This window comes from Haloferax sulfurifontis (genome assembly GCF_014635105.1).
Classification (GTDB): domain Archaea; phylum Halobacteriota; class Halobacteria; order Halobacteriales; family Haloferacaceae; genus Haloferax; species Haloferax denitrificans.
Map to the genome: position 1 here is coordinate 276,750 of NZ_BMCI01000002.1, position 108,143 is coordinate 384,892.

A 108,143-nucleotide genomic window follows, 5' to 3' on the forward strand; every position below is an offset into this window, starting at 1 on the left:
ACTGCCGCTTCGAGGGGACGCCGTGGGTCGAAGTCGAGCGCGCCTACGTCGACATCGTCTCCGTCCTCGCTGGCGGCCCGTGCGACGAGGAGACGCTCCGCCGCGAGGCGCCGGGCGAGTGGGGTCCGCTCCAGCAGGCCGCGCTCCGACGGCTCAAGCGCGACGAGCGGATATCGGACGCGAACTCGGGCGTCCTCCGACTGCGCACCGCCGAGGAGTTCAGAGAGGAGGTCTCGGAGCCGACCCGGGAGCCGATGCGGACGCTCCACCAGTACGGGAGCGTCCCCGGCTGTCACGACAACGCCGTCTTCGCCATGATTGCGTGGTACGAGATGGTCGGGCTGTCGTGGCCCGAGACGCGCGAGAACGTCGTCAACTGGCTCCGCGACACCGGTACGTGGGACCGCGGCGGCTTCGAGGAGGCGACGCCCGCCGAACTCGTCGAGAAGAAGCGCCACGTCTACGACGCGGGCTACGGCTGGAAGGAAAAGGCCGTCTCGGCGAAGCGCGTCATCGACCGCTACCGCTCTTGAGCGTCGACCCGGCTATCTATCCCGACTTTTCCCCTATCGGCGTAACTGTTAGGCGCTTCTCGCGCGTCTGTGGTGTCGTGAGTGCCCCCGAGTCCGCCGTGTCTTCCGACGCCGAGTTCCCCGAGGAGTCGCGGGGGACGCGACGCGCCCTCGCGGTCGTCATCGCCGTCGTCTTCATCGACCTCCTCGGGTTCGGGGTCGTCATCCCCATCCTGCCGTTCTACGTCCGGAGCTTCGGCGTCAGCGACGTGTACATCGGATTTCTGGCGGCGTCGTACTCGCTCATGCAGTTCCTCTTCGCGCCCGTCCTCGGTCGCATCTCCGACCGGCGGGGCCGCCGGCCGGTCATCATGCTCTCGCTCGTCGGGAGCGTCCTCGCGTGGACCGTCTTCGGCGTCGCCGGCGAAATCGACCTGCTTTTCGGGACGGCGCTCGCGGTGGCGACGCTTTTCGCCTCGCGGATGCTCGCGGGCGCGATGGGCGGCAACATCGCCACGGCGCAGGCGTACATCGCCGACATCACGCCGCCGGCGCGGCGGGCCGGCGCGCTCGGCCTCGTCGGCGCGTCGTTCAGCCTCGGGTTCATCTTCGGCCCGGCCATCGGCGGCCTGATGGCCTCCGACCCGGTGGTCGCGCTCGCCCGCGACCTGTTTCCGCCGTTCGTGCCCGCGACGCGCTTTTCGCTACCGAGCTTCACCGCGGCGGCGCTGAGCCTCGTGAGCCTCGGTTTCGCGTTCGTCTTCCTGCGCGAACCCGAGCGGACCCGCGCGCCCGCCGGCACGCCCGCGACGACGCTCGTCTCGCAGTTCCGCGCCGCCCTCGCCGACGACGACCTCCGGGGACTCGTCGTCTCGTTTTTCGTCGTCTCGGTCGCCTTCTCGGGGATTCAGGTCATGTTCATCCCCTTCGCGGCCGACGTGTACGGCTACGGCGAGACCGAGACGGCGCTGTTTCTGACCTACATCGGCCTGCTCGGCACGCTGAATCAGGGGGTCGTCGTCGGCCGCCTCGCCCGGCGGTACTCGGAGGAGAAACTGGCGGTCGTCGGCGCGGTCGGCCTCCTGGCCTCGCTCGCGTTGCTCCCGTTTTCGCCCGACATCGGGGCGTTTCTCCCCGCGGTCGGCGGCCCGCCGTGGCTCACCCGCGAACTCGTGGCGCTCCTCCTCGTCGGGGCGCTCCTGTCGTTCGGCAACGGGATGTTGAACGTCTCGCTTTCGACGCTCGTCTCCACGTCGGCGTCGGCGGACCAGCAGGGCAACGCCTTCGGCGTCACGCAGGGCGCGGGGAGCCTCGGCCGGACGCTCGGTCCGCCGTCGATGGCGGCGCTGTACGTCTTCGCGTACTGGTCGCCGTTCGTCGTCGGGGCCGTGCTCATCGTGCCCGTGGTCTACGTCCTCGTGTCCGTGGCGCGAGGTCCGCGGACTGAACCCTCCTGAGATTCGGTTCGCGCCGCCCGCCGCCCACGCCCGCGCCGACGCGGTCGCTGGCGGGTGCGAATCGAGAGAAACGAGTGGGACGGCTCGGATGGTCCGAAAACGACGCGGCCGCCGCGGCCGCCGAAACGTCCGCTCAGTCGCTCTGGATGCGCGGGGCGAGCATGTACGTGATGGTTCCCATCCCCTCTGCGATCTGGTAGTGAAGCTTGACCGGGAACTCCTCGCCGAGTTCGACGGTGACCTCGGCGTCGGTCGGAATCGCCTTGTTCATGTCCTTCAAGTAGTCGAGCGAGAACAGCGAGTCGGCCGCGCCCGCTTCGATGCTGATGAGGTCCGCCGGGGGGAGCGACAGGTCCACGTCGTCGGTGTCGCCCTCGGCCTCGATGTGGAACGTCTCTTCGGCGCCGTCGACGCGGAGGCGGATGTGGTCCGAGACCATGTCGGCCGCCTTGATACCGCGGTCGAGGTGCGTCCCTTCGAGGACGATGTTCGCGGCGAGGTCGAGGTCCGGGATGTCGGGTTCCTGGCGAATCGAGTCGGGGTCGATGAGCGCGAGCGTGTACGACAGCCCGTCGATGCGGATGTTGAGCTTGCGCGTCTCCTCGTCGAGCGTGAGGTGGATGAGGTCGCCCGAGCCCGCCATACCGGCGACCTCTTCGAGGCGCGAGAGGTTGACGCCGATGACGCCGCCGTCGGCTTCGTAGGATTCGAACGCCGCCGCGTCGAGCGTGAGGTCCACCATGCCGACGTTCGCGGGGTCGACGGCGCGGATGGAGAGACTCTCCTCGTTGAGTCGAATCTTACACTCGTCGACGAGGACGCTCACGGAGTCGAGCGCGTCCCGGAGCGTCGCGGCGCTCACGATGGCCTTGAACATATGTGCCGTCGTACGACAGCGGTCTTAAAAATACTCCTGATTTGGACTCACCGCAATATGATGTTCGCACGCTCTCCCGCGTGCGCGCTCCCGCGAGCACACCACCGTTCCCCTCGGCTCCCCATGCGTGTTGTTGTCACAGTTTGGCTATCGAGCTAATCTCCTGATTTCAGCGGACACAGGCTCCAAAGCACTCAAATAGCTGATTGTGCAACTCCCGGTTATGGCGCACGACGAGACGAAGCCAGCCGCCCGCCGACGAGGTGCCGAGCGATGACCGACGCCGCCGATGTCGATGTAGACGCCGACGCCGACGCGACCGCGACCCGCGTCGCCTTCGTCTGCGTCCAGAACGCCGGCCGGAGCCAGATGGCGACGGCCTTCGCCCGCCGGGAGCGCGACGAGCGCGGCGTCGGCGACCGCATCGAGGTCGTCACCGGCGGCACCGACCCCGCCGACCACGTCCACGACGAGGTCGTCGCGGTCATGGGCGAGGAGGGGTTCGACCTCGCCGACGAGACGCCCCGCGCAATCGACCAAGACGAGATTATGGACGTCGACATCGTCGTCACGATGGGCTGTTCGGCCGAGGGAATCTGTCCCATGACGTGGCGCGGCGACGCCCGCGACTGGGACCTCGACGACCCGGACGGACAGGACCTCGATGCGGTTCGGGCGATTCGCGACGACATCGAGGGGCGCGTCTCGGCGCTGTTCGACGAACTCGTCGGCGACGACTGAGTCGGGGGCCGGCCGGTCTCGACGCCTGACGCCCGACCCAGCCGTCAGCCGAACAGCCGCTCTCGGAGCGACCGCCGCCGCGGGCGCTCGGCCAGCAACACGGTCGTCTCGAGGTCGTTGAGCACGGACAGCGCCAGCGACCCGCCGACGAGTCGGGACAGCAGGCCGGACTCCGTCGCGCCGACGAGGACGAGCGACTTGTCCGCCGCCTCGCCGATGACGGTCTCCACGTCGCCCGTCTCGACCAGTTGCTCCACTCCTTCTAGGTCGTGTTCCGCGACCCACTGTTCGAGGAACTCCCGACCCGCGGCGACCTCGTCGGCGACGTGTAGCACCGAGATGCGCGCGTCGGTCGTCGCTTGCAACGCCCGTGCGACCTCCGCGGAGAGGTCCGACGAGTGCCCGCCCGCCGTCGGGAGGAGCACCTCGCTCGGGTCGAACTCCCCTCCGTCGAGGACGAGCACGTCACACGGGAGGTCGTGGGTGAGTTCGTCGAGCGCGCCCTCGACCCGCCCGCCGGCGAGTTTCGCGCCGCTGTGGCCCATGACCAGCCTGTCGACCCCGTGTTGACGCGCCACGTCGAACACCTCTGCGAGTCCCTCGTGGGAGAGAATCGTCCGCGTGTCGACCGGCACGTCCAACTGTTCGACGTCGGCTCGCGCGTCGGCCATGAGCTGTTCGGACGTCTTCGAGATGCGGTCGCGCTGGTCGGCGGCGGCCGCCAGCGAGGTCTGGTCCGGGACCTGAATGACGTGGGTGGCGAGGACCCGCCCGCCGTCGAACTTGGCGAGCGCGGCCGCGAGCGTCACGAGCGCCCGCTCGGTTCGGGGGTTCGAAACCGCGACCATCGTCGTCGTCGCGGGCGCGTCGTCGATGCGACCCGACCCGTTCGGCGCGACCGTCGCCGCGGCGTCGACGACCGAGTTCGGTAGCTCGTCGCCCCGAGAGAGGATGTGCCGACCGAGCAGGCCCTGCCTGTCGGCGTTGTTCCGTGCGTACACGAAGTACCAGACCACGGCACCGACGACGAACAGCCCCGAAAGCAGGAGCTCCTCCCCGCCGACGAACGCCAGCAGTCCGAGCGAGAGCGCCATGCCGACTATCGGCGTAAACGGGTACAGCGGCACGGTGAACGCCGGGTCGTACTCGGGGTCCGTCTCCCGGAAGACGATGAGCGCCGCGTTCATGAGCGCGTAGACGACGAGGTGGAGCACGCTCGCGGCTTTCGCCAGCACCTCGATGTCGCGGCCGAGCGCCGCGATGAAGAGGACGATGACGGCACCCGTGACGAGAATCGAACGGTAGGGCGTCGCGTAGTTCGGGTGAATCTCGTTGAGCCAGTTGGTGACGATTCGGTCCCGTCCCATCGCGAAGTTGATTCGAGCCGACGCCAGAATCGACGCGTTCGCGCTGGAGGCGGTCGCGAGAAGCGCGCCCAGCGTCACGATAGTGACGGCGAGGCCGGCCAGTCCGCCGGGGAACGCGGCCTGCGTCGCCTGCGTCAGCGGCGCGCTCTGGCTCAGGTCCGGCCACGGCACCACGCCGAGCATGATGCTCACGAGAATCGCGTAGAGGACGGTGACGATGGCGACGCTCCCGATGACCGCAAGCGGGAGGTTCCGACCGGGGTTCTTCAGCTCCTCGGCGACGGTCGCAATCTTCGCGTATCCGAGGAACGAGACGAACACGAGCGCCGTGCCCGGCAGGATGGCACCGTAGCCGAACGGCGCGAGACCGCCGTCGCCGACGAGCGTCGCGAAGTCGAACGACAGCCAGCCCTGAACCGCGAACAGGGCCAGAATCGCCAACAGGACCGTGACGATGACCGTCTGCACGCCGCCGGTCTCCTTGGCACCGATGTAGTTGACGCCCACGAAGACGGCACCGGCGACGAGCGCGCCGACCTGCACCTCGTTGAGAAAGAGGAACGCCGGCATCGGCAGGAGCGTCGCGAGGTACTGGCCGAAGCCGATGCTGTAGAACGCGGAGGCGAACGCCAGCCCCATCCAGTCGCCGAGGCCGGCGATAGAGCCGAAAAGCGGCCCGAGCGCGCGGTTGACGTAGTAGTAGCCCCCGCCGGCTTTCGGCATCGCGGTGCCGAGTTCGGAGACCGAAAGCGCGTTCACCAGCGCGATGAGACCTCCGACGACGAACGAGGCGACGACGACCGGGCCGGCGGTGCTGGCCGCGACGCCGGGCAGGACGAAGATGCCCGCGCCGATCATCGTCCCGATGCCGATGGTCAGCGCCGACAGGAGGCCGAGGTCTTTCGCGAGCTCCTCGTCGCTCATCCGTTGGCCTCCGTGCTGGCACCCTCGGTCCGTCGCTTCGGGACCCGCTGTTCGGGTCGGAGCGCCGCGTTGTCGGCCGTCTCGGTGACGTTCGTCTCGTTCATAGACGCTACCCGGTTGTGTAACGATATAAGCCCTGCCCTTCTACTACGGATTCGAAAATAGAAACGAGTATAATTTCTAAGAACGAAATTGTGGGCGGGTGGGGGAGAGGTCGCACGCGTCCGGACTGGCTCGTCTTCGCGGTCCCTCACGGACTGGTACGGGGCTGACCTCCCCTCGCGGCCCCTCGTTCGAGCGGTTCCGTCTCGCAAGACGAGCGTCGTCCAGACAAGCCTTATAAGAAAACGCGGGGTAGCTAACTTCGCAAACCGAAACTCGACACAGCCACCGATGCCATATCGAAACACCGACCACCGCCTCGACGAGATCGACCGACGCATCCTCTACGCCCTGATGAACGATGCGCGTAACACGTCCGCCAGCACGCTCGCCGCGGAGGCCGGTGTCTCCGGAGCCACCATCCGGAACCGCATCCACAAGCTCGAAGACTCCGGAATCATCCGCGGCACCACCGCGCAGGTCGATTTCGAGCGCGCCGGCGGGAAGCTCACGAACCTCTATCTCTGCGACGTTCCCGTGACCGAAAGAGAGGCGCTCGCGCACGAGGCGCGGGCGATTCCGGGCGTCATCAACGTCCGGACGCTGATGACCGGCCGCCGCAACCTCCACGTCCTCGCGGTCGGCGAGAGCACCGGCGACCTCCGACGCGTCGCGCGACTGCTCACCGACATCGGCATCCACATCGAAGACGAAGACCTCCTCGAAGAGGAACTGTTCGCCCCCTACGGACCGTTCGACCCCGAGGACGGCGGCCACGCGCCCGAAGCCAACGACTTCATCAGCCTCACCGGCGACGCGAGCGTCGTCGAGGTCTCCGTGCAGTCCGACGCGCCGATTGCCGACCTCACGCTCGAAGACGCCTCCGAGCGGGGGATTCTCGACGAGGAGACGCTCGTCATCGCCATCGAGCGGGGCGACCGGGAACTCACGCCGCACGGGGACACGGTCATCAAGCCGGACGACATCGTGACGATTCTCTCCCGCGCCGGCGGCGACGCGGACGCGCTGTCGGCGTTCCGCGGCCCGCAGACGGAGTCGTCTGCGGGCTGACTTCGACGGTGTCGCGCCTCAGTCGGCGCCGACGCGCCTCCGGGTGGTATCCGATGTGCCTTTCCGGGCTGACCACGTCACACCCGATATGAACGCGAATTCGCCGGCCGTTCCCGCGCGGAACATCTCGGGCAGTTCAGCGAGGTAACCATGGCACGAAAAGACCACTACTACAACAAGGCCAAACAGGAGGGCTACCGCGCCCGCTCGGCCTACAAACTGAAGCAACTCGACGGGGACGCGGGCCTGTTCGGTCCCGGTAACACCGTCGTCGACCTCGGTGCCGCCCCCGGCGGGTGGTTACAGGTCGCCTCCGAGAAGGTCGGCGACCACGGCAAGGTCGTCGGCGTCGACCTCCAGCGAATCCGCGGTATCGACCGCGACAACGTCCAGACGATTCGCGGCGACATGACCGAAGACGAGACGAAAGAGGAACTGACGGCCGTCATCGGCGAGCGCGGGGCCGACGCCGTCGTCTCCGACATGGCGCCGAACATGACCGGCGAGTACTCGCTGGACCACGCCCGCTCCGTCTACCTCGCCCGGCAGGCGTTCGAGGTCGCACAGGAGCTGTTGGCGACCGGCGGCGACTTCGCCGTGAAGGTGTTCGACGGCCCGGACGTGGCGGACCTCCGCGCCGACATGGAACGGGAGTTCCAGTACGTCCGGTCGATGCGCCCCGACGCCTCCCGCGACAGCTCCTCCGAGCAGTACCTCGTCGGCAAGCACTTCCTCACCGCCCCGGTCCGGAAGGGCGACGAACTCGACGTGGAAATCGTCGACGTCGGAAGCGAGGGCGACGGCATCGCCAAAGTCGAGGACTTCACGCTGTTCGTCTCCGGCACGGAGGCGGGCGACACGCCGACGGTCCGTGTCACCGACGTGAAACCGCGGTTCGCCTTCGCCGAACCAATAGACGACGAAGACTGAGCGCGTCGGTTCCGCACGCCGGTCCCCCGCGTCGAGTCCGGCGCGTCTCGCGCCCGCGGGCCGCCGCGTCGCCGACCTCGCCTCCTCCGCAATTTGTGTCTAACTTCGGGCAAGCATTATCCCCGCTTGACACGACTCTGCTCGTGAGTCACCCATGTCAGCAGATACGACGACCACCGACCCGCGACCGCTGTTCACCGGCCTCCCGTCAGGCATCGTTCCGTACGTCGCCATCCTCGGGGCGTTGGCGTCCGTGTACGCCCACCTCTCGCTCGCGCCGGTGTTGATGCAGTTCAACCAGACGCAGGCGATTCTGTTCGTCCTCGCCGGCGTCGGGTTCCTCGCGGGCATCGCCGTCTACCTGAGCAAGTTCTGGCGGCGCGAGTTCTACCTCGTCGCCATCGCGTTCGCGCTCGCCCAAATCGCGGCGTGGGTCGTCATGAGCGGGCGAATCAGCGAGATGGCGATTCTCTCGAAGGGCGGCGAGGCCGTCTTCGCCGTCGCGGCGGCGTACCTCTATCTGAACGAGTGAACGAGTCGCCGGACGCCGACGGGACCGCCTGAGCGCGCGCTGTTCTTCCGCTTGTGCTTCTGCGTCTGCTTCCGCTTCCACTCCGCGACTCGGCGTCTCGTCGGTCTCGCCCGTCGTTTTCAGTCGTACACCACGAGGTCGAGCCGAAGTCCCGTTCGACACCCCTTCCACCCGCCGCGGCAGGCCCCGGTGGCGAGGATGTCCCCGAACGACGTGTAGGTCCCGCAGTTCGGACAGCGAACCCCCATCTCCATCCCGTCTCGCTCGGTGAGCCTGTGGCGGTGCTCGTCGGCCATACGTCGTGTGGTATGCTACCAAAAGAGATAAGGCGTCCGTCGCCCCGGGGGCGTCTCAGTCCGCGACCCAGCCGTCGGTCGAGGACTCGTCGTCGCCGCGGAGGAGCGCGACGGTCCCGTAGACGAACGGCGTGTCCACGATTGCGATGAGCAGTTTCAGGAGGTACTGGCCGACGGCGAGGCCGATGAGGACGTTCCACGGGAGCACGTCTCCGATGCCGAGGACCGTCGGCGCGACGTAGAACCCGACGCCGACGAAGATGACCGTGTCGATGGCCTGACTCGTCGCCGTCGAGACGATGTTGCGGAGCCAGAGGAACGAGCCGTCGGTCAGGTCGCGGATGCCGTGGAAGACGATGACGTCCCAGTTCTGACTCACGAGGTACGCGAGCAGGCTCCCGGCGACGATGTTCGTCCCCGACGAGAGCACCGTGGCGAACTGCGCGGCGAACTCGGGGTTCGCGGCGGGCGCGGCGATGGTGCTCCAGACGAGGCCGAGGAGGACGAAGTTCATGGCGAAGCCGACGTTCACCATGACCTGCGCCGCCCGGCGGCCGTACAGTTCGGAGTAGCAGTCGGACGCGAAGAAGGTGAGCGCGTACGCCAGCGCCGCCCCCGGCATGAGGATGGCCGCGCCGACGAACGGGAGTTCGCCCACCGCCGACGGCAGGGGAATCGAGAGCAGTTTCGACGCCGTCAACTGCGCCGTCGTCAGCGCGGTGACGAACAGCCCGACGAGGGCGACCTGTCCGACGGCCGAGCGCCCCTCACTCATCTTCGACGAGGCGGTTGTGTCGGTCGTCGATTTCGTCGAGGATGTCGAGCGTCTTCCGGATGGACGCCCGAACCGCATCGCTCCGGTTCACGAACTTCCCGTCGTCGCCGACGTGCTCGTCTAGGTCAGCGAGCAGTTCGTCGGGTATCTCGACGCTTATCTTGGCCATACTCCGCGATTCTCGTGAGAATACTTAACGCCTTTTCAACGGCCGTAACGGCGGTGTTCGGCGCGTCTTCGGGTTGGCGAATTGACGAGTCGGTCGCGGTCGGCCCGCGCTCACTCCGCCGCGCCGCGGGCGGGCGAGAGGTCGCGCCGGCCGCCGACGGTCAGCACGAACAGGACGCCGAGGCCGACGCCGTAGGCGGCCATCAGCGGGAGCGTCACCATGAACATCGTCGTGATGCTCGCGGGGGTGAACACCGCCGAGATGGCGAGTATGAACACCGTGACCTCGCGCCAGCGCTTCCGCATCATCCGGTAGCTGACGCCGGCGGTGTTGAGAAGCACCATCAGGATGGGCACGTCGGCGAGGAGGCCGATGCCCGCGGTGGTGAAGAAGATGAGCCAGAAGAAGTTGGTGATGCGGTAGGAGATTATCATGTTCGCCGCGAGCGCGTCCTCGACGAGGAACGTGATGACCGTCGGCGCGACGTAGCTGTAGCCGAGCGCGAAGCCGCCGAGGAGACCGCCGGCGAGCGCGCCGGTCCACAGGAAGACGGTCCGGCGGCGCCGGCGGATGATGTTGCGCTCGCGGAGCGCGGGCCACGCGAAGTACGCGAGGAGCGGAAGCGTCGCCAGCACGGCCAGAATCGTCGAGAACTTCACCTCGAAGATGAGCGCCTCCATCGGGTGGAGTGCGACGACGTTGAGCACTTCTTCCGGCGTCACGACGGCGGGGAGCCGCCCGAGGAAGTCCTCGTAGACGTCCCGGATTCCGCCCGTGTAGAGCCAGCCGAACGTCACCGCGAGGACGAGCATGAACCAGCCGACGACCCAGAACGCCCGCGAGGTGAGCGAGTCGACGATGAACGCGATGTCGGTGTAGTAGCCGCCGATGTCGTCCTCGTCGGTCTCGCCTTCGGTCAGTTCGGCGAAGAACGCGCCGCCCGCGCGAGTCGTCCGGTCTTCGAGTTCGCCCGGCTCGTCTTCGGCGTCGGCCGCCTCGGCCTCGCGGTCCGCTTCGGCCTCGTCGAACCGGTCGATGAGCGCCTGCGCTTTGGCCTTGTCGCCGTCGTCGATGGCGGCGGACGCGAGGCTCATAATCTCGTCTTCGTCGCGGTCGGCGAAGACCTCCGGCGGCGCGGCGCGGACGCCGGCGACGTCGAGCGCCGAGAGGTCGAGCTTCGAGGGATCGCCGACGCCGACTTCGGTGCGTTCGATCCGCTCGATGTCGCGGTAGACGAGATAGGCGAGCCCGAACGCGAGGCCGACGACGACGCCGCCGGCGACGAACGCGCCCAACGCGAGTTGCGAGCCGGGGTCGAGGAACACGTAGTCGCTTCCGACCGCGGCGAGGCCGTCGTTGACGAGTTCCACGCCGCCGTACTCGTAGAAGGCGTAGACGAGGAGGCCGCCGACGACGCCGACGCCCGCGAGGAGGTTCCAGTGGTGGGCCGCCGTCGCCTTGACGTCCATCTTCTCGCTCCCCCGCTTGGCCGTGACGACCACGCGGGCGAGATAGAGGCTGAACGCGTACAGCGAGATGACGGGCACCGCCCACATGATCTGGGTGAACGGGTCCGGCGGGGTGAACAGCGCGCCGAAGGCGAAGATGCCGACGACGGCGTGCCGCCACTTGTCGCGGAACAGTTCGTAGGGGACGATTTCGGCGTACGAGAGGCCGGTCATCGCGAGCGGGAGCTGGCTCGCGAGGCCGAACGAGAGCGTGAGCAGGAAGATGAACTGCGCCCACTTCACGATGGAGTAACTCGGCGTGAAGCCGGCCGACAGCGCGTTCTGCGCGAGGAACGCGAAGGTGAACGGGAAGAAGACGAAGTAGCCGTAGGCGACGCCCGCGGCGAACAGCACGACCATCGTCAGCCCGATGAGCGCGAGTTTCCACGGCGCGACGGGCGATTTGGGCCACGCGCCCCGGGCTTTCAGCGCGTCCCGCGAGACGTAGATGAACGGCGGGACCGCGAAGAGAACCCCCACGACGAGGCCGATTTTCGCCTGCAAGAGAATCACGTCGAACGGCGTCTGGGCGATGATGCTGACGTTCCCGGAGACGCTGGCGTCCATCTGCGCCTTGGTCACGCCCCGGAAGAACCCCCAGACGTAGAGTCGGAGCGCGTAGAACGTGCCGAGGAACCCGACGAGGAAGACGATAAAGACCTTCTGGAGGTCCTTTTGCGCCGCTCGGAGCATCGCACCGGCGGTCTCGCGGCCTGCCGCGATGGTCTGTTGGGTGTCCTCGTCGAGGGCGCTGGACATACGTACGTGGCGAAAGCAGTCTGGCGGTTATCAATCTTTTTCACCGCGGGCGTGATTTCGACCCCCTCGACGCGCCTCCTCGGCGCGATGCGAAAAGACCTATAACTGGCCGGAAGCGTAGGACACCTGAATGGCGGACGAGGAGCGCGACACAGGGCTCTCTGCGGCCGACGACGAGACGGACGCCTCGGGCGACGCCGACCAGCGCTCGTCCGACGAGTCTGGCGACGATGGGCCTTCGTCGTCCGACGGTCCGGTTTACGGTCGAGTCACCCCGCGAGACGAGGCCGTCACCGACGGGTTTGACGACGGCGAGACGGACGACGCTCCCGACGAGACGGACGACGACGGCGCTTCCGGCGATACTGACGACCCGGACGACGGCGACGATAGCGCTTCCGGCGACGCCGACGAGCCTCGTCTCCTCGCCGACGACGAACACACCTCGCACGTCCCCGAGGGGACGTACGACGATTCGCGCGAGGAGCCGGCCGACGCCGGAGCAGGACCGAACGCGGCGGCCGACGGCGCGACCCCCGCTCTTTCGGGCGAGGACGAGGTGAACGGCGTGGCCCCGTCGACCGCGCCCGTCGAGGACGACTTCGACGACGAAGACGTGGGCGGCCTCGTCGGCGAGGCCCCCGAAAGCGACCAGGAGATGCCGCTGACCGCGCACATCGAGGAGATGATTCGCCGGTTGGCGGTCGTCCTCGGCGTCGCGGGCGCGATTACGCTCGTGCTCTTCCCCGGCGCGGACATCCTCAACGCGCTCGTGGACACGCAGGCCGCCTTCGGCGTCCACATCCCGAGCGCGACCGACGTCATCAACTTCCTCTGGAACTCCCACATCCCCGGCGCGGAGACCATCGTCGACCGCCGGCCGCGACTCTACGGCCCGCTCGAACTCATCCTCACCAAACTGAAGGTCGCCGGCCTCGCCGGGACCGTCATCGGCCTCCCCGTGTTCGTCTACGAGACGTACCTGTTCATGCGCCCCGGGCTCTATCCGAAAGAGCGCAGATACTACCTCGCGGCCGTCCCGACGAGCCTCATCCTCGCGCTCGTCGGCGTCCTCTTCGCGCACTTCGTGGTGCTCCCGGCCATCTTCGCGTACTTCACCTCCTACACCGAGGGGACCGCGGTCGTCGCGTTCGGTCTCAAAGAGACGTTCAACCTCATCCTCATTCTGATGGGCTACATGGCGGTCGTCTTCCAGATTCCGCTGTTCGTGGAACTGGCCATCATGATGAACCTCGTCACCCGGCGGTGGCTCGAAGACCGCCGCCTGCTGTTCTGGGGCGCGTTCCTCGGCCTCGCGTTCCTCGTCAGCCCCGATCCGACCGGGATGGCCCCCATCATCATCGGCGCGACGATGATCGTCCTGTTCGAGGGGACGCTCGCGGCCTTGCGCTGGACCGGGAACTGACCGGCTTCTCGTTTCTCTCGTCTCTCTCCCGGCCGGTTCGTTCCTCCTCGTTTCCGCCGACCGCCGACCGTTCAGAAGACCTATCTTAGAATGGTTAGAATACCTATATGATGGCCGACCTCGTCGCCCTGTCGGTGGTCGCCTCCCGCTCTGGTTCGTCGTGAGCGTCTGGGCCGGCATCGACGCGACCAGGCACAGTTCGCACAACGCCTTCCTCTGGGGTTTCTCGGTGTTCGTCGGCGGGGTTCTCGGCTTGGCGCTGTACCTCAACCTCGGGCGCGACGAACCCGGGGTTGGTCGCCGCGCGGCCGGTCAGTCGGCGTCGCCGAACGGCGTCCCTTCCGCCCGCACCGAGACCGTCACCTGTCCGAACTGCCACTCGTTGGAGGAGTCAGGGAGAGACATCTGCCGTTTCTGCGGCGAGTCGCTGTAACGCGCCGAATCTCCCCGAGACCGCGGGGAATCACGCCGCGTCCGTCGACTCCGTCGCCTCCCGTTTCTCGGCCGCGACCACTCCCTCGACGCGCGTCTTCAGCCCCTCGTTCATGGCGACGAACCCCGCCCGCGTCTCGTCGCCGACGAACCGCAACAGGAGTCCGGCGAAGACGCCCGAGAACGTCTCGGACTGCTCGAATCGGGTGCGCTCGCCGCCGTCGAGCGGTTCGAGGCGGAACCGGTGTTCGCCGTCGAACAGCCCCGGGAAGACGAGGTGGCCGAGCCAGCGCAGTTCGCGGTGCTTCTCGCAGTGGGTCACGTCGGGTTCGAACTCCGACTCGCGGCCGCCCGGCGGCCGCAGGTGGACGGTGAGCGTCGCGCCCTCGTTCGGCCGCCCGGCGATTCGCATGAACGGGTTCCACTCGGGGTAGCGGTCGAAGTCGACGAGCGTCTCCCACACCCGTTCGGGCGGGGCGTCTATCTCGATGCTCGTTTCGAATTCGTGTGCCATACCCAACAGTTGGCGCGCCGAGACCGTGAATCTCGCGCGGAACGTTCATTGCCGGTGGGGAGAGAGACGGACGTATGGCAACCCTCCTTCTCGCCAGACACGGCGAGACGACGTGGAACCGCGCCGGGCGCATACAGGGGTGGGCCCCCGTGTCGCTCACCGAGCGCGGCCGCGCGCAGGCCGACGCCCTCGCGCACCACGTCGCGGACACCTACGAGGTCGACCGCCTCGTCTCCTCTGACATCGAACGCGCCCAAGAGACCGCCCGCCCCGTCGCCCGCGAACTCGGCGTCGAACCCGTCCTCGACTCCGCGTGGCGCGAGCGCGACGTGGGGTCGCTTCAGGGGCTCGAATTCGACGAGCTCACGGACCGGTACCCGCAGTACTCCCTCGCGGCGGTCGGCGCGCCCGCCGCCCGCGAGCGCCCCCCGAGCGGCGAGAGCCTCGTCGAGGTCCGCCGCCGCGTCCTCAACGCCCGCGAGGGGCTCGCCGACTCGCTCGCCACCGACGAGACGGTGCTCGTCGTCAGCCACGGCGCGCCGATTCGGCTGTCGCTCGGCGAGGTGAAGGGACTCGACGTCGTCGAGGCGATGCTGTCGCAACCGCTCGACAACGGCGGCATCTGCGAGCTCGAAGTCGAACTGAGAAACGACGGCGACGAGCCGTCCGTCCACGTCGTCGCCGAGAACGAGACGCGATTCCTGACGACGTAGGCCGTTCTGCGGGCGATTGGGCGATTCTCGGTGCGGTCGCGGCGCTCGCGTTTCCTCGCGTTTCCTTACTCCCGCATCGGGTAGTCCTGCGCGAACACGTCGTCCACGAGGAGGTCGTCGTCGCCCGCGTCGGCGTCCGTATCCGCCTCGGCCGCGGGGCTGACGCTCCCGGTCCGGTAGCCGTGGAGGTCGAGCGTGACGTGGTCGAAGCCGGCGTCCTTCAGGTGGTCGCGGGCGGCGCGGACGAAGTCGGCGTCGAGGGCGCGGTCGAGTTCCTCCGGCGCGACCTCGATGCGGGCGAGGCCGTCGTGGTCGCGGACGCGGAACTGCTCGAAGCCCCACGTCCGGAGAATCGTCTCGGCGCGTTCGACCCGCGAGAGCCGTTCCTCGGTGACTTCGAGCCCGGTCGGAATCCGCGAGGAGAGACAGGCCATCGAGGGCTTGTCGGCGACCGACAGGCCGTAGTCGTCGGCGATGGCGCGGACCTCCTCTTTCGTGATGTCGTGGGCTAAAAGCGGCGACAGCACCTCTAACTCCTCGACGGCGCGGAGGCCGGGGCGGTGGCCCTCGCCGGGGTCCGAGGCGTTCGTCCCGTCGCAGACGGCCTCGATGCCGCGGTCGCGGGCGGCCTCGTACATCCGTCCGAGGCGCATCGTCCGGCAGTGGTAACACCGGTCGTCGTCGTTGGCGACGAAGTCGGGGTTGTCCAACTCGGAGAACTCGACGGTCAGGTGTTCGATGCCGATTTCCTCGGCGACGCGCCTCGCGTCGTCCAACTCGGCGTCCGGCAGGGTCTCGCTTTTCGCGGTGCAGGCGACCGCGTCGTCGCCGAGCGCCTCGTGGGCGAGTGCGGCGACCACGCTGGAGTCCACGCCGCCCGAAAAGGCGATGAGGACGCTCTCGCGCTCCGCGAGCGCCTCGCGTACTTCGTCGGCCTTCGCCGCGACGTCTCGCTCGCTCATGGCCTTCCTTCCCGGCCGACGGGCAAAAGCCCCTCGCCCCCGGCGCGAACGACCGCGAAGGCCGGACGCGCCGGCGAACCGGCCGCGACAGGCGCTCTCTCGGCGGGCGCGACCCGCGCGTCGTCCCGCGGTCACCACCCCGCGACTTTTTGTCCTATGCCGCGATAGGTCCGCCCGAATGGACTTCGAGACCATCCCGGGCGTCGGCGAGAAGACCGCCGCCGCGCTCGCGGAACTCGACGACGCCGAGCGAGCGCTCACCGACGGCGACGTGGCGGCGCTCGCGCGGGCGCCGGGGCTCTCTGAGGGCAGGGCGGCGGCCATCGCCCGCGAGGCGATTCGCCGCGACCACGACGACCCCGGCGGCTTCCTCGCCACCGACCGCGCCTCGGAGATATACCGCGACGCGCTCGGCCTCCTGCAGGCGCGGACGGTCACGACGTACGCCGAGAAGCGACTGGAGACGCTGTTTCCGACCGGGTCGGCCTCGCGCATCGAGGAGGTCCGGGCGTTCGCCGCCGCCGCGACCGACCTCGACCCCGACCCCGACGTGCTCGCGGCGCTGGCTGGCGTCGAACCTCTCGCGGACCCGAAGCCGCGTCGCGTCCGCGAGCGCTGTCTCGCCACCGCCGACGCGGAGCGCTACGCCGCCGCCAAGGAGGCGTTCCCCGAACTCTCCATCGAGGTCGTCGAGAACGGCCGCGACATCGCCGAACTCGCGCGGTCGTACTCGACGGTGGTCGTGCTGGACGAGTCGTTCGCCGGCATCGACGTCGAGGGCGACGTGCGCGTCCTCCCCGACGCCGCCGAGCGGACCGACGAGGTCGTCCCCGAGCGACTGCTCGCCTTCTTCGCCGCGAACCGCGAGGCCTTGGAAGCGGCCGCCGCGGTCCACGAAGCGGCCGAACTCGACCCGCCGTGTGACCTCGCCGCCCTCCGCGACGCCCTCTCTCGGCTGGCCGACGACGGGACCGTCCTCGGCGACGACGAACTCGAACGCCTCTCGAACGCGGTGGACGACCTCGACACCGCCGTCTCGACCGCCGAGTCGGTCGCCAACGACCGCCTCCGCGACGTGATTCGAGAGCGCGACGTGACCATCGAGGGGACCGACTTCCTGTCGCTCGTCGAGCAGGGCGCGCGCGTCGACTCCCTGCTGTCGCGCGAACTCGAAGACGAGTTCGACGAGGCGCTTTCGGCCGCCCGCGACCACCTCGTCGAGTCGCTGTCGCTCCGCCCCGGCGAGGCCGACCTCACGGAGCGCGTCTTCCCCGAGGACCCGTCGTTTCCGCTCGGCCACGACGAGGACGCCGTCGGCCGCCTCCGAACCGAACTGAAGGCCGCCCGCGACCGCCGCGCCGCGAAGTTGAAAGCCGGTCTCGCCGCCGACCTCGGCGACCTGCGCGACCCCGTCGAGACGCTGGTCCGCGACGCGCTCGAACTCGACGTGCGCCTCGCCGTCTCGCGGTTCGCCCGCGACTTCGACTGCGTCTTCCCCGAGTTCACCGGCGCGGCCGGAAACGACGGAGCCGGGTCGTTCGCCATCGAGGCCGGCCGCTCGCCCCTCCTCGACGTGGAGTTCGCGGAGGTCGACCCCGTGGACTACGAGGTGTCGGGCGTCACGCTCCTGTCGGGCGTCAACAGCGGGGGCAAGACCTCGACGCTCGACCTCGTGGGCCTCGTCGTCGTCCTCGCGCACATGGGGCTTCCCGTCCCCGCCGAGTCGGTCCGGCTCTCGCGGTTTTCCGAACTCCACTACTACGCCAAGTCGCAGGGCACCCTCGACGCCGGCGCGTTCGAGAGCACGCTCCGCGACTTCGCCGCGCTCACCGACGGCGCGGCCGACCGACTCGTCCTCGTGGACGAACTGGAGAGCATCACCGAACCCGGCGCGTCCGCCAAAATCATCGCCGGCATCCTCGAAGAACTCGCCGAACAGGGCGCGGCCGCGGTGTTCGTCTCGCACCTCGCCGGCGGCATCCGCGAGGCCGCGGACGTGTCGGTCGCGGTCGACGGCATCGAGGCGGTCGGGCTGGAGGACGGCGAACTCGTCGTCAACCGCTCGCCCGTGAAGGACCACCTCGCGCGGTCGACACCGGAGCTCATCGTGGAGAAACTGGCCGGCGAGAACGAGACGAGCTTCTACGGGCGACTGCTGGAGAAGTTCGACTGACGCGATCGCCCGCGGCGACGCACGATTTATCTTGGCTCGCCGACAACCCCGCCCGTGCCCTCCGATTCGCTCTCCCCCGAGGAACGACAGCAGTACGACCTCGTCTACCACGCCACGAAAAGCGCCATCTGGGACGTGCTTGGGACCGCCGTCTACCTGGTGTTTCTGGTGTTCGGCGGGTTCCTCGTGCTGTTCGTCTTCGTGCTTCCGGCGCTGGGGGCGCTCTCGCGGACCGGCGGGACGCCGGTCGCCCTCGGTATCGGCGCGGTCGGACTGCTTCTACTCGTCGCCATCGGCTACCGACTCGTTCGGCTCCTTCAGTAGGCGACGCCCCGACTTGTGAGTACCCACGGACCGCGGCGACGACGCCGACGCCTCTCGCGGGCGGGTGCGAGCGAGCCGACCCCCGTCTGTCCCCCGTCGGACGCCGGCGCGGTAAACGATTAAGTCCCCCGCGCGTGGTACTTCACTCGATGAGGGAGGACCCCGAAGAGGGGATGCTGTCGTGGGACGAGACGGTGTTCCGCGACGAACACGTCTTCGAAATCGACCACGTTCCGGAGACGTTCAACCACCGCGAGAGCCAACTGCGGAGCCTGAAGTACGCGCTCCGGCCCGCGGTCCGCGGCTCTCGCCCCCTGAACACGATGGTGCGTGGTCCGCCGGGGACGGGCAAGACCACCGCGGTCCAGAAGCTGTTCGGCGAGTTGGGCACGCAGTCGGGCGTCCGGACCGTCCGGGTGAACTGCCAGGTCGACTCGACGCGCTACGCGGTGTTCTCGCGGGTCTTCGAGCACATCTTCGAGTACGAACCCCCGTCGTCGGGTATCTCGTTCAAGAAGCTGTTCGGCCAGATAACCGACCGCCTCGTCGAGGACGACGAGGTGCTCGTCGTCGCGCTCGACGACGTGAACTACCTGTTCTACGAGAACGAGGCCTCCGACACGCTCTACTCGCTGTTGCGCGCCCACGAGGCGCACTCCGGCGCGCGCATCGGCGTCATCATCATCTCGTCAGACCTCTCGCTCGATGTCATCGACGAACTCGACGGGCGCGTCCAGAGCGTCTTCCGGCCCGAGGAGGTGTTCTTCCCCCGCTACGACGTGGACGAAATCGTCGACATCCTCCGCGGCCGGTCGAAGCGCGGCTTCCACGAGGACGTTATCGGCGCGCCCGAACTCGACCAAGTCGCGGAGTTCACCGCCGACAGCGGCGACCTCCGGGTCGGCATCGACCTGCTCCGCCGCGCCGGTCTGCACGCCGAGATGCGCGCCTCCCGCACCGTCGACATGGAGGACGTTGAGGCGGCCTACGACAAGTCGAAGTACGTCCACCTCTCGCGGTGTCTGCAGGGGCTTTCGGACCCCGAACGCGAGCTCGTCCGGGTCGTCGCCGAGTACGACGGCGAGCGCGCCGGCGAGGTTTACGAGGCGTTCAACGAGGAGACCGGTCTCGGTTACACGCGCTACTCCGAACTCGTGAACAAACTGGACCAACTGGGCGTCATCGAGGCCCGGTACACCGAAATCGAGGGACGGGGTCGGACCCGCGCCATCTCGCTCGCCTACGACGCGGACGCGGTCTTGGACCGCCTCTGAGGGCGGCTCGCTCGCCCCGTTTCAGGACCATTTTTACTCGCCGGCCGAGTCGGCAGAGCCATGAAGACTACCGGCGGAACCGACGCGCAGAAGCGCCGAGCCGCGGCGGCGGCGGTCGAAGCGGTCGAAGACGGGACCGTCGTCGGCCTCGGTACCGGCAGTACCACCGCCTTCGCCATCCGCGCCATCGGCGACCGCGTCGCCGACGGTCTCGACGTTCGGGGCGTCCCGACCTCCTTCGCGGCCCGCGAACTCGCCCGCGAGTGCGACATCCCCGTCGCCGACCTCGACGAAGTCGACGCCATCGACCTCGCTATCGACGGGGCCGACCAGGTGGCGACGACCGACGGCGCGCTCGTCAAGGGCGGCGGTGCGGCCCACGCCCGCGAGAAAGTGGTCGACGCCTTCGCCGACCGGTTCCTCGTCGTCGCGGACCCCTCGAAGACCGCCGAAACGCTCTCGCACGCCGTCCCCATCGAGGTGCTCCCGTCGGCGCGGACGACCGTCTCGGCGGGCGTCTCGGACCTCGGCGGCGAGGCGACGCTCCGCCGCGCCGAGCGGAAGGACGGCCCCGTCGTCACCGACAACGGGAACCTCGTTCTCGACTGCGAGTTCGGCGCGATTTCCGACCCCGAGTCGCTTGCGACCGACCTCGCGTCGCTCCCCGGCGCGGTCGAACACGGCCTGTTCGTCGGCCTCGCGGACGCGGTCTACGTCGGCACCGACGACGGCGTCGACGTCACCGAATACTGACTCGATTGGTCCGGCGCTCGAACGGACCTGCGGCAGACCGGGTGGTCCGGCGCTCGAACGGGCACCGACGACCGACTCGATTTGCGGGACACGGCCGGCGCTCACCGGCCGACGATAAAAGAACGAGAGGTCTAAAGACCGAGTTTACAGGTCGCGGGGCTGGACCGTCTTACGGTCGTTCTGCTCAGCGCGGCGAGCAGCGTCTTCGAGAAGCTCCTTGACTTCCTCGTCGAGAGCGTCGTAGAAGTCCGAGGCCACGTTCTTGTCCTTGAGCGCTTCCTTGACGGCTGCCTTGACAATGAGGTCTGCCATACAGAATGTCCTACCGATTCTCCTTTAATAAACTTTCCTATATTGGACGTTAATACCGCCGGATTTGGGGGTTATGGCGCTTCTATGAGGACGGATTTATCGGGAACAATCTCCACTTATATATGCTTTATCCTCGCGAGGGCGGAACGACGGGTATGAGTACGCCTCGGGCCAACGTGCGGCCATGCGCGACATCTTGGAGGCGGTCGCGGACGGTTCGCTCTCGCCCGCCGAGGCCGAGGTACGACTCTCCGGGTACGCGACGACCGACGCCGGGCGGTTCGACGCCGCCAGAGAGACGCGGCGCGGCGTCCCCGAAGCGATTCTGGCAGAGGGAAAAACGCCCGACGAGACGGCGACGCTGGCCGTCGCGGCGGTCGAGACCAGCGGTCGGGCGCTCGTCACCCGGGCAGACACCGCCCACGCCGAGGCCGTCGCCGACGCCCTCCCGGACGCCGACATCGACCGCGACGCCCGGGCGAAGACGGTCGCCGCGGCCGCGCCGGACTTCGAGCGCCCCGACCTCGACGCGACCGTCGCCATCGCCACCGGCGGCACCTCCGACGCCGAGGCCGCGGGCGAGGCGGCCGCGGTCCTCCGCGAGATGGGCGTGGACGTCGAACGCATCGAGGACGTGGGGGTCGCCCACCTCGGTCGCGTGCTCGACAACCTCGACACGCTCCGCGAGGCCGACGTGGTCGTCGTCGCCGCCGGCCGCGAGGGCGCGCTTCCGACCGTCGTCGCCGGCCTCGTCGACACGCCGGTCATCGGCCTGCCCGTCTCGACGGGCTACGGCCACGGCGGCGACGGCGAGGCCGCCGTCCTCGGGATGCTCCAGTCGTGTACCGTGCTCTCCGCGGTGAACGTCGACGCCGGCTACATCGCCGGCGCGCAGGCCGGACTCATCGCCCGCGCGGTCGCCGACGCCCGCGACGACGACGCCTGAGCGGGCGTTGTAGACACGCCTGAGCGGCGGCAGTTGTCCCTCCGTGGTCGTGCGCGATTTCGCGTGCGTACGCACACGCGCGAAGCCCTCTTATGGGTGGGGTACCGTGTAGCATACACCGGCTCGGTGGCTGCCGGACCGCAACAATGCCAGTCTGTGACCACTGCGGGTCACACGTCTCCGAGCGCTTCGCACGCGTGTTCGCCGACAAGGACGGTCAGGTTCTCGCCTGTCCCAACTGCTCGGCGAACGCGGGTATCGCGGAGGTCGCTCGACAGCGTGCCCGCACTGCATGACCACTGAAGCGACAAAAGACCACCACGCGAAGCCAACTCCTCGTGCGCGAGGTCGGGCGCAGGGTTCATATCCGCGCCCCTGAACCATTCTCTCGTGCACTTCGTCTACGTCATCGAGTGTAGCGACGGCTCGCTGTACACCGGATACACCACCGACGTGGAGCGACGCGTCGCCGAACACGACGCCGGCGAGGGCGCGAAGTACACCCGCGGTCGGACCCCGGTCGAACTCGTCCACGTCGAGGCGTTCGAGTCGAAGTCGGCGGCGATGTCCCGGGAGTACGAGATCAAACAGCTCCGCCGCCGGGAGAAACTGCGGCTCGTGGAGTCGTGAGCGCGTCACCTCCCCGTCGGCTCGTAACGTAGTTTTTTGCCCCGCCGCGGAGTGGTGCGCGTATGGACGAAATCTCATTCGGGACCGACGGGTGGCGCGCCACGCTGGACACCTTCACCGACGACCGCGTCCGCGTCGTCGGACAGGCCGTCGCCGACTACCTCGCCGACGAGGGCTTCACCGCGCCGGTGCTCGTCGGCTACGACGCCCGCGAGACCTCCCCCGGCTTCGCGGAGTCGCTCGCGGAGGTCGTCGCCGGAAACGGCTTCGACGTGCTCCTGCCGGAGCGGGACTGTCCGACCCCGCTCGTCGCCTACGCCATCGCCGAGCGCGGCCTCTCGGGGGCGCTCATGGTCACGGCCTCGCACAACCCGCCGGAGTACAACGGCGTCAAGTTCATCCCCTCCGACGGCGCGCCGGCGCTCCCCGACGTGACCGACGCGGTCGCCGAGCGACTCGCCGAACCGGACCTCCTGCCCGAGTCCGAGCGCGGCACCATCGAGCGCGTCGACGTGGTCTCGCCGCACGCCGACCACGCGATGGACCTCGTCGGCGACGACCTCTCGGACCTCACGGTCGTCTACGACGCCATGCACGGAAGCGGCCGCGGCGTCACCGACGCGCTCCTCGAAGCCGCCGGCGCGGAGGTCGTCCGCCTCCGGTGCGAGCGCGACGCCGACTTCGGCGGCATCTCGCCGGAGCCCTCCGCGGAGAACCTCGGCGGCCTCGCCGAGGCGATGGCCGAACACGACGCCGACCTCGGGGTCGCAAACGACGGCGACGCCGACCGCATCGCCATCGCCACGCCCGACCGCGGCGTCCTCGACGAGAACCTCTTTTTCGCCGCCGTCTACGACTACCTGCTCGAATCCGACGCCGGACCGGCCATCCGGACCGTCTCGACGACGTTCCTCATCGACCGCATCGCCGAGGCCCACGACGAGGAGGTGTTCGAGACCGCGGTCGGCTTCAAGTGGGTCGCCGACGGCATGCGCGAACACGACGCGCTCATGGGCGGCGAGGAGTCCGGCGGCTTCTCGGTCCGCGGGCACGTCCGCGAGAAGGACGGCGTGCTGATGGGCCTGCTCGCGGCCGCCGCGACCGCCGAGGAGGACTTCGACGCGCGCCTCGACCGCATCGAGGCCGAACACGGCGAAATCGTCGCCGACAAGATAAGTGTCGCCTGCCCCGACTCCGAGAAGGCGCGCGTCATCGACGAGTTGGAGGACGTGCTCCCCGAGACGGTCGCCGGCCGCGACATCGCCAAGGTCGTCACGCTCGACGGCTTCAAACTCCTCTTAGAAGACGGCTCGTGGCTCCTCGTCCGCCCCTCGGGGACGGAGCCGAAGATGCGCGTCTACGCCGAAGCCGGGAGCGAAGACGCGGTCTCGTCGCTCCTCGAAGCCGGCCGCGAACTCGTCGAACCCCTCGTCTGAGCGGACCGCTCTCAGAGCTCTCGTCTCTCTTCTTCGTCGCCGACCGGTCTGACGACCCCGCGGTACGCCGGCGTGAAAAGCGGGAGCGTCTCCGCGTGCTCGGTCAGGGAGACGCCGTCTCCCGCCGATTCGACGAGGTCTGCGGCCTGTAGCTTCGGCAGGTGGACGTGGACGATGCCGACCTCGGCCTGCTCGACGACCTGTAGGTCCACCTCGTCGGGAGGGAGGTCGGTCGTCCGGACCGCGAGGGCGACCGCGAGGTCCCAGACCGACGCCGGCTCCGACCGGTCGTGGAGGTACTCCAGCACGTAGCGGCGCGACGGGTCCGCGAGCGCGTCGAAAACGCGGTCCCAGTCGGTCAGGATACGGTCGCTCCGGTCTCGCTTTGCCATGGGCTTGACTCCCTAGCTCTTGACGACCGGCGGCTAAATCTATGTCGATTGTTAACTCGCCCCACTCAGAGCGGCGCGGCCGTCACTCGTCGCGCAGGACGCCGCGAAACCGCCCGTCGTCGTCGCCTCGCTCCTCGATGTCGAATCCGAGCGCCTCGTAGAACGGGCGGACGCCTCCGTCGAAGTCGGCCACGAGGCGGCCCCGACGGTCGAGCGCCGCCCGAACGAGTCGGGTTCCGACGCCCCGGCCGCGGCGACTCGGCGAGGCGGCCACGGCGTCGATGTAGTCGCCGTCGAGCGCCAGCGCGCCAACGACCCGACCTGACGCTTCGGCGACGAGGCAGTCGCCGGCGGCCAGTCGGTCGCGGACCCCGGCCGCGTCGGCTTCGAGCAGTCCGGCGTCGAACACGCGCATCACGGCCACCAGTTCGTCGGGGTCGCCCTCGCGGACGCGGATATCGTCGTCGTCGGCTCCTGCGGTGTCGTCGGCTCCTGCGGCGTCGTCCATGCGCCGACTACCCGCCTTTGATGAGGCGGAGCACCTTCACGCGGTCGACCTCGACGGGCTGGTCTTCGGGAACGGGGCGGCCGTCGACGAGGACGGTCACCTCGTGGGGGCTGAGGTCCACCGCCCGCACGAGGTCCGCGTAGGTCCCGCCGTCGCCGACGGCGACCTCGCTGGTCTCCTCGCCGACGACCTCGACGGTCACGTTCATGGTCGCTCGTGGGTCGGGCGCGGGTTTCAGTCCGTCGGCTCGGCGTCGGCCGAGGGCGCTCTCCGTCTCGCACGGTTTATGTGCGGGGCGGTCGGTAGAACGGATATGAGCGAGGCCGCGGAGTCGGGCGACGCCCCGGCGGGTCGTGAAATCTGGATCGAGAAGTACCGACCGCAGACGTTCGACGACGTCTACGGGCAGGACGACATCGTCGAGCGCCTGCGGAGCTACATCGAGCGCGACGACCTGCCGCACCTCCTGTTCGCGGGGCCGGCGGGCGTCGGCAAGACCACCTCCGCGACGGCCATCGCCCGCGCCATCTACGGCGACGACTGGCGCGGCAACTTCCTCGAACTCAACGCCTCCGACGAGCGCGGCATCGACGTGGTCCGCGACCGCATCAAGAACTTCGCACGCTCGTCGTTCGGCGGCCACGACTACCGCGTCATCTTCCTCGACGAGGCCGACTCGCTGACGAACGACGCGCAGTCGGCGCTCCGCCGGACGATGGAGCAGTTCTCCGACAACACCCGGTTCATCCTCTCGTGTAACTACTCCTCGAAGATCATCGACCCCATCCAGTCGCGCTGTGCGGTGTTCCGCTTCTCGCCGCTCGGCGACGACGCCGTCGCGGAGCAGGTCCGCGACATCGCCGCGGCCGAGGGCATCGAGGTCACGGAGGACGGCCTCGACGCGCTCGTCTACGCCGCCGGCGGCGACATGCGCCGCGCCATCAACTCCCTGCAGGCCGCCGCGACGACCGGCGAAGTCGTCGACGAGGAGGCCGTCTACATGATTACCTCGACCGCCCGCCCCGAGGACATCGAGAAGATGGTCCGGAACGCCATCGACGGCGAGTTCACGGCCGCCCGCAAGCAGTTAGAGACGCTCATCGTCGACACCGGAATGGCCGGCGGCGACATCATCGACCAGCTCCACCGCTCGGTCTGGGAGTTCGACCTCGACGAACGCGAGGCCGTCCGCCTCATGGAGCGCATCGGCGAGGCCGACTACCGCATCTCGGAGGGCGCGAACGAGCAGGTCCAGCTCGAAGCGCTCCTCGCGTCGCTCGCACTCTCGCAGAACTGAACTCGGTACACTGAACCGGCCGCGCCGACCGCCGCGGTTCCCGGTCGTCTCCGGTCTCTCCGCTCGTTTTCACTCGCCCGTCACGCCCGGAACTCGAAGCGCGCGCCGCCCGCCGTCCCCGACGTCACGACGGCCGTCCAGCCGTGGGCCTCGGCGATGGACTCGACGATGGCGAGGCCGTAGCCGATGCCGTCCTCGCCGGTCGTCTCGCCCGGTTCGAACACCTCGTCGCGGCGCTCGGGCTCGATGCCCGGGCCGTCGTCTTCGACGTAGAAGCCGCCGTCGACGCCGCCGACCTCGACGCGCACGTCGCGGCCGCCGTGTTCGACCGCGTTCCGAAACAGGTTCGCCAGCAGTTCGACGAGGCGGTCCTCGTCGGCGTCGACGACGACCGACTGGCAGGTGACCAACTCGGCGTCGGCGGTCTCGGTCGTCGCCCACGCCTGTTTGGCGACCGCCGGGAGGTCGACCCGCTCGGTCTCGTCGACCAGTTGGCCGCGGCGGGCGAGCGACAGCAGGTCGTCGATGAGCTGTTCCATCTGTTCGAGCGCCCGCTCGGCGGTGTCGAACCGCGACTCGTCGCCGGTCTCGCGGGCGAGGTCGAGGTTTCCGCGGGCGACCGAAAGCGGGTTCCGAAGGTCGTGGCTCACGATGTTCGCGAACTCTTCGAGGCGCTCGTTCTGTCGCTCTAGCTCGCTTTCGCGGGTCTTCCGCTCCGTGATGTCGGTGTAGATGGCGTAGCCCGCCCCGCGCTCCTCGCCGGGCGACAGCGGGACGACGTTCAGGATGAACTCGCGGACGCCGCCTTCGGTCCGTCGGCGGACCTCCCCGCGGTAGCTCTCGCCGGCGGCGACGAGGAGTTCGGGGATGGTCTCGTCGGCCCCGGGTTCGGGGACGGGGTCCGGGTCCGGCTCCGGGGGGACGATTCGACCGAGGAGGTCGCTTCCGACGACGTCGTCGGCGTCGTAGCCGAACGCCGACTGGAACGCCCGGTTCACGTCGCGGACCGTGAGCGCGCCGCCCTCCACGTCGTAGGCGACGGCGGCGTCGGAGACGTGTTCGAACAGCGCCGTCGAGCGGTCGCGCTCGTCTCTGAGCCGCGACTCGGCGCGGATGCGCTCGGCCGTGACCGCGACGTGCGCCATGAGGAGTTCGGTCAGTTCGGCGTCCCGCTCGTCGAACGCGGCGGGCGTGAACGCGGTCGCCTGAAAGACGCCGATGTCGCCGATTGGAACACTCAGGACGGCGCGGTACATCCGCTTGACCGGCCGCGCCTCGGGGTGGTCGCGCACGTCGTCGGTGATGTTCGTGGTCCTCGACAGGTACACCTCGGCCGCGATGCCGCCGTCGTCGAGCGGGACGCGCTCCGCGCCGTCGGCTGGGGCGTCGGACGAGATGGCCGTCGGGACGATGTGGCCGTCTTCGACGACGCCCACGTAGCTGATGTCGAACTCCAAGATGTCGTCCGTGATTTCGACGGTCCGCTCGAACAGCTCGTCGAGGCTCGTCGCCGCGGCCAGTTCGGTGGCCCCCCGGTGGAGCCGCTCTATCTGCTCGCGGCTCTGCCTGACGGCGGCCTCCGACTCGATGCGACTTCGCGTCTCGGAGACGTACGACACGAGGAGTTCGGCCAGCGTGAGGTCGGTCTCGTCGTACGCGCCGACCTCGTTGGAGATAGCCTGAAACACCGCGTCGTCGCCCGCGGGCACGCTCAGCGCCGAGCGATACGCGGGGTCGTTGGGGTCGGCTTCCGGGTGGTCGCGCACGTCGTCCACGAGAAACGAGCGTCCGGTCCGGTAGGTCCGCCCGAGAAGGCCCGTCTCGTCGGATATCGGTCCCGTCCCGACCAGACCGTCGTTGTTGGCGGCGACGTAGAACCCCTCGCCGTCGTGGCGGAAAAACGAGGTGTTGTCGAACTCGAGGATGTCCTCGGTGAGCCCGATGGCGCGTTCGTACAGTTTCTCGACCGTCTCCGCGGCGATGAGCTCCGTCGTCCCCTCGTAGAGCCGTTTGAGGCGCTCCCACTCGGGGTCGTTCCTCGGCTCCGCCGCCCGCTCGGCGTCCGTGCCTGCGCCCGCGTCGTCGCCGGACGCGAGCAACCAGCGGACCTGCGATTCGAGCGCGGCGCGGTCGCCGCGTCTGACGTAGGCGTCGAATCGGTCGGGACGGTCGACGGCCTCGGGCGGCACGTCGGTGTACAGCACCGTCGCCACGCCGTCGGGAACCTCCGCGTCGGGGTCCGCGACGACGGCGCACGCGGCGTCGCTCGGACCTTTCCCGTCACTCGGTGACGCCACCGTGACCCCGTCGCCGAGGTCGATACCGTCGAAGTCGTCGTCCACGAAAACCGTTGGGTCCGTCGCGTGCACGGCAGTCTCCCTATCGAAGGGCAACGAGAACTATAATCGTTGCGGCATGTTTTCAATAAGCAAGAACGCGCCGCGAGCGGTCCGATTCGGCGGCGCGGCGCTTTGACCCCGCCGGATTACTCAGTTTAGCGACCAGAAGCCGTAGTTGAGCGCGGCGGCGAAACACGTCCACAGGAGATAGGGGACGAGGAGGCCCACGGCGCGCCGGTCGACGGCGGCGAACTCGCGCATCGTCGCCAGAATCGCCGCGATGAGGACGACGATGACGGCGAGGCCGGCCGCGGGGGACTGCAGTCCGAAGAACGCCGCGGACCACGCGACGTTGACGACGAGGTGGCCGACGAAGACGGTGAGCGCCCGTTCGCGGCGGGGGTGGTCCCGTCGGGAGACGAGCCACGCGCCGACGCCCATCAGGGTGAAAAGCGTCACCCAGACCGGGCCGAACACCCAGTTCGGCGGGGCGAACCACGGGCGGGCGAGCGTCGCGTACCACGACCCCACGGCGGTGACGGTGAAGACGCTCCCGAGCGCGCCGGCGAGTTGCGCGAGGACGACCCACGCGAGCAGTTCGACCGCGGGCCGCCGCCGGAGTGAAGCGAGTTCCATACCCCTCGTACGCTCGGGAGGGAAAAGAACGACGCGGCCCGTGCGGGCGAAATTGTGGGGAATCGGGCGTCTGCGTCCATTTCCCGGAACTGTTTTACCCGACGGTAGACCAGAGTTTGGCAATGAGCGAACTCGAAGCGGAGTACCGCCTCGACTACTTCGAGGAGGAGGGCTTCTACCGGAAGCAGTGCCCCGTGACGGGCGTCCACTTCTGGACACGAGACCCCGACCGCGAGACCTGCGGTGAACCGCCCGCCGACGACTACACCTTCATCGACAACCCCGGCTTCGACGAGGAGTACACTCTCGAAGAGATGCGCGAGAAGTTCCTCTCTTTCTTCGAGGAACACGACCACGAGCGCATCGACCCCTACCCGGTCGCCGCGAACCGCTGGCGCGACGACGTGCTCTTGACGCAGGCATCTATCTACGACTTCCAGCCGCTCGTCACGTCCGGCGAGACGCCGCCGCCGGCGAACCCGCTGACCGTCTCCCAGCCCTGTATCCGGATGCAGGACATCGACAACGTGGGCAAGACCGGCCGCCACACGATGGCGTTCGAGATGATGGCCCACCACGCGTTCAACGCCCGCGAGGAGGCCGGCGACAAGTACGCCTACGAGGGCGAGGTCTACTGGAAAGACGAGACGGTCCGGCTCTGCGACGAGTTCTTCGAGTCGCTCGGCGCGGACATCTCCGAAATCACCTACATCGAGGACCCGTGGGTCGGCGGCGGCAACGCCGGTCCCGCCTTCGAAGTCCTCTACCGCGGCGCGGAACTCGCCACCCTCGTTTTCATGTCGATGAAGCAGGACCCCGAAGGCGAGTACGAACTCAAGGACGGCAACACCTACTCGCCGATGGACACCTACATCGTCGACACCGGCTACGGGCTCGAACGGTGGACGTGGGTGTCACAGGGGACGCCGACGGTGTACGAGGCCGTCTACCCCGACATGATAGAGTTCCTGAAGGACAACGTCGGCATCGAGCACACCGACGAGGAGGAGGAACTCATCCACCGCGCGGCGAAGCTCTCTGGCCACCTCGACATCGACGAAATCGACGACCTCGCCACCGCGCGCGCCGGCGTCGCGGGCGAAATCGGCGTCGACGAGGCCGAACTCACCGCGTTGCTCCGCCCGCTCGAAGACATCTACGCCATCGCGGACCACTGCCGCACGCTCGCGTACATGTTCGGCGACGGCATCGTCCCCTCGAACGTCGGGACGGGCTACCTCGCCCGCATGGTCCTCCGACGCACGAAGCGCCTCGTGGACAACCTCGGCGTCGACGCCCCGCTCGACGAGCTCGTGGACATGCAGGCCGAGCGGCTGGACTACCAGAACCGCGACACCATCCGCGACATCGTCCGCAGTGAGGAGCGCAAGTACAGAAAGACGCTCGAACGCGGCTCCCGCAAGGTCCAACAGCTCGCCGACGACTACGCCGACAAGGACGAACCCATCCCGGTCGACGAACTCATCGAGCTGTACGACTCCCACGGCATCCAGCCCGACATGGTGCAGGAAATCGCCGAGGAGCGCGGCGCGACCGTCGACATCCCCGACGACTTCTACTCGCTCGTCGCCGACCGCCACGAGCAGGTCGACGGCGAGGAGGACGCCGAGGAGCGCGACGACCGCCTCGGGGACCTCCCGGCGACGGACAAGCTCTACTACGACGACCAGGAGCGCACCGAGTTCGAGGCCGTCGTCCTCGACGTGTTCGAGCGCGAGGAGGGCTACGACGTGGTCCTCGACCAGACGATGTTCTACCCCGAAGGCGGCGGACAGCCCGCCGACCACGGCTCGCTCGCCACCGACGACACGACCGTCGAGGTGACCGACGTGCAGATCGTGGGCGACGTGGTGCTCCACCGCACCGACGAGGACCCCGGTAAGGGCGAGTTCGTCCGCGGCCAGCTCGACGCCGAGCGCCGCCGTCGGCTCATGCGCCACCACACGGCGACCCACGTTATCGGCCACGCCATCCGGACGGTCCTCGGCGACCACATCCGGCAGGCCGGCGCGTCGAAGGGCGTCGACCGCTCGCGGCTCGACGTGACCCACTACGAGCGCATCACCCGCGAAGAGGTAAAGCAGATAGAGCGCGTCGCCAACGAAATCGTGATGCAGAACATCCCGGTCAAACAGGAGTGGCCGGACCGCCGCGACGCCGAGAAGAAGTACGGCTTCGACCTCTATCAGGGCGGCATCCCGCCGGGCGAGCAGATTCGCCTCATCCACGTCGGCACCGACGTGCAGGCCTGCGGCGGTACCCACGTCAAGCGCACCGGCGACATCGGGGCCATCAAGGTGCTGACGACGGAGCCCGTCCAGGACGGCGTCGAGCGCGTCGCCTTCGCGGCGGGCGACGCGGCCATCGAGGCCACCCAGCGCACCGAGGACGCGCTGTACGGCGCGGCCGACGTGCTCGACGTGAACCCCGCGGACGTGCCCGAGACGGCCGAGCGCTTCTTCACCGAGTGGAAGGAGCGCGGCAAGACCATCGACCGCCTGAAGACGGAACTCGCCGAGGCGCGCGCCGCGGCCGGCGCGGACGAAATCGACATCGACGGCACGCCCGTCGTCGTCCAGCGGCTCGACGGCGACGCCGACGAACTCCGCGCGACCGCCAACGCGCTGGTCGAGGAGGGCAAGGTCGCCGTCCTCGGCTCCGCCGCGGGCGGGAGCGCCCAGTTCGTCGTCGGCGTCCCCGACGACGTGGGTATCAACGCCGGGCAGGTCGTCGGCGAACTCGCCGGCAAGGTCGGCGGCGGCGGCGGCGGCCCCGCGGACTTCGCGCAGGGCGGCGGCCCCGACGTGGACGCGCTCGACGACGCGCTCGACGAGGCCCCCGACGTGCTCCGGACGGTCCTGAACGCCTGAGTCGGTCCCGCGGCTCCCGCGAGTTCGCTTCGTTTTCGCTTTTTCGCGCCCGAGACGGACGCCCTAAGTCGCTCGCCCGCCGAGCCACCGGTATGCCCACGGCAGTCGCGGACGGGGTCGAACTGTACTACGACAGCGAGGGCGACGGCGAGACGGTCGCCTTCGTCGGCGACGCGGGCTACGGCGCGTGGCAGTGGGGCTGGCAACACGCCGCCGTCGCCGGCCCCTACGAGAGCCTCGTGACCGACCTCCGCGGGGCCGGACGCTCCGACGCCCCCGCGGGACCGTACTCGGTCGAGACGCTCGTCTCCGACCTCGTGGCCGTCCTCGCGGACGCGAACGTCCGGAAGGCCCACCTCGTCGGGTTCGGCCTCGGCGGGCTGGTCGCGCTGGAGGCCGCGCGGACGACGAACCGCGCCCGGAGCCTCACGCTCGTCGGCACCGCCGCCTCCGGGGAGGGAGTCGACCCCGAACCGCTCTCTGCCGCGCCCGACGACCCGGCCGCGCTCCGCGAGTCGCTCGCGCCGGCGCTCTCCGAGGCGTTCCGCGCGGAACAGCCCGAGGTGGTCGACCAACTCGTCTCGTGGCGCGGACGCGAAGACGCCGACCCGGAGGCGTGGGCCGCGCAGGCCGCCGCCGTCGCCGACTACGACGCCGGCCCGCTGTACGAGGTGACGGTCCCGACGCTCGTCCTCCACGGCGACGACGACCCGGTCTGGCCGGTCGAGGGGGGCCGCGCGCTGGCCGAGGGACTCCCGCGCGGCGAGTTCGAGTCGTTCGCGGGCGCGCGGCACCTCGTCACCGTCGAGCGGTCGCGGCTCGTCAACGACGCGCTCGTCTCCTTTCTCGAATCGGTCGGCGACGACTGAGCGTCGTTCCGGCGCGTTCACCCCGCTGTCGCGGCCGCCGTCGCGCCTCGCAGATGCCGGCAGTGAGCGGTCCGGGCGCAACTTCTTTAGAGCCCCGCCGATTGTCTCTCCACGATGACTCGCCCGCGACTCGCGTTCTTGGACGCCTCCCACGGCGATTCGAGCACGTCACGAAACTTCAGGCGCGAACTCGACGCCGACCTCGTCGAGTTCGACGTTACCGACGGCCGTCTCCCAGACCACTTCGACTACGACGGCGTCGTTATCAGCGGCTCGTCGTCGTCGGTCTACTGGGACGAGCCGTGGATTCGAAGCCTCGTGTCGTGGGTCGCCGACGCGGACGAGCGCGGCGTTCCTCTCTTGGGCGTCTGTTTCGGCCATCAGGTCGTCGCGGCGGCCCTCGGCGGCACCGTCGAGGACATGGGCGAGTTCGAACTCGGCTACAACGAAATCGAACGCACCCGCCCCGACGACGAGGACGACATCCTCGCCGGCATCGGCGAGCGATTCACCGTCTTCACCTCCCACGGCGACCGAGTGGCCGAACTCCCGTCGGGCGCGGACCTCCTCGCCGAAAACGAGTTCGGCGTCCACGCGTTCCGCCGGAACCACGCCTTCGGCGTCCAGTTCCACCCCGAGTACGACACCGACACCGCCGAGACCATCGCCCGGCAGAAGGAGTTCCTCCCCGACGAGCGGATTCAGTCGGTCGTCGACGGCATCACGCCGGAGAACTACGCCGCGGCCTGCGAGGCCAAGCGCCTGTTCGACAACTTCGTCGGCTACGTGAACCGGGCGAACGCGGGCTCGGTCGAATCGGCGGCCTGACGGCTCGACTGCCGTCTCGCGGTTTCGGAGCCGTCTCTGAATCACGACCGCCCCGTTTCCGTCTCCGACTTTTCGACCGTCCGTCTCCGCGAACCTCGACCGAGCGAATCGCTTTTCACCGCGCCGAGCGCAGAAACCATCATGCTCGATTATCTGGAATTGGAGGGCGACCTGACCGGCGAAGAGAAACTCGTCCGCGACGAGGCCCGGCGCTTCGTCGACGAGCAGGTCAAACCCGACATCGGCGAGCACTACGAGGCCGGGACGTTCCCGACCGACCTCATTCCGAAGATGGGCGAACTCGGCTTCTACGCACCCAACCTCGACGGCTACGGCCTCCCCGGTCTCGGCGAGCGCGCCTACGGCCTCCTGATGCAGGAACTCGAAGCCGGCGACTCCGGCCTCCGGTCGATGGCGAGCGTCCAGGGGTCGCTCGTCATCTACCCCATCCACGCCTACGGCTCCGACGAGCAGAAACAGCGCTGGCTCCCGAAGCTCGGGTCGGGCGAAGCGGTCGGCTGTTTCGGTCTGACCGAACCGCAACACGGCTCCGACCCGTCGGGGATGGAGACCCGCGCCGAGCGCGACGCCGACGGCTACGTCCTCAACGGCTCGAAGACGTGGATTACGAACTCGCCCATCGCCGACGTGGCGGTCGTCTGGGCGCGCGACGTGTCGGCGGAGGGGTCGCCGGTCCGCGGGTTCCTCGTCGAGACCGACCGCGACGGCGTGACGACGAACAAAATCGAGGACAAGCTCTCGATGCGCGCGTCGGTCACGGGCGAAATCGGCCTCGACGACGTGCGGGTCCCCGAGGAAGACGTCCTCCCGGGCGTCGAGGGGATGAAGGGGCCGCTTTCGTGTCTCACGCAGGCGCGGTTCGGCATCGCGTGGGGCGTCGTCGGCGCGGCACGCGACGCCTTCGAAGACGCCCGTCAGTACGCGAAGGACCGCGACCAGTTCGGCGGCCCAATCGCGCGGTTCCAACTCCAGCAGGGCAAGCTCGCGGAGATGGCGACCCAAATCACGAACGCGCAACTGATGGCCCACCGCCTCGCCGACCTCAAAGAGCGCGGCGACCTGCGACACCAGCAGGTGTCGATGGCGAAGCGCCACAACGTCCGGGTCGCCCGCGAGGTTACCCGAACCGCCCGCGAGATGCTCGGCGGCAACGGCATCACGACCGACTACTCGCCGATGCGCCACATGGAGAATATCGAGACCGTCTACACCTACGAGGGGACCGACGACATCCACACGCTCGTCCTCGGCGCTGACCTGACGGGAATCGAAGCATTCGACTAGCCGTCGGGAGCGGACGCCCCCGTGGCTTTCGCGGTCGTGCGTGTCGCATGACAACAGTACACATACATTTATGCCTCCCCGCCCATAGGTTACGGTAGAGGCCCCACAATGACCACATCGGCCCAGGACCGTCCGACGGCGCTCGACCTCTCTCGCGAAGAGACGTGGGTCGTCCACGCCGCGTTGCTCGACGCCATCGAGCGGGCGGTCGATGCAGACGAAGAGCCGACGCCGGCCCCCGGCCTGCTCGCGCGGGTCGAGGCCGGCGACGAAGATTTCGACAGCGCCGAACTCGACTATCTCGTAGACGCCCTCCGCACCTATCGGACACAGGCGCCCGCCCGGGACGACCACCACATCTCGCGCGTCCTCGAACACATCGAGGCCGCGCGGGTATAGTCGCCCGACTGACGTTCGCCCGCTGGTTTCCTTTCGCCGTCACGCTTCCGAGCGACCGCGCTCCTCGCGGATGTCGACGGCGCGCCCCGGTCGCCTCTCGGTGACCGGCCCCGGCCCGCCCCCGATTCCGTCTTCGATTTCTCGCGTCGCCGATGCGGACGTTTTAGTACCCGGTGCGGCCAACGCCCGGCGATGGCTATCGACTCGAACTTCGACCAGAACCGGGAGCGAGCGGGCGACGAAAACGGCGTCGCCGTCTGGGGGCCCGTCGAACCGCCGGAGAAACTCGGCATCCACGGCACCCACGTCGCCGTCGACTACGACATCTGTCTCGCGGACGGCGCGTGCCTCGAAAACTGCCCCGTGGACGTGTTCACGTGGGTCGACACGCCCGACCACCCGGTGAGCGAGCAGAAGGTCGAACCGACCAACGAAGACCAGTGTATCGACTGCATGCTCTGTGTCGACATCTGCCCCGTCGACGCCATCGACGTGGACGCCTCGCGGCAGGCCTGACACGAAGACCAGACGTTATCTCTCCGCGCCGCGTCGCGTCGGCCATGGGTCTCATCCACACCGCCCTCGTCGTCTCGGACATCGACGCCACGCTCGACTTCTACGCCGACCTCGGTCTCGAACGGACCAACGAGTTCGAACTCGACGGCGTCCGGAACGTCTACGTCGGTAGCGACGACACCGACATGGAACTGCAGTTCAAGTACGACCCGACCTCGGCGGCGCGCGTCGAACCCGCCGGCATCGACCACGTCGCGGTCGAAGTCGCCGACGCCGACCGCGCGTTCGAGGACATCGTCGAGGCGCAGTCGCCGGAGGTCGTCAAGCCGCCGGTCGACATCGACCCGGCGAACGCCCGCGCGGCGTTCGTGAAGGACCCCGACGGGTACGTCGTCGAACTCGTCGCGCTCGAAGACTGACTCCCCGCGTCGCCGACCCGTCTCATCCGCCGATTTTCGCCGACGCCGACGGCTCGACCGCCCGCCCGACTCGCCGCGGCGAACAGCTATTTGTTGCCAGAGCGTCAATACGAAGTCGCTATGTCCGAGGACGTAACCGCGCTGTTGAAGCGCGCCTACCAGGACGAGATCGAGACGGTGATGAACTACATGACGAACTCTATCGTCCTCGACGGCGTCCGGGCCGAGGAGATAAAGCAGTCCCTCCAGACCGACATCCAAGAGGAGCTCACCCACGCGGAGCAACTCGGGAACCGACTGAAGCAACTGGACGAGAAACCGCCGGGCTCCGCGTCCTTCGAGGCGCGCCAGCACGACCTCCAGCCGCCGGAGGACAGCACGGACGTGCTCGCCGTCATCAACGGCGTTCTCGGTGCCGAGGAGGACGCTATCGAGACCTACCGCGCGCTCATCGACGCGGCCGAGGAGGCCAACGACCCCGTCACCGAGGACCTCGCCGTGACCATCCTCGCCGACGAGGAGGCCCACCGGACCGAGTTCCGCGGCTTCAAGAAAGAGTACGACCGCGAGTAACTCCGCGGGCGGCGGGCGACCGCACCCGCGACGGTCGGCGTGGTACCGGTGCGACGGTTCGACGACTCCGATACTTCTTCATCTTTAAAAAATACGCCGCTACCGGACGGTTTCTAACAAATTATCATCCGTTACGGGAGTTGTACTCCCAGTTCTTCGAAACGGAGCTCTGTTTTTATCAAGCCGTCGCTCGAACGACCGGTATGAGCACTGAACGCGGCAAAGGTACGGTGGCGGTCGTCGGCGGTGCGGGCGCAGTCGGGTCGAGCACGGCGTTCGCGCTGATGGAGAGCAGTCTCGTGGGCGAAATCATCCTCGTCGATATCGCCGAAGAGCGCGTCGAGGGCGAGGCGATGGACCTCAACCACGGGTCGTACTTCACGTCGCCGGTCCGGGTGCGGACGGGCGACTACGAGGACTGCTGGGACGCCGACGTGGTCATCGTCACCGCCGGTGCCAGCCAGAAGCCGGACGAGACCCGCCTCGACCTGATGGAGCGGAACGCCGACATCTTCGCCGACATGATTCCGCAGATTACCGAGGGGCTGAACGACGACGCCGTGATGCTCATCGTCACCAACCCCGTCGACGTGCTGTCGTACGTCACGTGGAAGGTGTCGGACCTGCCGGCCGAGCGCGTCATCGGGTCGGGGACCGTCCTCGACACGTCGCGGTTCCGCCACTCGCTCAGCCGCGAGTTCGACCTCGACCCCGCGAACGTCCACGCCTACGTCGTCGGCGAGCACGGCGACAGCGAGGTGCTCGTCTGGAGTTCGGCGAACCTCGGCGGCATCCCGTTCGTGTCGTACGCCACCAGCCACGGCGTCGACGACGTGGACGCGCTCAAAGCCCGCGTCGAAGAGGAGGTGCGCGAGGCCGCCTACGAGATTATCGAGCGCAAGGAGCGAACGAACTACGGCGTCGCGCGCTCGGTGGCCGCGACCACGGAACGCATCCTCGGCGACGACAACTCTATCCTCACCGTCTCGACGCTCGTCTCGGGCGAACACGGCATCGACGACGTCTACATGAGCCTCCCGTGTACCGTCAACCAAGGCGGCGTCCGCGACGTCCACGAGTTCGACCTCTCGGCGGACGAGACGGCGGCGCTCCGGGAGTCGGCGGACGTCATCCGCGAGTCCATCGAGCGGTTGGACCTACAGTAAAATAGCCGCGCCGCCGACTCAGTCGGCCGACGCGGGCGTCGTATCCGTGCCCGCTTCCGTCGCCGCGGCGGTCTTCGCGTCGAGCGCCTCAACGACGAGTTCGGCGATGTCAACGACGTCGATGTCCTCTTCGTAGTCGCCGGTCTTGCGGCCGTCTTCGTACATCGTCGCGCACATCGGGCAGGCGACGACGAACCGCTCGACGCCGCCGGTCGTGTCGTCCAGCGCCTCGCGCAGGCGCTCTTCGGACGGCTTCGACTCCTCTTCGTGGTCCATCCAGAGGCCGCCGCCGCCGCCGCCGCAACAGAACGACTGGTCGCGGTTACGCGGCATCTCGGCGAGTTCGACGCCGGTCGCGCGGATGACCTCGCGGGGCGCTTCGTACTCGCCGTTGTACCGGCCGAGGTGACACGGGTCGTGGTACGTCACCGTCTGGGCGGCGAGTTCGTCGCCCGCGAGGTCGAGGCGGTCGTCGCCGACGAGGCGCTCGACCAGTTGGGTGTAGTGGTACACCGGGTAGTCGAACGAGTCGTCCATCTCCGGGTACTCGTTTTTGAACGTGTTGTACGAGTGCGGGTCGGTGCAGACGATTTTGTCGAACTCGCAGTCGGCCATCGCGGCGGCGTTGTCCTCGACGAGCATCTCGTAGAGGCCCTCCTCGCCGACGCGGCGCACGTCGTTGCCGTCGTGCCCTTCGTCCTCGTAGAGGATGCCGTAGGAGACGCCGGCTTCCTCGAAGATGCGGGCCAAAGAGCGGGCGACGGCGCGGTTGCGCTCGTCGTAGGAGGGGTAGTCGCCGACGTACCAGAGGAACTCGACCGGTTCGTCGCGGGCGTCGGGCACCTCGAAGTCGAGGTCGTCGGTCCAGTCGGGCCGCTTGCGCTGGGGGTCGCCGAAGGCGTTGCTGTTCTGGAAGATGTTCATCATCGCCTCCTGCACCGGCTCTTGCTGTTGGCCCGTCTCGGTGAGCCGGCGGTTCATCTCGGTGAAGTGCGTGAGGTGCTCGATATCGACCGGGCAGGCGTCCATGCAGGCCATGCAGGCCATGCAGGACTCCATCGACTCGGCGTCGACGACGGAGGTGCCGCCGTCCGCGACGATGTCGACGGAGTCGCCGCCGGCGTCGACCGACTCGCGGTAGGTCTTCAGGTCGAGAATCACGTCCCGCGGGTCGAGGTTGCGGCCGGAGGCCTTCGCCGGGCAGGCGTCGGTACAGCGGCCGCACTTCGTGCAGGCGTCCATGTCGAGCATCGCCTTCCACGAGAAGTCGTCCTCGGAGACGTAGCCGATTTCGTCCGGCGGCGTGTCCGCGGGGACCGCCGGGAGGCGCTTGCCGGCCTTCTCGTCTGCGGTGACGACGTTGGCGAAGGAGGTGAGCATGTGCAGGGGCTTGGCGTAGGGGACGGCGGCGACGAACGCCAAGGCGAGGAGCGCGTGGGACCACCAGCCGAACCAGTAGAGCGTCTGGGCGAGGCCCTGCCCCATGCCCGCGGTCTCGAACACGACGGCGACGAAATAGCCGACGAAACTCACCGTCTCGAAGTCGGGGAAGTCGGTGCCGACGATGCGGACGCCTTCGAGGACGTAGCCGCCGACGCCGAGGAGAAACAGCGTCCAGACGAACGCGGCGTCCTCGAAGCCGGTGTGTTTGCCCCACAGCCGCGGGTGCCGGACCCCGTAGCGCCGCCACAGCGCCATCCCGACGCCGACGACGAACGCGAGACCCATAAGGTCCATGACGAACGAGTACGAGCGGTAGAAGTCGCCGACGAAGAAGGAACTGCCCGTCACCCGCCGCCACACGTCGATGTCGATGGCGAGGATGGTCGTCCCGATGAGGAGCGTCAGGAAGCCCCACATAATGAACGCGTGCATCACGCCGGCGAACCGGTCGCGTTTGAACTGTTTTTCGTTGGAGAACACCACTTTCGCGGCCCGAACCGTCCGTCCCGGGAGGTCGGACAGCCGGTCGAACGGGTCTTCGCCACCCCGCGCGTATCGCGCGAACCGCTCGTACACCCCATAGAGGAAGACGAGCGACGCGATGACGGCCAGACCGTAGAAGAGCGCCTCGCCGACCGGACTAATCGTCCAGAACGTCTCCCGCGTAACATCCGCCTGTGCCGCAAAGTCCATAATCAATCACCGGAGAACGGCGGGTTAAATCTTGCCACCCGAGGCGTGTCGGTCGGCGGATTACGAGCGCTCCGGCGACCTCAGAGCGCGAGGCTGGCGAGGAGCGCGGCGGCGAGGACGAGTCCGGGCGCGTCGCGCCGGTCGAACCGAATCTCGGGGAGCGTCGGGTTCCACGCGAAACACCGCGCGCGGAGGGCGAGCGCGAGCGCGTCGGCCCGCGCGAACGACCGCCGGAGGCCGCCGGCGGCGACGAGCGAGAGCCGTTCGTCCAGCCGCCGTTCGCTCCCGAGGCGGGCCGCCTGCGCCTCGCGGACGCGACGCAGGTCGCGGCGGACCAAGGGGAGAAACCGGAAGACGAGCGCGACGCCGACGCCGAGCGCGACGCCGACGCGACCCGGCACGAGTCGCTGAATCGCCGCGCGGGACTCGCGCACGGGCGTCGTCCTGACGTACGCCGCCGCGACGAAGAAGACGAAAAGCACGCGGACGCTGGCGAGCGCCGGTTCGACGGCCGCCTCGGGGTCGAACCACGGCGCGCCGAGGCGGGCGGCCTCGACGACCGGGCCGAGCGCGAGGAACGGAATCGCATAGCGGAGGTCGCGGAGGGCGGACACCGGTGAGGTGTCGGCGGCGCGGAGACAGCCCGCGGCGACGGCGCCGAGGACGACGAGCCCGGCGGGCGTCGTGTGCGCGAACCCGGCCGCCGCGAAGGCGACCTGCACCGCGAGCTTGGTCCGCGGGTCGAGTCGGTGGGCGAGGCTGTCGCCCGGCTCGTAGGTCAACACGGCGGGCGAACGTCGAGGTCGGGGAGGCGGTCTGCGGCCTCGTCGGGCGCGGCGTCGAGGGCGACGTCGCCGTCGGCGAGGGCGACCACGCGGTCGGCCAACTCGGCCACGTCGCGCAGGTCGTGGGTGACGACGACGAGGCTCGTGCCCTCGGCGCGGAGGTCCCGGAGGCGGGCGAGCACGGAGCGCCGGGCGAGTTCGTCGAGGCCGGTGAACGGCTCGTCCAAGACGAGATGGTCGGGATGCATCGCCAGCGCGCCGGCGATGGCGAGGCGTTCGACTTCGCCCCCGGAGAGGGCGTCGACGCGCTCGTCTTCCCGGCCGTCGAGGTTGACCGCGGCCAGCGACTCGCTGACGCGGCGGTCGATTTCGTCGCGGTCGAGGCCGAGGTTCTCCGGGCCGAACGCCACGTCAGCGCCGATTGTCGCGGCGACCAGTTGGTCTTCGGGGCGCTGGAACACCATCGCCACCGCGGTCCGGGCGGCGACGAGGTCGTCGGCGACCCGGCGGCCGTTGACCGAGACCGTCCCCTCGTCGGGGTCGAGCAGGCCGTTGAAGTGCCGGACGAGCGTGGTCTTGCCGGAGCCGTTCGCGCCCGCGACGATGACGCACTCGCCGTCGTCGATGGCGAGGTCGACCCCGTCGACCGCGACCGTGTCGCCGTAGCGGTGGACGAGTCCCTCGACGCGAATCATCTACTGGGCGGCGATGGCGTCGGAGCGGACGATGCCGACCGCGGCGGCGATTTTGAACGCCTCGGCGGGGATGAACGCGGCGGAGGCCGTCCAGAAGGCGGATTCGAGGCCGACGCTTTGGACGTACGCGAACCCGAGCGTCCCGAAGGCGTAGACGACGACGGTGCCCGCGACCATCGCGCCGACGAGTCGGACGGTGCGCACGCGGTAGTCGCCGATGTCGACGCCGCCGTGGACGACGAGGCCGACGACGGCCGCGGCGACGGGGTACGACCAGAGGTAGCCGGCGGTCGGGCCGACGAGCGGCGCGAACCCGGCGGAGCCGCCGGCGAACACCGGCGCACCGAGGCCGCCCGCGACGAGGTAGAGCGCGATGGAGCCGCCGCCCCAGACGGGGCCGAGGAAGATGCCCGCGAGGAAGACGACGAGCACCTGCATCGTCACCGGAATCGGCGAGACGGGGTTCGGGAACGAGACGTAACTGCCCGCGCCCATGAGCGCCGCGAACAGGGCGGCGCGGGCGATGTTGCCGACGAGTTCGTCGCCGACGAGTTCGACAGACTCGCGTTCGGTTGCCATGCCCATCGCTGTCTCGTAAACCCAGTTTAACCTATCGGTTTACGAAGTTCGCGGCCGGGGAGCCGGTTCGGGCCTCGTCGGTCGATTCGAGTCGTCTCTCCGGCGCTCGGCGGCTCTCGGGTCAGCATCATTAAAGACGCTGGACGTGCCATTCTCCGGGTATGGACGAAAAGACCGCCGAGCTCCGCGACATCTTCATCGAGGCGACCGGCTCGGACACCGTGACCGAACAGCAGTCCGAGTCGCGGGGGTCGCTCGCCGACGTGGACGACCCCGAAGCGGTCCGCGAGCGCGTCCACGACACCGTGGCGACGATGCGCGAGCGCTACGCGTTCGAGACCGACTTCGACGACGACGCGCTCGTCGCGCTCGTCGTCGGCTTCTTCGACGGCGACTCCGACGCCGACCTCGCGGTCGAACTCGACGCGTCGCCCGAGGCGGTTCGCACCGCCCGGTTCGACCTCCATCTCGTCCGCGACGCCGACCGCGAGTTCCCGTTCGACGCCGACCGCTTCGACAACCTGCTCGTCGACGGCGCGGACGACGAGACCATCGCCGAGACGCTCGACGTGCCCGTCGAAGTCGTCGCCGAGTGCCGCCCCGCCGCCGAGGCGGACATCCGCTCGAGCCGGGCCAACTACCGCTTCCGCGACGACTTCGCGGAGCTGTTGACCGACGACGACCTCTCGAACCGGCTGGCCGAGGACGCCCGACGCGACGGCCTCCGCGAGGCGACAGAAGATATCGAGACCGACGTGTCACTGTAGCGGTCGGTCAGACGACGAAGGTTCTTAACCACCTGGGGACATACCCCTGTGCGATGGCGCAGGCCCCCCAGAACCGAGACCTGACGGAGCGGTTCATCGAGTTCTACCGAAACTACTACCGAGAGGAGATCGGGACGCTCGCACAGCAGTACCCGAAGGAAAAGCGGTCGCTGTACATCGATTACGACGACCTCTATCGGTTCGACTCGGAGCTCGCGGACGACTACATCACGAAGCCCGGTCAGTTCCAGGAGTACGCGGAGGAGGCCCTGCGCCTGTTCGACCTCCCCGCGGACGTGAAGCTCGGGCAGGCGCACGTCCGGATGCGAAACCTCCCCGAGGCGGTCGATATCCGGAACATCCGGGTCAACGACGACCACATCGGGACGCTCATCTCGGTGCAGGGCATCGTCCGCAAGGCGACCGACGTGCGCCCGAAAATCACGGAGGCCGCCTTCGAGTGCCAGCGCTGTGGGACGATGAGCTACATCCCGCAGGGCGACGGCGGCTTTCAGGAACCCCACGAGTGTCAGGGATGCGAGCGTCAGGGGCCGTTCCGCATCGACTTCGACCAGTCGAACTTCGTCGACTCCCAGAAACTGCGCGTTCAGGAGTCCCCCGAGGGCCTGCGCGGGGGCGAGACGCCGCAGTCGATCGACATCAACCTCTCTGACGACGTGACCGGCAAGGTCACCGCCGGCGACCACGTCACCGCCGTCGGCATCCTCCACATCGAACAGCAGACCTCGGGCAACGAGAAGACCCCCGTCTTCGACTACTACATGGAGGGCATCTCGCTCACCATCGAAGACGAGGAGTTCGAGGACATGGAGATATCCGACGAGGACGTGGCCGAAATCGTCGAACTCTCGAACGACCCGGCCATCTACGAGAAGATGGTCGAGTCCGTCGCGCCCGCCATCTACGGCTACGAGCAAGAGAAGATGGCCATGATTCTCCAACTGTTCTCGGGCGTCACGAAACACCTACCCGACGGGTCGCGGATTCGCGGCGACCTGCACATGCTGTTGATAGGGGACCCCGGAACTGGCAAATCGCAGATGTTATCATATATCCGACATATTGCTCCTCGGTCGGTCTACACCTCCGGCAAGGGTTCGTCCTCGGCGGGTCTCACCGCCGCGGCCGTCCGCGACGACTTCGGCGACGGCCAGCAGTGGACGCTCGAAGCCGGCGCGCTCGTCCTCGCGGACAAGGGCATCGCGGCGGTCGACGAGTTGGACAAGATGCGGCCCGAGGACCGCTCTGCGATGCACGAGGGGCTCGAACAACAGCAGATTTCGGTCTCCAAGGCCGGCATCAACGCGACGCTCAAGTCGCGGTGTTCGCTCCTCGGCGCGGCGAACCCGAAGTACGGTCGCTTCGACCAGTACGAGCCGATCGGCGAGCAGATAGACCTCGAACCCGCGCTCATCTCCCGGTTCGACCTCATCTTCACGGTCACGGACGACCCCGACCCCGACGAGGACTCGAAGCTCGCGGACCACATCCTCAAGACCAACTACGCGGGCGAGCTGAACACCCAGCGAACGAACGTCGCCAACTCCGAGTTCACCGAACAGCAGGTCGACGCCGTCACCGACGAGGTCGCGCCCACCATCGACGCGGACCTGCTTCGCAAGTACATCGCCTACGCGAAGCGCACCTGCTATCCGACGATGACCGACGAGGCGAAACAGGTCATCCGCGACTTCTACGTTGACTTCCGCGCCCGCGGTGCCGACGAGGACGCGCCCGTCCCCGTGACCGCCCGGAAGCTCGAAGCGCTCGTCCGCCTCGGCGAGGCCTCGGCCCGCGTCCGCCTCTCGGACAAGGTGACCCGCGAGGACGCAGAGCGCGTCACGGGCATCGTCGAGTCCTGCCTGCGCGACATCGGCATGGACCCCGAGACCGGCGAGTTCGACGCCGACATCGTCGAGACGGGTCGCTCGAAGACCCAGCGCGACCGCATCAAGAACCTCCTCGAACTCATCCGCACCATGCAGGAGGAGTACGATGAGGGCGCGCCCCACGAGGAGGTCCTCGAACGCGCCAACAGCGAGCTGAACATGGACGAGAAGACGGTCAACGACCAGCTTGACAAGCTCAAGATGAAAGGCGACATCTACGAGCCCCGCGGCGACGTGTACCGCGCGACCTGAGCCGCCGACCTCGATTCTCACACCGTCCGCGACCGTTCCCGCGCGGAACCGACGAACTTAGTGGAGCGTGCGCTGAGGGGACAGACGACCGATGGACCGAATCTCCGCCATCCGCAACATCGAAGACGCCATCCGCGACCTCGAATCGGGTGACGCGGACCTCGCCAGCACCGAGCGGCGCGTCGTGACCGTCCTCCGGACGTTTGCGACGGAGTTCGAAGACGACGCCGGCGACGGGACGCTCGACGCGTGGACGGCCGTCGGCGACGACCGCGCGGAGGGGCTCGTCGTCCTCGCCGCCGACGCCGCCGACGCGCGAGCGCGGGTCAGAGACCTCCTCGACGAGGCGACCGGCGACGCCGACGACGTGTCGTTCTCCGTCGAGCGCGTCTGAGACGCAACGCGGGGGATTCGAATATGGGGTTCGGCACCACGCGCCACCGTCCGCACGACCGCCGGACGAGTGGCCTGCGGTGCCGCTGTCGAACGATTTTTCTCCCGGCTCCGTGACCGGTCGTGCGTGCTGTTGGTCGTGACTTACTCGCAGGCGGCGCGGACGACGCTTCGGAACATCTGTCGGACCCACGAGGGGGTCGTGGTCCGACGACTGGGCCGCGCCGCGCTGTTCGACGAGACGGAGCTGGCCGCCTTCCTCGCGCTTCGGCTTCGGGAGAAACACGACGAGGCCGTTCAAATCGAGCGAACCGAGCCGTTCAACGAGTTCTCGGCGGTCCCCGACGCGGTCCGCGAGGCCGCGGCGGCCTACGAGGACCGCGAGTCGCCGGCGACGCCGTACAGCAAGTTCGCCTCGGGAACCGACCACCCGTCGGCCGCGGAGATGAAGCGCCGCGAGCTATGAGGCTCCGACTGCCCGACGGGACCGTCTACGAAGGGTCGGCAATCGACCTCGCCGGCGAGTCGGTCGACGTCGACGCCGTCGTCGCCGCGGTGCGGGCGGACGACGGGACCGACGCGCCGGGCACGCTCCGAATCGACTGCCCGTCGCCCGGCCCCGGACACGACAGACTCGGCAGAGTCCCGGTCTCCGCGCCGTCCCCGTCTCCGTCCCGCGGGTGGCTCCTCGCGGCGGCCGGTCGGTCGCACGGCCGCCGCTCTCCGGTCGCCGACGACCTCGCTCGACTCGAAGCGAAACTCGCCGAGCACCGCGACGATGCGGCCGAGGAGGCGGAGGCGGACGAACGCGAACGGCCCGACACCTCGGCGGCCGCGCTCCGAGACGCCCGTCGCCGCGTCGCCGCCGCCGGAGAGGACGAGTCTCGACTCAGAGAGCGCGTCGCGGCTCTCCGCGGGCGGGTGAACGCCCACCGCGACGCCGGCGACGACGAGGCGACCGCCGCGGCGCGCGAGGAGCTCGTCTCGGCGGCGACTGAGCTCTCGGAAGTCGAGACGGAGCGCGTCGCGGCCGAACAGCGGCTTTCGGCGCTCGAACGCGCGGTCAGAGCCGAGCGAGACGGGCGGGAGGCGCGACTCAAACTCGAAGACGCGGTCGAGAACCGCCGCCGCGAGGCCCGGGCGCACTTCGCGGCCGAACTCGGAGCGGAGTTCGAGGCGGCGCTTCGAGACCTCGCGTCGCTCCCGGCGACGGCGACGGCGACCGCGGCGGTCGACTCGCCGCCCGAACCGCCCGCCCTCGAATCGGACCCCGTCGCCCGCGCGCTGGCCGCCGTCCGCCTCGCCGACCTCTCCGCGCCGGTCGTCCTCTCGTGCGGCCGGTTTTCGGACGCCGAGGCCGCCGCGGACTGGCTCGGCGTGCCGGTCGTTCGGTGTTGACAGTCTGAGCGTCGGCCGCCCCGGTCGCTCCGGGCGTTGGTTTATATGCGAAGCCGCGGCCACCCCCGCTATGCACACCGATATCGACGTGACCGCGGCCGACGGCGTCGCCCTCGTCTCGGTCCGAGTCGACAACGACGCGCCGGTCGACCGCCGCGTCAGGCTTCGCAACCGCCTTGACGGCCCGGTGCTCCCGCCGCGCCGTGCCGGCGTCCCCGAACCCGGGTGGGACGACGAGGGTTTCGACGGCGTCGTTCCCGCGGGTTCGACGGTTGCGCTCGGCTACGCCGTTCCCCTGTCGACGTCGGGCGACCGCGACGCCGCGCCCGCCGACGTCGACGGTTCTCCGGAGCGCGCGGTCGACATCGAGGTTCTCGGCCGCGCCGACGAGTCGGAACGGGCCGCCGATTCGACGCCCGAGGACGCGGTTCGGACGCTCGGTTCGGCGCGGCCGCCCGCGGACGCGGTCCCCGTCTCTTCTGACCCGTCACCGACGACAGCTGAGTCGGCGACGCCCGAGCCGGAGACGCCAGAGTCGGCGTCGCCTGAGCTGGAGACACCCGAGCCGACGCACGCGACGACCCCCGAGTCCGACGAGGAGCGACCCGGCCCGATTTCGCAATCGGAACGCGCCGCCGCCCCCGACCGAACCGGACCGTCCGAACAGCCGACTGACGACGAGGTGTCGGCGGCGGTCGGGGTCAGCGAGGCGCGCGGGCACGAGACCGGGCAGTCGGTCCAGTCGGCGTCTCTCGCGACCGTCGAGCGACGCATCGAACTCGCCGAGCGACTGGACGGCGCGTCGGTCGCGGACGCCGCGGCCGCGCTCTCCGAGGCCGACTTCGGCGTCGAGGCGCTCGACTCGCTCGACGCGGACCGAGCGCGACTCCGCCGGTTGGCGGCGCGGGCGACGGCGCTCGCGGACCGCGCGGCCGACGCCGACCCCGACGCGGACGCGCTCCGGAGGCTCGCGTGATTCTCGCGGTCGTCTCCGGGAAGGGCGGCGTCGGGAAGTCGACGCTGTCGTTCGAACTCGCGGCGGAACTCGGCGCGGTCGTCGTCGACGCGGACCTCGGGATGGCGAACCTCCCGTACGCGCCCGGCCCCGACCTCCACGACGTGCTCGCGGGGCGGGCGGACCCCCTCGAAGCCGTCCGCTCGGGCGGGCCGGTCTCGATACTCCCGTGCGGCCGGACGCTCGCCGGCGCGCGCGCCGCCGACGTTCGCCTCCTCGCCGACGCGCTCCGCGCGGTCGAGGCGGCCCACGGCGACGTGGTCGTGGACTGTCCCGCCGGGATGCGCGCCGACACCGGCGTTCCGCTCGCCGTCGCCGACGCTTGCGTCGTGATCGCGTCGCCGAAGGGGTACGCGCTGGCCGACGCGGTTCGGACCCGCGAACTCGCCCGCGAACTCGGGTGCGGACTCGCCGCCGTCGCGGTCAACCGCGTCGTCGACCCGGTGCCGCTCGACGCCTTCGCCGACGTGCTCGGTGCGCCGGCGACGGAGGTCCCCGCGGACGCGCGGCTCTCCGAGGCGGTCGAGCGGTTCGAGCCGGTCGTCGCGTCGTCGCCGGAGAGCCTTCCCAGTACTCGGATTCGGGAACTCGCGGACGCGGTCCGGGTAAGCGGTCGGTAGAAGCGTCGTCTCGTTTTCGGTTCGGTCGCGCGACAGTCGTTCAGTTCTCGGTTCGTCGCTTCGGCTTCGGCTAGCGAACCGTCGCGGCCACGGTCTGCGGTGTCTGTCTCACTCGCGGAGCGCCACGTACGTCTTGCGGAGCGTCACGGGCGTCACGTCGGCCACCTCGGCGGCCTCGGCCTGCGTGCAGTCTTCCCCGCGGTCGCACGCGGCGGTGTAGAGACACGCGGCGGCGACGCCGCAGGGGTTCTTGCCGCCCACGAGTCCCTCGTCGCGGGCGTCGGCGACGTACTCGCGCGCCCGGCGCTCGGTGTCGCTGTCGAGATCGAGTTTGGTCGCGAACCGCGGCAGGTACTCGGTCGGGTCGGCGGGCGCGACGGGGAGGCCGAGGTCGCGGTTGAGCGCGCCGTAGGCCGCTTGGTGCTCCGCCTCGGTGGACTTCGACACGTCGCAGACCTCCTCGACGCTCCGGGAGACGCCGGCGACGCGACAGGCGGCGTAGACGCAGGCCGCGGCGAACCCTTCGAGCGAGCGACCGCGAAGGAGGTCTTCGTTCTGGGCGGACTCGAACAGCGAACACGCCTGGTCGCGGATGTGGTTCGGGAGCGACAGCGCGCTCGTCACGCGGCGAATCTCGGTGAAGGCGTACACCTGATTGCGCTCGCGCTTGGTCGAGATGCGGGCGCGGTTGTGCTGGCGGCGCATCCGGGCGAACTGCCGGCGCTTGCGGCCCTTGATACGCGTCGAACGGCCGATTTCGGTCGACAGGCCGCGGTCGTGGCGCGACCGGGTGAGCGGCGCGCCGGTGCGGGCGGGGTTCCGGTCGTCGTCGGCGAACGAGCGCCATTCGGGACCGTGGTCGATGCGGTACTCCGAGACGACGAGGCCGCAGTCCGTACAGACCGTCTCGCCGGCTTCGAAACCGAGGTGTCCGTCGCATTCGGGGCAACCCTGGGGGGAGCGTGCTTCACTCATCACAATTGAAAATCGGTCTCGAAGAGGTATTTAAACACGGGACAAAACGGGGTTCGAACCCCGGTTTGGGGTGACAGAGCCTACCGGTTACCGGTACGTTTAGCTATCAATATCGATATTCATTGGGAACGCTTTTGGCGGAACGGTGTTGAACTCCGGTCAATGGGGTTGTCGGATATCGCCGCCGCGTTAGAGACGACGACGACTGAACAGCGTTCGAGCCGCGTCCCGACCGTCGACGACACCGACGTTTCCCTCCGCGAGCGCTTCGAGGCGCACGCAGACGCGCTCCCCTGTGCGCCTGCGGCGGCGGAGCGGGTCGTCGAAGCACACGGCTCGGGCACGTCAATCGGAGAGAGCGCGCGCGAGGCGGGCGTCGCCCCGGTCACGGCGGCGAAGCTCTTGCACCGTTGCGGCGAGGCGGGCGTGACGCCCCTCGCGCCCGAGGCGCGACGCATCGTCCGCGATTGGGTCGACGGGCGAGTCTCGCGGGCCGACGCGCTCGCGCTCACCGGCGCGGAGCCGTCGGAGTTCGCGCTCGCGACGTACGTCGAGACGCACGACCCCGTCGCCCCCCTCGTCGAAGCCGTCGAGGGCGCGCTGACCGACCGCACCGACGCCGCGGTCGCCAAGCGCGACTCGCTGGCCGAGACGATGAGCTCGGTCACCGACATGCAGTTCTGACGCGAGGCGCGCCTTTCTCTCTCGGCCGTTCTACTCTCTCCCCCGGTTTTTGCGCCCGCGAGCGGCGGTGCTCACCGAGTCGACTGTCTTTCCGAATACTCGACGCCCCGTGCGGCTCAGCGACGGACGTACTCGCCGACCGAGTTGAGGACTCCGCCGGTGGCGGCCGCGGGTTCGATTTCGACGTCGAGGACGACCTCCGCGACCGCGCCGACGCCCGCCGCGAGTTCGGCGTCGTCGCGGCACGCCGGCGCGTCGGCGATGCCGTCCGCCTCGGTTTCGGGGACGACGACGTCCGCGTCGCGGAGTTCGCCGAACGTGGAGACGACGGCGTCGACGTCGGTGCCGATGTCGGCGGCCCGTGCGCTGAGGCGACCGACGGCGTCGTCACCGCGGTCCGTGGCGGGCGCGACGAGCGCGACTCGGTCGCAGGCCGCGGCGGCGGCGACCGTCTGGTTCGACGCGAGGAGCGGCGCGTCGACGAGGACGTGGTCGAAGCCGTCTGCGGCCTCGGCGATGCGCCCCTCGAACGCCCGCGCGGCGTCGGGCGTCATCGCCCGCGCGAGTCGCTCGAACGGGGCCGCGGCCGGGCAGACGGCCACGCGCCCCTCGGCGTCGGGGGCGAACGCGACCAGCCCCGATTCGAGCGGCACGTCCGCATCGTCGGTGACGAGCGACGTCGCGTCGGGGTCGAGCGTCCCCGAGACGTAGTCCGAGAGTCCCTGCGTGGCGAACGCCGCGTCGAGGACGGCCACGTCGCGACCGTCGTCCGCGAGCGCCGCGGCGAGTTCGAGCGTCAGTCGGGTCGTCCCCGCGCCGCCGGTGGCTCCGACGAGCGCGATAGTGGTGGGAATCGACATACCGCGATTGGTCGGGTGCTCAGATTAATAGCTTCGGTCGCCCGCCGTTAGCGCCGCCGGACGCGCGACTACATCGTCCAGTTCTCGTCGGCCGACTCCGGCCCCGAACCCCATGCGTCATCCGCGCAGGCCCGGTAGAAACAGACCTTGTAGGTCCGCCCGACGAGCGTGGTGACCGTCGAGGCGACGGCCACGACGGCGATATCGACCCCGGACATCGGCGCTTGGAACGCCGTCACCGCGCCGGCGACGGTGGTCGCGCCGTCGAGGGTGACGAACCAGAGCACCGGCAGGTCGACGACCGAGGTGGCGACGGTCGCGACGACCGCGTAGCCGACGACCCGCCGGAGGTTCCCGAAGACGAAGTCGACGCTCCGGCTGAGCGACCCGCCCGCGGTCTTCCCGTCGAAGACGACGGCGGTGTCGAAGAACGTGAAGACGTAGATGACCGCCGCGAGGACTACGAAGGCCGCCCCGGCGGCGGCGAGTTCGACGAGCGTGAGGGTCGCGGAGCCGTTCAGGACCGCGTTGAGCCGGCCGAAGCCGATGTAGCCGACGACGCCGCCGCCGACGACCATCGCGATGATCATGATGACGAGGCCGGAAAGGACGCTCGCACCGAGCAGGCTCACGTAGTAGCGCTGTGCCGCGGTGGACGCGCGCAGGTCGGTGTCGGAACCGGGGCGCGCGCCGTCGATGACGGTGTAGAACGCGCCGATGAGCGCCGGTGAGCCGAACAGGAGCAGAATCGTCCCGACCACACTGACGAGGCCGGAGGCGTTGTTCAACGCGCCCATGGCCCCGAACGCGAGGGCGAACGCGACGAGCACGGGCGTCTCGGTGACGATTCGGAGGGCCGTCCGAAACGATTGGAGGACTGTCACGACTGGCGGTACTTGCGGCGGCCATATATGTGTTCATATCGACACTTACGGTGAAAAGGCGGGGTTGACGGGAACGAGAACGGTCGCTTCAGCCCGAGATGGACGCCTCGATGTCGTCCAGTTCCTCGTCGGAGAGGTCGGGTCGCTCGCCCGCGACGGCGTGGATGGGACTGCCGCCGTCGCCCTCGAACCGCGGGACGATGTGGACGTGGACGTGGTCGACTTCCTGCCCGGCGGCGGGGCCGTTGTTGATGCCGACGTTCGTCGCGTCGGCGTCGACCGCCGCCTCGACGCGCGGAACGAGGTCGTTCACGGCGGCGAAGAGGTCGGCCGCCGCGTCGGCCGGCACCTCGTCGAGGCGGGCGTGGTGTTCTTTCGGGACGACGAGCGTGTGGCCGGGCGCGAGCGGGTTGGCGTCGAGGAACGCAAGCGTGTGCTCGGTCTCGTGGACGATTCGGCCGGGGATGTCGCCGTCGACGATGGCGCAGAAGATGCAGTCGGACATACGTGGTTCGTCGATTGGCGGGAAAAAGAAAGTTCGCACCGGTCCGGAGTCGGTCGAGTCAGTTCCGCTCGGCGGACCGTTTGTGGTCGGCGTCGGTGTGCGCCTCGGTCGACGCGGCGAGCTTAGGGGAGAATCGACTCCAAGTCGGCCAGATACTCGTCTAACTCGTAGCCGAGACGCGACAGCCACACGTCGCGGTAGGAGGGGTGTAAAAGCGGGACCACGGTGTAGCCGAACCGCTCGCTCTCGACGGGTTCGAGGACGGTATCGAGAAAGCCGTCCAGCGAGGCGTCGTCGAGCGCGAGGACGCTTTCGGTCGCGTGGCGGCCGGTCGGGACCACCACGTCGGGGTCGATGGCTTCGAGTTCGGAAACGAGGTGGTCGCGGCAGTTCGCCTTTTCCGCGGCCGTGGGCGCGCGGTTCGACCCCTCGCCGTCCGAGGGGAAGCACTTGACGGCGTTCGTGTAGAAGACGCCGGACTCGTAGCCGACGGCGGCCATGGTCTCGCGGATGCGGCGGCCCGAGTGCCGGGCGGTGTAGGACATCCCGGTCCAGTTGCCGCCCCGCCAGCGCTCGGCGTCGGGGTTGCCCGCACCGGGCGCTTCGCCGACGACCATCACGGTCGCGTCAGCGGGGCCGACGCCCCACGAGATGCGGTTTCGGCACTCGACGAGCGCCGGACAGCGCGCGCAGTCGGGTTCGAGGACGAGCGTCTCGTCGGCGTCGGGAAACCGGGGGTCGGCGTCGGCCATCTACTCCGTAAGCGGGAGCACGATGCCGAAGATAATCGGCGAGAACAGCACCAGCGCGATGCCGAGCCACTCGGCGTCGAAAAACAGCGTGCGCTCCCAGCCGGGGATGGCACCGCCGCTCACGGCGAGGGCGACTTTCGCGCCGACAGCGCCGAACAGGAACAGCGCGAGCCCCAGCCCGAGGCCGGTCTTGGTCATCCGCGGGTAGTCGATGTTTCCGTAACGTCCCATAGTATCCCGAGATGCGGGGACCGGCAAAACCGTTTCGAGAGAGTGTGTGGTCTGCTACCGTTCGAGTTCGTCGACGAGAGCGGGCGCGACGGACACCTCGCTCACGTCGCGCTCGATGGTGTCGGTGCCGACGACGCGCTCGATGCCGGCGCGCGCGAGTTTCGTGCGGGCGTTGCGAGCCAAAAGCGGGTGGACGGTCGCACAGAAGACGCGCTTCGCGCCGCCGTCGGCGAGGACCCCGACTGCCTCGCTCATGGTCGACCCGGTGGCGATGATGTCGTCGGTGATGACCACGTCGCGGCCCTCGAAATCGGCGTCGCTCGGCGTGATTTCCACGTCGGTCCCGGAGTGGCGCACCTTCTCGAAGTAGTCGGTCTCGCCCTCGCCGTAGGCGTCGCGGACGGTCTCTGCGATGCCGATGGCCCCCGAGTCGGGCGACAGAAACAGCGGGTCGTCGAGTTCGGGGAGCGGTTCGGCGAGCCGCCCGGCGGCGTCGACGACGTCGACGGGCACGTCGAAGAACTCCGAGACGGCGTCCTCGTGGGGGTTGACGAGCACGACGCGGTCGGTCGTCGTGCTCACGGCGCGGGCGACCGCGCGGGCCGAGACCGGGTGGCCGGCCTCGAACGCCTTGTCCTGTCGGGCGTAGCCCATGTACGGGATGACCGTCGTGACCGCCGACGCGCCGGCCTCGCGGACGGCGTCCTGCAGTTGGAGCAGTTCGACGTAGGCGTCGTTGCTGGCGGTGCTGGCGACGATGGTGGCGGCGTCGGCGTCGAAACCGGGGACCGCGGCCAGCGTCTCGCCGTCGGGGAAGCGGTCGTACTCGACGGCCGCGAGCGACTCGCCGAGTTCGGAAGCGAGCGCGGCCGCGAGTGCCTGCGAGGATGCGCCGGGTACGAGCATACCCGTTCGTCTCTCGTGGGGGGTAAAACCGCTTTTCGTTGCGTTCAGCCGCGTCGCGTGTCAGCGCACCGCGACGCCGACCGTGTCTAACCCGAGCACCTGCGTCCGCCAGTCGCCCCCGGTCAGTCGGACGCAGAAGCTCCCCGCGTCGGTGACGGCGTAGGCGGCGCGGGCGTCGTGAGCGAGCGCGACGACCGTCTCGTCCAGCGGAATCGGCGCGGCCTCCCACGTCCCCGACTCGGCGTCTCGCGCGACGACGCCGTCCGGGCCGACCGCGTGGGCGCGGCCGTCCGGCATCGACGCGACCGCCGAAAACGCCCCGTCGAGCGCGTCCATCCAGCCGTTGCCGAGCGCGTACAGCCCCGAGTCGGTCGCGGCGAGCGGGGTTCCCGAGTCGCCGCCGAGACGGCCCGCGGGGTCGGACACGTCGTTCACGCCGTCCAAGCCGACGTGCGAGAGACCGTCGTCGCCGATGCGGTAGACGCCGTCTTCGGCCGCGACGAGGCTCCCGTCGAGGGCGCGGACCGCACCGACCGCGCCGAGGTCGGCCCACCCGGACTCGTCGAAGCGGGCGACGCGCCCTGCATCGTCGGCGGCGACGACGCGATTCCGGTGGAAGCCGACGGCCGTCGCGGGGCCGAAGTCGAGTTCGTGGTAGTCGCCGCCCTGCACGAGCAACACGTCCTCGTCGGTGGCGACGGCGACTTCCCCGGGCGACCCGGCGGCGTCCCGCGCGGTACACCGGCGGTCGATGCGGAAGCCGCCGACGAGGTCGTCGGAGACGTCGACGGTCACGACCCCGACGCCCGCGGCGACGTACACCGTCTGCTTGCCGGACTTGTCCGCGTACACCCGCTTTTCGTCGATAGAGAGGTCGAAATCAGCCATCCGTTGGGCCGAGGTTCGCGGCGGGGTTCGGAAAGAATTGTGGTCGTTCCCGCGGCGCGGCGACGGGCCGAACGGCCGAACGGGCGCGTCGTTGAGAAGTGTGATTACAGAAATTCCCGCACGTCGGAGTACCACATGTCGTGGTGGTCGAGTTCGCCGAGCGCCTCGGCCACGTCGACCGCGAGGACGTGCCAACAGCGCTCGCCCTCGTCGGGGTCGAGGTTGTACTGGGAGTCCTTGCAGGTACAGCCCCGGTCTTCGACCACGTACTCGTCGTCGTAGCCGACGACCACGTCGAAGTCGCGGTAGCGCTTCACCCGTCGCTCGGAGACGGCCTCGATGGCCGTGACGCCCCGGTCGCCGTGGGCGTCGACGATGGCCTGCACGATGGTCGGCGAGAGTCGCCCGGTCTCCGCGAGCGCCGCTCGCCAGTCGTCGGCCGGGTCCACGCCGCCGACTTCGTCGGTGGCGGTGAAAACGCATTCGATGCCGCGGGGTGGACCGACCGCCGCAATCGCGTCGCAATCGCGTCGCACAACCGCATCGCAACCGGTTTCCGCCCGCGCGGGCGACTGCGGGTATGCACGTGAGCGAGGGAGGCGTCGAAATCGAAGTTCCCGACGCCCGCGACGGGGCGTCCGCGGGGACCGGCGACGATGTCTTCTACAACCCCACACAGGAGTTGAACCGGGACATCACCGCGGCCGTCCTCCGCGCCTTCCGCGAGCGCGAACCCCGCGCCGAGAGCTACCTCGACGCGATGGCCGCCTCGGGTATCCGGGGCGTCCGCGCCGCCGCCGAGGGGTACGACGTGACCTGCGCCGACCTCGACACCGACGCCGTCGAACTCGCCCAGTCGAACCTCGACCGCGCCGGCAACGGCGGCGAGGCGGTCCACCGCAACGCCAACGCCCTCATGTACGACTCGGTCTTCGACGTGGTCGACCTCGACCCCTTCGGCACGCCGATGCCCTTCGCCGACCCCGCGTTCGCAAACACCCGCGACCTCGTCTGCGTCACCGCCACGGACACCGCCCCGCTGTGCGGCGCACACCAGAAAAGCGGCATCCGGAAGTACGGCTGTCTCCCGCAGAACACCGACTACCACCCCGAGATGGGGCTTCGGACGCTCCTCGGCGCGATGGTCCGCACCGCCGCCCGCTACGACAAGGCCGCCGTCCCGATTCTCTCGCACGCGACGCGCCACTACGCGCGGGCGTATCTCGAACTCGACGAGCGGGCGACGAAGGCCGACGAACTCCTCGAATCGACCGGCTTCGTCTACCACTGCGAGGACTGCCTCCACCGCGAGGCGGAGTACTCGCTCATCGCCCACCCGCCCGAGTCGTGCGCCAACTGCGGGTCGACCCGGATTCTCGAAGCCGGCCCCATCTGGCTCGGCCCCGTCTCCGAGCCGGCGTTCGCCGAGGCCGTCCGCGACGAGGTGACCGAGGACTTCGGCACCGCGAAGCGCGCCCGCAAACTCCTCGACACGCTCGCGGTCGAACTCGACACGCCGACCCACTTCGACCAGCACCGCCTCTGTAAGCTCTGGGGCCGGTCGGCCTCGAAGATGGAGACGTTCCTCGAAACCCTCCGCGAGGCCGGCTACGACGCCACGGCCGCCCACTACCACGGCACCGCGTTCAAGACCGACGCGACGGTCGCTGAGATACGCGAGGCGACCGCCGCGCTCGACCCCGAGGCCTGACGAGGCAACGGCCAGCGGCCGTAACCGAGTCACGCGGCCGCGTCGGCGGGTAACTTCTTTGCCTCCCGTGTCGTTTCCGTGATACGTGAGCGCCACGATTCGAACCGCCGTCCCCGTCGCACGGGCCGTCGTCGACACGATTCGGGAGAAGGAAATCTCGTTTCTCGCGGCCAGCATCTCGTACTACGCGCTCGTCTCGCTGATTCCGCTTCTCGTGCTCGGCGTCGTCATCGCCACCGCGGTCGGCGGCGCGGAGTTGCAGGCCCAACTCCAGACGCTCGTCGAGCAGTATCTCGTCCCGACCGGACAGGGCCTCGTCGAGGAGGCCCTCGCGGACCGAACCGGACAGGGTAGCGTCGGGGCGGTGAGCCTCGCCTTGACGGTCTGGGGGGCGCTGAAGCTTTTCCGCGGCCTCGACATCGCCTTCTCGCGCATCTACGGCTCGGAGGCGGGCGGCCTCCTCGACCAGCTCCGCGACGGCACCATCGCCCTCGCCAGCATCGGCGTCGGCACCATCGGCGTCGCGGTGCTGACCGCGCTCCTCGGCCTGCTCGACGTGCCGTTCATCCAACTGCTCTCGCCGATTCTGTTGCTTCTCACGCTGTGTGCGGCGTTCTTCCCGCTGTACTACGTCTTTCCCGACGCCGACCTCTCGCCGCGGCAGGTCGTTCCGGGAACCGTCTTCGCGGCCGTCGGCTGGACGCTCCTCGGGGTCGGATTCGGCGTCTACGCGTCGGTGGCCGGCGCGTCGGTCGCGGGCGCGCTCGGGACGCTCCTGTTGCTCGTGACGTGGTTCTACTTTTCGGGGCTCATCCTGCTTTCGGGCGCGGTCGTCAACGCGGTCCTCGCGGGGGTCGGCGACGACGCGTCGCCCGCGGAACCGCGTGACCCGCCGGGGGGACCACCCGGAGTGGACCGGCAGGTACAACATACGGGAGGCCGACATGACGCTCGTACGGATATGAGCGACGACCGAGGAGACACCGATGGGCCGCGGACGGACGACGCCGGCGACGCGGAGACCGGCGCGTCCGTCTCCCCGCGCGGCGCTCCCGACATCGAGGAGCTGGAATCGCAGGTCGAGGAACTCCGGGCCGACCTCGACGCGTTCGAGGACGACGTGACCGACCGGACGGTCGAAAAGCCCAAGCTCGAAGCCGAGTTGAAGCGCTACGTCCGCCGGCGGATGCGCCGCGGCAAGGCCCGCGGCTGGGGCCCGTATCTCGTGCTCGGCTACGGCGTCGTCCTCACGCTCGGCGCGTTCTACTACCTCCAGTCGGACCTCATCGCGGTCGTCGCCATGCTCATCATCTTCCTGTCGACGCTCGGGCTCTACGTCCTGTTCGTCATCTTCGGCATCGGCCTGAACGCGCTCGGTCTCCCCGGCCGCGCCGTCGACGCGGTTCGCGAACGCCGCGGCTGAGATGTTCCGGTTCGCGCTTTCGCTTCAGACCCGCGGGTTCGGCGAAAACGCCCTTGCGCAGGCACCGGACGCGCTGGTCTTCCTGTTCGGTCTCGTCACCCAGCTCGGCGACCAGTGGTTCTACTTCGTCGTGTTCACCTCGCTGTACTGGCTCTGCCGCCCCCGAATCACGGCGCGACCGCGGCGGACCGCGGCCTCCTTCGTCGGCCTCGCGCTCGGGTCGCTGGCGCTCGTCACGGCGCTGAAAGTCGGTTTCGCCCTGCCGCGACCGCCGACAGCGGCCGTCGCCGACGCGCCCGCGTGGCCGTCGCCGCTTTCGGACCTGTTCGTCTCGTTCACGACAGACGACGGCTTCGGCTTCCCGAGCGGGCACGCCCTCGGGACCACGGTCGTCTACGGGGCGGCGGTCTCGCTTCTCGACCTGTGGGACCGCCGCCGCCGACTCGTCGCCGCGGCGGTCGCCGCCGGTATCGTCTCGCTCTCGCGGATTTTCCTCGGCGTCCACTACGGCGTCGACGTCGCGGTCGGCGTCCTCCTCGGCCTCGGCTTCTTGAAGGCGGTCTTCCTCGTCGCCGCCGCGGACGACCCCGACGCGGCCGGCCACCTCGACCCGGCGCGCCTGTTCGCCATCGCGGCCGGCCTCAGCGTCCTCGCGCTCGCGGCGGTGTTCGCCACGGGCCTCTCCGGACACACCGAAAACGCCGCGGCGGCGCTCGGCGGGTCGCTCGGCGGCCTCGCCGGTTGGACGCGGCTCGCCGACCACGAGTCACTGCCGACGCTGTCGCCGCCGGTCGCGCTCGTCGCGTTCCTCGTCGCGGGCGGCCTCTGGGTCGGCGTCGACGTGGTCGACGCCTCGATTCCGGTGACGGTGCTCGCCACCGCGGCGGTGGTCGCCTTTATCCTCGTCGCGCCGCGGGCGTACGACCGTCTCGGACTCGGCGACGGGGCGTCCCTGCGGGCCGACTGAGGCCGCGTTTTCGGGCTGTTATTCGCGTTCGGCTCGTGTCACTTCCGGTTTTTCTCGCCGACTGCGACACCGGGCGCCGTCGCTCTCCGGCGAGCGGGCGCGAAAGAAAAATCGGTGTGAGGCGTGCGCGACGCTTAGAACGTCTCGAGGTACCGGTCGAGCTCCCACTGGGAGACGTCGACGAGGTAGTCCTTGAACTCGGAGCGCTTGGCTTCGACGAACTTCTCGTAGACGTGGTCGCCCAGGGCGTCCTGGATGACTTCGTCCTCTTCGAGGGCGTCGACGGCGCCGCCGAGGTCCTTCGGGAGCGTCTCGATGCCGTACTCTTCGCGCTTTTCCTCGTCGAACTCGTAGATGTTCTCGCGGACCGGGTCGGGGCAGTCGAGGTCCTTTTCGACGCCGTCGAGACCGGCGTGGATGAGCGCGGCGAACGCGAGGTACGGGTTACAGGACGGGTCGGGGAAGCGGGCCTCGATACGCGAGGCGGCCGGCGTGCGGGCGGCCGGCTTGCGGATGAGCGCCGAGCGGTTGCGGTCGGACCACGCGATGTAGACCGGCGCTTCGTAGCCGGGGACGAGGCGCTTGTAGGAGTTGACCGTCGGGTCGGCGACCGCCGTGATCGCGGGCGCGTGTTCGAGGATGCCCGCGACGAAGCTCTTGGCCGTGTCGCTCAGGTCGAACTCGTCGTCGCCGTCGTGGAACGCGTTCTCGCCGTCCTGGAACAGCGAGATGTGCGTGTGCATACCGGAGCCGTTGATGCGCGGGATGGGCTTGGGCATGAACGTCGCGTGGAGGTCGTGTTCGGACGCGATGGCGCGGACGACGGACCGGAACGTCGCGACGTTGTCGGCCGTCGAGAGGGCGTCGTCGTACGTGAAGTTAATCTCGTGTTGACCCTCGGCGACCTCGTGGTGCGAGGCTTCGATGTCGAAGCCCATACTTTCGAGGCCGTAGATGATGTCGCGGCGCACGTCGGACGCGAGGTCCTTCGGCGCGAGGTCGAAGTAGCCGCCGGCGTCGTTCGTGACGGTCGTCGCGCGGCCGTTTTCGTCTTCTTCGAACAGGAAGAACTCCGGTTCGGGGGCGACGTTCACGTCATAGCCGAGGTCTTCGGCGCGGGCGATGGCGCGCTTGAGGACGCCACGCGGGTCGCCGCTGAAGGGCTCGCCGGTGGACGTGTTGAACACGTCACAGATGAGACGGCCTGCGGCGCTGTTTTCCTTCTTCCGCCACGGGAGGACGGCGAACGTCGACGGGTCGGGCTCGAGGCGCATGTCGGACTCCTGAATGCGCACGAAGCCGTCGATGGAGGAACCGTCGAAGTAGATGCCCTCCGTGAACGCCTTCTCGGCCTGCGAGGCCGGGATGGAGACGTTTTTGACCGTTCCGAGAATGTCGGTGAACTGCAGTCGGAGGAAGTCGACATTCTTCTCTTCGATCTCGTCGATGACCGACTGTGCCTCGTCGCTCAGGCCGCCGTCGGTGAGTGCGTTGTCTTCCGTCATTTTCCTGAACACGCGATTCGAACACCCGCACTATAAAGACCTTTCCGCTTAATGCAATTCCCCGCGGTGTGCCACAGAATTGGATATTCGTAAAATTCTAATGCCCTCGGACGGTCTCTGGATGTAATGACGTACGAAAACCTCGACGCGAAGCTCATCAACGCGCTCCTCGGTGACGGTCGAGCGAGCCTGCGAAGCCTCGCCGAAGAACTCGACGTGTCGGTGACGACCGTCTCGAATCACCTGCGAGACCTCGAAGACGAAGGCGTCATCGAGGGCTACACGCCGCGGGTGAACTACGACGCGCTCGGCTACGACGTGACCGCCGTCATCCAACTGAAAGTCGAGGGCTCCGCGCTCCCCGAAATCACAGAGCGCCTCCGCGCGGAAAAGCAGATGATTTCGGTGTACGAGGTCACCGGCGACTACGACATCATCGCCATCGGCAAGTTCCGCGACACCGACGGCATGAACACGCAGATCAAGAAACTGCTCACCGACGCGGACATCCGCGAGTCCAACACGTCGGTCGTGCTCAACGCTGTCACCGAAAACGAGCAGTTCGACCTCGACCTCGAAGAGTAACGCCGTCAGACGATTCGCGTTTTTACGTCGCGCATCTCGGAGTCGCAGTAGGGACACCGATATCTCGTCTCGAAGCCGTCGGGCGTCGTCGTGGTCGCCGTTTCTATCTCGTGGACCGCCACGTCGCGTCCACACTCCCGGCACTGGACCGCTGGCATCGGTTCGTGTTCGTCGACTATTCGAAATAAACCTACTGGGATATGTGTGCTGTTGTCACACGCCTGTCTATAGACGGAAGGGCATCGCTTCGACTGGAGAGCCCGCGGATTTCGGTCGAGACAGACCGAATCCGTCCCCGCGTCTCGGTGCCGATTTCGGCGACCGCTCGGAGGCTTCCGTTTCGACTGGAAAAACCGACGACGCGAGTCGATTCTCCGGGCGATAAACTGGAGGCGAAATGTTGCGAGTTGTTCGTAGTCGGGCGGCGCGCCGCCGGCCGGGTCAGAACCCGTCTTCGAAGACGAACGTGCCGTTTCGCTGGACGACCTCGCCGTCGACCTCGATGACCGAGTCTTCGGACATATCGACGATCATGTCCACGTGCTCGGCGCTCTCGTTGAGCTCGTTGTCCGCGCCGACCGTCTCGGGGTACGCCGAGCCGACGGCCATGTGGACGGTGTCGCCCATCTTCTCGTCGAACAGCATGTTGTAGGTGAACTGGTCGATACTGCGGTTCATGCCGATGCCGAGTTCGCCGAGGTAACGCGCGCCCTCGTCGGTGTCGAACACGCCGTCTAAGACCTCCTCGTTGCCCTCGGCGGAGTAGTCGACGACCTCGCCGTCCTCGAAGCGGACGCGGACGCCGGAGACTTCGCGGCCCTGCCGGTACAGCGGCAGGTCGAAGTAGACCTCGCCGTTCACGGACTCTTTCACGGGCGCGGTGAACACCTCGCCGCCGGGGAGGTTGTGCTCGGCCGTGTCGTTGATGGCGGTGTTGCCGGCGATGCTCATCGTCACGTCGGTCTCGTCGCCCGATTTGATGCGCACTTCGTCGCCGTCGTTGAGGATGTCGACCAACTGCTGTTGGAGTTCGCCCTGCGCGTCCCAGTCGAGGGTGACGGCGTCGTAGACGAAGTTCTCGTAGGCCTCGGTGCTCATGCCGGCGAGCTGGGCGCTCCCCTTCGCGGGGTACTGGGTGAGACACCAGCGCTTCGAGAGCATCTCGCCCTGTACGGGCTTGTAGGCGCGCTTGTACGCGGCGTTCGTCTCGGGCGGCACGTCGCTCTGTTCGGTCGCGTTCGTCTCGCCGCGGACGCGGATGATGACGTCGGTCTCCTCGTAGAGCGCCAGCACGTGCTCGGGCGTCTCGTAGTCGTCGTCGCCGGCGCGGAGGAACGCGCGGGTGAATCGCGGGTTCGCGTCCATCGCGACGACGTTCGCGCCGCGGTCGCCGAGCAGTTCGTGGACGGCCGTGACGAGGTCCTCGGCCACCGAGGGCGCGGAGACGACGACGTTGTCGCCGGCCTCGACGCTCGTGGAGTGGTCGACGATGGTTTGTGCGTGCTCGCGGATGCGCGGGTCCATACCGCGTCGTGTGTGTCCCCGGGGCAAACACCTTTCGAAGCGCAAATATTGCGACCACGACCGAGAACGCCCCGCGGACCATCGTTTATTTCTCCGTCGGCGCGGTCTCTCCGCGCATGATAGACCTCCGAAGCGACACCGTCACGCTCCCGTCCGACGAGATGCGCGAGGCCGCCCGCGACGCCGCCGTCGGCGACGACGTGTACGGCGGCGACCCGACCGTGAACGAACTCGAAGCGCGCGCCGCCGAACTCGTCGGCAAGGAGGCCGCGCTGTTCGTGCCGTCGGGGACGATGGGCAACCAAATCGCCGCCCGCGTCCACGCCGACCCCGGCCAAGAGGCGCTCGTGGACGAGAGGGCGCACGTCTACAAGTGGGAGGTCGGCGGCTTCGCCCAACTCTCGGGCCTGCAGGTCCGCGCCTACGACGCCGGCGAGCGCGCCGCGCCGACGCCCGAACAGGTCCGCGACCACGCCCGCGAGGAGTCGCTTCACGTCGCCGGTACCGGCGTCCTGTGTCTCGAAAACACCCACAACGCCCGCGGCGGCGTCGCGGTTCCGAAAGCCGACATCGACGCCGCGGCCGATGCCGCCCGCGACCTCGGGATTCCGGTCCACCTCGACGGCGCGCGCCTGTTCAACGCCTGCGTCGCCCTCGACGAGGACCCGGCGGCGATGGTCGAGCGCGTCGACACGGTGATGTTCTGTCTCTCCAAGGGACTCGGCGCGCCCGTCGGCTCGATGCTCGCCGGTCCCGAGGCGTTCATCGAGGAGGCCGTCCGCGTCAGAAAGCAGTTCGGCGGCGGCATGCGGCAGGCCGGTCTCATCGCCGCGCCGGGGCTCGTCGCGCTCGACAACGTCGACCGCCTCGTCGACGACCACGCGAACGCCCGCGTTCTCGCCGAGGGTCTCGACGCCGTCTCCGGCCTCTCGGTGCCGACGCCCGACACGAACATCGTCGTCGTCGACTCCGAGGGCGCGGGGCTGACGGCCGAGGAGTTCGTCGGTCTGTGCGACGACGTGGGCGTCCTCGGCGGGACGTTCGGCGAGTACCACACCCGCTTTACGACGAACCTGAACGTCTCGCGCGAGGACGTGGAAGAAGCGGTCGAACTCGTCGCCGACGCGGTCGAATCGCGGTAGGTCGAGAGGGGCCGCCGTGAGTCGCGGTTGGCCGGTGGCGTCCCACTCGGCTCCTTCGGCTATAGTTCGGGTTCGATGTAGACGAAGTGCACCCGGTCGTCGGCCGCCCTGAGTTCGGACTCGATTTCGGTGATGTGGTCGTCCAGTTCTTCGGTGTCGAGTTCGGGGTCGAAGCTCACGTCGAGGGCGACGAGCAGTTTCTCCGGACCGACGTAGCTCGCGCGGAAGTGGTCGACGTGGACGACCCGCGGGTCGTTTTTGACGATGTCGCGGAGGGCCTGTTCCTCGTCCACGGGGACGCTCTCGCCGATGAGAAGCCGCTTGTTCTCCCACGCGAGCGCGATGGCGAAGCCCATGAGCAGTATCCCGATGAGGAGCGCCGCGGCGGCGTCGAACATCCCGTTGCCCGTGAGTTCGGTGAGGCCGATGCCGACGAGCGCGAGCACCGCGCCGGTGAGCGCGACGGTGTCTTCGGTGAACGCCGTGAGCGTCGTCACGTCGCTCGTCTGCCGGAAGGCCTCGACGAGGCCGCTCCACTCGTACTCCTCTATCTGCCGGCGGAGCTCGGCGTTCGCCTTCAGGAAGGCGTAGCTCTCGAAGGCGATTGCCCCGAGGAGGATGGCGACGTTGACCAACACGGGCTCGATTTCGAAGCCGAGCAGGACGAGCGCCTCGCCGCCCCCGCCGTGGCCGGGGTGCATGAGGGCGTCGTAGCCGTGTTTGGCCGACTCCCAGCCGGCGATGCCGAACAGCATCACGGAGACGAGAAACGAGTAGAAGAACTGCGATTTCCCGTGCCCGAAGGGATGCGACTGCGTCTCGCCGCGCTTGCTGTCGCGGATGCCGATGAGGAGGAACACCTGATTGCCGGTGTCGGAGATGGAGTGATACGTTTCGGAGAGCATGGAGGGACTCCCGGTCGCGAGGAAGCCGAGGAACTTGAGAATCGCAATCGCCCCGTTCGCGAAGAGCGCGGCGACGACGACGGACGTACTGCCTGCCATGTCGTGGGCCACTCCCCCCGCCCGGATAGAGCTACCGACGCAGAACCGGGACACCGCTCGCCGACCGCGGCGGTCCCCGACCGGTCCTGACCGCCTCCGACCGCCTCCGACCGACCCGACGCAACAGTCGGTAGGTTTCAATCCCTCCGGCCCCTAGCCCGGCGCATGCTCGTCGTCGTCTCCGACACCCACAGCACGGACGGTCATCGACTGACTAACCGAACCCTCGACGCGGTCCGCGAGGCCGACCTCGTCGTCCACGCGGGCGACTTCATGCGCGAGTCGGTCCTCGACGCGTTCATCGACGAGGCCGACAGCTTCCTCGCGGTGTACGGCAACAACGACGGTTCAGAGATACGCGACCGGATTCCCGCGGCGCGGAACGTCACCTACGGCGGCGTCGAGTTCGCGGTGACTCACACCCGCCGCGGCGGGAACACCGCGCTGTCGATGTTCGGCCGCGAGCGCGGTGCCGACGCGGTCATCTTCGGCCACAGCCACCGGCCGGGCTTCCACGGCACCGGGCCGATTCCGCTCCTCAACCCGGGGAGCCACGCCCAACCGCGGGGCAACCGCAAGGCCCACGCGGAACTGGAGGAACTGCCGGACGGCGGACTCCGCGGGCGACTCGTCACGGTCGACGGCGACACCTTCGAGACGTTCCGCATCGTCCCCGACGAATAGCGGGGCGAGGTCCGGTGGAGGGCCGGAAGAATCAGCGGGAACAGACCCGAGCGGGTCTGTTGAGGGTAGTCCGAGGCCACGCGGACGACGGGGTGAGGGGCAGGGGAACGGATGGTAGTCCCGTCGCCGTTGGGGGCCACGCGCGACCTCGTACTCACTCCTACGGGTGACGGTATCAAATACGCACCGTAAGCTCAAACAGCCGTTTTAGTCACGCAGTACGCCCACCGCGACCCACGCGAGAAGCACGGTCAGCCCGCCGAGGAAGAACAGCGCCCCCGGCGAGAGCGACCCGATTGCTCCCGCGAGCCCGTTCGACCCGCTCGTGAGCTGTGCCGCGGTCTCCGTGGCCGTCTGTGCGACCGGCGTGTCCGGAACCGGCGTCGGCGTCGCGGCCGCGGTCTCCGTCGCGGTCCGCGCGGCCTCCGTCACCGTCGGCGTCGACTCGACCGCCGTCCGGGTCGCCTCCGCGGTCTGCGCCGTCGGATCCGACGTCGTGGTCACCTCGGCGATGCCGAACCCGCCGCCGTCGGTCGTCGTCGCCGTCTCCGTGGCCGTCCGCGTCGCTGTCGACGTTGGCTCGGCCGCCGCGGTCGTGGTGGCCGCATCGGCCTGATGGGTCGCGTTGAGTCCGCTTCCCGCCCCGCCGCTCTGGCCGGCTTCGGAACCGCCAGCGCCGTCCGCGCCGCCGCCCGAGGCGCCGAAACCGAACGGGAGCACCGACCCGGTTCGGGCGAGTCGGTTCACGACGGCCGCGCCGATGCCGAGGACGCCGACGCCGCCGATGAGGCGCGTGAGCGCGCCCTTCAGCCCCTTCGTCTCGTCCTCGCGCCCGGCGACGACGACGAGCGCTCGGTCCGCGGGCGCGTACACGTTCATCTCGCGGCCCTTCTCGGAGTACCTCGTGTCCGCGACCTCGATGAGGTCGGCTTCCGAGAGGTTGCCGAGGTGGTACTGGACGTTCTGGAGGGACGTGTCGACTTCGGCGGCGAGGTCGGAGGGCGTCGCCGGGGACTCGTGGAGCGACGCGAGGACCGACCGGGCGGTCGACGAGGAGAGCGCGCCGAGCAGGTCGTCCGCCTCGTCGCTGTCGAGGCCGATGACCTTGGGGTCTCGGTCGGCCCGGTCGTCGTCCGGGTCGCCCGGGCTGGAGGGGATGAGGTCGGCCATCGAATCGGCGTTACTCGCCGCTTCCCATGAGTGTTCGTATTCTTTCACGACGCCTCGCCGAAATTGCTATACCTCGTGCCCGCCGAACCCACCCACATGACCGACCCTTTGGTCGTAGACGGCCTCGTCGACTTTCTCGCGGGGAATCCCGTGTTCGTCGGCCTGCTCGTCGCGTTGTTGCTCTTCGTTTTCTTCGGGTATCTCCTCGTCCGTCGGACGCTCCTCGGACTGAGCGAGGGCTACGACGAGGCCCGCCGCCGCTGATGGACGGGACAACAGCCGACGCCGACGATTGCCGGGGGGTCGCCCCGTGGTAGCCGCCGCGACGCTCGCCACGTTCGTCGTCGCCGCGCTCGCCAGCCTGTTCATGGCGTGGGCCATCGGCGCGGGGTCGTCGGGGTCGACGCCCTTCGCGCCCGCCGTCGGAGCCAACGCCATCTCGGTGATGCGCGCGGGCTTCATCGTCGGCCTGCTGGGCTTCGCCGGGGCGTTCCTGCAGGGCGCGAACGTCACCAACGCGGTCGGGACGGAACTCATCGGCGGCGTCACGCTGACCGCGGGGGCCGCGGTCGTCGCGCTCCTCACCGCGGCGGTGCTCGTCGCGATCGGCGTCTTCGCCGGCTACCCCATCGCCACCGCCTTCACCGTCACCGGCGCGGTCGTCGGCGTCGGCCTCGCCATGGGCGGCGACCCCGCGTGGGCGAAGTACCAACAAATCGTCTCGCTGTGGGTGCTCACGCCCTTCGTCGGCGGCGGCGCGTCGTACGCGACCGCCCGACTCCTCCGGGCAGAGGCCGTCTCCGAGCAGTGGACCGTCCCCGCGCTCGCCGGAATCGTCGGCCTGCTCGTCGCCAACATGGAGTTCGCGGGGCTCGGCGGCGCGTCGGGGTCGGCCTCGGTCGCCCGTGCCGCCGCGGTCGAACTGACCGGGATGGCCGGCCTCGGGGAGACCGTCTGGTTCGTCGCCGCCTCGCTCCTCGTCGCGCTCGCCGCCGCCGCCGTGGTCGGCCGGTGGGTGACGACCGACAAGACCCGGGGCCAGCGGCGCTTCCTGCTCGTTCTCGGCGGCCTCGTGGCGTTCTCGGCCGGCGGCAGTCAGGTCGGCCTCGCCATCGGGCCGCTCGTCCCGCTTCTCGACGCGGTCACGGTCCCGCTTCCGGCGCTCCTCGTCGGCGGCGGACTGGGCCTCCTCGCGGGGTCGTGGACCGGCGCGCCGCGCATGATTAAGGCGCTCGCGCAGGACTACTCCTCGCTCGGGCCGCGGCGCTCCATCGCGGCGATGATTCCCTCGTTCGCCATCGCCCAGACCGCCGTCGCCCTCGGCGTCCCAGTCTCCTTTAACGAGATTATCGTCAGCGCCATCATCGGCTCGGGTTACGCCGCCGGCGGGTCGGGCGTCTCCGGGCGGAAGATGCTGTACACCGTCCTCGCGTGGGTCGGCTCGCTCGCCCTCGCGCTCGGACTGGGCTACGGCGTCTTTACGCTCGTGTCGAGCGTACTCGGTGTGTGAACGTCCGTGCGCTCCGCGTCGCGCTCGCTACCCTCGTTTCCGCGCTCTGGGCCGTCTTCGGCGTCTACCACGTCGGGATGGCGGTCGTGACCGGCATCTCGCTCCGCGGGTTCGCCTTCGGGGCCGTCGGCCTCGGCGCGTTCGCGCTGGCGATTCGCTTCCGCGGACGGGCGCGACGGCTCGGCGACGGCACCGCCGACGCGACCGGACTGGTGGTTCTCGCGCTGGCGTCGCTGGTGCTCGTGGTTCTTTCCTTTACGCTCCTCGGCTGAACCGGGGCGGACCAACGGTCTGAAAACGAGTTCGGTCGGGCGTCGAGACGAGACGAGTCGAGTCGAGTCGAGTCGAGTTCGGCGGTCGGAACGAATCGGGTTCGTCGGGTCGCCCTATCAGGTGTCGGGTTCGACTTCCGCTTCCTCGTCGCCGCCGTTTCCGTCTTCGTCGCCGTCGCCGTCGGCGGCTTCGATGCCCGCGTTGGTCTGGATGCGCGCTTTCATGATGCGCGTGTTGTCGACCTGCTCGATGCGGATGATGATGTCGTTGTAGCTGATCTCTTCGCCCTCCTCGACGAGGCGGCCGGCGCGGTTGAAGATGAAGCCGGCGAGCGTCTCGAACTCCTCGCCCTCGGGGAGTTCGATGTCGAGCATCTCGTTGACCTCGTCGATGTTGACCTCGCCGCGGACGAGGTAGGTGTTCTCGTCGACCGACTCGAACGGCTCTTCTTCGTCGCCTTCGAGGATGTCGCCGACGATTTCCTCGACCATGTCTTCGAGGGTGATGAGGCCCTCCGTGGTCCCGAACTCGTCGATGACGACGACCATCTGCATCCGCGTGTCCTGCATCTCGGCCATCAGCTCGTCGACGTTCTTCGACTCGGGGACGTGGAGCGTCGGCGAGACGATGTCGGCGATGCCGACGCCGCGTTCGCCGTAGTACTTCTCGCGGACGAGGTTCCGGATGTTGACGATGCCGATGATGTTGTCGAGGTTACCGTCGTAGACGGGGACGCGCTCGTGGTCGGCCTGCACGCACGTCTCGATGGCCTCGTCGATGGTCGCGTCCTTCGGGACGGCGGTCATGTCGAGGCGCGGGGTCATGACCTCCTTCGCGATGGTCGAGTTGAACCGGAAGATGCGGTCGAGCATCTCGCGTTCTTCCTCCTCGATGACGCCCTCGCGCTCGCCGGTCTCGATGAGGTTCTGAATCTCGTCGCGGGTGACGTAGGTCGTCTCGATGGCGGTCTGTCCGCCGGTGACCTTGTTGATGACGCGGGTCAGGTAGTCGAAGAAGACGACGAGCGGGAGCAACAGCAGTTCGGCGTATTTCAGGGGCCGCGCGATGCGGAGGGACCACGATTCGGTGTTTTCGACCGCGTAGGACTTCGGCGCGCTCTCGCCGAACAGCAGGACGACCGCCGTTATCCCGAACGTCGCGATCGCGACCGCCTCGCCCTGTTGGAAGCCGACGAAGACGAGTAGCCCGGTCGATATCGAGGACATCGCGATGTTCGCGATGTTGTTTCCGACCAGAATGGTCACGAGAAGCCGGTGCGGGTCGTCCTTGAGCGCCTTCACCCGTTCGGCACCCGGCACACCGTCTTCGACCATCGAGTCGACGCGGTGTTTTGCAAGCGAGAACATCGCGATCTCTGACGAGGAGAAGAACGCCGAGAGACCGATCAGGACGATGATTCCGATTACGCCGAGGACCGTTATCGTCGTGTCGTCCAGCGGAATGTTCGAGACCTGTGCGGCCGCGAGCGTCGTGGCTGGTGGTAACTGTAGCGGCGGCAAACCCATGTAACTACGTTGTCTTGCGCGGGACCGGAATTAAGAGTTGCCCTCGAACCCCCTCGCTCAACGCCTCGGTCGCCTTCGCCGAGTCGCCCGCCGACCCGATATTGCGGCGCGGATGCCCGCGAGCGAAGGGCTTAGGCGACGCTCTTCCCAACAGCTCCCCATGTCCGACGAGCAACCGGCGATTACGCTGTACCGACTGCAGGCGTGCCCGTACTGCGAGCGGGTCGTCCGCACGCTCGACGAGCAGGGGCTGGCCTACCAGTCGCGGTTCGTCGAGCCGATGCACTCCGACCGAAACGTCGTCAAGCGCGTCTCGGGCAAGCGCTCGGTCCCCGCCATCGTCGATGACAACACCGGCGTCACGATGTCCGAGTCGGCGAACATCGTCGAGTACCTCGAACACACCTACGGGGAGGGAGCCTGATGCCGGAGTTCGACGTCGTCTCCCTGCCCGACCACGACGCGCCGTCCGTGGGCGACACCGCCCCGGACTTCACCCGGCCGCTGGTCAACGCGGAGTTCTGGGAGGACGCCTCCCTGTCGGACCTCACCGACGACGGGCCCGTCCTCCTCGTGTTCCACACGATGGCGGGCGCGTTCCCCGCGACGTACGTCTGGAACGAGCTCCGCGACCGCGGCGTCCCGGCGGACGTGCAGACGGTCGGCGTCTCCATCTCGTCGCCCTACGAGCACAAGTCGTTCCTCGAGGAGCGCGGCGTGGACGCCCGCCTGTTTTCGGACCCCGCGGCCGGCGTCGCGGCCGACTACGACCTCGAACACGACCTCGACGGGATGGCCGGCGTCACCGAACACCGCCCCGCCGTGTTCCTCCTCGACGAGGACCGAACGGTCCGGTACCGCTGGGTCTCCGACGAGTGGCCGGACTTCCCGGACTACGAGGGCATCGCGGACGCCCTCGACGACCTGTAGCCGGACTCGTCTGCCGAAACGACGCGCGGGTCGGTCTCTCGACCCCGCCGCGCCGACCGCGCGCTCGTCCACGCGCGGAATCGCCGTTTCGTCACGCTTTCGTCACGCTTTTTCGCCCGTTGCGCGTCAGTTCGAACATGAGCGACGACGACGTGCAGCGCGCCGCCGACGCCGTCCGCCGCGGCGAGGCGGTCGTCTACCCGACCGAGACGGTCTACGGCATGGGCGCGGACGCGACGAACGCCGACGCGGTCGAACGCGTCTTCGACATCAAGGGCCGCGACCGAGACAAACCGCTTTCGGCCGGCTTCCCCGACGTGGACGCCGCGCTGGAGTTCGTCGTCGCCGACGACCGCGAGGAGGCCTTTATGCGTCGGTTCCTCCCCGGCCCGGTGACGGTCGTCGTGGAGCGACGCGACAGCCTGCCGGACGCGCTCGTCGCCGGGAAAGCTCGCGTCGGCGTCCGCGTCCCCGACCACGAACTCGCGCGCTCTCTCTTTCGGGCGGCCGGGACGCCCGTCACCGCGACCAGCGCCAACCGCTCCGGAACCGGGAGCATCACCCACCCCTCACAGCTCTCCGACGAGATTCGGGAGGCGGTCGCCGTCGTCCTCGACGGCGGGACGACCCCCGGAACCGAGAGCACCGTCGTCGACCCCGGCCGCGGCGTCGTCCACCGCCGCGGCTCGATGGCCGACGACATCGAGGCGTGGCTCGACGAGCACGCCGCCGACGCGTAGCGTCCCTCTCGGCGACGACCTATCACCGACCGAGCAACGACGACAGCGACCACGTTTTCACCCCGCAACGCTCCCGGTAGGCACACGACTCACACTTCGCGGAGTCGCGCAGTCGCGACGGGACGAAGTCGAGGTCGCGGGCGACGCGGAGCGCCCGCCGGTACGCCGCCTTGTTCTGTGTCGTGAGCCTGACCGTTCGGACGACGCCGACCGCCGGGTACTCGACCAGCGCACGCGGAACCGACGCCTCGCGCTCCCACGCGAGCGCCTTCGCCAGCGCGACGGCCCTGACGCGCTGGGGTTCCCAGACGCCGCGTTCGGGGGGTTCGCCCGGCGAGACGAGCGAGGGAACCGGCTCCGGCGGTCGCTCGCTCTCGTCGTCGGTCGGGCGAACGAGTTTGTGCGCGACGCCGCGGCAGTCTTTCCCCGCGAGGAGTTCGTCGCGGGCGACGGGGTCGGTGAGCGCATCCCAGTCGTCGCGCTCGCGGAGTCGAGCGAGGCGCTCGCGGTACGTCGCGGGCGACACCGAAATCGGCCGCGCCGCGAGCGCGTCGTCGCTGGCGTCGAGCAGGTCGGGGTATTCGAAGGCGAGCGCGCGAACGCCGGCGACTGCGGCCGGCGGCGCTCGGTCGTCGTCGCGGCGGGCGTAGTAGAGCTGTCGCGGGCAGTACGCGGCGCGGGCGAGGTCGGACGCGGCGACGAGAGAGGACACGGACCGGCGTGGTCTCCTCATCGGCTAAGAGCGTTTGGACGTTTGGACGCGAGCGTTCGGCCGGCTCGTCGGCGGGCGTCGCCTCGCCCCGCAACGGGTTCGCCGCCGTGCATGAATTAATACGGTCGCGTCCCTTGGCGTACTGACATGGCATCGACGCCCTCATCCTCTTCGTGGCTCCGGATGACGCGGCCCGAACTCGCCGTGTTCGTCTCCGGGGTCACGAGCATGGGGTTGGAGATTCTCGCCGGGCGGATGGTCGCTCCCGAGTTCGGTAGCAGTATCTACACGTGGGGGAGCATTATCGGGGTCTTTCTGGCGGCGCTGAGCCTCGGCTATCACCGGGGCGGACAGCGGGCCGAACGGGCGTCGAACGGCGCGCTCGCCCGCGTCTTCATCGGCACGGCCGCCTACATCGCGGGCGTCATTCTCCTCGGCGACCTGTTCATCCAGTCGACCGCCGGACTCCCCGTCCCGAGCCGGTTCGCGTCGCTCCCCGCCATCACGCTTCTGTTCGGGCCGCCGACCTACTTCCTCGGCTTCATCAGCCCCTACGCGGCGGAACTCTCCGGGCGGTCCGACGTGGGCGCGGCCTCGGGCCACGTCTACGCCGTCGGCACCGTCGGCAGTATCATCGGCGCGTTCGCTACCACCTATTTCCTCATCCCGTCTCTGAGCGTCACCAACATCGGGCTCGTCTTCGGGCTCGTCTCGGTCGTGACGGCGCTCGCGCTCGCCCGGCCGAACATCGGCCGCGACGAGGCGGTCTGGAGCGTCGGCATCGCGGCCATCCTCGTCCTCGCGTCGCTGACCGGCGGCATCGGCCTCGACTCTCGCGGCACGACCGTCTACCACACCCAGACCGCCTATCAGGAGCTTCGCGTCGCCGACGCGGGCGGGACGCGGACGCTCTATCTCGACGGCCAGCCCCACAGCGCGATGGACCTCGACGACCCGACGCGGCACGTCTTCGACTACACCTCGTACTTCCACGTCCCCTTCCTCCTCTCGGACGACATCGACCGCGTGCTGTTCGTCGGCGGCGGCGGGTTCACCGGCCCGCGCGTGTTCTTGGAGCAGTACCCGAACGTGACCGTCGACGTGGTCGAACTCGACCCCGAGGTCGTCTCCGTCGCCGAGGAGTACTTCGGCGTCGAGGAGTCGCCGCGGCTCAACGTCCACACGATGGACGGCCGGCAGTACCTCCGGGAGACAAACCGGACGTACGACCTCATCGTCCTCGACGCCTACCGGAAGGACAAGGTCCCGTTTCAGCTGACGACACAGGAGTTCATGCAACTCACCTCGGACCGCCTCGACGAGGACGGCGTCCTGTTCGCCAACGTCATCTCCGCGCCGAGCGGCCCGGCCTCGCAGTTCTACCGCGCGGAGTACAAGACGATGCGGTCGGTCTACCCGCAGGTGTACAGCTTCCCCACCGCGGGGAGCGTCGTCGTCCAGAACATCGAGGTGGTGGCGACGAAAGACGAGACGCTCGTGACGGCCGAGGAGCTACAGGCGCGCAACGAGCGGCGCGACATCGGCATCGACCTCGCGGCCGAACTCACGTCCTACCGGAACGACGAACCGACCGACGACGTGCCGCTTCTCACCGACGACCGCGCCCCGGTCGACAGCCTCTTGGACCCGATGGTCGGCCAGCGCTACGTCGTCCAGCGGACGAACGAGACCGAACAACGCGAGGCCGACAGGAACGCAACCACTCGGAGCGCGGTCACCGGTGCGGCCGTGAGGGCGGCGTAGGCGATGGTTCACGACAGAATCCACGCGAGGGAACCGACCCACGACCGCGACCGCTGGACCGAGGGCGTCGTCGAGTCGGTCGCCGAACGCGACGGTCACTGGGTGGTCCGCGCGCGCCCGGCCGAGAACGGACGCGAGGGAGACGATTCAGTCGAACTGGTCGTCACTCTCGCGGTCCGCGACCTGTTTCTCAGCCGGCTCGACATCGACGCCGGCGAGTCGCTCGTCGGCTGTCGGTTCTGGTACCGAAAGAAGCGGCGGTGACTCCGCGAGCGCGACCGCAAACTCGACCCGAAAACGGGTCGGCCGGGGGTCGATGCCGGTTAGTTCGTCGTTTCGAGGGCTTTTTGATACATACGCGGGCCGGCGACGGCGGCCGTTCCGAGCACCATGAGCGAGGCACCGACGCCGAGGCGCTGTCCCGGGGCGACCGCGGACGCGACCACGCCGGTCACGACCGCGAGACCGGCGAGGAACATGACCCCGCCGAGGACATCGAGGGGTTGAATATTCACCTTGATTGAGGGGATTCCCGCTCGTCGCAAAAGTCTTGTTGCTGTTATTTGGGGGTTCCGCGGTGACGGATGGCGATTACTGTTTGAAAAATTCTATCTCGAATCCATCTAGAATGTGGATGATGAGAGATCGACCTTTCTCTCCGGTTACTTCCCATTGCGTACTGCGTTGGGCACGTTCCTGGTCTTTCGTACTGCGTTGGGGGGCGTTCATCCTCTTCCATCTGTTCCGCTTCGACCTGTACGTCGTACGTTCCCGGGCGAACAACGTCTGTCTGAGTTGTGCGATAGCCGTGCGCTGGTAGTTGTTGGGTTCTGTTACGGTATACTTGCTTGGGATTCGAAAATAGTCCGCCATCGCGTCGTATCGTAATCTCGACCCAGATTTTCTGTTCTGTGAGGTTCCCAACCTCAATATTCCCGCTCTCATCGGGGGGTAGCGAACAGCCAGCAAGCGGAACGGTTCCGACAGCTGTGGCGATGAATTGGCGTCTGGAGGGCATTATTGTTCAATTAATTGTCACGAATATACGTCTTCTGTATCTCACGTCCTCTCAGCACAGGATCACTAAATGATATTTGATAAACAAAATATAAATAATGAAGAGGGGGCGAAATACCGTTTTATTTCATATTCAATTATCTTTTACAATTTCAATTGTCCGCTCAATATCTATGTCTGGCGTGTCACTGTATATGAGCTCTGGACCTGCACATTGGTGAATCACTTCAAAACTATAGCTTTGGCTCAAATTGACATCCATCTCTCTGACATCTTTCTCTATATCCTCTGCTTCGAAGTCCCACTGAACACCTACTGTGTCTTCTTGACTGGTAGGAATTTCTTCTCCATATATGTGGGGGTGTGGCCCTAATGGCAGTTGAGTATACAAAATTCTATTATTTTCAACAGTGTGTTTTTACGAATGGGTTAGAAGGGCAATTCTCTCCCGAAGACTGATTGTAGTTTGTGTTTCTGAAGGTGACATCTGTTACTGACAAATATGCTCTGCTGGACTTCTCAACTCGCTGGTGCGCCGAGAAATCGCGGGTGACGTGGCACCCGCAATGCTCGCATTCCCGAGGCTTCGCCTCGGTGAATAGGAGCATCATGCCAACCACCGCTGTTGGCTGTTGAAATCGGTGAAATTAGCCAAATTGCCTTTAATGGGTATGGGACCGCCCGGGCTGTCCTTACCAATCAGTAGCCGACTCTCCACTACCTCTATCGGTCGAACTGAGATGTACCTACTCATGACTCATTCAATCCGGAGTTTGTCCAGGTGAGGACGGCGGCGCAGCTCCATCCGTTCGCGCTGGGACGCTTTGTCGTAATGCTGTTCAATAACCTCCTGAGACGCATTCACGCGCTCCGCGGTCACCTCCGCAGGGAACCCGCGATCTCTGTGCCACGTAATCGACCCCGTTCGAATGTGGTGTGGTGATCGAGAAGACGGACACTTGCTACCCTGCGTGTATGACCCCGCGAACTCGCAGGAATCTTTCTCGTACTCGTGCGGGCACGGACCAGCAACACACGGTTGCGTCGCCTGATACATCCACCCCCGAAAGCCGTTCTTCGAGATACGAGTTCCGTGATGCGTCACAAACAGCGGAGAGCGACCGAAGTCGTCGTGGCCATCCGGCCGGAACTTCTTGATGTAGGTGTTCAGCGACTCGACGACCTCCGGCAAGAGCGAAACCGTACGCTCACCATTCATCTGATTCTTCAGCGGCGTCTCAGACTCCGGCCGGTGAACGAACTCGACGTACTGCTCATCGGGGTAGTAGTCGCGTAGATCGAGTCCGCGAAGGGCACCGAGACGAGCGCCCGTGTGCCACGCGAGCTCGAGAACCGCGTGGAACCGAGTTCCGCGGACGCTGCTGTGTGACCGATAGTGCCGAAGCAATCGAAGCGCGTCGTCGGGAACCAACATCGTGTCCCGCGACCGCTCCGACATCGGGACACTCGGCACGTGGACCTTCTTCGAGAGACCGTCTTCGACCGCCTCGATGCGCTCGAGGTACTCGATGAACCCGAGTAGCGTTTCCATCTCACCATGGAGAGTGGGTGAGGCGATACCCTGACCGGCGCGAAAGGCCTCGAACTGCTCGAACGTCCACCCGTTCAGGTCAGAGACGCGCTCGATATTCTGGTCCTCACACCATTCGACCCAGAGCTTCAGCCGGTATCTGTAGGTCTTGATGCTCGACTCCGAGAGTTCCGTCCCACGACGGTCAAGATAGCGACGAACGGCCTCGCGGGGCTTGAGTTCTGAGGGTCCGTTCATGGCTCACCCCACCCGTCGAAGACAGACATGGCGCATCGCCAATGCAGGTAGTAGTCGTCGACATCGTTCCGGTCGGCGGTGAACCTGTACTCCGCTTCGACAGAGACGTAGTCCTCAGACGGATCGACTTCCATCCGACAGACCGCACACGTTGGGTAGTACGTCATCTGCATCCTCCGTCGTGCTCGGGGCAGACCGGAACCATTCGCGGATAATACTCGTCTTCGGTCGAGAGATCGAAGCCGTCGCACTCCGTTGGCTCCAGAACTCGCCCGCAGAAGTGACACTCAACCCACTCGGTCAGCGGATCGATGAACGCAGGACGAGTAGAATCGGCCTGCCCGCCGTCGGTCACGAGCTGACGTTCGACGCGGCGGCACTCAGAACAATGACCGTCGTCGTCGAGACCGCGGAGTCTGCCACACGCGCGGCAGGGACGCCTGCACGCGGAGTGGCTCATCTGTCGACCTCCAGCGCCGCGCACTTCCGACAGACGCTCAGGCGAGTCTCGGCATCGACGCCGACCGCCGGGCGGAGGAGACAGACCTCACACGTGGACTCGTCGCCCTTATCAAACTGTGCTGCATCGGTCGCTATGCGGGTGGTAACACCCGTGGTTTTGGCTTCCGTCATGGCTATTGACGGACCCTTCCTGAGAGCGGTGCTGGACCCACCGCGCTCAGGGCCTACAAAAATCATCTCCAGCCGACGGTGTCTCTCAGGGTTCCGTGAGTCTACCATAACACTAACTGTGCATAAATGCACCGTTAGTTTGAGAACAGATGTTTGGATTGCTAAAGCACTATTCGTCGGCAATAGACCAAACCAGCGTATACGTACACGTAATGAGAAAGTCTGCATCGTGGATGACGATATGGGACGACCGAATCCTCGAGTGGGCACGGGAACACGAGTCGGCGAGCGCCGCCGCGATGAAAGACACCGAATACTTCCAGGTATCTCGTTCGTCGCTCTCACGGCGGCTCTCGAAGCTCAACGAGAAGGGGCTACTCCAGCACCTCGGTAATGGTGTCTACGTCATCACGGCTACCGGCGAAAGCTATCTCGAAGGTGAACTCAGCGCTGAAGAGCTGAACGGTGAGAATGGTGAAGAGGGTTCTGCGTCCGCGTGACTCAATCTGAGATGCGGAAGTCAGGCGACTGGATGACCATCTGGGATGATCGGATTCTCGAGTATCTCCTCGAGCACGGCTGGGGTTCGCCAGAGACGATCCATTGGGAGATTGGCCGCGAGACGACGCTTCACCAGATTCGAGAGCGGTGTCGTGTATTGTGTCACGCGGGATTGGCGTCGCCGTTCATCGACGAGCGGAGCGCCGATATGTTCGAGATTACTGTGTGGGGTCAACTGTATCTCGAAGGGAAGGTAAATGCGGGTTTGATTCGGCCGGTTCCAAGACCACGACCTCCTGAGAGAGTACGGCCTAGCTGGTGGGCTGGTATAGGGTAGAGTTAGACGAGCTAAACGCTACACAGATGTGAGAAGGAAATTAATCAGACGGGTGAACTAGCAGTCTCTTTCCTAAGAAGCGCAGTATAATTCGGAGGGATACTATCAATCTCATCTCGAAGTTCTCCAATTACCCTCTGAGTTTCTTCGAAATCCATCGTTCCTTGATCCATTAGATGAGCTCCTACGTAGACTGTATTCCAGTAATCGACTCCCGCAGTTTCAAACGCTTCTTGGACTTCTTGGCTATCCGAAACGCAGAACGTGGCCGTGTCAAACTCGCTTGAGAGCGAAATTGCGGCAATTGCTGAAGTCCCTGCTTCAAAATGTCTGGCTTCTTTTCTCAAGAAGACTTTCTCGTCGCACTTCTTGACATCGGCATTTTTGATGAATTCCCTATCTGCCAGCTGTCCTCCTTCGAGAATATCCACAGTTCTCTGAGGAAGTGTGATTACACAGCCACAAGATTGGATAGCAGTATAGAGGTCGTCAAACGAATGACTATCTGACCAGCCAACTATGGTCTCAACATCAGGAATTATCCTATGCACGAATCTTACGGATGAAATCGACGGTGTCTGCTCCTGCTAACTCAGCAGCTTTCTCAGCACTTACTTTCCCGCGACTGTAGAGACTCCGAGCTAAACCCTCTCGGTTAGCTTCTACCTCGTCCAACTCGAGAGATTCAGAGGTCATCTCTGGGTAAGTGTAATAGATATAGACCAAGAGTTCGTTCTTGCTCAGGTCATTCGCAAGCGATTTGGTGTCGTGTATTAAGTCTAATAGCTCATCCGCTGCCGCACGACGAAGCACAGTAGCAACTTCCTTGCCAGACTCTGTGAGTGAGAATTTCCGTCTTCCCTTCTGAACTAGGCCTTCGTACTCCAGGTTTTCAATAATGTCCTTTACTTGATCGCTGTAGGGTCCCTGATAATGAGCTTCGAAAGATAAGTAATTCTCAAGAGGTTCGAGATTTTTTGCGATTAGGAACAGCTCTTTCTGAAGCCAGAGGTTGCCTGGAACTGCTTCTCCTCCCTCTGCATCAAGTAATAAGAGGAAAATCTTCTGTGCATTGTCCAGACTCTCGGCTCTCTCTACAACTTCCTTCGGAGGGTCTGGATTTCCGATATGCATGCTTCCCCTTGGATATATAAACGTATACTCCTAGACACTTAACAATATGGCGAATCTTCGGGTCAATGTCAGGAACGTCGACGATGACACGCTGTTCACTCACAAGACAATCAGGGTGGGTTCTAAGACTATCGATACACCCAGCAAAGCCATCCCAATCCGAAAATTAACCAGCAAGGATCCGATCGCAACAACAGCACGTGGTGTTAACGAGATATATTTCGAGGTGTCTGCAGAGGACCTGAGAAAAGCGCAGGAGACCTACAGTTCTCCGCTAAAAAAGAAAATCAAAACAGCCCGGAACAAAACTAAGACTGGAGAAATCAACGTCATAATTCCCAAAGTCACCTCTGTGAAACCACTTTCTGACACGGACCTCCAGTACCTCTCTGACTTCCTCCAATCTACCTCTGACTTCGTCGTTATTCCACTAATGACTGACCTTCTGGAGAAAATAAAAGAGGACAATAGGGGAACCTCATCGAAGTATTTCGATACATACAAACAAAATGTTAAGAAGTTCATCGAGATCTCTCTCCAGTTGAACGAAAAGCCACTGATGGGGACACTTCCTCCGCTCCCGTGGAAGTTCACAAACAAAATAATTGATATTTACATCAACAACAACATTCGTGCGTATTGTTTCGATTTTAACGGGAAAATGGTGACTGCTGAGACCCAGCTGTCGGATATGGTTACTCCACTCATGCGCCGTATCGCGATGGAAAAAATGCAAGAGGACGTTTTTCTCTACAGCCTCAATGCTAACAGAGGTCGAAAAAAGAGAACTCTCGATCTTAAGCCAGCATCTGACTTCTTGACATTCGGCTTTGGGTTCGATATACTCGGAGACAAACATATTGGGGGGAATTTACCCCCCCACCTCTTCGATAAAACAGGGCCAGACACCTTCCAGGTATTTGAGCCAGAGAAGTATACTTACGATAAGTTCCTATACGATGACCTTCGAGCAAACCTCCCGAGCAGTACTGAGTTAGACATCTCAAGAATCGTCAATAGACCACAGGACTCCAGTCGACTCAGCATCCTACTGAACAGTGAACAACAGTCGTTAGAAACTGAGCGATTAAAGCCGGCCATTGATGAATATCGAGTTGTCGATTATATAAAACAGAAAAGAGGTGTCCTAGGTGAGAACCTCGACAATATGGTGAAAGAAAAGAGCCGATTTGAAGGTAATAAGAACCAGACTAGCTTGGACGATTTAGACTATCTATTTGACTAACCCGTTTTGAGGAAGATTGCTAGATTGGAATTTATGTGACGAGGCCATTGCGTCCTCAAAGCCATCGTACCCATCTGTCTGGATTCTTCTACCCTGAGCAAATAACTCACCCGCCTCTCCAGAGAGACTCTTGTACTCGATTTTGAACCCAAGATAGACTTGATCGACACCATCCGATTTCAGTTCCTCAACTGCCGTGTCTATGCTAATCGGGTTATCCTCTTTTCCGAGATTGAGCTCAACAGGTGCTCGGAAATCTTCAGTCTTGTCAGGTTTCAAAACACCGCCTTCCCCAGACGCCGATTTTCCTCGCCCACTCATTCTTTGTAGAGGACGCTTCGCGGAACACAATACGAGATCTGCCTTGTCTTGGTTGTACTCCACGAGATATTCAACAGTCAGCCCTCGAGCCAATCCTTCACCGGTATTTGAGAGCTCAATATTGTATTGTGGATATGCTATCTTCTGATTATCAGGCCCGTATTCGCTGCTACCGGACGAGCTGTTTTCTTCAACTACAGCAATGAGCTCTTTTTCCATCAATTCTTGCTGGTCACGCTGTACGTCAATCATGCGGATATACCCAAGAACCAATATGACGGTTAGAAATGTATTTAGCGCAACCCCCATCGCCTGAATACTGATTCGAGCTTGTTGAGAATCGAAAGTCGACGAATACCAGAATGAAACGTGGTGAACGATGACCATCATGATAACGGCAATCAAGACGACTGCGAAACCTAGCACGGCGTACTTTCTTTTAATATAGTCCGTCATAGTCGATATTCGGAAGTATATCAGTCTATTAAACCATCAGCCAAAATACTATTTATCAAATTCAGAATTTCTATTCTTTTGAACGCAGATTCTAACGCCACCGACTCTCCAAACTCGTCCGATACCGCATCCCCAAAACCGACGTGTTACAGCACTGCTTCACTGTCTGAGGCGGATACTCGTCTCGAACACCCTCGAGATTCTCGTAGCTCTCAATCAAGTGGGTGAGTGCCGCGTCGATCACGTCGCTCCGGGGCGGGTCGTCCGATGTATCTCGCGCCACGATCTCACTCGCTCTGTCGAACAACAGCTGCCGTTCGTCGGTGAGCTTCAGGCTAGTTCGCTTGGTCATTTATGAATCACCGTATGCACCGGGGGTCGATTTGCGTGCATCTCGGGTGAATGAGCGTCGACTCTTCTTATACTTCGGGTGACCCATGACCGCGACCGTGCCAGCCACTTGGTCGAAACGGTTCGAATCTATGCACGGTGACTGTCGTCGACGGTGGTGAAGGTGCATACATCGAGGATGGTGTATACATTCGTGGGCAACCCCGTGGGGGCGGGATTGAGAAGGGGTCTGCACGGGGTTACCGGAGTGTCTTGAGTAGTCTCTACTCGTCATGGTCCTCACCTCCATCAGTTGCCGCGAGTTCGGGTGGTGACTCTCTCGAGTAGAAGTGGTTCGCGGCGTACAAGGCGAAGACAACGACGAGAATCGAGAGCACCGGGAGGTACGTCGGAACGGGCTGGTACGCTGGTGTGTTGACCATCTGTCTGCCGTCGAAGTGCGAGTTCATCGGAACATCGAGGGCAGCGCTCGGAACAATCCAGACACCGACCCAAACACCCGTGACGAACATCGTCGAGGCGCTGAGGGTGGTCAGTATCTTTTCTCGGTCTGTGAAGCGGTTGAGTAGAGTCATCATAGTGAGCGCCCGTCTGAAACGGCCTACTGAAACACCTCGTCGAGCTCCGGGATGCCGTCGGAATCGACTGCGCGCACGAGGTACGAACGCTTCCCAACCCGCTGAATGTGCATCTCTTGATCGTCGGGGACTACTCCATCTTCGTCGAGGACGCCGTCCATCCGTAGCTCGTCCTTGTCGAGCGATACAGTTGGGGTACCTTCTCGATCGCACAGTTTGCGGAACATTGTACACGGGGCGGGCCACCCGCCTAGATAAAAATGTTCCTGCTGTGGTCCTCCCGTAGCCAAAACCCTGAATGATACGACGTGCCGGGTGGCCGCCATCACCGTATCATGTCCGTAATGGAGTTCGACCCGGAGGACGCCGCGGCGCTCGTCGCGACGTTCATCGGGACGACGGCAATGGCAGGAATCGCATCGTGGTCGCTGTTCGACGTGACGCTCTCGGACGTGGCGTTCCAACTCGCGGGCAACGACGTGACGCTGGCGACGCTCCTCACGTTGGTCGCGCTCGGCGTCACCATCCTCACGAACGACAACGCCGAGCTGTCCAACCTGCACCAGCAGGCGCAGGAGCTCGACAACTACTACTACTACAGCATCGTCGCCTCGGTTGGCCTGTTGGTCGGCTGGGTCTTCTTCGGTGACGTGAGTTCGTTCGTGCAGTCGCAGGACCTCTGGGGCGTCGGCTACGTCGCTGTGAGTCTCACCGCACAGATGGCGATCGGGTGGATGCTATGAACCTCGATCTCGACGACTTCGATCTCGAAACGGTCGCAATCATCGGCGCGGGCGTCGGATCGCTCGACGCTGGTCTGTCGGCCGCGACTGACATCACGCTCCTGTCGGATCTGCTCGGTGGGAGCGTTGAAACTGGCCTTATCGCGGTCGGCGTGGCTGGTGGTGTCGTCATCGCGGACAAGCTCGGCTTCGTTGAGGTGTTCGAGTCGTGAGGCGCGGCAGCGCAACCCTCGCGCTCGTCGGTCTTCTGGTCGCAGCTGTCGCCGCAGTCGCCTTCGTCGGTCTCGGTGCAGCGACTGTGACGACCGACTCAGCGAACTTCACGAGCGTCGGCAACGACTCGCTCGCAAACCAGACCATCGACGTGACGAACGACACGCGGAGTCTCTACGTCGAGTTGGACAACGACACCGCGACTGCTTCCGAACCCGTCGAAGTCGCGGTCTTCGAAGTCGACGCTGACGGTAACGAGACCGAAGTCGACCGCGTGCAGATCTCTGCAGCGGACGGGACAACCGAACTCTACGAGTTCGATGCCCTCGACCCGACGAACGTCTCGACCTACCGCGTCGAAGTGCTCGGGACTGCATCGGCGATTGACTCGTCTGCCCTCGACGTGGGGACGGTCGCGGCAGTCTCGTCCGGTGGCGGCTTCTTCGGTGGCTCCTCCGGTGGTATCGGAATCGGTGCGATTGCAGTCGTCGGAATCGGCGGCTATCTCGCGCTCAAGGAGGACTGACTTCTGATGCTCCGACTTGCATCGACCTATGCCGCCGTTGGTCTCTCGGTGGCCGCCGCCTACCTCGCCGGGGTCCACGGTGAGACGCCGGCCGCCCTCGCGGTCGGACTGGTCGCCGCCGTCTTCGTCGCTCTCCGAGTGTCGATGATGGACTGGCGGCCGCACGTCTCCCTGCTCGACGCCGCCCCTCGCGGGGTCAAGGTCATGGGCAAACAGACGGCCGCCCTCGCGCTCGTCGGGATGCTCATCACGACTTCGACCGTCGCCCCTGTCGGGGCCGCGACCGGAGACCAGTGTTCGACGCTCGACGGGTTTATCTACGATATTCTCAACTTCCAGCCGTTCGATGGGAACGCAGACAACCCGTGTTCGACGCGGTATCAGGTGAACAGCGCCATCGAGGAGATGGAACAGTCCGACGCGAATCAAACGAAGACCGACATCTATAGTGCGGGTACTTCGGTGAAAGCTCAGGAGGAGGTATTCAAATCTACGTATGGGAACTACCTCAACGATTCGCAGTCTGTCGCATGGATGAAGGCCCAAGTTGCTGTCGCTGAAGCGTATGAAAACGGTTCTTCAAAGGCACAAGCGAGAGTAGCCGCGAAAGAAGCGATAGCCGATTACTACGCCACAAGACAAATCAACTTCATCGAGCAATGGAATGTTTCGCAGGGACAGATTTGGACGCTCTACCAACAGGCGGAGCAAGAGGATGGAATCTCGACTGGTTCGCTTGGCTACATCACGTTCAACGACCCCGGTGATACAAACCCAGACCGGTCGTTTCCTGCATCTGTCGAGAGCCAGACCCTGACGCTTGTGAATGGGTCTACCCGTCAAGCACACTTGTGGCGTGTCGAGAATGGAAACGGTCCTGACGCAAGTGGGACTATCGGCATAACCAACATCGACTACTCAGGCAACCTCGCAGGGGCGTTCATCAAGGGACCAGATGCCAGCTACGACCAGCTTCAGGCCTCCGATTTCTATTATTACTACAATACGTGGCCTCGGTTCCAGACCCTCAACGACAACCTCCAATCTGAGGCAGACAACTTCGTCAATGCCACCTACGACGACTTCGAATCCGGCGAAATCAACGCATCCGACGTTATCAGCGCGAATACGGCGATGTTCGAGTACGGAACAGAGACGGGAGATAACTCGTCGCTCTACTCTTCGACCGCCGCGCTCGCGCTGATGGGCTTCGACACGCCCAACCTCAACTCGTCGGGGCTGATGAACGTCACCTATCAAGGCCAGACGTATCAGGGCCTCGTGCTTGCTCGAAGTGCCCCCGGCGGCGCGTGGACCGCGAACACGACGTACAACACCTCCAACATCACTGGACCGGTGTTCCTCGCCGCTTCCGACGGGAGGAAAATCGACTTCGACGACAACACCGACTTCACAATCAACGGGATGGTCTCGAAGGACGGCACGAAGATTCAGACACAGAACACCACCAAGTACGTCTACCAGACGGCGAACACCTCGGAGTTGCTGGAGATGCAACGTCAACTAACGGAACTCCGTGCCGAAATCGAAGCGCGAGAGGCATCGGTCGGGGGTGGTGGCGGCGGAATCCCGCCGCTCACGACCGAGAACAAGGCCCTCATCGCCCTCGTTGCTGTCGCTGTTATCGTCATTATGCGCGAGTAGCATCGACCACCGACCAACCCATCTTTCGGACACTAATGCGCCGAATCATCCTCACAGTCATCATGCTCATCGCAGTCGTATCGCCCGCACTCGTCGGCACGGCCGCCGCGCAGTCTTCCATGAACGGGACAGCGACCGCCGCACCAAGCACGCCCGAAGCAACTCAGACTATCGAACTCTCTCCGACGACGCGAATCAAATCGTGGTCGTTCTCGAATGGGACGTTCTCGCTCGTCGTCGAGGCTGACATCCCGACACGGATCGCCATCACCGACGCTGGTGAACTCTCTCGGATTCTTTCCGAGGGAGACGGTGCAGCTGCCGGGAAAGCCCGCGTCCGACGCATGACCTTGACCCCCGGAACGACCGTCGTCAAGTTCCGCGCCGAATCGGTCGGCGACGCGTCGGCAATCACCGTCTCTTCGAGCAACGCAGACGGCATCGTTGCTATCCGCTCCGACGCGATCAAGGCTGGAAACCCGCCCGTCGAGTACGGGACAGTCCAGACACTTCTCGCGTCGACGGCGGTCGCCGCGGCCGGTGGGACCTTCCTGTGGGTTCGCAAGAAGCGCGACGAGAAGCAACTGGAGGTTGAGCGGGAATGGTGAACGACTGGGTGAAGCTCGGCGGTGTGGGCGCTGTTCTCGCCTACTTCGGCGGGTATCAATTCCCCGAGTGGGCACCACTCGCCGCGTCGGGTCTCGTCATCGCTGGAATCGGTGCGCTGTTCGCGACGGGGAAGATCAACGATCTCCTCCCCGACCCACCGCGGGTGCGTCTCGTACAGGTGAACGCGAACAGCGACGACCCGCTGGCGTGCTGGTCTCTGTCCCCGGACAAGTTCGCAGAGATGCAGGTCGAGTGGGGGCCGCTGTATCCACACGAGCAGGCTCACGGCGATGTGTACGAGTGCTACGCGTATGATGCATCCTCGAACGTCGCAGTTGGTACGTGGCGGCGTTCCCTCCCCGGTTCGTCACTCGTGGGGCGGCACGATACGGACGACGTTCTCGACGTAGTTGGAGAGCTTCGCGGCGATCTCGAACCGGCGGCGCGGAGAGGACAGGAACTCAGACAGGCGCTTCCGGCTATCGTGAGGAGAGTGAAGCACGATACGATGGAGGCACAGAACGCCGCGCTCGACCCATCGGCACCGATGATCACCGACCAGCCGACGGTCGACGAGATCATCACGTCCGAACTCCCCGAAGAACTCCGTCCCGGCCGGCTGCAGAACGGTGACCTCCGTGATCTCCTCGAGGCCGCGGGCGACCAGGACGACAACCAGAACGACTGGGGCGATGGTCTCGGGATGGTTCTCGATGACGACCTCGCCGATGATGCGCTTGAGCCTGTTCCCACCGACCCGCTCGTTAACGACGGTGGTCACCGATGAGCGGACGCAAACAGGGTGATTCGGCTGTCTACGCCGCAGCACAGGGACGCGAGTTCCTGCGAGGTGCTCTCCGTGACAAGAGCAACGAGTACATTCGTGAGTTCGCCGGGATGATCGACGATCCCGACGTACTCAACTTTCTGAATCGGTACTGCTCGATCTACGAGGAGCGCGGCAAGAACTTTCTCGAGACTCACGTCGGTCGGCACGTCGTCCGGTCGGCCGCAACGTCGATGGCTGACCGTGCGTACCGCGAGGGGAACGTCTCACAACTCCAGGGCATGGTCGGACTCACCAACCAGAAGCGGGACGGTTCCGAGGCTATCGTCGAGGCGGCGAAACGACTCGCCGACGAAGGTGCGATCTATCTCGTTCTCGGTCCGCCGGGCGCTGGGAAGACTGCATTCGCGCTCGACGTGGCGCGCGTCTTCGGTTCTCTCACCGGCGGCACCGTCCTTGCAAACGTCGCATGGGACGGCGCAGACCGGGTGACGACATCTTCCGGCTCGATGCTCGACGCGATGGGTTCGACTGATGGACAAGTGCTACAGCTAATCGACGAGGCGGGGCAGTCGCTCACGTCTCGAGGAGCTGAGGCAGCGATCACCGACGAGTTCGTGAAGTCGCTGAAATACGTCCGCAAGAAGGAGGACGGCGATACCTACGCGAAGCGCGGCTCCGTTCTGCTCATCGGACACACGAGAAAGGACACCGCCGCCGAGATTCGCCGACTCGCATCGGGTGCGTTCGTCAAACCGACTCGGAACGACCCCGGCCGCGTTGTCTTCCTCGACTCCGAGGGTGGCGCAGACTCGTTCGAGGAAGCCGCCGAGTTCACCGGCGTCACGGATACGCGTGAGAAGTACGATGAACACGAAGCGTCTCACTTCTCGGTGACGCTCGACGGCGGTGACGACGACCAGGACGACTCGCCAGACCCGAACCAGATTCGATGGGAGTCCGCCGTGGCGACCGTGATCAAAGCGTGCAAGCCGTGGGATGAAGAAAACGGGATGAGCTATCCTGACGCGGCCGAACTCGTCAGTTTCGGAGATTCATGGGTCGGGAACCGCGTCCGCGAGTGGAAACGTGGCGATCATCGAGACATCGTAAGCAGTCCGGAGAGTGATTTCGAGTGACGGCGGTGACTTCCAGCAGTCGCCACCACTATCGACCCCCCGGACGGCGTATAATTACTTATCTACTGATGCGCCGCTGGCTGCCCCCGGTGGTGGTCCGACCCCGGTTGAACCAGAAAATTACTCTCTGTCGTCGAGGGGATCGACGCGAAGATGTGGTGGGTCAAAGGTCATGAGGAATCGAAGTAAGAAAGCAGCTCATTACGGCGCACTCGCTGAGCGTGCTGCTCGACAGAGGTACGGTCTCGAACCTGCGCACTCGTCTTGGCAGGATGCTGTGACTGAGGATGCCCGACCTGTAGAAGTGAAGAGTGCTATGATGAACCGGAGAAGTGGGAAGATCGGTCGATTTCGTGTGTTCGAGGACTATCATGCTCGGCTACAGAGAGAAGATGGTCTGTATGTGTTCGTTCTCTATTCAGCTACCGGTGGGTCTGCCGGTGGCGGTATTCGGGTTCGAAATATGCGCTCAGTCGAAGCCTCGTCGCTACAGCTGCGGTTCTATAGTTCGGGTGGACACCGTGACTCGGAGCAAGTAAAAATTCACCCGTGGAAAATATTCGGCTGATATCTGCTTTTACCGTGGATCGTTACTTGGACTACAATTTCGTAAAAGAGACACACCCCTGAGATGAACCTCACACAAGATAGACAAGTTTGAATATGTCTTCTAGTTCAATACTTTGTGAGGTAATTAATGAACGTCCAGGAGCTGATTTTATCGTGGAGATTTAGCCAAACGAGCCTTCTCAAGAAAATCGTTGGATTTTGGGCTAAGAGTGCTATTGAAGCACTTTTGATGATCGGCTTGCCAACTGGACTGTTCCTTTTTGTTGTAGCTGAACTCTATGGTATCAGTCTATCTGCCTTGCCAGGTGTACCAGAACTCCAGTTTCCGCTTCCCATCGTGTGGGTCTTGGTTATTACCCCTTCTTGGATGAGATTAAGATGTATTCTCTCTACGGGGACAGAGTTTGGTCCCTCGGCGTAAGATCTGGCACCAGCCCACTAAGTACGGACTCAGCACTTACATTCCGGAGGATTCCAAATGCGTGGAGTATTTTGATTGTTAATTTCAGGCTAATAGCCCCTGGAGTGGGATAACGAAGTCCATATCTCAGGTCAGCATTGGGGTAAATAACTGCGATCAATATGCCGATGACTCCTACACCACTCAGAGTCGCGATAGCATATCCGATTAGCGCTCCGAACCCTACTACAACATTAACGTATATCGCTGAGGCTATCCCCACCTTCCCTAATCCTTCTTTTTCGAGTTGCTGAACGAGGTACTGCAACTGATCATCTGTGAGTCGCGCAATGATGTTCACGCTGTCTACTGCATGATATAGAACCCATCCAAAACCGGCGAATACCACAAATGGAAGAGTAGTTGGCTCGATAAAGTATGCTCCTGTAACTACCGGCAGCATAGCGACTCCGTGGATGAGGCCTTGTGCAGTAAGTAGGCCCCCAAATATCACCCAGAATAGGAATGCGACTTTTGGAATCCCGGGTGCGTCGCTCATAGGTTACTTAGGAAGTATGCGACCATGATGTAAGACTTTTCGGAGAACACCTATTCACGACCCGACTGATAATGACGATACGTGGAAGAGGAATCTCTACATGCCTTACTCAAATTCGACTATATCCACACAGGTAGACTCCAATTTTTCGTGCGGCGCTTCGCACCATCCTTTCGCTTGCGTCAACTGGAGTTGCGGGGGCGGAGGGTTATTTTTTCACAGTTGTGACGTTAGTCACACTCCCTAAGGGGGCTGTCCCACCGGACGAAAACAGTACCCGCCCGATCTCCTCGAGCGCGGCCGCTCACGGAGAATCGAGACTCCACCCGAAAACAGGCTTCGGGCGAAAACAGCGGTGTAGTATATAAAAGAAGAGACCGACCGAGAGTGTTGCCACTCAGACGGCCACCGGCTACAGGTGCTTCTGAGCGACCGTGTTCTGCACGGGACCGTACGCCCGGTCATAGGTCACAATCGCGTTGAGGAACCGCCGAGAGTCGAGTCCGGCGTCACACCACGCGCTGTAGCCCTCTTCGAGCACGTCGGGCAGATACTCGCCCGTCGCCGCGGAGTTCTTCGACTGAGTGAGAACCGTCCGGATACGAATCCGAACGCGGTCATCGCGGTCGTCCATCCCGGCGACGACTTCGGCACCGTAGCGGTTCAGCCAGTTCTGTAGTGCGCGGCCGGACCGCTCCAGGTCGCGCGGGTCGACGTTCAGCACGTTCTCGATGCGACCAGCTACCGAGTCTACCACGTCGTCCGCGATGCTCACCAGCTCGCGCACTTCCTGCGCGATCTTCGAGGAGACCCACTTCACGACTCCACCGTCATTCTCGAGGAGTCCCGAGAGTCGCCGGAGGACGCGGTATATCGTCGTGGAAGACCAGCCGGTTCCGTCCTCGAGTTCACCGACAGGTGTGCCTCCATCGGTTACTGCGAGGTGCTTGAGCACGTCTCTGTCTGAATCAGCGAGTCGCGAGAGCGTGCGCATGATGACCGACTCCTGAGACGCTTCGATCTGCGGCGTCGGGTCATCCCACAGCGCGATAGTCCGGTCGGACGCGACCGCGCTGAAGTGGTCGTCGGCGACGAACCACATGCCGGGTCGAGTCGGGACGTCCGCCCACGAAAGGACGTTCAGCAATTTCTCTTCCAGGTCGCCGACCAGATCGTGCCGGTCGCTCCACGCGACAGCCTGATCGCGGTTCAAGTTCTTTTTGTACAGCGCACCGAGCTTCGGGTGGTACAGCGGATCACCGTTAGCGCTCTCGCGAACGTGCTTCGGATGGTAGTGCTTCAGCTGTAATCCTCGAGGACGGTGCTGGCTGTTCGGGAACAGTTCGGTGATCGCCGACCGATCAAGCCGGAGCTGGTGGTTGTAGCCGACCACGTCCTCGTTGTTCGAATCGTAGACGACGTGCGAGCCCTCGATATCGGCCGAGAGCATGAACAACCGCATGAAGACGCCGTCGCGCCGAACCAGTTTCTTCGCCTGATCGCGGTCGATTCGAAGATACCGCTCGTGCTGAGTTATCGTCGAGAACTTGTGCGGCTCTTCGGCGAAGTACTTGCGCGACCAGTCGAACCCGACTTTCTCACAGACGCGGCGCATCACCCACTTGAAGACGTGTGGAATCTCGTCTAACTCGAGGTTGACCACGTTCTGTAGTTTGACGTTCGTAGCAGGCCCGAGCGTCGCAGGGACGCTGTCAGGCCGGTTCTCGTCAGACCACGCGAGACGCGGCTGTACACAGACCGGGAGCTTCCGCTCTCCCTCACCGTACGCGTTGATGTCGTACTCGAGAAGCGAGTTCACCGTGTCTGCCTCTCGCGGGGAGAGACCCGACTGGTGGAACCCCATCGAGACTTCCCATGTCTCGGTTCCGTCCTCCTTGAAGCGAGGTACCTCGATCTCGATTTTCGAGATACCGCCGTCGATGTGGTTGTACAGCTGGCGAACCGCCCAGTACGGCGATGACCCGTACTCTCCGTAGAGGAGATTACCACGCGTCTCGTGCGGCGCGCTCGCGACGGAACTCATCGCCGGTTCTCCTCCGCGAGATCGTGGCCGCAGTATTCACAGCGGAAGAGACAGTCGCTGTCGCGGCTGCAAGATGGACAGCGAACCGTCATTGCCACCGCTCCGGGTTACCACCGTGCCGACCGCCCGCGTGCTGTGGGTCTGGAACCGAGACAGAGAGACCAGCGGCCGACCCGCTCTGCAGACGAATGAGCGTGTCACACTCGCGGCAGCGGTGAACGTGGTTGTTAGAATCGCCGTAGACCCGACGGAAATCGCGGGTGACGTGTGACCCGCAGTGCCGACAGCTACTCGCGTCGCTCTGGGACTCGAGTAGCATCATGCCGACCACCTCAAACGGCCGTCAGAACCGGCAAGAACGGCCGATTCAGCCTTAATGGGTATGGGACCGCCCGGATTTGAACCGGGGTCACGGGCACCCAAGGCCCGAAGTATACCAGGCTAACCCACGGTCCCGCACATACGACTCTCCCCGTCGCGGAGTAAAGGGTTTCGTTCCGCCCCGTCAGGTCAGGGGGAAGAAGTGTGCGACGCCGATGGTCGTCACGACCCCGAGAAGCAACTGGAGCGGGCCGCCGACGCGGATGTAGTCCGTGAACTTGTAGCCGCCGGGACCGTAGACGAACAGGTTCGTCTGGTAGCCGACGGGCGTCATGAAGGCCGTCGACGCCGCGAACATGACCGCGAGGACGAACGAGAACGGGTCGGCGCCGAGCGTCGTCGCGGCCTCGATGGCGACCGGAATCATGAGCACGACGCTCGCGTTGTTCGAGATGACGTTCGTCAGGAGCGCCGTCACGAAGTAGAACACCCCGAGGACCGCGATGAGGGGGAGGAACTCGCCGCTCATCACGACCAGTTCGGCGAGGAGTTCCGCGGCCCCGGAGTTCTCCATCGCGATGCCGAGCGGGATGACGCCCGCGAGCAGGAAGATGACGTCCCACTGGACGGCGTCGTACAGCTCCGTCGGGCGGAGGCACTTCGTGGCGACCATGGCGAGCGCGCCGAGGAGCGCGGCGACGACGATGGGCAGGAAGTTGAGTGCGGCGAGCGCGACGACGCCGGCGACGATGCCGACGGCGACCGGAATCTTCGACTCGCGGTAGTCGTGGCGCTCGATTTCCTGGGCGACGATGAAGTTGCGGTTGTTGTCGAGGCGCTCGATGCTCTCGACGGTCGCCTGCACGAGAAGCGTGTCGCCGACGCGGAGCGGGAGTTTGTCCATCCGCCGGCGGATGAGTTCGCCGCCGCGGCGGAGCGCGAGCACGGTCGCGTCGTACCGCTGTCTGAAACTCGCCGAGGCGAGCGACTCGCCGACCAGCGCCGACCCCGGCGCGACGACGACTTCGACGAGGTTCTGGCCGCGGTCGGCGAGTTCGAGTTCGTCTTCGGTGACGGTCGCCGGCACGAGGTCGAGGCCCTCCACGTCGAGCAGTTCGACGAGCGTGTTGCGGTCGGTCCGGAGGGTGAACACGTCCCCCGGCTGAATCTCCTTCGGGCCGAGCGGTTCGAGGAAGACGCTCTCGCCGCGGATGAGCTGAAGGAGGTCCACGTCGAAATCCGTCTCGACGAGCGCCCGCTGGACCTGTTGGCCCACGAGCGGGGAGTCCTCGCGGACGACGACCTCGGTCAGGTACTCCGCCATCTCGAACTCCTCGGTCAGGTCCCGCCGCGGCTCGATGCGCGCCGGGGTGAGCCGCCGGCCGATTGTCATGAGGTAGACGATGCCGACGGCCATGACCACCGCACCGAGCGCGGTGAACTCGAACATCGTGAAGGGCGCTTCGCCGGTGATGCGCGAGTAGACGTCGCTGGCGAGGATGTTGGTCGACGTGCCGATGAGCGTCAGCATGCCGCCGAACATCGACGCGTACGACAGCGGTAAGAGGAGCTTCGAGGGGGAGGTCTGGCCGCGGTCGGCGAGGTCCGTCACCATCGGGAGCAAGATGGCGACCGCGGCGGTGTTGTTGATGAAGCCGGAGATGGGACCGACGACGCCGACGGTCGCGCCGAGTTGCCGGAGTTCGCTGTCGCCGGTGAACGTCGATATCTTCGCGCCGAGAAGCTGGATGATGCCGGTCCGCTGGACGCCCTCGCTGAGGATGAACATCGCGAGGACGGTCAGCGTCGCCGTGTTGGCGAACCCCGAGAGGGCGTCGCCGGGGTAGGACTCGAAGAGGACGATTGGCGCGCCGAGCATCCCCGCCGAGGCGAGCGCCTCGGAGGCGGGCTGAATCAGCATCAGCGACACCATCACGCCGATGGCCGTCACGTCGACCGGGACGGGCTCGGTCGCGAAGAACGCCAGCGCGACGAGGATGACGGCGAAGACGACGAGGATGTCCGGCGTTATCGCTACCACGCGGTCATCGATGTATCGGCGGCCAAAAAGCGTGCGGGATTCGGAATATCAGCCTCGGCCGAGCGCGCCGGTCGCTACCGGCCCTCCTCGTCGAGTTCGAGGTCGGCGACGATTTCGTACGGCGACGACCCCTTCCGGATACCGTCGAGGATGGCGAACGCCTCCCTCGGCGAGAGGAACTGCCGGGTCACGGCGAGGCCGAGCGGCGTCGGGTCCAGCCCGTCGATGAAGCCCCACTCCAAGAGTTTGCCGACCGCGTGGGTCGTCGGCACCTCGCCGAGCATCCGGCTGTTGAGCGCCTTCGCCTTCTTGCCGGCGACGACGATGTTCGCCAGCGTCTCCTCGACCGCCGAGGACTGGTCGTACACCGTGCGGACCTCCTCCATCTCGCCTTTGAGGAGCTTGAACGCGACCTCGTCTTCGGTCATCTCCATCGTGTTGTGATAGCTGGCGTCGGGTTCGACGAGCAGGTAGACGACGCCCTTGTCGTGGTAGTCGGGGCGGCCGGCGCGGCCGAGCATCTGGCTGAACTCCTGTACGGAGAGCCACTCGATGCCCATCGCCAGCGTGTCGAAGATGACCTGCGACGCCGGGAAGTCGACGCCGGCGGCGAGCGCGGCGGTCGTCACGACGGCCGCGAGGTCCTGATTGGCGAACTGTCGCTCGACGCGTTTTCTTTGGCCGTAGTCGAGGCCGGCGTGGTACGCCGCGGCGTTGTAGTCCATCTTCCGGGCGATTTCGTGACACCGCCGCCGGGAGTTGGTGAAGATGATGGTCTGGCCGCGGTAGCCCTTCGAGGACTTCGAGTCGAACGCCTGCCGCACGAGGCGGTTCTCGATGCGGGGCTTTTCCTGCCCGTCCGCGAAGGTGACGTGGCGCTCGATGGGGACGGGGCGGTCCTCGTACTCGACGAGGTTCGCCCGGAGGTTCTGTGCGAGCCACTTCGGGTTGCCGACGGTCGCAGAGAGGTAAATCCACTGCGCGCCGCCGTAGCTCTCGCGGCGCTTCGCGCGGGCCTCGCAGTAGTGTTTCAGGCGGGCTATCATCCCGTCGAGGCGGTGGCCGCGCTCTTCTTCTTTCAGGGTGTGGACCTCGTCGATGACGACCGTGCCGATGTCGCCGAGGTCCTTGCCCGTCCGGAGCGCGTGGTCGATGCCCTCGTAGGTGCCGACGATGACGTCGGCGTTCGGGTCGAATCGGTTGCCGTCGTCGTTGATTCGGCTCGCGCCGACGCGGATGGTCACCTTGCCGAGGTGGCCGTAGCGCTCCTTGAAGTCCTCGTGCTTCTGGTTCGCGAGCGCGACCAGCGGGACGAGAAACAGCATCTTCCCGTCGTCGTTCAGCATCCGGTTGATGCCGGCGAGCTCGCCGACGAGCGTCTTCCCGGTCGCCGTCGCGCTCACGACGAGCTGGTCGTCGCCGTCAAGCAGGCCGTTGTCGATGGCGAGGCTCTGGACGGGGAGCAGGGTGTCGAAGCGGTCTGTCAGCATCGACTTCAGGTTCGGGTGGAGGTCGAGCGTGCTCGTCTCGACCAGTTCCACGTCCTCCGTCGTCGCGCTGATGGTGTCGAACTTCGTCAGGTCGGGGTCCAACTCGCCCTGCAGTAAGTTCGTGATGCGGGTCAGGTCGCCCGTCTCGTACAGCAGTTCCTCCAAGCGCTCTTGGGCCGCCTGCGTGAGGCCGCCGGCGAAGGAGAGTTCTCCCTCCAGCTCTTTGACGGCGCAGTCGCGGCAGATGTGCTCGTGTTCGGCCTTGATGGCCGTGTCGTCGGTGATGGGCGAGTACCGACCGTTGACGGCACAGCGGCGGCAGGTCCGCACCGTCAGCGCCTCGAGCTGGTAGCCGTCGAGCATCTCCTTTAGCTCGTCGCGGCCGTCTTTCGGCGTCTGTTGCGAGATGCGGATGCGGGCGGCCGACCGGGCGAGTTCGACGAACTGGCTCGGGTCGCGCGGCGAGTCCTCTCCCTTCCGCGTCACCAGAAAGCGCAGGGGTCGGGGCCCCGCGTTCGTCTCTTTGAGTTCGAGCTTGCCGCGGAGCACCCGCTTTCCGTCCCGGCGGGCGACGACGAGGTAGTCGTCTCCCGTCTGGTGGAGAAACAGCGTGTCGACGCGGGTGACCTGTTTAGACACGGTGCCTGCTACGGCGACGTGGTATTTCAGCGATTCGCCTGCGACCGCTCAGATTCGATAGCGACCCGCACGCGGCTTCGTACCGTGTCTCCTCGCTCCCGGCCCCCGAGGGCCACCGACGGCCGGCCGCGCTCAGGCGTCGGCGTCGCCGGCGAGTTCGATGGCGTCGTCGCCGTTGGGGACCGCACAGAGGAACGACCCCTCCTCGTCGGACTCGTTTCGGTACCAGTGGACGACGCCGGCGGGAATCAAAAGCGAGTCGCCGGCTTCGACCTCGTACTCCTCGTCGCCGATGCCGACGACGTATCGCCCCGACAGGACGTACTGCTCGTGTTCGACCTCGTTTGTGTGTTTCGGCACCGACGCACCCGAATCGAGGACGAACCGCCGGATGGCGAAGTTCGGCGCGCCGTCGGCCTCGGAGACGAGGACGCCCTTCGACATCCCGTCGGCCGCGCCGACCGCCTCGTACTCGATGTCCGCGCTCCGTTTGACCACCGGCTCCGGTCGGGAATCGCTCATATCTCTCCGTGGATTGCCCGCCCGCGTAAGCATTTCCCCGTCTCCCCGCCCTGACTGCTTAAGGCCCCTCCGGGGTTACTACGGGTATGCGAGGAATCCGCATCGGTAGCGTCTTCGGCATCCCGATAAAGTTGGACCTCACGTTCCTCATCGTTCTCCCGCTTTTCGCGTGGCTCATCGGCTCGGACGTGACGAATCTCGCGCTCATCGTCAACGACCTCTTCGGCGCGAGCATCGACGGCGCGGCCATCTCCGCGGGGTCGATGCAGTGGGTGCTCGGGAGCGCGGCCGCCATCGGCCTGTTCGCCGGCGTTCTGCTCCACGAGTTCGGCCACTCGCTCGTCGCCATGCGCTACGGCTACGAAATCGAGTCCATCACGCTCTGGCTCTTCGGCGGCGTCGCCCGGTTCAAGGAGATACCCGAAGACTGGAAACAGGAGTTCACCATCGCCGTCGCCGGCCCGCTCGTCTCGGTCGCCATCGGCGTCGTCTCCTACGCCGGCTTCCTGTTGCTCCCCGCGTCGCAGGCCCCCGCGCAGTTCGTCCTCGGCTACCTCGCGCTGGTGAACGTCTCGCTCGCCGTGTTCAACATGCTCCCCGGCTTCCCGATGGACGGCGGGCGCGTCCTCCGGGCGCTCCTCGCGCGGAACCGCCCGCACGCGAAAGCGACGCAGATGGCCGCCGAGGTCGGCAAGGTGTTCGCGTTCCTGCTCGGCCTGTTCGGCCTGTTTTTCAACCTGTTTCTCGTCGCGCTCGCCTTCTTCATCTACATGGGCGCGTCCGGCGAGGCCCAACAGACCGTCCTCAAGGCGACGTTCCAAGACGTGGTCGTCCGCGACATCATGACCGGCCGCGAGAACCTCGACGTGGTCGACGAGAAGACCTCCGTCGCGGAACTCCTCGAACGCATGTTCGTCGAGCGCCACACGGGCTACCCGGTCCTCAGAAACGGCGACCTCGTCGGCATGGTCACTCTCGACGACGCCCGCGGCGTCAAGGAGGTCGAGCGCGACGCCTTCCGCGTCGACGACATCATGAGCGACGAACTGACGACCATCACCCCCGACGCCGACGCGATGGACGCTATCGCCCTCATGCAGGAGCGCGGCGTGGGCCGCCTCCCGGTCGTCGACGAGGCGGGCGAACTCGTCGGCCTCGTCTCCCGGTCGGACCTCGTCACCGCCTTCAACATCATCCGCAGTCGCGGGTCGCTCGACGCCATGCCCCGCGCCGACGCCAGTCTCGCACAACTCCGCTGACCGGCCAGCCGCCCGCTGGTTCGGTTACTCGCCGTCCGTCTCCGCTTCGCGCGCCGCCATCACGGCCGCCTCGCTCTCGTAGAGGTCGACCGTCGCGTTCGACCGGAACCACGCCATCGCCTCGTCGAGCGCCGCCGGGTCGCCGCCGGTGAGTTTGATTCGCGTCGGCCCGCCGCTGTTGGGATAGCTCCCGACGCCCACGCCGAAGCGCTCGGTGACGACACCGAGTTCGCGGGCGACGGCCCCCTCCGGCGCGTCGGCGTACACCACCCGCGACCGAACGTCGCCGGCGAACCGCTCGGCGATGGACTCGAACATCGGCTTCATCTCCGTGGGGATGCCCGGCAAGACGTAGACGTTCCCCGCCCGACAGCCGGGCGCGAGGCCCTCTTCGTTCGGAAGCACCTCGGCGTTGGCGGGCATCGAGGCGTACCACTCGGGTTCGAGGTCGAAGTCGATGTCCGGTCGGCGTTCGAGAATCGCCGCGATGGTCGCTTCGACCTGCGTTTCGGCCTCCTCGTTGACGACGAACGCCCGGTCGAGCCCGGCGGCGACGGCCTCCATCGTGATGTCGTCCGGCGTCCCGCCGAGGCCGCCGGTGACGAGGACCGCGTCGAAGGCGGCCGCCCAGTCGGCGACCGTCTCGGCGATGACCTCGTGGTCGTCGGGGACCGTCTGAATCCGCGCGACCGTCGCCCCGCCCTCGGTGAGCCGCCGAGCTAACCACGTCGCGTTCGTGTTCTCGATGTCCCCCGCGAGCAGTTCGTTGCCGACGGTGAGGATGGCGACCTGCATGGCTGGGCCGTATGACGCCCGGAAGAAAGACCTGCCCGTTTCCGGCGTGTTCCCTTCGGGTTGTCGGCGACGACGGTCGTCTCGACGCTTCCGGACGGGCCGCTTCGCTCCCGGCGGTTCGAGCACCGGCTCGCGGAAAAGCGGGGTGAACCGACGACGACTCTGCGGAGCGACCGGTCAGCCCGTCGGTACCGTGGGGCCGACGGGGTCTTCGTTGTCCTCCGGGTCGCCGCGGTTAAGTATCGCGTCGCGGATGCGGTCGAACACCGAGTTGTCCGCGCGGAGTTGGGTTCTCATCCCACGATGAATGTTAGTGTGTGGCACACTTGGGTCTGGTGGGCGATGCGCGGTGCTCCTCTTTCGATTGCGGCGCTCACCGGTCGAAATGTAGAGAAGAGGTCCAGGTGCGAGAATTGAACCTCGGTCGCAACAAGTTGCTCCCTGACTCAATTCTCGCAGTCGCCCCTCACAGTACATTTCGAGAACGGGTTCGCGCCCGCTACGCGGCGCTCACCGGTCGAAATGTAAAGAAGAGGTCCAGGTGCGAGAATTGAACCCGCGTCTCAGCCTCCACAAGGCTGAAGGATAGTCCACTACCCCAACCCGGACACGTTGCAACCCTTCCTAATCCGCTACGACTAAAATACGTTACGCTACGGTCCCGGAATGACAGTACGTAACAGAGGTTGCCCCCACCGACCACCCGCGCCGGCGAGCGGGACGCTTTTGCCGCGGTGGCTCGAAGTCGCGGGTAGCAGTGGCTATCACGGACAAGATCTATCTCAAAAACCACCGCCAGATCGTCTCGCAACTGGATACGAACATCCCCAAGCGCGTCTTCAGCGGTGCGACCCTCGAAATCCTCTACTCCGGCGAGGGGCTCGCCAAGGTGGACGACGCCACCCGCGACCGCCTGCTCGACTTCGCGCAGGACTTCCTCGACTGCGAGAACTCAGACGACATCTACACCGGCTACCCCGAGCGCCAGTTCATCGAGTACCTGCTCGAACTCCGCGCGCAGGGTCTCGGCCCCGACGCCATCGTCGACGTGATGAGCGACGACTACATGGTGTACGCCTATCCCGGCGACGTGCTCTCGTTTCTCGACGACTCGGTCCGGACGCTCGAATCCGTCGAGGCGCTCGCGGACGTGGAAGGCGACCGGGAGATGCAGGACGAGGCGCGGCGGGCGAAGCAGGACCTCGTCGGTCCTCGCTGAATGAATCGGTAAGAGAGAACGCCGCAGACGGACGGGAGGGACGCTTAGCCGAGGCGGAACGACGGCTCGTCGCCGGTATCGAGGTCCTCCAGTTGGATGACCTCCTCGACGTCGTCGTGGTCGGTTTCGACCTGCTCGCGCAGGTAGTTCACGTAGCCCTTGTGCTCTTCGAGCTGTTCGCGGAGGTGTTCGGCCTCCAGTTCGAGGCGCTCGTGCTCGCGGATGAAGCTCTTGGGGACCTCCACGGTCGGCGGGAACGACTCGTCTTCGCCCTCGCGCAGTTTTTCGAGTTCGTGTTTGGGGACGACCTGCACCTGACCGTCGTGGGCAACTAACGTGTCCACGTAGTCGCGGAAGACGGCGGACAGGGAGATGTCCCGCTCCTCGGCGATCTCCCGAAGGGTCTCGAACGCGTCTTCGTTGACGCGAAACGAGATGGTCTTGTTCTTGTTGCCCATGATATTTCTCGGTCCGTGGTGAGGCCACTTAATGGTTCGTCAGACGAGGGGTCTCGGGCGTCGCGATTCGTCGCAAAAAGGGGCGTGTGACGGTGGAAATCGGCCGTCAGTCGGCGTCGGCGCGTTCGGCGGCCGGTGTGCGTCCCGCTGACGCGCGGGTCGCGGCCGGCGTGTTCGCTTACGCGCTCAGTTCGTCGGCCTGTTCGAGGCTTTCGAGCGCGGCGATGGCGGCGCGCTTGTACTCCTCGGGGTCGAGGTCGTAGTGCTCGCGGGCCATCCGGGCGTACTCGTCGCCCTCGTCGTCGAACGCCGCGATGCGGTCGAGCGTCTTGGCCGCGGTTTCCGTCACCCAGCGGTCGCGCGTGGCCGCGTCGACCTCGGTGATGGACTCGGGGCGGACGGAGACGTTGATACTGCCGTCGTCGGTCTCGTAGGTCCGCGGCTTGCCGACGACCGCGACGTAGGCGGGCGCGTCGAGGTCACGGAGCGCGCTGGCGGCCTCGGGCTGGTACTGGCCGGCGTAGACGAAGAACGTCCCCGTCGGGTCGACGATGCGGCCGCGCCAGTACTCGTTGTCCTCGCCGACGTCTTCCTTCTCGGTCAGCGTGCCGACGAGGAAGACGCGGTTGGCGCTTTCGCCGGTCGGGAGCAACAGATAGACGGGCGCGCGCTCGTCGTCTGACTCTTTGAACGTGTAACCGGCGTCGTTGAACTCCTGTGCGAAGACGCGCCGGGCGACCTCTCGGGTGGGGATTTCGTTGGAACTCATTTACATCGACCTCGCTTTGATGAGCAGTTCTTCTGCGTCCGCAGGCTCGCTCAGCCGCTCGACTTCGTTGGCGAGCACGTACCGACCCAGCGTCGGGCCGGTGACGCGGTAGTAGAACCCCACGAGGTCACCGCGCATCTCCTCTTCGACGATGGTGGTGTCGAGGGCGTCCATGGCCATCTGCTTCGCCTCGTCCAGTTCGATACCGGTCAGCTCTTCTGTCATCTCTCTGTTGAAGATGACCTCGTGGACCTCCTCGCCGTCGTCGACGACGGCCTTGATGCGGAGGTCGAACTCGCCTTCGACACTGCCGTGTTCGGAACAGCGCCCGTTCTGGAGGACGCGCGTACAGCCCTCCTCGGGACAGCGCTTGATGAGGCCGCTCCCGGACTGGATGTCCACGAGCGCGCCCTCGACGCTGGTCGAGTCGTCGCCGACTTCGATCTCCTCGTCGAGTTCGGTGATGCTCGTCGTCCGGTTGAGCTTCACGGAGAAGTTGCCCTGGTACTCGTCGGTGACGACGTTGCCGAGCGCGTACGACTTCCCCTCTTCGAGTTCGGGGAGCCCGGACGTGGTGAAGGCGATGAACTTCATCCGCCCGGAGTCGTCGCCGAGCAGGCCGACCTGCGCGACGGACTCGCTCCGGGGTTTCCAGAGTTCGACGACCTTCGCGCGCACGTCGACCCACTTTTCGTCTTCGTCGATGTCGTTGAGCAGGGTCTGTTCGTTCCCGCCGGCGCCGCCGGCGAGTTCGTCGCGCTCGATACCGGCTTCGTCCAGGTAACTGTTGACGACGCTCCGCCGCGCTTCGTCGACGGGGACGCGGTACTCGGTGACGAGACTCTCTAATCGTTCTTCGACTTCGTCCGCGGACACGTCTAGGTGGTCCGAGAACTGGTCGGCTATCTCAGCCGCGTGGGTTCGCAAATCAGTCATGGTCTACCTCGCCTCCACCTTGGTTTCCATTGGGAGGCATACCGAGCTTGGATGCGTACTCATATAAAAAGTTGCAAACCCCGCAGTGAAAGTGAACGTCGCGCGAGAGCGCGCGTCAGAACCGTCGCACCGAGCGAGGAATTGATTGCCTCGGGGACGCATTCGACACCATGGACGACCGCCTCGAAAGCATCATTCGCAGTGCCGCTCGAAACGCCGGCAAGCGCTACGAGGAGGTCAAACGCGCCTATCGGGACGGCCGCGACTCGTCTTCGGCGCACTCGCTCCCGCGGGACGGCGAGGGACGCGCGAAAATCGTCTGTCGCCGCCACGCCGAGCGTCGCGCCGTCGCCGTCGACGGGAAGGGCCGCCCCGCCTGCTTCGACCCCGACCACCCCGACTGTCGGGGCTGTGTCGAGGACATCCGCGAGGGGATAGTCGAGACGTGGTAGGCGAGATGGTCGGCGACGTGGTCGGAGCGGTGGGGTGACGACGTGGTACGGTTTTGAGGCTGTGGCGCCACCGGTCCGTATGGACCGACCACTCGTCGCGCTCGTCCTCGCCGGCGGCACCGGCACCCGCCTGTACCCCGCGAGCCGGAGCGACCGGCCCAAGCAGTTCCTCCCGCTCGGCGGCGACCGCTCCCTCCTCGCCGAGACCGTCGCCCGCGCCGACTTCGCCGACCACGTCGTCGTCTCGACGCGCCCCGCGTTCGCCGGCGACATCGCCGACCACGCGCCCGACGCCGAGGTCGTGGTCGAACCCGCGGCCAAGGACACCGGCCCGGCGCTCGTCTACGCGACCCACCGCATCGCCGAGCTGTACGACGACCCGGTCGTCGTCGTCCTCCCGAGCGACCACCACGTCGGCGACGGCTTCACCGAGGCGATGACCCGCGGCGCGCGCGTCGCCGCCGACACCGACTCGCTCGTCGCCTTCGGCGTCGAACCCACCCGCCCGGACGACGGCTACGGCTACATCGAACCCGGCGCGGACCGCGGCGACTACCGCGATCTCGCCGCGTTCCACGAGAAGCCCGACGCCGAGACGGCCGCCCGCTACGTCGACGAGGGCTACCTCTGGAACGCCGGCATGTTCGCGTGGACGCCCGAGGCGCTGTTTTCCGCCGCGCGTGACTCGCCGCTTTCCCACCTCCTCGACGCCCTCGACGACGGCGACACGGACGCCGGCTTCGCGGCGGTCGAGGCCGTCAGCATCGACTACGCGGTGATGGAGCGCGCCGCCGACGCGGCGGTCGTCCCGGTCCACTTCGAGTGGGACGACCTCGGCTCGTGGGACGCCCTCGAACGAATCATCGACGCCGACGAAGACGGCAACGTCGCGCTCGGCGACGACCCGGTGTTCGTCGACGCCGCGGACAACGTGGTCGCCACCGACGGCGCGAACGTCTCGCTCGTCGGCGTCTCCGACCTCGCGGTCGTCGCGTGGGACGACCGCGTGCTCGTCGTGCCGAAAGAAAAGGCACAGCGGGTCCGCGAGGTCGTCTCGCGGCTGAAGCGGAAAGAGATGTTCTGACCGAACGGTTCTTGTCCGCGTAGTTAGGCTGGACTGACAGGATGGGCGACCGTCACATTCCGAACCGACGTCAGCGCGTCGAGCAGTTACTGACGCAGTACGAGTGCCTCCAGAGCGAAAAACAGGACCTCATCGACCAACAGGGAAGCGGATTCAGGGCCTGATGGCCGCCATCGCCGCCGTCATCGGCTACGCGCTCTACGCCGGCCACCTCGTGTATCTCGGGATGGTCCCGATTCTCATCGGTCTCGTGTTCGTCGAGGTGATTCTCACTCACAACCAGATGCTCTTCGTGGCGAAGCACCTCGCGCTCAGGTCGCGGGTTCACGGGGACGTGGCGGCGTCGGTGTCGCCCTCAAAAATTGCGCCGTGACCGGCGGGGTGCGGCTCAGGCGCTCCGCAGTCGGCCGCCATCCACCGGGACGCAGGCCCCGGTGACGAAGCTCGCGCGGTCGCTGGCGAGGAACGCGACCACGTCGCCGAGTTCCCGCGGGTCGCCGACGCGGCCCAGCGGAATCCCGTCGGACCACGAGTTCAGCCCCTCCTCGTAGGTGTCGTGGTCGCCGCGCTCGACGGCCGCCTCGACCAGTTCCTCGATGCGGCTCGTCTCGTGTGCGCCCGGCAGTACCGCGTTCACTCGCACGCTCGGCGCGAGTTCCCGCGACAGCGACTTCACGAGGCCGATGACGCCGCGGCGGACCGCGTTCGAGAGGATGAGGTCGTCGATGACCTCCCTGACAGAGGTGGAGGTGATGCAGGTAATCGTGCCCGCGTCGCTCGCTTCGAGATGCGGTCGCGCCGCCCGCACGGTCCAGACGGCGCTCATGACGAGCATGTCGAACGCGCCGTACCACTCCTGTTCGGTCAGGTCGGCGAACCCGCCCGGCGGCACGCCGCCGGCCGAGGTGACGACGTGGTCGACGCCGCCGAACTCCTCGACGGCCGCCTCGACGAGCGCCTCGACGTCTCCCTTGCTCGTGATGTCGGTCTCGACGCCGAGCACGTCGCCGTCGAGGTCGCCCAGTTCCGATTCGGTCGCCGCGAGGCGCTCGGGGTCGCGCCCGCAGACGACGACGTTCGCTCCTTCGTCGGCCAGCGCCGCGGCGCTCGCACGCCCGAGGCCGGCCGAACTCGCCGTGACGACGACCGTGTCGCCGTCGAGTCCGAGGTCCATGCGAGGGGCGACGGCCGCCGCGAGCAAAAGCGTGGGCCTCGCGGCACGACGTGCGGTGAACCGAGGTCATCGGGTTCGCTTCGGGGCGCGAGGGGCGGGACGGACGCCATGGGACGCGAATGCGGACGCGGCTCAGACGCCGTCGGCGTGGCGGCGGACGCGGACGCGCCCGTCGCTCGTGACGCCGACGAAGAGCTGTTCTCGAATCTCGCGTCCCTCGACCGCGTCACCGGCGGCGTCGGAGACGATTTTCATCAGGTCCGGCGCGGTCTGGTTCACCTTCACGCCCGAGGCGTCACAGGCGTCGTACACCTGCTTGGGAACGTCGTAGAGGTCGCTTCCGGCGGGGACCTCGACGCGGACCGGGGCGGTGAGCGCGTCGACGAACGTCACCGTCTCGCGGGCCTTCTCGACGTTGGTGCGGGCGCTCGCCTCGATGCTGGAGACGTTCGCGCGCGAGGTGCCGAGGAAGTCGGCGATGGTCGACTGTCGGACCCCCCGCTCGCGCAGTGCGAGCACCTCGGCTTGCCGCCGGGTGAGCACGCTCGTCTCCGGGTCGAACCCCGCCCTGTCGAGGAGTTGGTCTACGTCGGGGACCGTCTCGTCGTCGCGTCCGGCGTCGCTCATACCTCGGGGTTGGGCTCGGGGGTGAAAAAAGATACAGCAGGCTGACTGTCCACGGGACGCCGCCGACGCGTCGGCGTTACTCGCCCCAGAAGTTGTCTCGGCTCCCGAGCGCCTCGGGGCGCTTCGGGCCGTCGCGACCGCTCCCCGTCGATTCGGCGTTTGCTTCGGGCGCTTCGCCCGCCTCGCTCTCCTCGGCGTCGGGGTCCAGCGGCAGGCGCTCGACGATCTTCTTCGCGCGGGCGTGGCTCCCCTTCACCTGGTCGATGCGAACGACGGCGCGCGCGTCAGGGAGGAGCCCGTCGACGAAGACGATGAAACCGTCTTCGGTCCGACCGACGCCGGCACCGCTCTCGTGGATGTCCTCGACGGTGACGATGACCTCCTCGCCCGGCTTGACCGGCTGTTGTTTGAGCTCGGAGATGGGCCGCTCGTAGTGGTCGCACCACTCCGCGCCCCCCCGGTCGCTGTAGTACTGACACCCCATGCCCGCGATTCGTTCTGAGAAGCTCGGGCAGTCGTCCGCGAGTGGACAGTCGGACATGCGGGGAGGTACACTAGGGGCACTCTAAACGCTTGCGGGTAGCCCGCCGGCCGCCGAAACGCTTTCCGTCGCGCGCTCGAACCCCGCGGTATGGCAGAACGCGTCCCCGAGTTCGCACTCCTCATCGGCGTCTTCCTCGGCCTCTCTGCGACCGTCTCGGCGGCGGTCCTCTCGGGGGCGCTGTTTCGCCCGCTTCTCTTCGGTGCCGTCGTCTGTTACCCCTTCGCCGCCTTCGGCGTCCTCCGGTCGGACGACCCCTCGGAGGCGTTGCCACCCCGAGTCGTCCTCGGCCTCGGCGCGGTCATCGGACTCCTGACCGCGGCGACCGCCGTCCTCGAACGCGCGACGGTCGAGCCGCTCGACGGGCTTTTCGCCGCCGTCGTGGTGTCGCTTCCCCCCGTCGCCTACGCGGTCCGCTTCGGCGCGGGCGTGAACCCGCTTTCACCGGTCGCGTCGCTCGCCTGCTGTGCGGTCTGCGGCGCGGCGTTCCTCGCGCTCGCGCCCCGCCTCGGGACGACGAGCGCGCTCCTCGGATTCGTCCTCGGACTCTCGGGGGCGCTCTACGCCGACGCCCGCGGCTTTCGACCGACCCATCGCCAACAGCGCGCCGGCATCGCCGCGGGCGTGTTCGTCGGCGTCGCGGTCGCGGGCATCGGCGTCGCGATGCGGCTTCCCCTCGGGCCGACGACGGCCGCGTCCGTCGTCGCGGCGCTCACGCCGAGTCTGTTCGTCGCGCTCACGAGAACCCGGACACCGAACCGCCGCTATCGGTCGTGACGGTCGCGTGAACACCCGAACCGAAAAAGACTGAACTCAGGCCAACGGCGTCCGCTCGACGACCGTCCCGTCGTAGGTCGGGTACTGCTCGACGATTTCGCCGTCGTCGACGTCGCCGTCTTCGATCATCTCTTCGAGGAGCCACCACGCGACCTCGACGTGGTTCGACTTGATGCTGTAGAACTCGTCGGGGACGCCGAGCTCGGCGAAGCGCTCGGCGGGGGTGTAGGTCTTGCCGTAGACGAGCGTGCCGTCGTCGGTCACCTCGTCGAACGGGCGGCGGAGGTTGCGAGCCATGCGCTTCAGGCGGTTTCTGTGCTGGGCGGCGTCCTTGAACACGGAGGTACAGAAGTAGACGCGCTCGTGGTCGCCCATCTCGTCGAGGATGGCCTCCTTCGAGCCGTCGACCGCCGACATGTGGCCGTCCTGGAGTTCGTAGCCCTTCTCCTGCATCCGGCGGTAGTTGCCGTCGGACATCTCGAACTCGTTGATGTTGCAGAACTCCGCGGCCCCCTCGTCGAGGAACTCGAGGAACTCCTGTTCCGCGCGGATGCCCGGAATCTCGAACGCCGGGGTGAGGCCCTCCTCGCGGGCGATGTAGAGGACGTCCTCCCACTCGGTGCCGTGCATGTCGCCCCAGAGTTCGAGCGGCGGGTGGAAGCGAATCTCGTCGAGGCCGGCCTCGGCGAGGCGGCGCATGTTCTCGCGGCCGCCCGTGATTCCCGTATAGAGGTGGATGTGGTGGTCCTCGCCGAACTCGTCTTTGAGAAGCGAGATGTACCGACAGGTCTTGTCGAGCGCCTCCTGCGGCTCGCCGCCGGTGATGGACGACCCGAGCGCGTCCATGCGTTTCGCCTCCTCGATGACGTCGGCGTCGGACTCGACTTTCCGCTCGTTCGCGTACACGTCCGTGACGTTCTTGCGATTCTCGCCGAGCGGGCAGTAGAAACAATCGCGCTGGTC

The 108,143-nt window shown here is 66.4% G+C and carries 124 protein-coding genes, 2 tRNA genes and 1 pseudogene (2 of these 127 cut by a window edge); 66 read left to right on the top strand and 61 right to left on the bottom strand.

All coding sequences use genetic code 11. From position 1 onward, the window contains the following. Together IEV64_RS05870 and IEV64_RS05875 are read left to right on the top strand one after the other, a co-directional pair. Positions 1–533 carry the 3' portion of a DUF7474 family protein gene (locus tag IEV64_RS05870; protein ID WP_007275550.1) on the top strand. 61 nt of this gene lie to the left of the window's left edge, so the window shows 533 of its 594 coding nt (coding positions 62–594); its start codon lies off the left edge, out of view; its stop codon occupies positions 531–533. Between the two features lie 77 nt (positions 534–610). Further along, a complete protein-coding gene (locus IEV64_RS05875) occupies positions 611–1,969 on the top strand; it encodes an MFS transporter (protein WP_007275549.1) in 1,359 nt (452 codons plus the stop codon). A 133-nt stretch (positions 1,970–2,102) separates the two neighbouring features. On the opposite strand, the gene IEV64_RS05880 is transcribed toward IEV64_RS05875, so the two are convergent. Further along, positions 2,103–2,846: a DNA polymerase sliding clamp gene (locus tag IEV64_RS05880; protein WP_004065599.1), complete on the bottom strand. Its 744-nt coding sequence runs from the start codon at positions 2,844–2,846 to the stop codon at positions 2,103–2,105. A 273-nt stretch (positions 2,847–3,119) separates the two neighbouring features. On the opposite strand from IEV64_RS05880, the gene IEV64_RS05885 reads away from it, so the two are divergent. After that, positions 3,120–3,587: an arsenate-mycothiol transferase ArsC gene (locus tag IEV64_RS05885; RefSeq protein ID WP_188423415.1), complete on the top strand. Its 468-nt coding sequence runs from the start codon at positions 3,120–3,122 to the stop codon at positions 3,585–3,587. 44 nt (positions 3,588–3,631) lie between these two features. Here IEV64_RS05885 and IEV64_RS05890 read toward each other — a convergent pair whose 3' ends face one another. After that, positions 3,632–5,878 carry an amino acid permease gene (locus IEV64_RS05890; RefSeq protein WP_188423416.1) on the bottom strand — a complete coding sequence of 749 codons (2,247 nt, stop codon included), beginning with the start codon at positions 5,876–5,878 and terminating at the stop codon, positions 3,632–3,634. A 393-nt stretch (positions 5,879–6,271) separates the two neighbouring features. On the opposite strand from IEV64_RS05890, the gene IEV64_RS05895 reads away from it, so the two are divergent. From IEV64_RS05895 to IEV64_RS05905, 3 genes are all read left to right on the top strand, one after another. Further along, a complete protein-coding gene (locus tag IEV64_RS05895) occupies positions 6,272–7,051 on the top strand; it encodes an Lrp/AsnC family transcriptional regulator (protein WP_007275546.1) in 780 nt (259 codons plus the stop codon). A 150-nt stretch (positions 7,052–7,201) separates the two neighbouring features. After that, complete coding sequence (locus IEV64_RS05900; RefSeq protein WP_007275545.1) at positions 7,202–7,981, top strand: 23S rRNA (uridine(2552)-2'-O)-methyltransferase; 780 nt, start codon at positions 7,202–7,204, stop codon at positions 7,979–7,981. A gap of 154 nt (positions 7,982–8,135) precedes the next feature. Continuing rightward, positions 8,136–8,513: a DUF7475 family protein gene (locus tag IEV64_RS05905; RefSeq protein WP_188423417.1), complete on the top strand. Its 378-nt coding sequence runs from the start codon at positions 8,136–8,138 to the stop codon at positions 8,511–8,513. A 119-nt stretch (positions 8,514–8,632) separates the two neighbouring features. Here IEV64_RS05905 and IEV64_RS05910 read toward each other — a convergent pair whose 3' ends face one another. From IEV64_RS05910 to IEV64_RS05925, 4 genes are all read right to left on the bottom strand, one after another. Next, positions 8,633–8,809, bottom strand: a complete 177-nt coding sequence (locus IEV64_RS05910) for a hypothetical protein (RefSeq protein ID WP_004968931.1) — start codon at positions 8,807–8,809, stop codon at positions 8,633–8,635. A 55-nt stretch (positions 8,810–8,864) separates the two neighbouring features. Next, positions 8,865–9,584: a queuosine precursor transporter gene (locus IEV64_RS05915; protein ID WP_188423418.1), complete on the bottom strand. Its 720-nt coding sequence runs from the start codon at positions 9,582–9,584 to the stop codon at positions 8,865–8,867. After that, positions 9,577–9,753, bottom strand: coding sequence for a ribbon-helix-helix domain-containing protein (locus tag IEV64_RS05920; protein ID WP_007275542.1), 177 nt, complete (start codon positions 9,751–9,753; stop codon positions 9,577–9,579). The genes IEV64_RS05915 and IEV64_RS05920 overlap by 8 nt, the downstream gene beginning before the upstream one ends. Before the next feature lie 110 nt (positions 9,754–9,863). After that, on the bottom strand, positions 9,864–12,020 hold the full coding sequence (locus IEV64_RS05925) for a twin-arginine translocase subunit TatC (protein WP_188423419.1): 2,157 nt from the start codon (positions 12,018–12,020) through the stop codon (positions 9,864–9,866). 130 nt (positions 12,021–12,150) lie between these two features. On the opposite strand from IEV64_RS05925, the gene tatC reads away from it, so the two are divergent. Both tatC and IEV64_RS20040 read left to right on the top strand, forming a co-directional pair. Next, positions 12,151–13,446, top strand: a complete 1,296-nt coding sequence (tatC, locus tag IEV64_RS05930) for a twin-arginine translocase subunit TatC (protein WP_188423420.1) — start codon at positions 12,151–12,153, stop codon at positions 13,444–13,446. Between the two features lie 110 nt (positions 13,447–13,556). Further along, positions 13,557–13,879 (top strand): annotated as a pseudogene (locus IEV64_RS20040) (hypothetical protein). A 30-nt stretch (positions 13,880–13,909) separates the two neighbouring features. On the opposite strand, the gene IEV64_RS05935 reads toward IEV64_RS20040, so the two are convergent. Further along, a complete protein-coding gene (locus IEV64_RS05935; RefSeq protein WP_188423421.1) occupies positions 13,910–14,392 on the bottom strand; it encodes an SRPBCC domain-containing protein in 483 nt (160 codons plus the stop codon). Between the two features lie 74 nt (positions 14,393–14,466). Here IEV64_RS05935 and IEV64_RS05940 point away from each other — a divergent pair, with 74 nt between their 5' ends. Then, a complete protein-coding gene (locus tag IEV64_RS05940) occupies positions 14,467–15,105 on the top strand; it encodes a histidine phosphatase family protein (RefSeq protein ID WP_007275538.1) in 639 nt (212 codons plus the stop codon). 65 nt (positions 15,106–15,170) lie between these two features. Here IEV64_RS05940 and larE read toward each other — a convergent pair whose 3' ends face one another. After that, on the bottom strand, positions 15,171–16,067 hold the full coding sequence (gene larE, locus IEV64_RS05945) for an ATP-dependent sacrificial sulfur transferase LarE (RefSeq protein WP_007275537.1): 897 nt from the start codon (positions 16,065–16,067) through the stop codon (positions 15,171–15,173). Positions 16,068–16,245: 178 nt separating this feature from the next. On the opposite strand from larE, the gene IEV64_RS05950 reads away from it, so the two are divergent. The 4 genes from IEV64_RS05950 to rpiA all read left to right on the top strand — a co-directional run bounded on the left by IEV64_RS05950 (position 16,246) and on the right by rpiA (position 20,591). Further along, the gene (locus IEV64_RS05950; protein ID WP_188423422.1) at positions 16,246–18,240 is read left to right on the top strand and encodes a MutS-related protein; all 1,995 of its coding nucleotides are present in this window, start codon (positions 16,246–16,248) and stop codon (positions 18,238–18,240) included. Between the two features lie 54 nt (positions 18,241–18,294). Then, a complete protein-coding gene (locus IEV64_RS05955; RefSeq protein WP_188423423.1) occupies positions 18,295–18,564 on the top strand; it encodes a hypothetical protein in 270 nt (89 codons plus the stop codon). A 149-nt stretch (positions 18,565–18,713) separates the two neighbouring features. Then, positions 18,714–19,838: an ORC1-type DNA replication protein gene (locus IEV64_RS05960; protein WP_007275534.1), complete on the top strand. Its 1,125-nt coding sequence runs from the start codon at positions 18,714–18,716 to the stop codon at positions 19,836–19,838. 60 nt (positions 19,839–19,898) lie between these two features. Continuing rightward, positions 19,899–20,591, top strand: a complete 693-nt coding sequence (gene rpiA, locus IEV64_RS05965; protein ID WP_188423424.1) for a ribose-5-phosphate isomerase RpiA — start codon at positions 19,899–19,901, stop codon at positions 20,589–20,591. A gap of 144 nt (positions 20,592–20,735) precedes the next feature. On the opposite strand, the gene IEV64_RS05970 is transcribed toward rpiA, so the two are convergent. After that, positions 20,736–20,903, bottom strand: a complete 168-nt coding sequence (locus IEV64_RS05970) for a DUF1931 family protein (protein ID WP_004045310.1) — start codon at positions 20,901–20,903, stop codon at positions 20,736–20,738. 184 nt (positions 20,904–21,087) lie between these two features. On the opposite strand from IEV64_RS05970, the gene larB reads away from it, so the two are divergent. From larB to IEV64_RS05985, 4 genes are all read left to right on the top strand, one after another. Then, entirely contained in the window at positions 21,088–21,849 is a 762-nt protein-coding gene (gene larB / locus IEV64_RS05975) for a nickel pincer cofactor biosynthesis protein LarB (protein ID WP_188423425.1), read from the top strand. Positions 21,850–21,995: 146 nt separating this feature from the next. Beyond that, positions 21,996–22,145, top strand: coding sequence for a DUF7563 family protein (locus tag IEV64_RS20100; protein WP_187367346.1), 150 nt, complete (start codon positions 21,996–21,998; stop codon positions 22,143–22,145). Between the two features lie 94 nt (positions 22,146–22,239). Continuing rightward, complete coding sequence (locus IEV64_RS05980) at positions 22,240–22,479, top strand: GIY-YIG nuclease family protein (RefSeq protein WP_007275531.1); 240 nt, start codon at positions 22,240–22,242, stop codon at positions 22,477–22,479. 62 nt (positions 22,480–22,541) lie between these two features. Then, on the top strand, positions 22,542–23,915 hold the full coding sequence (locus IEV64_RS05985; protein ID WP_188423426.1) for a phosphoglucomutase/phosphomannomutase family protein: 1,374 nt from the start codon (positions 22,542–22,544) through the stop codon (positions 23,913–23,915). An 11-nt stretch (positions 23,916–23,926) separates the two neighbouring features. Here IEV64_RS05985 and IEV64_RS05990 read toward each other — a convergent pair whose 3' ends face one another. From IEV64_RS05990 to samp2, 3 genes are all read right to left on the bottom strand, one after another. Then, positions 23,927–24,307, bottom strand: coding sequence for a DUF7344 domain-containing protein (locus tag IEV64_RS05990; protein ID WP_007275529.1), 381 nt, complete (start codon positions 24,305–24,307; stop codon positions 23,927–23,929). Positions 24,308–24,389: 82 nt separating this feature from the next. Then, positions 24,390–24,815, bottom strand: a complete 426-nt coding sequence (locus IEV64_RS05995) for a GNAT family N-acetyltransferase (RefSeq protein WP_188423427.1) — start codon at positions 24,813–24,815, stop codon at positions 24,390–24,392. 7 nt (positions 24,816–24,822) lie between these two features. Next, complete coding sequence (gene samp2 / locus IEV64_RS06000) at positions 24,823–25,023, bottom strand: ubiquitin-like small modifier protein SAMP2 (RefSeq protein ID WP_004973827.1); 201 nt, start codon at positions 25,021–25,023, stop codon at positions 24,823–24,825. 105 nt (positions 25,024–25,128) lie between these two features. Here samp2 and IEV64_RS06005 point away from each other — a divergent pair, with 105 nt between their 5' ends. Next, entirely contained in the window at positions 25,129–26,112 is a 984-nt protein-coding gene (locus IEV64_RS06005) for a replication factor C small subunit (protein WP_188423428.1), read from the top strand. A gap of 80 nt (positions 26,113–26,192) precedes the next feature. Here IEV64_RS06005 and IEV64_RS06010 read toward each other — a convergent pair whose 3' ends face one another. Both IEV64_RS06010 and IEV64_RS06015 read right to left on the bottom strand, forming a co-directional pair. Continuing rightward, positions 26,193–28,454 (bottom strand): GAF domain-containing protein, encoded by a 2,262-nt coding sequence (locus IEV64_RS06010; RefSeq protein ID WP_188423429.1) that lies wholly within the window; start codon positions 28,452–28,454, stop codon positions 26,193–26,195. Between the two features lie 147 nt (positions 28,455–28,601). Then, entirely contained in the window at positions 28,602–29,087 is a 486-nt protein-coding gene (locus IEV64_RS06015) for a TspO/MBR family protein (RefSeq protein WP_188423430.1), read from the bottom strand. Positions 29,088–29,209: 122 nt separating this feature from the next. Here IEV64_RS06015 and alaS point away from each other — a divergent pair, with 122 nt between their 5' ends. From alaS to IEV64_RS06060, 9 genes are all read left to right on the top strand, one after another. After that, positions 29,210–31,978: an alanine--tRNA ligase gene (gene alaS / locus IEV64_RS06020; RefSeq protein WP_188423431.1), complete on the top strand. Its 2,769-nt coding sequence runs from the start codon at positions 29,210–29,212 to the stop codon at positions 31,976–31,978. A gap of 92 nt (positions 31,979–32,070) precedes the next feature. Further along, positions 32,071–32,847, top strand: coding sequence for an alpha/beta fold hydrolase (locus tag IEV64_RS06025; protein ID WP_089779814.1), 777 nt, complete (start codon positions 32,071–32,073; stop codon positions 32,845–32,847). 114 nt (positions 32,848–32,961) lie between these two features. Continuing rightward, positions 32,962–33,675 carry a type 1 glutamine amidotransferase gene (locus IEV64_RS06030; protein ID WP_188423432.1) on the top strand — a complete coding sequence of 238 codons (714 nt, stop codon included), beginning with the start codon at positions 32,962–32,964 and terminating at the stop codon, positions 33,673–33,675. 141 nt (positions 33,676–33,816) lie between these two features. After that, positions 33,817–34,980 (top strand): acyl-CoA dehydrogenase family protein, encoded by a 1,164-nt coding sequence (locus IEV64_RS06035; RefSeq protein ID WP_007275521.1) that lies wholly within the window; start codon positions 33,817–33,819, stop codon positions 34,978–34,980. Between the two features lie 108 nt (positions 34,981–35,088). After that, positions 35,089–35,379 (top strand): DUF7853 family protein, encoded by a 291-nt coding sequence (locus IEV64_RS06040; protein WP_004968958.1) that lies wholly within the window; start codon positions 35,089–35,091, stop codon positions 35,377–35,379. A 192-nt stretch (positions 35,380–35,571) separates the two neighbouring features. Then, complete coding sequence (locus tag IEV64_RS06045) at positions 35,572–35,895, top strand: 4Fe-4S dicluster domain-containing protein (protein ID WP_007275520.1); 324 nt, start codon at positions 35,572–35,574, stop codon at positions 35,893–35,895. Between the two features lie 44 nt (positions 35,896–35,939). Then, positions 35,940–36,314 (top strand): VOC family protein, encoded by a 375-nt coding sequence (locus tag IEV64_RS06050; RefSeq protein ID WP_004065539.1) that lies wholly within the window; start codon positions 35,940–35,942, stop codon positions 36,312–36,314. Positions 36,315–36,434: 120 nt separating this feature from the next. Further along, positions 36,435–36,887, top strand: a complete 453-nt coding sequence (locus tag IEV64_RS06055) for a ferritin-like domain-containing protein (RefSeq protein ID WP_188423433.1) — start codon at positions 36,435–36,437, stop codon at positions 36,885–36,887. Between the two features lie 203 nt (positions 36,888–37,090). After that, positions 37,091–38,053, top strand: coding sequence for an L-lactate dehydrogenase (locus tag IEV64_RS06060; protein ID WP_004968960.1), 963 nt, complete (start codon positions 37,091–37,093; stop codon positions 38,051–38,053). Positions 38,054–38,071: 18 nt separating this feature from the next. Here the strand turns inward: IEV64_RS06060 and IEV64_RS06065 are convergent, their stop codons facing one another. The 4 genes from IEV64_RS06065 to IEV64_RS06080 all read right to left on the bottom strand — a co-directional run bounded on the left by IEV64_RS06065 (position 38,072) and on the right by IEV64_RS06080 (position 42,248). Beyond that, on the bottom strand, positions 38,072–40,189 hold the full coding sequence (locus IEV64_RS06065; RefSeq protein WP_188423434.1) for a (Fe-S)-binding protein: 2,118 nt from the start codon (positions 40,187–40,189) through the stop codon (positions 38,072–38,074). An 80-nt stretch (positions 40,190–40,269) separates the two neighbouring features. Beyond that, positions 40,270–40,974, bottom strand: coding sequence for an energy-coupling factor transporter transmembrane component T family protein (locus tag IEV64_RS06070; protein WP_188423435.1), 705 nt, complete (start codon positions 40,972–40,974; stop codon positions 40,270–40,272). After that, complete coding sequence (locus IEV64_RS06075; protein ID WP_007275514.1) at positions 40,968–41,669, bottom strand: energy-coupling factor ABC transporter ATP-binding protein; 702 nt, start codon at positions 41,667–41,669, stop codon at positions 40,968–40,970. The genes IEV64_RS06070 and IEV64_RS06075 overlap by 7 nt, the downstream gene beginning before the upstream one ends. Continuing rightward, on the bottom strand, positions 41,670–42,248 hold the full coding sequence (locus IEV64_RS06080; protein WP_049920595.1) for a biotin transporter BioY: 579 nt from the start codon (positions 42,246–42,248) through the stop codon (positions 41,670–41,672). It lies immediately after the preceding gene. Positions 42,249–42,409: 161 nt separating this feature from the next. Between IEV64_RS06080 and IEV64_RS06085 the strand changes: the two genes are divergently transcribed. The 7 genes from IEV64_RS06085 to IEV64_RS06115 all read left to right on the top strand — a co-directional run bounded on the left by IEV64_RS06085 (position 42,410) and on the right by IEV64_RS06115 (position 48,603). After that, positions 42,410–43,015: a conditioned medium-induced protein 4 gene (locus tag IEV64_RS06085; protein WP_188423436.1), complete on the top strand. Its 606-nt coding sequence runs from the start codon at positions 42,410–42,412 to the stop codon at positions 43,013–43,015. Between the two features lie 53 nt (positions 43,016–43,068). Then, positions 43,069–45,177, top strand: a complete 2,109-nt coding sequence (locus tag IEV64_RS06090) for a minichromosome maintenance protein MCM (RefSeq protein WP_007275511.1) — start codon at positions 43,069–43,071, stop codon at positions 45,175–45,177. A 91-nt stretch (positions 45,178–45,268) separates the two neighbouring features. Further along, positions 45,269–45,571: a DUF7854 family protein gene (locus tag IEV64_RS06095; protein WP_007275510.1), complete on the top strand. Its 303-nt coding sequence runs from the start codon at positions 45,269–45,271 to the stop codon at positions 45,569–45,571. Between the two features lie 126 nt (positions 45,572–45,697). Next, on the top strand, positions 45,698–46,036 hold the full coding sequence (locus IEV64_RS06100; protein WP_188423437.1) for a DUF7855 family protein: 339 nt from the start codon (positions 45,698–45,700) through the stop codon (positions 46,034–46,036). Further along, a complete protein-coding gene (locus tag IEV64_RS06105; RefSeq protein ID WP_188423438.1) occupies positions 46,033–46,968 on the top strand; it encodes a DUF7856 family protein in 936 nt (311 codons plus the stop codon). Before IEV64_RS06100 ends, IEV64_RS06105 begins: the two co-directional genes overlap by 4 nt. A gap of 70 nt (positions 46,969–47,038) precedes the next feature. Then, positions 47,039–47,944, top strand: a complete 906-nt coding sequence (locus IEV64_RS06110; protein ID WP_188423439.1) for a DUF7857 domain-containing protein — start codon at positions 47,039–47,041, stop codon at positions 47,942–47,944. Then, a complete protein-coding gene (locus tag IEV64_RS06115) occupies positions 47,941–48,603 on the top strand; it encodes a P-loop NTPase (protein ID WP_007275506.1) in 663 nt (220 codons plus the stop codon). Before IEV64_RS06110 ends, IEV64_RS06115 begins: the two co-directional genes overlap by 4 nt. 108 nt (positions 48,604–48,711) lie before the next feature. On the opposite strand, the gene IEV64_RS06120 is transcribed toward IEV64_RS06115, so the two are convergent. Then, positions 48,712–49,578 (bottom strand): transcription initiation factor IIB, encoded by an 867-nt coding sequence (locus tag IEV64_RS06120; protein ID WP_188423440.1) that lies wholly within the window; start codon positions 49,576–49,578, stop codon positions 48,712–48,714. Between the two features lie 162 nt (positions 49,579–49,740). Between IEV64_RS06120 and IEV64_RS06125 the strand changes: the two genes are divergently transcribed. After that, positions 49,741–50,262 carry a DUF7858 family protein gene (locus IEV64_RS06125; RefSeq protein ID WP_188423441.1) on the top strand — a complete coding sequence of 174 codons (522 nt, stop codon included), beginning with the start codon at positions 49,741–49,743 and terminating at the stop codon, positions 50,260–50,262. A gap of 116 nt (positions 50,263–50,378) precedes the next feature. Here the strand turns inward: IEV64_RS06125 and IEV64_RS06130 are convergent, their stop codons facing one another. From IEV64_RS06130 to IEV64_RS06165, 8 genes are all read right to left on the bottom strand, one after another. Then, on the bottom strand, positions 50,379–51,122 hold the full coding sequence (locus tag IEV64_RS06130) for a P-loop NTPase family protein (protein WP_007275503.1): 744 nt from the start codon (positions 51,120–51,122) through the stop codon (positions 50,379–50,381). Between the two features lie 68 nt (positions 51,123–51,190). Next, a complete protein-coding gene (locus IEV64_RS06135; protein ID WP_007275502.1) occupies positions 51,191–52,006 on the bottom strand; it encodes a DUF7847 domain-containing protein in 816 nt (271 codons plus the stop codon). An 88-nt stretch (positions 52,007–52,094) separates the two neighbouring features. Further along, complete coding sequence (locus IEV64_RS06140) at positions 52,095–52,511, bottom strand: HIT family protein (RefSeq protein WP_188423442.1); 417 nt, start codon at positions 52,509–52,511, stop codon at positions 52,095–52,097. A gap of 122 nt (positions 52,512–52,633) precedes the next feature. Further along, a complete protein-coding gene (locus IEV64_RS06145) occupies positions 52,634–53,263 on the bottom strand; it encodes a uracil-DNA glycosylase (RefSeq protein ID WP_004968971.1) in 630 nt (209 codons plus the stop codon). Next, complete coding sequence (locus tag IEV64_RS06150; RefSeq protein WP_049917893.1) at positions 53,264–53,494, bottom strand: DUF7860 family protein; 231 nt, start codon at positions 53,492–53,494, stop codon at positions 53,264–53,266. Between the two features lie 54 nt (positions 53,495–53,548). Further along, positions 53,549–54,400, bottom strand: a complete 852-nt coding sequence (locus IEV64_RS06155; protein ID WP_188423443.1) for a ribose-phosphate diphosphokinase — start codon at positions 54,398–54,400, stop codon at positions 53,549–53,551. Positions 54,401–54,460: 60 nt separating this feature from the next. Beyond that, positions 54,461–55,288 carry an HVO_0234 family beta-propeller protein gene (locus tag IEV64_RS06160; protein WP_188423444.1) on the bottom strand — a complete coding sequence of 276 codons (828 nt, stop codon included), beginning with the start codon at positions 55,286–55,288 and terminating at the stop codon, positions 54,461–54,463. 104 nt (positions 55,289–55,392) lie between these two features. Beyond that, entirely contained in the window at positions 55,393–55,737 is a 345-nt protein-coding gene (locus tag IEV64_RS06165; protein ID WP_004968975.1) for an SWIM zinc finger family protein, read from the bottom strand. A gap of 131 nt (positions 55,738–55,868) precedes the next feature. Between IEV64_RS06165 and IEV64_RS06170 the strand changes: the two genes are divergently transcribed. The 3 genes from IEV64_RS06170 (at position 55,869) to IEV64_RS06180 (ending at position 59,389) form a co-directional block, all read left to right on the top strand. Beyond that, complete coding sequence (locus IEV64_RS06170) at positions 55,869–56,999, top strand: tRNA (guanine(26)-N(2))-dimethyltransferase (RefSeq protein WP_007275496.1); 1,131 nt, start codon at positions 55,869–55,871, stop codon at positions 56,997–56,999. An 85-nt stretch (positions 57,000–57,084) separates the two neighbouring features. Beyond that, positions 57,085–58,422, top strand: coding sequence for a YihY/virulence factor BrkB family protein (locus IEV64_RS06175; protein ID WP_188423445.1), 1,338 nt, complete (start codon positions 57,085–57,087; stop codon positions 58,420–58,422). Position 58,423: 1 nt separating this feature from the next. Beyond that, positions 58,424–59,389, top strand: a complete 966-nt coding sequence (locus IEV64_RS06180) for a phosphatase PAP2 family protein (protein WP_188423446.1) — start codon at positions 58,424–58,426, stop codon at positions 59,387–59,389. A gap of 134 nt (positions 59,390–59,523) precedes the next feature. Here the strand turns inward: IEV64_RS06180 and glnA are convergent, their stop codons facing one another. After that, a complete protein-coding gene (gene glnA, locus IEV64_RS06185) occupies positions 59,524–60,894 on the bottom strand; it encodes a type I glutamate--ammonia ligase (protein WP_007275493.1) in 1,371 nt (456 codons plus the stop codon). A 126-nt stretch (positions 60,895–61,020) separates the two neighbouring features. Between glnA and lrp the strand changes: the two genes are divergently transcribed. Then, complete coding sequence (lrp, locus tag IEV64_RS06190; protein ID WP_004045355.1) at positions 61,021–61,479, top strand: HTH-type transcriptional regulator Lrp; 459 nt, start codon at positions 61,021–61,023, stop codon at positions 61,477–61,479. A 5-nt stretch (positions 61,480–61,484) separates the two neighbouring features. Here lrp and IEV64_RS06195 read toward each other — a convergent pair whose 3' ends face one another. Together IEV64_RS06195 and IEV64_RS06200 are read right to left on the bottom strand one after the other, a co-directional pair. Beyond that, positions 61,485–61,637, bottom strand: a complete 153-nt coding sequence (locus IEV64_RS06195; RefSeq protein ID WP_167321014.1) for a hypothetical protein — start codon at positions 61,635–61,637, stop codon at positions 61,485–61,487. A 283-nt stretch (positions 61,638–61,920) separates the two neighbouring features. After that, positions 61,921–63,003 carry an aminopeptidase gene (locus tag IEV64_RS06200; protein WP_188423447.1) on the bottom strand — a complete coding sequence of 361 codons (1,083 nt, stop codon included), beginning with the start codon at positions 63,001–63,003 and terminating at the stop codon, positions 61,921–61,923. A gap of 116 nt (positions 63,004–63,119) precedes the next feature. On the opposite strand from IEV64_RS06200, the gene IEV64_RS06205 reads away from it, so the two are divergent. Further along, positions 63,120–64,145 carry a threonine aldolase family protein gene (locus IEV64_RS06205; protein ID WP_188423448.1) on the top strand — a complete coding sequence of 342 codons (1,026 nt, stop codon included), beginning with the start codon at positions 63,120–63,122 and terminating at the stop codon, positions 64,143–64,145. 59 nt (positions 64,146–64,204) lie between these two features. Here the strand turns inward: IEV64_RS06205 and IEV64_RS06210 are convergent, their stop codons facing one another. Continuing rightward, positions 64,205–65,149 (bottom strand): cation diffusion facilitator family transporter, encoded by a 945-nt coding sequence (locus tag IEV64_RS06210; RefSeq protein ID WP_004968983.1) that lies wholly within the window; start codon positions 65,147–65,149, stop codon positions 64,205–64,207. 165 nt (positions 65,150–65,314) lie between these two features. Here IEV64_RS06210 and IEV64_RS06215 point away from each other — a divergent pair, with 165 nt between their 5' ends. Beyond that, positions 65,315–65,833 carry a metallophosphoesterase gene (locus IEV64_RS06215; RefSeq protein WP_188423449.1) on the top strand — a complete coding sequence of 173 codons (519 nt, stop codon included), beginning with the start codon at positions 65,315–65,317 and terminating at the stop codon, positions 65,831–65,833. 207 nt (positions 65,834–66,040) lie between these two features. Here the strand turns inward: IEV64_RS06215 and IEV64_RS06220 are convergent, their stop codons facing one another. After that, positions 66,041–67,003, bottom strand: coding sequence for an ArsR/SmtB family transcription factor (locus IEV64_RS06220; RefSeq protein WP_188423450.1), 963 nt, complete (start codon positions 67,001–67,003; stop codon positions 66,041–66,043). A 96-nt stretch (positions 67,004–67,099) separates the two neighbouring features. Between IEV64_RS06220 and IEV64_RS06225 the strand changes: the two genes are divergently transcribed. The 3 genes from IEV64_RS06225 to IEV64_RS06235 are packed head-to-tail and all read left to right on the top strand — an operon-like array spanning position 67,100 to position 68,785. Next, a complete protein-coding gene (locus IEV64_RS06225) occupies positions 67,100–67,267 on the top strand; it encodes a DUF7859 family protein (RefSeq protein ID WP_167321013.1) in 168 nt (55 codons plus the stop codon). Between the two features lie 46 nt (positions 67,268–67,313). Then, entirely contained in the window at positions 67,314–68,513 is a 1,200-nt protein-coding gene (locus IEV64_RS06230) for an inorganic phosphate transporter (protein ID WP_188423451.1), read from the top strand. Continuing rightward, entirely contained in the window at positions 68,510–68,785 is a 276-nt protein-coding gene (locus tag IEV64_RS06235; RefSeq protein WP_007275485.1) for a hypothetical protein, read from the top strand. Before IEV64_RS06230 ends, IEV64_RS06235 begins: the two co-directional genes overlap by 4 nt. Positions 68,786–68,902: 117 nt before the next feature. Here IEV64_RS06235 and IEV64_RS06240 read toward each other — a convergent pair whose 3' ends face one another. Next, complete coding sequence (locus tag IEV64_RS06240) at positions 68,903–70,312, bottom strand: hemolysin family protein (protein ID WP_007275484.1); 1,410 nt, start codon at positions 70,310–70,312, stop codon at positions 68,903–68,905. Between the two features lie 160 nt (positions 70,313–70,472). On the opposite strand from IEV64_RS06240, the gene IEV64_RS06245 reads away from it, so the two are divergent. The 3 genes from IEV64_RS06245 (at position 70,473) to IEV64_RS06255 (ending at position 71,982) form a co-directional block, all read left to right on the top strand. Then, on the top strand, positions 70,473–70,736 hold the full coding sequence (locus IEV64_RS06245) for a glutaredoxin family protein (RefSeq protein ID WP_089779739.1): 264 nt from the start codon (positions 70,473–70,475) through the stop codon (positions 70,734–70,736). Further along, entirely contained in the window at positions 70,736–71,242 is a 507-nt protein-coding gene (locus tag IEV64_RS06250; RefSeq protein ID WP_007275482.1) for a redoxin domain-containing protein, read from the top strand. Before IEV64_RS06245 ends, IEV64_RS06250 begins: the two co-directional genes overlap by 1 nt. Positions 71,243–71,379: 137 nt before the next feature. Continuing rightward, positions 71,380–71,982 carry an L-threonylcarbamoyladenylate synthase gene (locus IEV64_RS06255; RefSeq protein WP_188423452.1) on the top strand — a complete coding sequence of 201 codons (603 nt, stop codon included), beginning with the start codon at positions 71,380–71,382 and terminating at the stop codon, positions 71,980–71,982. A 22-nt stretch (positions 71,983–72,004) separates the two neighbouring features. On the opposite strand, the gene IEV64_RS06260 is transcribed toward IEV64_RS06255, so the two are convergent. Beyond that, entirely contained in the window at positions 72,005–72,694 is a 690-nt protein-coding gene (locus IEV64_RS06260; RefSeq protein WP_007275480.1) for a CRISPR-associated protein Cas4, read from the bottom strand. Positions 72,695–72,841: 147 nt separating this feature from the next. Between IEV64_RS06260 and IEV64_RS06265 the strand changes: the two genes are divergently transcribed. Together IEV64_RS06265 and IEV64_RS06270 are read left to right on the top strand one after the other, a co-directional pair. Then, positions 72,842–74,458: a spermidine synthase gene (locus IEV64_RS06265; protein ID WP_188423453.1), complete on the top strand. Its 1,617-nt coding sequence runs from the start codon at positions 72,842–72,844 to the stop codon at positions 74,456–74,458. Between the two features lie 3 nt (positions 74,459–74,461). Beyond that, the gene (locus IEV64_RS06270; protein WP_188423454.1) at positions 74,462–74,722 is read left to right on the top strand and encodes a DUF7861 family protein; all 261 of its coding nucleotides are present in this window, start codon (positions 74,462–74,464) and stop codon (positions 74,720–74,722) included. 59 nt (positions 74,723–74,781) lie between these two features. Here IEV64_RS06270 and IEV64_RS06275 read toward each other — a convergent pair whose 3' ends face one another. From IEV64_RS06275 to IEV64_RS06295, 5 genes are all read right to left on the bottom strand, one after another. Then, positions 74,782–74,973 carry a hypothetical protein gene (locus tag IEV64_RS06275; protein WP_188423455.1) on the bottom strand — a complete coding sequence of 64 codons (192 nt, stop codon included), beginning with the start codon at positions 74,971–74,973 and terminating at the stop codon, positions 74,782–74,784. Positions 74,974–76,232: 1,259 nt separating this feature from the next. Beyond that, positions 76,233–77,264: a tyrosine-type recombinase/integrase gene (locus tag IEV64_RS06280; protein ID WP_188423456.1), complete on the bottom strand. Its 1,032-nt coding sequence runs from the start codon at positions 77,262–77,264 to the stop codon at positions 76,233–76,235. Then, positions 77,261–77,431, bottom strand: a complete 171-nt coding sequence (locus tag IEV64_RS06285) for a hypothetical protein (protein ID WP_162471309.1) — start codon at positions 77,429–77,431, stop codon at positions 77,261–77,263. The genes IEV64_RS06280 and IEV64_RS06285 overlap by 4 nt, the downstream gene beginning before the upstream one ends. Beyond that, positions 77,428–77,724, bottom strand: coding sequence for a hypothetical protein (locus IEV64_RS06290; protein ID WP_188423639.1), 297 nt, complete (start codon positions 77,722–77,724; stop codon positions 77,428–77,430). Before IEV64_RS06290 ends, IEV64_RS06285 begins: the two co-directional genes overlap by 4 nt. Continuing rightward, positions 77,721–77,897, bottom strand: coding sequence for a hypothetical protein (locus IEV64_RS06295; protein ID WP_229722524.1), 177 nt, complete (start codon positions 77,895–77,897; stop codon positions 77,721–77,723). The genes IEV64_RS06290 and IEV64_RS06295 overlap by 4 nt, the downstream gene beginning before the upstream one ends. 233 nt (positions 77,898–78,130) lie before the next feature. Here IEV64_RS06295 and IEV64_RS06300 point away from each other — a divergent pair, with 233 nt between their 5' ends. Beyond that, positions 78,131–78,397 carry a hypothetical protein gene (locus IEV64_RS06300; protein ID WP_004045377.1) on the top strand — a complete coding sequence of 89 codons (267 nt, stop codon included), beginning with the start codon at positions 78,131–78,133 and terminating at the stop codon, positions 78,395–78,397. Positions 78,398–78,779: 382 nt separating this feature from the next. Here IEV64_RS06300 and IEV64_RS06305 read toward each other — a convergent pair whose 3' ends face one another. Next, a complete protein-coding gene (locus IEV64_RS06305; protein ID WP_188423457.1) occupies positions 78,780–79,166 on the bottom strand; it encodes a hypothetical protein in 387 nt (128 codons plus the stop codon). A 112-nt stretch (positions 79,167–79,278) separates the two neighbouring features. Beyond that, entirely contained in the window at positions 79,279–79,869 is a 591-nt protein-coding gene (locus IEV64_RS06310) for a UPF0175 family protein (protein ID WP_188423458.1), read from the bottom strand. A 46-nt stretch (positions 79,870–79,915) separates the two neighbouring features. Here IEV64_RS06310 and IEV64_RS06315 point away from each other — a divergent pair, with 46 nt between their 5' ends. Continuing rightward, entirely contained in the window at positions 79,916–81,115 is a 1,200-nt protein-coding gene (locus IEV64_RS06315; RefSeq protein ID WP_188423459.1) for a hypothetical protein, read from the top strand. On the opposite strand, the gene IEV64_RS06320 is transcribed toward IEV64_RS06315, so the two are convergent. The 4 genes from IEV64_RS06320 to IEV64_RS06330 all read right to left on the bottom strand — a co-directional run bounded on the left by IEV64_RS06320 (position 81,104) and on the right by IEV64_RS06330 (position 83,048). After that, the gene (locus IEV64_RS06320; RefSeq protein WP_188423460.1) at positions 81,104–81,892 is read right to left on the bottom strand and encodes a hypothetical protein; all 789 of its coding nucleotides are present in this window, start codon (positions 81,890–81,892) and stop codon (positions 81,104–81,106) included. The genes IEV64_RS06315 and IEV64_RS06320 overlap by 12 nt on opposite strands. Positions 81,893–81,983: 91 nt before the next feature. Beyond that, entirely contained in the window at positions 81,984–82,244 is a 261-nt protein-coding gene (locus tag IEV64_RS20105; protein WP_425433187.1) for a DUF7386 family protein, read from the bottom strand. A 262-nt stretch (positions 82,245–82,506) separates the two neighbouring features. Beyond that, positions 82,507–82,821: a hypothetical protein gene (locus tag IEV64_RS06325; RefSeq protein WP_188423461.1), complete on the bottom strand. Its 315-nt coding sequence runs from the start codon at positions 82,819–82,821 to the stop codon at positions 82,507–82,509. Between the two features lie 23 nt (positions 82,822–82,844). Next, positions 82,845–83,048 carry a DUF8053 family protein gene (locus tag IEV64_RS06330; RefSeq protein ID WP_042664053.1) on the bottom strand — a complete coding sequence of 68 codons (204 nt, stop codon included), beginning with the start codon at positions 83,046–83,048 and terminating at the stop codon, positions 82,845–82,847. 117 nt (positions 83,049–83,165) lie between these two features. Here IEV64_RS06330 and IEV64_RS06335 point away from each other — a divergent pair, with 117 nt between their 5' ends. The 8 genes from IEV64_RS06335 (at position 83,166) to IEV64_RS20170 (ending at position 89,071) form a co-directional block, all read left to right on the top strand. Further along, on the top strand, positions 83,166–83,564 hold the full coding sequence (locus tag IEV64_RS06335) for a DUF8023 family protein (protein ID WP_008576937.1): 399 nt from the start codon (positions 83,166–83,168) through the stop codon (positions 83,562–83,564). Then, on the top strand, positions 83,561–83,776 hold the full coding sequence (locus IEV64_RS06340; protein WP_115802079.1) for a hypothetical protein: 216 nt from the start codon (positions 83,561–83,563) through the stop codon (positions 83,774–83,776). The genes IEV64_RS06335 and IEV64_RS06340 overlap by 4 nt, the downstream gene beginning before the upstream one ends. Next, entirely contained in the window at positions 83,773–84,303 is a 531-nt protein-coding gene (locus IEV64_RS06345; protein WP_115802080.1) for a hypothetical protein, read from the top strand. Before IEV64_RS06340 ends, IEV64_RS06345 begins: the two co-directional genes overlap by 4 nt. A gap of 6 nt (positions 84,304–84,309) precedes the next feature. After that, positions 84,310–85,968: an Env/VP5 family phage fusion protein gene (locus tag IEV64_RS06350; protein WP_144858834.1), complete on the top strand. Its 1,659-nt coding sequence runs from the start codon at positions 84,310–84,312 to the stop codon at positions 85,966–85,968. 62 nt (positions 85,969–86,030) lie between these two features. Beyond that, complete coding sequence (locus IEV64_RS06355) at positions 86,031–86,576, top strand: DUF8063 family protein (protein ID WP_229722526.1); 546 nt, start codon at positions 86,031–86,033, stop codon at positions 86,574–86,576. Then, a complete protein-coding gene (locus IEV64_RS06360) occupies positions 86,570–87,364 on the top strand; it encodes a DUF8125 domain-containing protein (protein WP_188423462.1) in 795 nt (264 codons plus the stop codon). Before IEV64_RS06355 ends, IEV64_RS06360 begins: the two co-directional genes overlap by 7 nt. Continuing rightward, entirely contained in the window at positions 87,361–88,503 is a 1,143-nt protein-coding gene (locus IEV64_RS06365) for an ATP-binding protein (RefSeq protein WP_188423463.1), read from the top strand. Before IEV64_RS06360 ends, IEV64_RS06365 begins: the two co-directional genes overlap by 4 nt. A gap of 172 nt (positions 88,504–88,675) precedes the next feature. Next, positions 88,676–89,071, top strand: a complete 396-nt coding sequence (locus tag IEV64_RS20170; RefSeq protein ID WP_483867020.1) for a PD-(D/E)XK family putative nuclease — start codon at positions 88,676–88,678, stop codon at positions 89,069–89,071. Between the two features lie 391 nt (positions 89,072–89,462). Here the strand turns inward: IEV64_RS20170 and IEV64_RS06370 are convergent, their stop codons facing one another. From IEV64_RS06370 to IEV64_RS06395, 7 genes are all read right to left on the bottom strand, one after another. Then, complete coding sequence (locus IEV64_RS06370; RefSeq protein WP_188423464.1) at positions 89,463–90,032, bottom strand: hypothetical protein; 570 nt, start codon at positions 90,030–90,032, stop codon at positions 89,463–89,465. Between the two features lie 412 nt (positions 90,033–90,444). Further along, the gene (locus IEV64_RS06375; protein ID WP_188423465.1) at positions 90,445–92,076 is read right to left on the bottom strand and encodes a helix-turn-helix transcriptional regulator; all 1,632 of its coding nucleotides are present in this window, start codon (positions 92,074–92,076) and stop codon (positions 90,445–90,447) included. Positions 92,077–92,164: 88 nt separating this feature from the next. Continuing rightward, positions 92,165–92,398, bottom strand: coding sequence for a DUF7563 family protein (locus tag IEV64_RS19820; RefSeq protein WP_229722527.1), 234 nt, complete (start codon positions 92,396–92,398; stop codon positions 92,165–92,167). A gap of 61 nt (positions 92,399–92,459) precedes the next feature. Continuing rightward, positions 92,460–92,532 (bottom strand) — tRNA-Pro (locus tag IEV64_RS06380). Between the two features lie 49 nt (positions 92,533–92,581). Next, positions 92,582–94,438 carry an SLC13 family permease gene (locus IEV64_RS06385; RefSeq protein ID WP_007275476.1) on the bottom strand — a complete coding sequence of 619 codons (1,857 nt, stop codon included), beginning with the start codon at positions 94,436–94,438 and terminating at the stop codon, positions 92,582–92,584. A gap of 74 nt (positions 94,439–94,512) precedes the next feature. Continuing rightward, complete coding sequence (locus tag IEV64_RS06390) at positions 94,513–96,567, bottom strand: DEAD/DEAH box helicase (RefSeq protein ID WP_007275475.1); 2,055 nt, start codon at positions 96,565–96,567, stop codon at positions 94,513–94,515. A gap of 132 nt (positions 96,568–96,699) precedes the next feature. Next, on the bottom strand, positions 96,700–97,089 hold the full coding sequence (locus IEV64_RS06395) for a cupin domain-containing protein (RefSeq protein ID WP_188423466.1): 390 nt from the start codon (positions 97,087–97,089) through the stop codon (positions 96,700–96,702). An 86-nt stretch (positions 97,090–97,175) separates the two neighbouring features. Between IEV64_RS06395 and IEV64_RS06400 the strand changes: the two genes are divergently transcribed. Next, positions 97,176–98,348 (top strand): M50 family metallopeptidase, encoded by a 1,173-nt coding sequence (locus IEV64_RS06400; RefSeq protein ID WP_007275473.1) that lies wholly within the window; start codon positions 97,176–97,178, stop codon positions 98,346–98,348. Between the two features lie 24 nt (positions 98,349–98,372). On the opposite strand, the gene IEV64_RS06405 is transcribed toward IEV64_RS06400, so the two are convergent. Then, a complete protein-coding gene (locus IEV64_RS06405; RefSeq protein ID WP_188423467.1) occupies positions 98,373–99,143 on the bottom strand; it encodes a competence/damage-inducible protein A in 771 nt (256 codons plus the stop codon). Positions 99,144–99,678: 535 nt separating this feature from the next. Then, positions 99,679–99,751 (bottom strand) — tRNA-His (locus IEV64_RS06410). A gap of 149 nt (positions 99,752–99,900) precedes the next feature. On the opposite strand from IEV64_RS06410, the gene IEV64_RS06415 reads away from it, so the two are divergent. Next, the gene (locus tag IEV64_RS06415; RefSeq protein WP_004065429.1) at positions 99,901–100,362 is read left to right on the top strand and encodes a DUF5814 domain-containing protein; all 462 of its coding nucleotides are present in this window, start codon (positions 99,901–99,903) and stop codon (positions 100,360–100,362) included. Positions 100,363–100,406: 44 nt separating this feature from the next. On the opposite strand, the gene IEV64_RS06420 is transcribed toward IEV64_RS06415, so the two are convergent. From IEV64_RS06420 to IEV64_RS06430, 3 genes are all read right to left on the bottom strand, one after another. Continuing rightward, entirely contained in the window at positions 100,407–100,820 is a 414-nt protein-coding gene (locus IEV64_RS06420) for a DUF8146 domain-containing protein (protein WP_004969001.1), read from the bottom strand. Positions 100,821–100,998: 178 nt separating this feature from the next. Next, on the bottom strand, positions 100,999–101,589 hold the full coding sequence (locus IEV64_RS06425; protein ID WP_007275471.1) for an RPA family protein: 591 nt from the start codon (positions 101,587–101,589) through the stop codon (positions 100,999–101,001). Further along, complete coding sequence (locus tag IEV64_RS06430) at positions 101,590–102,525, bottom strand: replication factor A (protein WP_188423468.1); 936 nt, start codon at positions 102,523–102,525, stop codon at positions 101,590–101,592. A gap of 170 nt (positions 102,526–102,695) precedes the next feature. Between IEV64_RS06430 and IEV64_RS06435 the strand changes: the two genes are divergently transcribed. From IEV64_RS06435 to IEV64_RS19825, 4 genes are all read left to right on the top strand, one after another. After that, positions 102,696–102,977, top strand: a complete 282-nt coding sequence (locus IEV64_RS06435; protein WP_007275470.1) for a DUF7091 family protein — start codon at positions 102,696–102,698, stop codon at positions 102,975–102,977. Between the two features lie 79 nt (positions 102,978–103,056). Further along, entirely contained in the window at positions 103,057–104,061 is a 1,005-nt protein-coding gene (locus IEV64_RS06440) for a mannose-1-phosphate guanylyltransferase (protein ID WP_188423469.1), read from the top strand. A gap of 41 nt (positions 104,062–104,102) precedes the next feature. Then, positions 104,103–104,225 carry a hypothetical protein gene (locus IEV64_RS19940; protein ID WP_268237501.1) on the top strand — a complete coding sequence of 41 codons (123 nt, stop codon included), beginning with the start codon at positions 104,103–104,105 and terminating at the stop codon, positions 104,223–104,225. Further along, on the top strand, positions 104,225–104,434 hold the full coding sequence (locus tag IEV64_RS19825) for a hypothetical protein (protein ID WP_007275467.1): 210 nt from the start codon (positions 104,225–104,227) through the stop codon (positions 104,432–104,434). Before IEV64_RS19940 ends, IEV64_RS19825 begins: the two co-directional genes overlap by 1 nt. Positions 104,435–104,449: 15 nt before the next feature. Here the strand turns inward: IEV64_RS19825 and IEV64_RS06450 are convergent, their stop codons facing one another. The 3 genes from IEV64_RS06450 to IEV64_RS06460 form a co-directional block, all read right to left on the bottom strand. Further along, on the bottom strand, positions 104,450–105,235 hold the full coding sequence (locus tag IEV64_RS06450) for an SDR family oxidoreductase (RefSeq protein ID WP_004969007.1): 786 nt from the start codon (positions 105,233–105,235) through the stop codon (positions 104,450–104,452). Between the two features lie 132 nt (positions 105,236–105,367). Next, positions 105,368–105,862, bottom strand: coding sequence for a Tfx family DNA-binding protein (locus IEV64_RS06455; RefSeq protein WP_007275465.1), 495 nt, complete (start codon positions 105,860–105,862; stop codon positions 105,368–105,370). 76 nt (positions 105,863–105,938) lie between these two features. Further along, positions 105,939–106,403: a TRAM domain-containing protein gene (locus tag IEV64_RS06460; RefSeq protein ID WP_007275464.1), complete on the bottom strand. Its 465-nt coding sequence runs from the start codon at positions 106,401–106,403 to the stop codon at positions 105,939–105,941. A 90-nt stretch (positions 106,404–106,493) separates the two neighbouring features. On the opposite strand from IEV64_RS06460, the gene IEV64_RS06465 reads away from it, so the two are divergent. Then, on the top strand, positions 106,494–107,180 hold the full coding sequence (locus IEV64_RS06465) for a hypothetical protein (RefSeq protein ID WP_007275463.1): 687 nt from the start codon (positions 106,494–106,496) through the stop codon (positions 107,178–107,180). Positions 107,181–107,216: 36 nt separating this feature from the next. Here the strand turns inward: IEV64_RS06465 and IEV64_RS06470 are convergent, their stop codons facing one another. Continuing rightward, on the bottom strand, positions 107,217–108,143 hold the 3' portion of the coding sequence (locus IEV64_RS06470) for a radical SAM protein (protein ID WP_188423470.1). Its footprint extends 69 nt past the window's final position; the window shows 927 of its 996 coding nt (coding positions 70–996); its start codon lies off the right edge, out of view; its stop codon occupies positions 107,217–107,219.

Bases quoted from the DNA above. Each gene is read 5' to 3' on its own strand.
- IEV64_RS05925 (WP_188423419.1), bottom strand. From the start codon at position 12,020: ATGTCCAGCGCCCTCGACGAGGACACCCAACAGACCATCGCGGCAGGC.
- IEV64_RS05895 (WP_007275546.1), top strand. From the start codon at position 6,272: ATGCCATATCGAAACACCGACCACCGCCTCGACGAGATCGACCGACGC.
- rpiA (WP_188423424.1), top strand. From the start codon at position 19,899: ATGAAGACTACCGGCGGAACCGACGCGCAGAAGCGCCGAGCCGCGGCG.
- IEV64_RS06005 (WP_188423428.1), top strand. From the start codon at position 25,129: ATGAGCGAGGCCGCGGAGTCGGGCGACGCCCCGGCGGGTCGTGAAATC.
- IEV64_RS06335 (WP_008576937.1), top strand. From the start codon at position 83,166: ATGGAGTTCGACCCGGAGGACGCCGCGGCGCTCGTCGCGACGTTCATC.
- IEV64_RS06120 (WP_188423440.1), bottom strand. From the start codon at position 49,578: ATGAGTGAAGCACGCTCCCCCCAGGGTTGCCCCGAATGCGACGGACAC.
- IEV64_RS06050 (WP_004065539.1), top strand. From the start codon at position 35,940: ATGGGTCTCATCCACACCGCCCTCGTCGTCTCGGACATCGACGCCACG.
- IEV64_RS06210 (WP_004968983.1), bottom strand. From the start codon at position 65,149: ATGGCAGGCAGTACGTCCGTCGTCGTCGCCGCGCTCTTCGCGAACGGG.
- IEV64_RS06150 (WP_049917893.1), bottom strand. From the start codon at position 53,494: ATGGGACGTTACGGAAACATCGACTACCCGCGGATGACCAAGACCGGC.
- IEV64_RS05920 (WP_007275542.1), bottom strand. From the start codon at position 9,753: ATGGCCAAGATAAGCGTCGAGATACCCGACGAACTGCTCGCTGACCTA.
- IEV64_RS05950 (WP_188423422.1), top strand. From the start codon at position 16,246: ATGGACTTCGAGACCATCCCGGGCGTCGGCGAGAAGACCGCCGCCGCG.
- IEV64_RS06460 (WP_007275464.1), bottom strand. From the start codon at position 106,403: ATGTCCGACTGTCCACTCGCGGACGACTGCCCGAGCTTCTCAGAACGA.
- IEV64_RS05935 (WP_188423421.1), bottom strand. From the start codon at position 14,392: ATGGCACACGAATTCGAAACGAGCATCGAGATAGACGCCCCGCCCGAA.
- IEV64_RS06395 (WP_188423466.1), bottom strand. From the start codon at position 97,089: ATGAGCGATTCCCGACCGGAGCCGGTGGTCAAACGGAGCGCGGACATC.
- IEV64_RS06440 (WP_188423469.1), top strand. From the start codon at position 103,057: ATGGACCGACCACTCGTCGCGCTCGTCCTCGCCGGCGGCACCGGCACC.
- IEV64_RS05910 (WP_004968931.1), bottom strand. From the start codon at position 8,809: ATGGCCGACGAGCACCGCCACAGGCTCACCGAGCGAGACGGGATGGAG.
- IEV64_RS05900 (WP_007275545.1), top strand. From the start codon at position 7,202: ATGGCACGAAAAGACCACTACTACAACAAGGCCAAACAGGAGGGCTAC.
- IEV64_RS06030 (WP_188423432.1), top strand. From the start codon at position 32,962: ATGACTCGCCCGCGACTCGCGTTCTTGGACGCCTCCCACGGCGATTCG.
- IEV64_RS06095 (WP_007275510.1), top strand. From the start codon at position 45,269: ATGGACCGAATCTCCGCCATCCGCAACATCGAAGACGCCATCCGCGAC.
- IEV64_RS06300 (WP_004045377.1), top strand. From the start codon at position 78,131: ATGACGATATGGGACGACCGAATCCTCGAGTGGGCACGGGAACACGAG.
- IEV64_RS06220 (WP_188423450.1), bottom strand. From the start codon at position 67,003: ATGGCCGACCTCATCCCCTCCAGCCCGGGCGACCCGGACGACGACCGG.
- IEV64_RS06285 (WP_162471309.1), bottom strand. From the start codon at position 77,431: ATGACGTACTACCCAACGTGTGCGGTCTGTCGGATGGAAGTCGATCCG.
- IEV64_RS06015 (WP_188423430.1), bottom strand. From the start codon at position 29,087: ATGGAACTCGCTTCACTCCGGCGGCGGCCCGCGGTCGAACTGCTCGCG.
- larE (WP_007275537.1), bottom strand. From the start codon at position 16,067: ATGAGCGAGCGAGACGTCGCGGCGAAGGCCGACGAAGTACGCGAGGCG.
- IEV64_RS06435 (WP_007275470.1), top strand. From the start codon at position 102,696: ATGGACGACCGCCTCGAAAGCATCATTCGCAGTGCCGCTCGAAACGCC.
- IEV64_RS20170 (WP_483867020.1), top strand. From the start codon at position 88,676: ATGAGGAATCGAAGTAAGAAAGCAGCTCATTACGGCGCACTCGCTGAG.
- IEV64_RS06405 (WP_188423467.1), bottom strand. From the start codon at position 99,143: ATGCAGGTCGCCATCCTCACCGTCGGCAACGAACTGCTCGCGGGGGAC.
- IEV64_RS06125 (WP_188423441.1), top strand. From the start codon at position 49,741: ATGGGGTTGTCGGATATCGCCGCCGCGTTAGAGACGACGACGACTGAA.
- IEV64_RS06330 (WP_042664053.1), bottom strand. From the start codon at position 83,048: ATGTTCCGCAAACTGTGCGATCGAGAAGGTACCCCAACTGTATCGCTC.
- IEV64_RS06310 (WP_188423458.1), bottom strand. From the start codon at position 79,869: ATGCATATCGGAAATCCAGACCCTCCGAAGGAAGTTGTAGAGAGAGCC.
- IEV64_RS05880 (WP_004065599.1), bottom strand. From the start codon at position 2,846: ATGTTCAAGGCCATCGTGAGCGCCGCGACGCTCCGGGACGCGCTCGAC.
- IEV64_RS06180 (WP_188423446.1), top strand. From the start codon at position 58,424: ATGTTCCGGTTCGCGCTTTCGCTTCAGACCCGCGGGTTCGGCGAAAAC.
- IEV64_RS06250 (WP_007275482.1), top strand. From the start codon at position 70,736: ATGCCGGAGTTCGACGTCGTCTCCCTGCCCGACCACGACGCGCCGTCC.
- IEV64_RS05985 (WP_188423426.1), top strand. From the start codon at position 22,542: ATGGACGAAATCTCATTCGGGACCGACGGGTGGCGCGCCACGCTGGAC.
- IEV64_RS06465 (WP_007275463.1), top strand. From the start codon at position 106,494: ATGGCAGAACGCGTCCCCGAGTTCGCACTCCTCATCGGCGTCTTCCTC.
- IEV64_RS06430 (WP_188423468.1), bottom strand. From the start codon at position 102,525: ATGACTGATTTGCGAACCCACGCGGCTGAGATAGCCGACCAGTTCTCG.
- IEV64_RS06205 (WP_188423448.1), top strand. From the start codon at position 63,120: ATGATAGACCTCCGAAGCGACACCGTCACGCTCCCGTCCGACGAGATG.
- tatC (WP_188423420.1), top strand. From the start codon at position 12,151: ATGGCGGACGAGGAGCGCGACACAGGGCTCTCTGCGGCCGACGACGAG.
- IEV64_RS06280 (WP_188423456.1), bottom strand. From the start codon at position 77,264: ATGAACGGACCCTCAGAACTCAAGCCCCGCGAGGCCGTTCGTCGCTAT.
- IEV64_RS06075 (WP_007275514.1), bottom strand. From the start codon at position 41,669: ATGATTCGCGTCGAGGGACTCGTCCACCGCTACGGCGACACGGTCGCG.
- IEV64_RS06245 (WP_089779739.1), top strand. From the start codon at position 70,473: ATGTCCGACGAGCAACCGGCGATTACGCTGTACCGACTGCAGGCGTGC.
- IEV64_RS06225 (WP_167321013.1), top strand. From the start codon at position 67,100: ATGACCGACCCTTTGGTCGTAGACGGCCTCGTCGACTTTCTCGCGGGG.
- larB (WP_188423425.1), top strand. From the start codon at position 21,088: ATGCGCGACATCTTGGAGGCGGTCGCGGACGGTTCGCTCTCGCCCGCC.
- IEV64_RS06365 (WP_188423463.1), top strand. From the start codon at position 87,361: ATGAGCGGACGCAAACAGGGTGATTCGGCTGTCTACGCCGCAGCACAG.
- IEV64_RS06315 (WP_188423459.1), top strand. From the start codon at position 79,916: ATGGCGAATCTTCGGGTCAATGTCAGGAACGTCGACGATGACACGCTG.
- IEV64_RS06325 (WP_188423461.1), bottom strand. From the start codon at position 82,821: ATGATGACTCTACTCAACCGCTTCACAGACCGAGAAAAGATACTGACC.
- IEV64_RS06195 (WP_167321014.1), bottom strand. From the start codon at position 61,637: ATGCCAGCGGTCCAGTGCCGGGAGTGTGGACGCGACGTGGCGGTCCAC.
- IEV64_RS06055 (WP_188423433.1), top strand. From the start codon at position 36,435: ATGTCCGAGGACGTAACCGCGCTGTTGAAGCGCGCCTACCAGGACGAG.
- IEV64_RS20100 (WP_187367346.1), top strand. From the start codon at position 21,996: ATGCCAGTCTGTGACCACTGCGGGTCACACGTCTCCGAGCGCTTCGCA.
- IEV64_RS06255 (WP_188423452.1), top strand. From the start codon at position 71,380: ATGAGCGACGACGACGTGCAGCGCGCCGCCGACGCCGTCCGCCGCGGC.
- IEV64_RS06240 (WP_007275484.1), bottom strand. From the start codon at position 70,312: ATGGGTTTGCCGCCGCTACAGTTACCACCAGCCACGACGCTCGCGGCC.
- lrp (WP_004045355.1), top strand. From the start codon at position 61,021: ATGACGTACGAAAACCTCGACGCGAAGCTCATCAACGCGCTCCTCGGT.
- samp2 (WP_004973827.1), bottom strand. From the start codon at position 25,023: ATGAACGTGACCGTCGAGGTCGTCGGCGAGGAGACCAGCGAGGTCGCC.
- IEV64_RS06265 (WP_188423453.1), top strand. From the start codon at position 72,842: ATGGCATCGACGCCCTCATCCTCTTCGTGGCTCCGGATGACGCGGCCC.
- IEV64_RS06035 (WP_007275521.1), top strand. From the start codon at position 33,817: ATGCTCGATTATCTGGAATTGGAGGGCGACCTGACCGGCGAAGAGAAA.
- IEV64_RS06200 (WP_188423447.1), bottom strand. From the start codon at position 63,003: ATGGACCCGCGCATCCGCGAGCACGCACAAACCATCGTCGACCACTCC.
- IEV64_RS05915 (WP_188423418.1), bottom strand. From the start codon at position 9,584: ATGAGTGAGGGGCGCTCGGCCGTCGGACAGGTCGCCCTCGTCGGGCTG.
- IEV64_RS06085 (WP_188423436.1), top strand. From the start codon at position 42,410: ATGGACGAAAAGACCGCCGAGCTCCGCGACATCTTCATCGAGGCGACC.
- IEV64_RS06140 (WP_188423442.1), bottom strand. From the start codon at position 52,511: ATGTCCGACTGCATCTTCTGCGCCATCGTCGACGGCGACATCCCCGGC.
- IEV64_RS06290 (WP_188423639.1), bottom strand. From the start codon at position 77,724: ATGAGCCACTCCGCGTGCAGGCGTCCCTGCCGCGCGTGTGGCAGACTC.
- IEV64_RS06155 (WP_188423443.1), bottom strand. From the start codon at position 54,400: ATGCTCGTACCCGGCGCATCCTCGCAGGCACTCGCGGCCGCGCTCGCT.
- IEV64_RS20105 (WP_425433187.1), bottom strand. From the start codon at position 82,244: ATGACCAAGCGAACTAGCCTGAAGCTCACCGACGAACGGCAGCTGTTG.
- IEV64_RS06080 (WP_049920595.1), bottom strand. From the start codon at position 42,248: ATGGCAACCGAACGCGAGTCTGTCGAACTCGTCGGCGACGAACTCGTC.
- IEV64_RS05905 (WP_188423417.1), top strand. From the start codon at position 8,136: ATGTCAGCAGATACGACGACCACCGACCCGCGACCGCTGTTCACCGGC.
- IEV64_RS06270 (WP_188423454.1), top strand. From the start codon at position 74,462: ATGGTTCACGACAGAATCCACGCGAGGGAACCGACCCACGACCGCGAC.
- IEV64_RS05940 (WP_007275538.1), top strand. From the start codon at position 14,467: ATGGCAACCCTCCTTCTCGCCAGACACGGCGAGACGACGTGGAACCGC.
- IEV64_RS19940 (WP_268237501.1), top strand. From the start codon at position 104,103: ATGGGCGACCGTCACATTCCGAACCGACGTCAGCGCGTCGAGCAGTTA.
- IEV64_RS06370 (WP_188423464.1), bottom strand. From the start codon at position 90,032: ATGAGCGACGCACCCGGGATTCCAAAAGTCGCATTCCTATTCTGGGTG.
- IEV64_RS06060 (WP_004968960.1), top strand. From the start codon at position 37,091: ATGAGCACTGAACGCGGCAAAGGTACGGTGGCGGTCGTCGGCGGTGCG.
- IEV64_RS06375 (WP_188423465.1), bottom strand. From the start codon at position 92,076: ATGAGTTCCGTCGCGAGCGCGCCGCACGAGACGCGTGGTAATCTCCTC.
- IEV64_RS05995 (WP_188423427.1), bottom strand. From the start codon at position 24,815: ATGGACGACGCCGCAGGAGCCGACGACACCGCAGGAGCCGACGACGAC.
- IEV64_RS06160 (WP_188423444.1), bottom strand. From the start codon at position 55,288: ATGGCTGATTTCGACCTCTCTATCGACGAAAAGCGGGTGTACGCGGAC.
- IEV64_RS06145 (WP_004968971.1), bottom strand. From the start codon at position 53,263: ATGGCCGACGCCGACCCCCGGTTTCCCGACGCCGACGAGACGCTCGTC.
- IEV64_RS06065 (WP_188423434.1), bottom strand. From the start codon at position 40,189: ATGGACTTTGCGGCACAGGCGGATGTTACGCGGGAGACGTTCTGGACG.
- IEV64_RS06090 (WP_007275511.1), top strand. From the start codon at position 43,069: ATGGCGCAGGCCCCCCAGAACCGAGACCTGACGGAGCGGTTCATCGAG.
- IEV64_RS19820 (WP_229722527.1), bottom strand. From the start codon at position 92,398: ATGATGCTACTCGAGTCCCAGAGCGACGCGAGTAGCTGTCGGCACTGC.
- IEV64_RS06295 (WP_229722524.1), bottom strand. From the start codon at position 77,897: ATGACGGAAGCCAAAACCACGGGTGTTACCACCCGCATAGCGACCGAT.
- IEV64_RS06170 (WP_007275496.1), top strand. From the start codon at position 55,869: ATGCACGTGAGCGAGGGAGGCGTCGAAATCGAAGTTCCCGACGCCCGC.
- IEV64_RS06400 (WP_007275473.1), top strand. From the start codon at position 97,176: ATGCGAGGAATCCGCATCGGTAGCGTCTTCGGCATCCCGATAAAGTTG.
- IEV64_RS06110 (WP_188423439.1), top strand. From the start codon at position 47,039: ATGCACACCGATATCGACGTGACCGCGGCCGACGGCGTCGCCCTCGTC.
- IEV64_RS06355 (WP_229722526.1), top strand. From the start codon at position 86,031: ATGCTCATCGCAGTCGTATCGCCCGCACTCGTCGGCACGGCCGCCGCG.
- IEV64_RS06450 (WP_004969007.1), bottom strand. From the start codon at position 105,235: ATGGACCTCGGACTCGACGGCGACACGGTCGTCGTCACGGCGAGTTCG.
- IEV64_RS05970 (WP_004045310.1), bottom strand. From the start codon at position 20,903: ATGGCAGACCTCATTGTCAAGGCAGCCGTCAAGGAAGCGCTCAAGGAC.
- IEV64_RS05960 (WP_007275534.1), top strand. From the start codon at position 18,714: ATGAGGGAGGACCCCGAAGAGGGGATGCTGTCGTGGGACGAGACGGTG.
- IEV64_RS06045 (WP_007275520.1), top strand. From the start codon at position 35,572: ATGGCTATCGACTCGAACTTCGACCAGAACCGGGAGCGAGCGGGCGAC.
- IEV64_RS06350 (WP_144858834.1), top strand. From the start codon at position 84,310: ATGCTCCGACTTGCATCGACCTATGCCGCCGTTGGTCTCTCGGTGGCC.
- IEV64_RS06420 (WP_004969001.1), bottom strand. From the start codon at position 100,820: ATGGGCAACAAGAACAAGACCATCTCGTTTCGCGTCAACGAAGACGCG.
- IEV64_RS05990 (WP_007275529.1), bottom strand. From the start codon at position 24,307: ATGGCAAAGCGAGACCGGAGCGACCGTATCCTGACCGACTGGGACCGC.
- IEV64_RS06425 (WP_007275471.1), bottom strand. From the start codon at position 101,589: ATGAGTTCCAACGAAATCCCCACCCGAGAGGTCGCCCGGCGCGTCTTC.
- IEV64_RS06340 (WP_115802079.1), top strand. From the start codon at position 83,561: ATGAACCTCGATCTCGACGACTTCGATCTCGAAACGGTCGCAATCATC.
- glnA (WP_007275493.1), bottom strand. From the start codon at position 60,894: ATGACGGAAGACAACGCACTCACCGACGGCGGCCTGAGCGACGAGGCA.
- IEV64_RS06025 (WP_089779814.1), top strand. From the start codon at position 32,071: ATGCCCACGGCAGTCGCGGACGGGGTCGAACTGTACTACGACAGCGAG.
- IEV64_RS06130 (WP_007275503.1), bottom strand. From the start codon at position 51,122: ATGTCGATTCCCACCACTATCGCGCTCGTCGGAGCCACCGGCGGCGCG.
- IEV64_RS06320 (WP_188423460.1), bottom strand. From the start codon at position 81,892: ATGACGGACTATATTAAAAGAAAGTACGCCGTGCTAGGTTTCGCAGTC.
- IEV64_RS06040 (WP_004968958.1), top strand. From the start codon at position 35,089: ATGACCACATCGGCCCAGGACCGTCCGACGGCGCTCGACCTCTCTCGC.
- IEV64_RS06105 (WP_188423438.1), top strand. From the start codon at position 46,033: ATGAGGCTCCGACTGCCCGACGGGACCGTCTACGAAGGGTCGGCAATC.
- IEV64_RS05890 (WP_188423416.1), bottom strand. From the start codon at position 5,878: ATGAGCGACGAGGAGCTCGCGAAAGACCTCGGCCTCCTGTCGGCGCTG.
- alaS (WP_188423431.1), top strand. From the start codon at position 29,210: ATGAGCGAACTCGAAGCGGAGTACCGCCTCGACTACTTCGAGGAGGAG.
- IEV64_RS06455 (WP_007275465.1), bottom strand. From the start codon at position 105,862: ATGAGCGACGCCGGACGCGACGACGAGACGGTCCCCGACGTAGACCAA.
- IEV64_RS05885 (WP_188423415.1), top strand. From the start codon at position 3,120: ATGACCGACGCCGCCGATGTCGATGTAGACGCCGACGCCGACGCGACC.
- IEV64_RS06215 (WP_188423449.1), top strand. From the start codon at position 65,315: ATGCTCGTCGTCGTCTCCGACACCCACAGCACGGACGGTCATCGACTG.
- IEV64_RS06360 (WP_188423462.1), top strand. From the start codon at position 86,570: ATGGTGAACGACTGGGTGAAGCTCGGCGGTGTGGGCGCTGTTCTCGCC.
- IEV64_RS19825 (WP_007275467.1), top strand. From the start codon at position 104,225: ATGGCCGCCATCGCCGCCGTCATCGGCTACGCGCTCTACGCCGGCCAC.